Consider the following 115,343-nt stretch of genomic DNA (forward strand, 5'->3'; position numbering starts at 1 on the left):
ACTTTGTCAAATTGGTGTTGGCGAATCAAACCACGTGTATCACGTCCATAAGAACCTGCTTCACTGCGGAAACATGGTGTATGTGCTGCGTATTTTAAAGGTAAACGTTCAGCATCAATGATTTCATCACGAACAAAGTTAGTTACTGGAACTTCAGCCGTTGGAATCAGATAATATTCTTTTTCACCTTGCAATTTGAATAAATCTTCTTCAAATTTAGGTAGTTGACCTGTACCACGTAAAGAATCCGCATTGACTAAATACGGCACATACGCTTCGGTATAACCATTTTTAAGCGTATGTGTATCTAACATGAACTGTGTCAATGCACGTTGTAAACGTGCCAATGGACCTTTCAGTACACTGAAACGAGTCCCTGTCAGTTTGGTCGCTGTTTCAAACTCCAAACCGCCCATCATTTCACCTAGATCAGTATGGTCTTTGATCTCAAAATCAAACTGACGCGGTGTACCCCATTTTAAGATTTCAACATTGTCACTTTCATCTTTACCCTCAGGCACAGACTCATGTGGCATATTTGGAATAGACATGAGTTTTGCATCAAGCTCGGCCTGTAACTCATTCAACTCAGCTTCAGCAGCTTTGATTTCATCACCAATCGCTGACATGCGTGCCATGATTTCAGAGGCATCACCACCTGCTTTTTTTATTTGACCAACTTGTTTTGCACCCGAATTACGCTCTGCCTGTAAATTTTCAGTACGAGACTGAATCTCTTTACGACGAGCTTCTAGTGATGCCCATTCTTCTACATTGAGTTGCACACCACGTTTTGCTAAGGCTAAATTTACAGCCTCGATATTATTTCTGATTAATTTCGGGTCGATCATAGTCAATCTAAATAAGACAAAAAAACTGTCTATAGTGTAAGCGCTTCACTGCAAAAAATACAGTAACCTAACCAACTCACACTATAGATTTTGATAATTCGTTGAAAATTTGGCTTATTCCGCTTGAGGTGCTTCTTCTGCAACCGCTTCAACGACAGGTAAACTTGGTAAATATTCAGCTTTGACCAAATCTTTTGCAGACAAATAAGGTAAGGTGAGTTCCGTCATGCCTTCTGCATAAGATGCCAACTCATACAATGGATACACAAATACAATCCCTTTTGAACCATAATAATAGTTATCGCTGAGTTGTAATTTTTCACGGGTAATGTCGTGCTGTGTTAACCAGTTAGCGTTGGCATCATAAAGCTGTTCTGCGACTTTTGTTTCAACATTCGGTTTTAAAATATCAGTCAAGGCTAAGCGTTTTTGAGTGCTCAAATCAAAAGTCACATATTCATTATGATACATCCCATGTGCGGCACCTGCTGCGTAGGTATAGGACTGAATCATAAATGTCGCTAAGTTGTACTGTTGAGAAATAAAACGGACATAGATTGAATTTTGATTTAAACCTTTAAGATCAGCAGCTTCACTGGCAGCTTGTGTAGTTTTTTGATCTTTTTCAAATGCAATCGGTACATCTTTTTTAATGCGATTTAGGAAATAATCATCAATCCAAGCAATATCAGTCTTGACTGTTTGTAAGTCATATTGGGTGCATCCATCTTCATCACAAAACTGCTTTCTTGGTAATTCTACACGTGTAACTTTGGCTTGAATGAGTGGAATCTGCTCTGTTTTGGCTTGGCTACTGGAAGCTTGTGCATCTGCTGATGATGCAGGCTTTTCTTGACAACCTGAAGCCATCAATAAAGCTGAGAATAGCGCTGAAATAATCCAAGTTTTTTTTAAATGTATTTGCATTCTGATGTCTTTCAAACATGTATTGCGATAACACCTATCATAAGACTAGAAATTTCAAAATAAAATTCATTATTGTAATTGCTAACGGTTTTGCTTTCTTAATTTCTTGTTTAAGGGCTCAATTTTTCTTTTCTAAATTATTTTTTTAAATAAAATAATTCAATCACTTAACTCAAAATCATTCACCCAATTACAATGAAAACCTAAAGGAATATGCACGCCTAAATCAATCTCTGCTTGAAGTTGAATCTCTAAACCATCTACTTTCAAAATAGCAACTTTTGCAGCACCACCATCTAAGCGATGTACATAAGCCATTAAATAACCACACCCTTCTGCACTCTCCACCGTTTCAGGTGTAAAGGTCACTTCTCCTACGCCCCAACCTAAACCAAAATCATAATGTATAGATCTTTTTAGCAATAAATCATGTATGCACATCTGATTAAAAGCCTCAGAATGTCTAAATTTTAGAGTGTACAAATAACGATAAAATATTCCCGTAAAACGCTCATCAATTTTAGGAAATTCTTGAACTTGTGAATCTAACAATTCTCTATGTAACTGTTGTGTTGCAAGATCAATAGACCAACGTTCCAATTGAGCATGTTGCGACTCATAAGCAGCATGTTGAGTATGTCTAAAATCAGTATGATGCACTAAAACATCGATAATAATCTGTTCCTGATCCGCTCGATAAGCATTTGCAGCATGAAATACAAAACACGGTTCTAGTTCAATCCAAACGATCTGTTCAGCATTGGCATATTTAGGTAATATTCCGATACGCATCATTTTCTTTGGATTCCATGTATATGGAACACTATAACCTTGTAACAGATGCTTGACTGAAAATGTAATCGAGCCATCAAATACTATTATTTCTTTTTCAGTAAGCAAACAATCATGAATCATGGGTGCATGCGCCAATTCAATTTCAGTAAAATGAATTAACTGTCCCTCTTCATCAATCACTTCATAGTAGGCATTTTTACATTTCAAAGCATCATAACAAATTGCATGTAAATGCCCCGTTTGCCTGTCTTTACGAGGATGTGCGGTAAAAGGCAAATTGGCATCACTATTAAACAACTGATAACGCAAGCTATTAAGCTGTTTATCTAGACATATTGGAAATGCACCAGCTTCAATCACAGCCCAAAGCAGACCTGCATGTGCAAAAATATTAGTATTTACAACATCATGTGCGCCACGCCTAAAACCTTCAATCTGTGCTTGAGCTTTTATATATTGTACTTGATCGGTAGCAAGCAATGTACTTTTAAAGGATAATGCTTGACCATTTTGTAGTTCTAATGCATGTAACATACCATCCCCGAGATACCAATCAAATAAACGAGGCTGTGTAACATGGATTGGATTTGACCCGATACGAAGTAATAATCCATTTAACTGCTTAGGGATTTCTCCACAAACTTTCAACTCATACTGTTCAGTTTCTTTCACTGGTTGATAAATCTTATTTTTATAAATATTGACTTCTTGATGTGTTTTCTGACTTCTTAACATCTGACCGATCAGCTTGATCAACCACTGTTGAAATTTATTTTTATAGGAAATAAACCTATTCATTTTAGGATAATGCAATGTTTTATTGTGTTGTTTATGATGCATTTCTTTCTCAGAAAGTCTTTCCATTTTGGATTGAGCATAATGTAATTCTTTAAATAGCTCTATATTTTGATTTTATTTTCATAAAAAAAGCAGCCCGAAAGCTGCTTTAAATCTATACAGAATTATTGATCAATAATATCTGTACCTTTCGGTGGTGCGAAATTGAAAGTTGAAGCTGGAATGGATGGATTCAATTTCACATTGCTAAATTTCACATGTGTCGTTTGACCTAGTGAGTCTTGTAAAATCATCAAAGATGGCGCTTTATTTGCACCAAAACTAATGGTTAAACTTTGGAATGCTCCCTCTTTATCTTTAGGGAACAAGGTGTAATACGTTTTACTGCGATCAGGTTGGGTAATACGATAAGCCTTTTGAATTTGGGCTGTATTTCCTGAAAGTAACAATGCTGGCGTATTTGCCACTTGCTCATCTAAGCTTTGACGTACTGCTTGTTGTAAGTCTGGATCATAGATCCATACCATTTTACCAGTCGTAGCAATGGTTTGTTTTGCTGGAGAAGTTGTTTCCCAATAGAACTTACCAGGACGTGCAACTTTCATCACCCCTTTAAAGGTTTGGTTCATATGCTGTGCAGATAAACCTTTTTGTTGAGCAACTTTACTCCCACCTGTGGCTTTGGTGGTTTGCTCAAAGTTTGCGGATAAACTTTGGATTCCGCTTAACTGTTTCACCAAGTTACTGGTGGCTTGTTGCTCCGTTGCGGCAGTTGCAGCAAAAACTGTTGTGCTCATCGCAGGTGCAAGCAGAGTTGCACTGATTGCTACTGCGCCCATGGTTTTACGAAGCATATTCATATGTTCACCTTTATATATTTGCTCAATCGCAATTTGTTAGATGATTTATCATAAACCAAATTTTAGCGCTAATATTAGAGAAAATAAGAAGTTTTGTATTGTTATTAGCATAATTTGTAGAAATTCATTCATCATGATGGAGATTTTCTTTAAACTTTTAAAAACTTAAACGCATAAAAAAACCCGCAATAAAGCGGGTCTTTTTGTACTACTAAAACTTATGCAGTTTCAACAGATACATAGCGACGGCCAAACTGACCTTTCACTTCAAATTTGATTACGCCGTCAGCAGTAGCAAATAAAGTATGGTCACGACCCATACCTACGTTTGTACCCGCGTGGAACTCTGTACCGCGTTGACGAACGATGATGTTACCAGCAGTCACAGCTTGACCACCGTACATTTTAACACCTAACATTTTAGGGTTTGAATCACGACCATTTCGTGTCGAACCACCGGCTTTTTTAGTTGCCATGTCTACTTACTCCTAGTGATTAGCCTGCGATCGCAGTAATTTTCAACTCAGTGAACCATTGACGGTGACCTTGTTGTTTACGGTAATGTTTACGACGACGCATTTTAACAATACGGATTTTGTCGTGACGACCATGACCAACCACTTCTGCAGTTACTTTTGCGCCAGCAACAACTGGAGCACCGATTTGAATGCTTTCGCCATTCACAACCATTAATACATCATCAAATGTAATAGTCGCGCCAGTTTCAGCTTTCAACAATTCAACTTTAAGGGTTTCACCCTCAACAACACGGTGCTGTTTACCACCGCTTTGGATTACTGCGTACATAATGTACTCCAACTAGCCCGTATCGTCGTGCCGAAAAAGGAATATTTCGATCTTATAACGAACGCTACTGGGGGTTATACAAGGGCAAAGATTTTAAGTGATAATGGACTAAACAACAAGCCATTTTAGCTAAATATTCTATCTGTTTATTATTTGTTCAAAAATAATAGGCTTTTTTTTTAATGCTGAATATTTGAATTCAGTCATGTTTTTCATTTTTTACATAAATTAAAATAGATTTTTCATACAATTTCGCTACTATGTAGCACAAAAGAACGACTTACAGAACAGATAAGATTTCATCAGTTTTTGGACAAATTAAGAACATCTCATTAAGATTCAGTACAATGACTGTTTTCAATCGCAACATTTACTGGTGTTAATTGTTACACTAACAACTTAAAAATGCATTTGTATGAGGTTTCCTTCACATGACCATCGACTTTAAGCAAGATATTCTCGCGCCTGTTGCCACTGACTTTGCAGCGATGGATAAATTTATTAATGAAGGAATTACCTCTAAAGTTGCTTTGGTGATGGCAGTCAGCAAACACGTGGTTGAAGCTGGTGGCAAGCGTATGCGTCCAATCATGTGCCTACTCGCAGCAAAAGCATGTGGCGCACAAGACCATGATATGGAAGCATATCGTAAACTTGCTGCCATCATAGAAATGCTACATACCGCAACTTTGGTACATGACGATGTCGTGGATGAGTCAGGTTTACGCCGTGGTCGCCCAACTGCAAATGCAACATGGAATAATCAAACTGCGGTTTTAGTCGGGGATTTTCTAATATCTCGTGCTTTTGATCTTTTGGTTGATTTGGACAGCATGGTATTGCTGAAAGATTTCTCAACGGGTACATGCGAAATTGCAGAAGGTGAGGTTTTACAACTGCAAGCACAACATCAACCAGAAACAGATGAGCAAACTTACTTAGATATTATTCATGGTAAAACTTCACGATTGTTTGAGCTGGCAACTGAAGGTGCAGCGATTTTAGCGGGTAAACCTGAATACCGTGAACCGTTACGTTTATTTGCAGGTCATTTTGGTAATGCCTTTCAAATCATTGATGATATTTTAGATTACACCTCTGATGCTGAAACATTAGGTAAAAATATTGGTGATGATTTAATGGAAGGCAAACCCACTTTGCCGTTAATCTCAGCTTTACAAAACACAACGGGCGAGCAGCATGAAATCGTTCGTAAAAGTATCGCAACAGGTGGTACTGAACATTTAGAACAAGTTATTCAAATTGTCCATAATTCTGGTGCTTTGGATTATTGCCGTCAACGCGCTACAGAAGAAACTGAAACAGCTATTCGCGCTTTAGAACATTTACCTGAGAGCATTTATCGCCAAGCTTTATTTAATTTGGCGCAGCTTGCATTACATCGAATTCAATAAACTGAACTTTTAACTTGCTTATGCATATAAAATTTAATGATATTTTTCTAAACATGCAGGAACAGCTTGAGTCTCCTCAAGCTATTCCAAATGAATCTCTTTTGATTGAGCTCGTCAATCGCATTCGTCCTCTAGATAGTCACGATGTAGAACAAACACAACACAATGTTCAAGCATTTATTCAAGCTTTATTGATTACACCCACTGCCGCTTTGAATGTGCAGGGCTATTTGCTCAAAATTATTAATCAGCACAAACAAGCCAACTTATATGCTGACAGCGGTATTTTGTCACTGGATGGTTTTTGGAATCAGCTTTCACAGCGTTTAGGTGCGTATTTTTTACCATTATTAAGAGATGAAACTGATCTTCGTGATTTGGTTGGTAATGTTTTTCACCAACGCAACGATAAATATTGGCTCGAGCATATAAAAGATGAACAGTGGAATCAGCTTTTCCACATCCTCACCCAAGGTCATTTTCTAAGAGCAGAGCTCAATGTCAAACATGAGATGATCACAGCGATCACGGTATTGTCCTATCGCATCAGTGGCATTGGCTTATATCCTGAATTTATTAATGCTTATCCTGAACTGAGTGAATATGAATCACCGTTCTTGGTACAAAACCGTGAAATCGTAGAATTTATTATTGCCTATAAAAAGCAATATCGAAATGCCGATGAAATCGCAGTTACTGTACCACCTGATGCTGATCAGGCGTTGGTCATGATTGAGCAATGTCGTGATGTGGTTTTAAAAATTCGCCGTGCAACCAAACGCATCGGGGTCAGTTTAAGTTTGACTTATTTATTGTCATTGCTTGAACAATGTCTTGATCGCGTCGAAATTTTACTGAATCTCATTGTTGAAGAAGATAAAGTGCGTGCCGCTTCTTGTGGTGATTTAATCATTGATTTGGTGCATGCGCATTATAATGAAACCAGTGTTCGCCACTTACTCAAAACCAATAGCGAACTGATTGCACTGCAAGTAACTGAAAATGCCAGTAAAACGGGTGAGCACTATGTAAGTACCGATAAGAATGGCTTTTTTGGTATGTATAAGGCGGCTGCAGGCGCAGGTGTCATTATTGCCACTATGGCAACCTTAAAAATTCTGACTGCTCGCTTAACGCTTGCGCCTTTAATGCAAGCTTTCTTGTTTAGTATGAATTATTCATTAGGCTTTATGTTTATTCATGTGCTGCACTTTACTGTGGCAACTAAACAGCCTGCGATGACAGCAGCAGCCCTTGCTTCGACTGTGCAACATCGTAAAGGTTCTAAAACCGCACAGATTGCTGAGCTGGCAGCCCTGATTATTAATATTATCCGTACACAGTTTATTGCGATTCTAGGCAATATTTCGATAGCAATTCCAACGGCAGCATTGATTACCTATTTTTGGCAAGCTGGCATGCATGAGCCTTTGCTGTCCCATACTAAAGCCACCTATGTGTTGCATAGCCTAAATCCATTTACCTCTTTGGCTGTGCCACATGCGGCAATCGCTGGGGTATGTTTGTTCTTATCTGGATTGATCGCAGGTTATTTCGATAACATGGCGGTCTATCGTAAAGTTGGACCACGTATCAAAGCACATCCTCGCTTAAAAAGCTGGATGGGACAAGAGAAATTAAATAACTTTGCAGCCTACATTGAACGAAATCTAGGTGCTTTGGCAGGTAATTTCTTATTTGGCATTATGCTTGGAAGTATGGGAACAGTTGGCTTTATTTTAGGTCTTCCTTTAGATATTCGACACATTGCTTTTGCTTCTGCAAACTTTATTCAAGGTTTGATGTGTGTCAATGGAACACCAGATATCGGATTGATTATTATTTCTTTTTTAGGTGTTTTGCTGATAGGTGTTACCAACTTATTTGTAAGTTTTAGTTTGACGATTATTGTGGCATTAAGAGCTAGACAAGTTCGTTTTGAACAATGGAAGCCTTTGGCAAAATTGGTTTTTACGCACTTTTTTACACGCCCTCTCGACTTTTTCTGGCCACCAAAACAAGCTTTACAGGTGGAAGAGCATTCATCTACAGGGCACAAAAATCATCATTAAGCAAATTGTTATCATTTTGTGCAAATGATTAAAACTTGAAAAAAAAGAAATTACTATAAATTACTCATTTATAGTGACTTGAAAAAAAGTGTACTGACAAGTACACTTTAGCACACTATTTAATCTCGACATGTGTGATACAGAATAGCAAGGTCATCTCATATGCCTTATACCCTTCTATTTTTGATTGGTTGTATTGGATTTAGTATAAGTTGTATAGGATTAAATATTCCATATATACAACAACTTGACTGGTCTACTGTCAGTTGGATAAGCCTGCATCGCATGGATGTTTTCAGTTATGCCGCAGTTGCTTTGTCTTATCTTGGTGGTTTGCCTGCCATGTTGTTGATCTGTGGGATATGGTGTTTGCAGCAAGCATATGTAAAAAAATATGCAAACATCGTGTTGATAAGTGTGAGTTTATTGGGTGCTTCGGCGATAGGTTGGATATTAAAATATTATATTCATCGTCCTCGACCCGAAACTGTTTACCAAATGGTTCAAACTTATGGCGCATCATTCCCTAGTGCGCACAGCATATATGCAGCTGTACTTGCTAGCTTAATGATTTTTATATTTTTTCGACATACACACGCTAAATTTTTTATCTTTTTGGCTTGTTTGTGGTGTTTAAGTATGGGATTTTCAAGAGTCTATGTGGGTGCTCATTTTCCAACCGATGTCATTGCAGGTTGGAGTATCGGTTTCATTTGGGTTTCTCTCATTTGCCGCTTACTTTTGAAACACATGTTGAGTATGAACAAATTATTTTTAGATAAACATCTAAACGAGGTGGAATAATGATGTCGGCAAAGCTTTGGGCTCCTGCCCTTACTGCTTGTGCTTTAGCAACAAGTATTGCACTTGTGGGTTGCAGCAAAGATCCAAAAGATGCACAGCAAGGTGGCGCTGCTGCCCAAAAAATGCCGCCGACAGAAGTTGGTGTCATTGTTGCTCAACCACAAAGTGTTGAACAAATGGTTGAACTCTCTGGACGTACTTCTGCATACCAAATGTCTGAAGTACGACCTCAAACCAGTGGTGTGATTTTAAAACGCTTGTTTACTGAAGGTAGTTTTGTACGTGAAGGGCAACCTTTGTATGAAATTGACTCGAGTACCAACCGTGCGAACTTGGACAGTGCAAAAGCTGCGCTTGTACGTCAACAAGCCAATCTTAATGCATTACAAGTCAAAGCCAATCGTTATCGTCAGCTTGTTGGTATCAATGCGGTGTCTAAACAAGAATATGATGATTTATTGGCGCAGATCAAATTGGCTGAAGCAGACATCGCTGCATCCAATGCGGCTGTGAAAAATGCACAAATTGACCTTGGTTACTCTACTGTTCGCTCACCGATTTCAGGTCAGTCTGGTCGCTCTTCAGTTACTGCGGGTGCTTTAGTTACTGCAAGTCAAGCCAATGCTTTAGTGACGATTCAACAACTTGACCCAATTTATGTCGACATTAATCAGTCGAGCGCTGAATTATTACGTTTACGTCAACAATTGAGCCAAGGCAGCATTGACCGCAGCAACAATACCAAAGTTCGCTTAAAGCTTGAAGATGGAAGCACTTACCCGATCGAAGGGAATTTGGCATTTTCTGATGCAAGTGTAAATCCTGAAACAGGTTCGGTGACTTTACGTGCGGTATTCTCAAATCCAAATCATTTGTTATTACCAGGTATGTTTGCCAATGCGCAAATCGTACAAGGGATTATTCCAAATGCGTACTTGATTCCACAAGCTGCGATTACTCGCACACCAACAGGTCAAGCCATGGCAATGCTTGTCAATGCCAAAGGCGCTGTTGAGGCACGTCCCATTACAACCGCAGGTGTTCAGGGTCAAAACTGGATTGTAACGCAAGGTTTAAACACGGGTGATAAAGTCATTGTTGACGGTATTGCTAAAGTTAAACCTGAACAACAAGTTGTTGCTAAACCTTATCAGCCACAAGCTGCTGCACCTCAGGGAGCAAATCCAGCTGCGGCTCAACAAAAAACAGGTGGAGCAGCACAACCTGCTCAGCAAGATAAAGCAACTGAACAAAAAGCTACTTCAAATGCATAAGGGGTAGACTGAATGGCTCAATTTTTTATTCATCGCCCAATCTTTGCATGGGTGATTGCATTGGTAATTATGTTGGCGGGGATTCTCACGCTCACAAAAATGCCAATTGCTCAGTATCCGACGATTGCACCACCCACAGTTACAATTTCTGCGACTTATCCTGGTGCATCTGCTGCGACTGTTGAAAACACAGTAACACAGATTATTGAACAACAAATGAATGGTCTAGATGGCTTACGTTATATCTCGTCAAACAGTGCGGGGAACGGTCAAGCATCTATTCAATTGAACTTTGAACAAGGTGTCGATCCAGATATCGCACAAGTTCAAGTACAAAATAAATTACAATCTGCAACTGCACTTTTACCTGAAGACGTACAACGTCAAGGTGTCAAAGTAACCAAATCTGGTGCAAGCTTCTTACAAGTTTTGGCATTCTATTCTACTGATAAAAGTCTATCTGCAGATGACATCAAAGACTATGTAAACTCAAACATTTCTGAACCGCTAAGCCGTGTTGCGGGTGTAGGTGAAGTACAAGTCTTCGGTGGTTCTTATGCGATGCGTATTTGGCTAGATCCTGAAAAACTAAACAGTCTAGGGATTACACCAAGTGATGTCGCAGCTGCAATTCGTGCTCAAAACTCTCAAGTGGCTGTAGGTCAATTGGGTGGTGCTCCTTCTGTAGAAGGACAAGTACTGAATGCAACAGTCAATGCACAAAGCATGCTCACCACACCTGAACAGTTCAAAAACATCTTTTTGAAAAATACAGGGAATGGCGCACAAGTTCGTTTAGGTGATGTAGCCCGTGTGGAATTAGGCGCAGATAATTACCAATTCGACTCTAAGTACAACGGCAAACCTGCTGGTGGTGTTGCAATTAAACTTTCTACAGGTGCCAATGCGTTAGATACAGCACAAGCTGTAGAAGCACGTTTATCTGAATTGCGTAAAAACTACCCAACAGGGATGAAAGATGAATTAGCTTTTGATACCACACCATTTATTCAATTATCGATTGAAAGTGTTGTGCATACCTTGATTGAAGCAATCTTCTTAGTATTCTTGGTAATGTTCTTATTCCTACAAAACTGGCGTGCAACGATCATCCCAACGATGGCTGTACCTGTGGTTGTGTTAGGAACATTTGCGGTGATCAATGTCTTTGGATTCTCGATCAATACCTTGACCATGTTTGCCATGGTACTGGCGATCGGTCTCTTGGTAGATGATGCCATCGTTGTGGTAGAGAACGTCGAACGTGTCATGGTAGAAGATCACCTTGACCCTGTTGAAGCCACAGAAATTTCGATGAAGCAGATTTCAGGTGCGTTAATCGGGATCACCTCGGTATTGACTGCTGTGTTCGTTCCAATGGCATTCTTTGGTGGAACAACGGGGGTTATTTACCGTCAGTTTTCTATTACCCTTGTAACTGCAATGGTCTTGTCATTGATCGTTGCTTTAACGTTTACCCCTGCTCTATGTGCAACCATTTTAAAACAGCATGATCCGCATCAGAAACCAAGCAATAATATTTTTTCACGTTTCTTCCGTTGGTTTAACAATGCCTTTGATCGTACTGCTGATAAATATCAAGGTGGCGTCAACTTTATGACACACCATAAGATTTTCTCAGGTGTGGTTTATGCTGCGGTGATTGGTATTTTAGTCGTCATTTTCAAAATGATGCCTTCTTCTTTCTTACCTGAAGAAGACCAAGGTGTGGTCATGACTTTGGTTCAATTACCTCCTAATGCGACTTTAGACCGTACTGGTAAAACCATTGATGCCATGACTGATTTCTTTATGAATGAAAAAGATACAGTCAAATCAGTCTTTAGTGTTTCGGGCTTCTCTTTTACAGGGATGGGACAAAATGCTGGTTTAGCATTTATTCGTCTAAAAGACTGGGAAGAACGTACTAAACCTGAGCAACAAGTCGGCGCATTGATCCAACGTGGTATGGCATTAAACATGATGATTAAAGATGCATCATATATTATGCCGTTGCAATTACCTGCAATGCCTGAATTGGGTGTAACTGCTGGTTTTAACTTGCAACTTAAAGATGCAAGTGGTGCTGGACATGAGCAATTAGTTGCAGCACGAAATGCAATTTTAGGAATGGCATCGCAAGACAAACGTCTAGTCGGTGTGCGTCCAAATGGTCAAGAAGATACGCCTCAGTATCAAATTACCATTGATCAAGCACAAGCAGGCGCGATGGGTGTCAGTATCGCTGATATCAATTCAACCATGAGTATGGCTTGGGGTGGTTCGTATATTAATGACTTCGTAGATCGTGGTCGTGTAAAAAAAGTCTATGTGCAAGGTGAAGCTCGTGCACGTATGATGCCTGAAGACTTGAACAAATGGTATGTGCGTAATAACAAGGGAGAGATGGTTCCATTCTCAAGCTTTGCGGTTGGACAATGGACTTATGGTTCACCTCGTCTAGAGCGTTATAACGGCGTATCTTCAGTAAATATTCAAGGTACACCTGCGCCTGGTGTGAGTTCTGGTGATGCAATGCAAGCGATGGAAGAAATCATTGCGAAGCTTCCATCTATGGGCTTACAAGGTTTTGACTATGAATGGACAGGTTTATCTTTAGAAGAACGTGAGTCTGGCGCACAAGCACCATTTTTATATGCGCTTTCATTGCTCATCGTATTCCTATGCCTTGCAGCACTTTATGAAAGTTGGTCTATTCCGTTTTCGGTTTTACTGGTTGTACCATTAGGTGTAGTTGGTGCATTAGCACTTACCTACTTGGGTATGGTGATCAAAGGAGATCCAAACCTCTCAAATAACATTTATTTCCAAGTTGCGATTATTGCGGTGATCGGTTTGTCTGCAAAAAATGCGATTTTAATTGTAGAATTTGCAAAAGAGCTGCAAGAAAAAGGCGAAGACTTGTTTGATGCAACCTTACATGCCGCTAGAATGCGTTTACGTCCGATTATTATGACGACACTCGCATTTGGTTTTGGTGTATTGCCATTAGCCTTAGCAAGTGGTGCAGGTGCAGGTAGCCAACATTCAGTAGGTTATGGGGTACTCGGTGGTGTAATCAGTTCAACACTATTAGGTATCTTCTTTATTCCTGTATTCTTCGTATGGATCCGTAGTATCTTTAAATACAAACCTAAGAATCAAAAACTTCAGGAGCAAAAATCGTGATGCAAAATCTATGGTCTATTTCAGGTCGTGGCATTGCGGTATCTGCACTTGCGCTTGCTTTGACAGCTTGTCAAAGCATGCGTGGCCCAGAACCCGTAGCACAAGCCAATATTCCGACCAGTTATCTTGAAAGCGCATCGGGTACTTCTATTGCTGAACAAGGTTATAAAGACTTTTTTGCAGACCCACGTTTGCTCCAAGTAATTGATCTTGCTTTAACCAATAACCGTGACTTACGCACAGCGACTTTAAATATTCAACGTGCACAACAACAGTATCAAATCACTGAAAACAACCAATTGCCAACCATTGGCGCAAGTGGTGGTGTTTTACGTCAAGATACGCTGAACACGCAAAAACCTATAACTTCCTACAATGTTGGTTTGGGTGTAACTGCTTATGAGTTGGACTTTTGGGGGCGTGTACGCAGCTTAAAAGACAATGCTTTGGACAGTTATTTAGCCACTGCAAGTGCGCGTGATGCTACGCAAATTTCATTGATTGGTCAGGTAGCGCAAGCTTGGCTTAATTATTCATTTGCCAACGCACAGCTTAAACTTGCAGACCAAACGCTAAAAGCACAACTTGACTCGTATAACCTCAACAAAAAACGTTTTGATGTGGGGATCGACAGTGAAGTTCCTGTGCGTCAAGCGCAAGTGTCCGTAGAAACTGCACGTAATGATGTTGCCAACTATAAAACTCAGATTGCACAAGCACAAAACTTGCTCAATCTTTTAGTTGGTCAACAAGTGCCTGCAAACTTACTGCCATCGCAACGTGTGACTAAAATCACCAATAACTCAGCTTTAACGGCTGGGCTACCAAGTGATTTACTCACCAACCGTCCAGATGTGCGGGCGGCGGAATATAAACTTTCAGCGATGGGTGCAAATATTGGTGCAGCCAAAGCACGTTTATTTCCAACCATTAGTTTGACGGGTTCAGCTGGTTATGCATCCACTGATTTAAGTGATTTATTTAAATCAGGCGCATTTGTATGGTCTTTAGGTCCGAGCTTAGATATTCCGCTTTGGGACTGGGGTACACGTAAAGCCAATATTAAAATTTCAGAAACAGATCAAGAAATTGCTTTATCTGATTATGAAAAATCAATTCAGTCTGCTTTCCGTGAAGTAAATGATGCTTTGGCAACACGTCAAAACATCGGTGATCGTATCTCAGCACAACGTCGTTTGGTTGATGCAACCAATACTACTTATAAGCTTTCCAATGCGCGTTTCCGTGCAGGGATTGATAGCTTCTTAACTGTATTAGACGCACAACGTAGCTCGTATGCTGCGGAACAAGGTTTATTATTGCTTGAACAAGCCAACTTAAATAACCAAGTTGAATTATATAAAACCTTAGGTGGCGGTGTTAAAGCCAATACTTCTGATCAAATCGTGGTACAACCTTCGACTGCTGAATTAAAACAACAGTCTCAACAAGCGAAATGATTCAATTGATTTAACAATATAAACTAAGCTCACTTCGGTGGGCTTTCTTTTTATTTATGGGAAATGAGAAATTAATACCAATCAATAAAAGTTTTATAATATATTTCGGAATATTTTTTTCTGCTTCCAATCATACATTGAGACGCGGAAACGTCATCCGCAATTGTCTGAGGCAGGACTACCAATGATGAATAATGTTTTTGCAATATATCAATCAATTTGCGGTATTTGTCGAGTCTTGTGGTGAGGAGCAACGCTCCGCAAGGTGGTTTTCTTGCGCAGTTTCACTGCTCATTTTGCCAAAACAAAAGTAGGCCGAGCCTGAGCAAGTCAAAGTATACTTTGACGAAGCGCAAGACGCAGTGGCTAGTCCCAAAATATAAATTTTAGATGTAAGACTCCGTCGAAAACAAACTACTTATATTATGTTATTTTCCAAGAATGGTATTACACAACAGCTTTTACAACACACAAATTTTCGAGCATTGCAACACACCGAAATCATTTTATATTTTTCAGGAATGCAGCCTTATCTACTGCTTAAAAGTACTGAATTTCCACGTTTTATTTTCGATCTGATGAATGATTTTTGTTATTTAGACACATTTTTCATCTTTGCTGCACAACCTATTTTAGAGCAAAAGCAAATTGCTGATTTTTTAGAAATTCAACTATTTGATTATTTTTGTGGGCAAATATAGCTTTTAAAACTCAACAGATATCACACCACCCAAAGTAAAACAATCGGCAAAGTAACCGCAGAACATAACGTTTGCAGACTGATCAACCCTGCCATGAGTTGATGATCACCCCTCAATACCTTGGTTAAAATATACGAAGCTGAAGCCGTAGGTAACGCAAAAAATACTACCATCACTTGTGTTTCTAGCTGAGTTAAGTGTAAAAACCTACACACCAGATATGCCAAAGCGGGCATTATTAAAAGTCTTGCAAATGTATTTAGAAACAAGACCCAAAGCTCTTTTTTTAACTCGGTGAATTGTAACGCCGCCCCTACACAAAGCAGCCCTAAAGGTAAACTACAAATCCCCAATTGTTTAATTAAATCATTAAAGCCTGCCCAAAGACTAAGACCTGAAAAATTAAAGCCGATGCCTATAACACATGCCATAATGAGTGGATTTTTCAACAAAGACAAGATGATAGATTTCGCATCCATATTGTCCTGACTGGTCAATGCCAATATAGATAAAATATTAACCATAGGAATACACAGCGCCAATGTGATCGCCAAAATCGTCATCCCTTGCTGACTAAACAATGCTGCAACAATCGCTAAACCCATATAAGTATTAAAGCGAACCATGCCCTGCATATAAACACCAAAACGTGCCGAATCTGTTTTTTGTACAAAGCGAATAAGATATAACACAGTACAAGCAATCGTTAAGACCACAGCCAAAACCGTAATAATGGTTTTAATCATGTCTAAATGGATCGTCGCTGTAGCTAAATTTGCAAATAACATTGCAGGAAATAACACATAATAATTCAGCTTTTCTGCACCACTCCAAAATCCATCACTCAAAAATCTTGTTCTTTTCAATACATTTCCACCTACAATTAAAGCCAGTAGAGGAAATAACGAAATGAGTATTTGTGTCATGCTTCATCCATGTTGTGCATTTTTAAAACTTTCACAGTAAACTTTACACCATTTGTCGAATTATTTATTTACTTTTCAATGTTTATAAACATACTCACAAAAAAACCCACATACCATAAAATTATTTTAATTTTTATTTTTCAATAGATTAAATCAATTCAAATCTATTTCTAATGTTCCAAAACTGTGCATAAATTCCAACTTGGTGCGGCAGTTTGCTTTATATCGAGTCTTGATGAATCTTTCTGAATCTTGATCATTTTTTCCCTTCTTCTACCCTCTTCACGCTTATAAATAGCTGGTTATACTTGAGCCAAATTGTGACACATAGCACCAAACAAGTTCCCCTTATGCAAAATATTGACCTTCTCTTTCTCCTACTCGGTGCAATTCTTGTGCTTGCTATGCATGCAGGATTTGCCTTCTTAGAACTTGGTACGGTTCGCCATAAAAACCAAGTCAATGCACTCAGTAAAATCTTGACTGATTTTTCCATTTCAGCGATTGCTTACTTTTTTGTCGGTTATTACATTGCCTATGGTCAGCATTTTTTCCATTCAGGTGTGCAACTCTCGGCTGAGCATGGCTATAACTTGATGCGCTGTTTCTTCTTATTAACCTTTGCTGCTGCTATTCCTGCGATTATTTCAGGGGGAATTGCTGAGCGTGCCAAAATGCGAACTCAAGCGATTGCTACTTTATTTTTGGTAGCTTTGGTCTATCCATTTTTTGAAGGCATCGCATGGAACGGAAATTTTGGTTTACAAGATTGGTTAAAAGATACCTTTGGGGCATCTTTTCATGACTTTGCAGGCTCAGTTGTTGTACATGCAATGGGCGGTTGGATGGCACTTGCAGCGGTGATTTTATTGGGTGCACGTCATGGACGTTATAAAAAAGATGGACGCGTAAGCGCACACCCACCATCATCTATTCCATTTTTAGCCTTGGGTTCATGGATTTTAATTGTTGGTTGGTTTGGCTTTAATGTTATGAGTGCACAGCGTTTAGATGCCATTTCTGGTTTAGTCGCAATTAACTCACTGATGGCAATGGTAGGCGGTACAATTGCAGCAAATTTCTTTGGAAAAGAAGATCCTGGATTTTTACACAATGGACCTCTAGCTGGCTTAGTTGCAATCTGTGCTGGCTCTGATGTTGTCCACCCTGTCGGTGCATTAGTAATCGGAATGTGTGCTGGCTTATTTTTTGTCAAATTGTTTACCTATACCCAAAACCGTTTAAAAGTAGATGATGTGCTTGGGGTATGGCCTCTACACGGTGTCTGTGGTGCTTTCGGTGGTATTGCAGTCGGTCTATTTGGACAAAAATGGTTAGGTGGCTTAGGTAGTGTGGCAATGATGTCACAAATTTTGGGAACGGTATTCGCTATTGGTATCGCATTAATCGGTGCATTTGCTGTCTATGGCATTTTAAAAATCACAATGGGCATTCGTTTAAGCCAAGAAGATGAATTTCGAGGTGCTGACTTATCCATTCATAAAATTTCAGCAAATTCAGAAGATGCTATTTTTTAAGATACTGATTATAAAAATAAAAAACTTCTCTGCTTAGAAGTTTTTTATTTTAATCTATTTGATACTTAATCTAGATAATCTACAACTTGTTTTAATTTATCAATTCGCTGTGGAATATGAGCAACATCTTCATGAAAACCATTGAGCAATAATGCATTTAGACCTGCGCCTATCGCACCTGCATAATCATTGACAGGATGATCACCAACATACAAAGCCTGTTGTGGCTGGATACTTAAACGCTGACAGGTTTCTAAAAAAATTTCTGGTTTAGGCTTGCTGATGCCGACCAACTCCGAACTGATAATCTCATCAAAACAATGACTAAACCCTAAACCTTCCAAAATCTTTAAACGTGTTGCATGTCCACCATTGGAAATAACGGCCAGTGAATACTGCTGTTGTTTTAAATATTGTAATAAATCTGCTGCACCTTGCATGGCAACTGCCGCCATTCCAAACTGTTGAAACCAATATTGTGTTAACTCTTCCAAATCAGGCGTTGCCTTCCACGCCAATGCCTCTGTTAGTGCATGTCCGACTGAAGCAGCAATGCTAGGATGCGTGAGTAACTCCTTTTTAGGATAGCCGCCATTATCAATACGGCGAATGATCTGTACAGTTTTTTCTAATTCATGTGAGCTTAAATTATAGGAAAAATCTTGCAAAAACTGACGAGCGTAGACCACTACACTCTGATCACGATGCGTTAAAGTATTGTCTAAATCAAAAAGTACAGCTTGAATTTTCATTGTATTTCTTCAGTTAAAAATAGCCATGAAGCATGTTGATCATTGAGTGAAAAGGTCTAGATTAATTCTAGTTTAAGTTTAAATTGCTTTAATCATAAACCATATTTTCATGATCAATTTACATTTTATCCGATATGGTTTTCTCGAATTTTCAAAAAATTATGCTGGCATGTATTACATTTAGCGTTATTTCATGTGTGATTTTACTGCTTTGTTTTCCTATTGGTGGTGCAATTGACCAAAGTTTGATTCGACCTTGGATGGATCAATTTGGACATTTTCTCTATCGTGACAATTATTATCTGGTGCAATGGAATCATAAATATTTAAAAAATATTTTGATTTTAGGCTACATTAGTTTTCTATTTTTATGGCTAGCCTCTTTTAAATTAGAACGATTAAAACCTTCTCGCTGGCACTATGGCTATATGTTTTGGGTGAGTGTGTTATCCACAGGATTGGTCGGTTTATTAAAATCTCAATCCCGTCATGCATGTCCGTGGAATATGACACATGCGACGCCAACAGGATTTATTTGGGATTTTTCTGCAACGAATGGGCATTGTTTTCCTGGAGGTCATGCCAGTACAGGTTTTGCTTTAATGACAGGATTTTTTGTCTATCGCTTAGTTTCAAAAAAATATGCCTATGTATTCTTATTTTTAGGGATGTCTTTAGGTTTTATCATGGGATGGGGACAAATGATGCGAGGTGCGCATTTTCTTAGCCATAATCTTTGGACAGCTTGGATTATCTTTACATTCAATATCTTAATGTATGCTATTTTTTATAATAAATTTCAAAAGACAGTACAAGTTAATTAGGTCAAACCGTTTAAATAGACCATTCAGGTGAAATATTGAATATTTCACCTTTTTTATGTCTACAGATCATGCAGTTGCATCGGTAATTTTACCAAAACTTGCAATCCCCCTAATTCTTCACTTCGAGAAAATTGAATATGTCCACCTAAATGTTGTACTGCTTTTTCTACGATAGATAAACCCAAACCACTACCGACTTCTAAATGATGATGCACACGATAAAAACGCTTCAACACTTTGTCATATAACTCAGGCTCAATCCCCGCCCCACTGTCTTCAATCTGAATAAATGCTGAACCCTGCCCATCTTCAAATACAGAGATATTGATCACGCCCATATCTGGGGTGTATTTAATTGCATTATCAATCAAGTTAAAAATGATCGAATGCACACTTTGTTCAATACTCACCATTTGCACAGGATCATTACGCAAAAAACCCAAATCAATGTCTTTTTGCACCGCAAGATTTAACAACTGCTCAACGCAGTTAAATGCCACATCATTCAATTGAAAAGTGGTTATCAATCTTTCATATTTCAGAGAAGCATCTTGTTTAGCTAGTGCCAATAACTGGGTAACCAAATGCTGCATCCGTGCCAAACCTTTGCTTAAATTTAATAAGTTTGGATCATCAGGAAACTGACTCATTAAAATTTTTGTTTGTAAATTCAATGCAGTAATTGGAGTGCGTAACTCATGTGCAGCATCTGCAACGAACTGGCGTTGTTCTTGTTGTGCCAATGAAATACGTTCAAATAAATGATTCATCTCATTAATCGTGGGCACTAATTCTTCAGGATAATGACTGTTTTGAATAGAAGATAAGGAGTTTGGATCACGTAATGACAATTCAGACTTAAATTCATCCAAGGGCTTTAAACTTCTACGAATAATGAATACCAATGCCAACAATGCAAAAGGCATAATCAAAAAATAAGGCAAAAACATCGTGCCAGCCAATTCAAAGGCTAATTTTTCACGGACTTGAAATTGTTGACTGATTTGAATTTGATATTTTTCTGTAGGCAGTACATAGGCAATCCATGTGCCATGTTCTGTGTCTTGGGTATAAAAACCAGCTTTTGTCTTAGGTTCAACCAAATAATGATCAGCATGACTTAAGTCTTTACGCTCTGAATAAGCCCAAACATCTATAAATAAATCTTCTTCGTGATAGCGTTTTTGGTGGTTAAAATCGCTTTCTAAAGGACGAGCATTTTTGGCAACTCGCTCTGCCAAATACACCATTTGCTCATCTAAAATTTCAGTGGTTTCATGTAATGAAATTTTATAAGCAGTAAAAATGAGCACACATCCCATGAATACACTAAATAATGAAACATAAAGAATTAAACGTCTTCGCAGAGAATAGTGCTGTTTTTGTTTCATCTTGTTTGATCTACTATTTTTGATCTATGCTTATGCTTGACCCAAGCGATACCCCAAACCACGAATGGTACGGATAAAGTTTTTACCTAATTTTGAGCGAATATGATGCACATATACCTCAATGGTATTGCTGTTAATTTCACTGTCTAAAGCATATAGCTTATCTTCCAAATTGGCTTTGGAAAAGATTTTATTCGGATGAGTCATTAGTGGAATTAAGATTGCCCATTCACGTTTAGACAAATCTACGGGTTCGCCCTTAAAAGTTGCAAGGTGCTGTTCTACATCTAAAACCAAATCCCCATTTTTCAGGATTTCAGCCCCAGCTTGCAATGCGTGTGTTTGCTGAGAACGACGCAATAAAGCTTGAATACGTGCAATTAATTCTTCAAATTCATAAGGTTTGATCAAGTAATCATCAGCGCCTTGATTTAAACCCTCAACCCGATTTTGCAATTGATCTCGTGCAGAGATGATCAAAACAGGTGTAGCCACACGTTGACGAATTTGCTTCAGTACTTGCATACCATCCATCATCGGCAGACCTAAATCCAGCAAAATCAAATCAAATGTTTGGTTCGTCAGCAACTTTAAACCATCCAAACCATTGTTGACCCATTCCACCTCATATTGATGAAAACGCAATAATGTCAGGGTTGATTCCGCAATCATAAAATCGTCTTCAATCATTAAGATTTTAGTCATGTTGGTTTTCCTCTATTAACTACGAACTGCACATTGACTGAGCATATTATTATTTGGGTTAATCACTTGCGTTCTCACGCCCAACAGACTTAACAAGCTTGGAAATAAATTATCCTGACTCAAGCTTTTGGTTTTTTGCTGCGCTAAACAATTCACCTGTGCGGCATTGGCTTGTTTCCAGCTCTCCGAGAACCACATCAGCATCGGCACATGAGTTTGCTGAGTGGGTGCAATGGAATACGGCGCACCATGTAAATACATGCCATGCTCACCAGTCGACTCACCATGATCAGATAAATACCAAAATCCTGTTCTATATTGCGTTTGTGCTTTTAAAATTTCAATCACTTGATTCAACACATGGTCAGTATAAATAATACTATTGTCATAACTGTTCAATAATTCTTCACGTGTACAGCCTTGAATCGCATTAGTATCACAAGTTGGCTTAAACTTCTGAAACTCTTTAGGCGCACGCTTATAATACGCTGGCCCATGACTGCCTACTTGATGTAATACAATTAAACGCGGTGCAGTATCATTTTTCGGAATCGTAGAAATATATTGTTTTAAACTGTCGAGTAAAATACCATCTAAACACTCACCATCTTTACACCATTTTTGTTTTAAACTTTCAGGAATTGTGTATTGTTCAACCCGATTACAGGTACCTTTACAACCTGAATTATTATCAATCCACGTCACTTTATAACCTGCACGTTGTGCAATATCTAACAGTCCTTCGCGATGGCTGGCAAGCTGCTCATCGTATTCAGTTCTTGGCATCCCTGAAAACATACATGGAACCGAAACAGCCGTTGCGGTACCACATGAACTCACCTGCGTATAATTCATAATGCCAGTTTGTTTGGATAATTCTGGATTGGTATTTTTAGTATAACCATTTAAAGAAAAACTCTCAGCTCGTGCAGTTTCCCCCACCACAAGTACCATCAGTTTGGGATGTTTTTGTGTTGAGGTATCTTCAACCAAATGTGCATCTTCTCCATAACGAATTAAGGGTAAATTTTGTTTTGGTGCTCTTTTATGGAAATATGAACTGGTCGCAGCAAAAGCATTTTGTGGTGAGATCATCCCCTTTAAATCTCGATGTTCTCTAAATATCGCAGCAAAATCAACATAATAAATAAACAGTAAACAGCCAATAACTGCAATAGAAGCCACACTACTGGCTAATTTTTTCAGTAATGTTTTAGAGATTGGCTCATAAGCAATATTCATTTTTAAAATCAATAGAATAGGCAAAATAACAAATACACTTGTCCATAATAGAAACCGTGGTGAAATCAGGTCACGCACTTCAGCAGGATCCGTCTGCATCATATTTTGAATCTGGTCTGGTGAAATCACCACACCCAATGAATTAACAAAATAAGCACTAAATCCGCCCACAAAAACCAATAAAATCGTGACTGCCTTAAGCGTCCATTTCCAGCCTAAAATCTGTAAAATGAGATTATATAATGCAATCAAAATAACCGCTGTTGCCGCCAAAAAAGCAAATGATTTTACGCCTTGATAAGGCGTTAAAAGGTGAATCTGACGATAAAAAGCAAAGTTTAAGCACACACCTAGCCATACTGCCATTACCAAGATAAAAACAGTGAATGACACGCTTATTTTTCGATTTAATTGTTTCTGTATAAAGCCCAACATCTCAGTCTGATCGCACATAAAAGATGCTTGACTGTAAAAATTAAAACTTAAAAAACACTTAATTCAACCTGAAACAGCTTTAAGAAATACAATTAACTTATTAAAATTAATCATTTTAATGTGATTTTATATTTTACTATTGGTTTAATTTTCCTGTATTGGTTTTCGTCCTTGTTTTGCCCACATAAAGATAGGGACTAAACACAATAATCCAATACAGCAGATCACCAATAAATAATCAAAATACCCCAACCAATCCCCTAAAATACCACTGAGGCTATATAACACACCACTGACCGCTGCCATCACAGACACTTGAAAAGTAAAATCTGTCCCTGCGTGACTTTTGCGACTGTATTGCATCACCAAAGTTAAAATCACGACCAACAACATGGCAGAGAACATATCTTCTAAAGCATTAATCAAGTAAATCAAAACATGATTTACCTTTATCTGTTGTTCAAGTTGATTAGCCAACCAAACATACCCAGCCAAACTGATTAGCTTTAATATAGAAAATAAAATCAGTGCTCGAACACGTGAAAAATACTGTAAATATATGCTAGCTAAACCTGCGCCACACAAGGCCGCTGCTGCACCGAGCATAGTGATATACACACCAATTTGAGTATAGGATAAGCCCAAATCCACCAACAACGGTTTAGTAATAGGCCCTGCTAAACCATCAGCAATTTTAATGCTACATAGTACGATTAACCACAGCAGCATTATTTTTGTGCTTAAAAAATAGCGTAAATACGCTTGAATATGCTGCAATATCTGCGCTGTAAGCAGCGTTTTATCAGCTTGTTTAGATTGTTCAATATGTAAATGGTGTTGTGGTTCTCGGTAAAATAAAGCAGGAATTATATTTAAAAATACGATAGCGGCTAAAACCCAAAATGTAGTTTGCCATGTCAAACTATCCAATGCCCATAAAATCACACCGCCACCGACAATAAATCCTAAACGTGAACCTACCACTTGAAACATATTGCCCCAATGTTGCTGTTCACCTTTCAGAATATTGACCGCTAAAGCATCGGTGGCAATATCTTGAGTCGCACCAATTCCATTCATCAACAACAACACAATAAAAAATCCCAAAAGATACAAAGGTTGATTTAAGGCTTGGATGGGTAAAAAAGATAAAACGATTAAAATGACAACCGTAAGCAACTGACTGGGAATAATCCAACTTCGATAATGCCCAAAAGCTGATGAACCATAACGATCAACCCAAGGTGCCCACAACACTTTAATTGCCCAAGGTGCCATCAACAAACCAAAACCACCAATATGTGTCAGCGAAACCCCTTGCGCGCGTAAAATCACAGGCAAAGCATGCGTCATAAAACCCACAGGTAAACCTTGCGCCCAATACAATGAAAACAGCAAAACATAGAGTTGTGGTGCTTTTATCATGTGGTGTTTGCCTTTCACTCAAATGGGTTGGGTTAAGAATTGTTATTTTGCTGATTTATATTCATTTATCAATGTATACTTTTAGTTAAAGTTTAACATTTACAAACAGTTTCAATCTTATATGAACAATGACAATACATTTTCCAGAACTTCCTGACCAAGTTCCCTGTCGTGGAACCTTAAAAAGTAGAGCTTTTTTTAGAAAGCTTTATCTTGCACAAGGATGGCGCTTTGAAGGAGAATTTCCCAATATCCCCAAAGCAGTCGCAATTGTTTCACCGCATACCTCTAACTTTGATGGATTGTATGCATTTTTAGCGATGCTCGGCATTGGCTTAAAGGTCACGATTTTTGGTAAAGACAGTTTATTTAAACCACCGTTTGACACGTTGTTTAAATGGATTGGGGTAATTCCTGTGCATCGTGATTCACCACATGGTTTAACCCAACAAATTATTAATATTATCCAATCTACAGAGAGAATCTGGATTGCGATTGCGCCTGAAGGTACACGTAAACAAGCTGAAAAAATCAAAAGCGGATTTTATCATATTGCCATGGGTGCAAATATTCCGATCGTCATGTTTGCCTTTGATTATGATGCTAAAGTGATTCGCTGTTTGGGAGTATTACAAGCTACTGGCGATTATGATGCAGATTTAGCTAAAATTTTTCAGCATTATGAAGGTCGTTTTTCACCAAAGAATCCAGCTCGATTGGCAAAACCTTTACAAAAACTTTTTACAAAGCGCTAGAAAATCATGTCGCAATCTGTTGTGATGTTGCGCATATTTTGCTTGATTGATGAATAGACAAATACCATGCAGATAAAACACTTTGGACTCATTGGCTTACTTGGTTTGGCATTGGTCGGTTGTGATAAAACCGTAAAAACACCACCGACAACTACAGCGATTAAAGCACGTGAACCTGTGATTGCGATTGCTTTAGGCGGTGGCGGTGCGAAAGGTTTTGCACATATTGGTGTGATCAAAGTACTAGAGTCACACGGTATTAAACCGAAGATCGTGACAGGCACCAGTGCGGGCAGTTTTGTTGGTAGTATTTATGCCAGTGGTAAAACACCTTATCAAATGCAACAAATCGCCTTACAACTCAAAGAATCTGATATTCGAGATCTGACCTTGAACCGACAAGGCATTGTTTTGGGTGAAAAACTACAAAACTATGTGAATAATCATGTGGCAAATAAACCGATTGAAAAATTTCCAATTCGTTTTGCTGCGGTAGCAACACGCTTAGATAACGGTAAAAAGGTAGAATTTATCAAAGGCAATGCAGGGCAAGCTGTTCGCGCATCATGCAGTATTCCCAATGTCTTTGTACCAACAACGATTGGCAATACCAAATATGTCGATGGTGGACTAGTCAGCCCAATTCCTGTACAAACTGCAAAAAGTATGGGCGCAGATATTGTGATTGCAGTAGATATTTCTGCACGTCCATCAGGCAGTCAACCGATGAACATGTGGGGCCTGCTCGATCAAACCATTAATATTATGGGACAACAAAGTATTAATTCTGAACTCTCTCAAGCCAATATCGTGATTCAACCTAAAGTTGGACACTTAGGGACTTTGGACTTAAAAGCAAGTAACCAAGCGATTTTGGAAGGCGAAAAAGCAGCACAACTCAAGATTACTGCTATTCAAAATGCCATTAACAACTTTAAAAAATCTCCTGCTGCATTACAACCTGCACCTAAAGCCAGAATCTAATTTTTGAAAATAATGACCAACTTTCATAAAACAAGTTGGTCATTTTTTAATATTCATTTTCTCTTCAATCTGTTACATTGGATGTGATGATTCGTCATCTATCTCCATGATCAAGATTAGAGTAGACGTATGAATTTTATAATAGAACCTTGGCATTGGTTGGTTTTGGGTATTGTTCTGATACTCTTTGAACTGATTTTGCCTTCTTTTGCTGCATTGTGGTTTGGAATCGCAGCGACTTTCGTTGCCATTCTTTTTTGGCTTTTTCCAAGCATGTCGTTAACCACTCAGATCATTTTCTGGCTCATTTTGTCCGTGACCTGTACGGTTTCTTGGTTCAAATTTATCAAACCTTTATCTATAGATAAAACCAAAGCAGGTTTGCCACGTGAATCCACCATTGGTCAAGTTGGCATGGTGATTCAGGCTGATTTAGCCCATGATCAAGTCAAAGTACGCTTTCCGATGCCTGTTTTAGGTGCGGATGAATGGAACTGTCGATCACTCTCCCCTGTTGCTGTGGGTGATCGTGTACGTGTGGTTGATATTTCAGGCAATGATTTGGTGATTCAACCTCATCAAACTACCCCATCCCCATTATAATTTTTTAAAAAGAGGAATAAAAATGTCAATTGGTTCAATTATTGCAATTGCTCTCGCTGTCTTAGTTGTGGTCACGATATTCAAAGGTGTTCGCATTGTTCCGCAAGGTTATAAATGGATCGTGCAACGTTTAGGTAAATATGACAGCACTTTAAGTCCAGGACTAAATTTTATTATTCCTTATGTCGATGAAGTAGCTTATAAAATTACCACCAAAGATATTGTGTTAGATATTCCCTCGCAGGAAGTCATCACCCGTGACAACGCTGTATTGCTCATGAATGCTGTGGCATATATCAATATCACTACACCAGAAAAAGCAGTGTATGGTATTGAAAATTATACATGGGCGATTCAAAACCTCGTGCAAACCTCATTACGTTCTATCGTGGGTGAAATGGACTTGGACGATGCTTTGTCTTCACGTGATCATATCAAAGCCAAGCTAAAAGCTGCGATTTCCGATGATATTTCCGATTGGGGGATTACCCTAAAAACTGTGGAAATTCAAGATATTCAACCTTCTGCAACCATGCAATCAGCAATGGAAGCACAGGCTGCAGCTGAACGTCAGCGTCGTGCAACCGTCACCAAAGCGGATGGTGAAAAACAAGCTGCAATTTTAGAAGCAGATGGACGTTTAGAAGCCTCTCGCCGTGATGCTGAAGCACAAGTTGTATTAGCAGAAGCATCTCAAAAAGCCATTTCAATGGTGACTTCTGCTGTGGGAGATAAAGAAATTCCTGTAGCCTATCTGCTAGGTGAACAATATGTCAAAGCCATGCAAGATATGGCGAAATCTAACAATGCGAAAACTGTGGTATTACCAGCAGATGTGTTAAATACCATACGCGGCGTCATGGGTAGAAACAACTAAATTATTATTTTTCAATAGAATAGGCAGTTTTTGGACTGCCAATTTTTTTATGCGCAATAATTGGTCAGCAAAGAATGTGAAATTATGATTAAATTTCACGTTATTTTTGAAATATACCATTTCAAAATGTTGTTTTACAAACACTTGGACTGCGTATGAGTTCCCTAAACCCCACCTTAATCACCTTTATGTTCTATATTGTTGCCATGATTGTGATTGGCTTATTAGCATATCGAGCAACTCAAGATTTTTCTGACTATATTTTAGGTGGACGCCGTTTAGGTAGTTTCGTCACTGCATTATCAGCAGGTGCATCGGACATGAGTGGTTGGCTACTCATGGGCTTACCTGGAGCGATTTATCTGTTTGGCTTGTCAAAAATGTGGATTGCTATCGGTTTGATCATTGGCGCATGGCTGAATTGGCTCTTGGTTGCAGGTCGTTTACGTGTACATACTGAAGTACAAAATAATGCCCTTACCTTGCCTGACTATTTTTCAAATCGTTTTGATGACCGTAAGAAAATCTTACGTATCATTTCAGCAGTGGTGATTCTGATCTTCTTTGCGGTGTATTGTGCTTCGGGTATGGTCGCAGGCGCACGTTTGTTTGAAGGCATGTTTGAGATGTCATATAACACTGCGCTGTGGGTTAGCGCGATTGCCACGATCAGTTATGTATTTATTGGTGGTTTTTTAGCTGTCAGTTGGACAGATACCATTCAAGCAACTTTGATGATTTTTGCATTATTACTTACGCCGATTGTTACCATTTTAAGTATTGGTGATCTATCTCAAGTGACGATGGCGCTAGAGGCAGCTCGTCCACATGCGTTAGATTTATTTACCGATTTAAGTACCGTTGCTGTGATTTCATCGCTTGCATGGGGCTTAGGCTATTTTGGTCAACCGCATATTTTAGTCCGTTTTATGGCAATAGATTCGGTTAAATCTATTCCCAATGCCCGCCGTATCGGGATGATATGGATGACGCTATGTCTAGGTGGCGCTGTGGCTGCTGGTTTCTTCGGTATCGCATTTTTTTATATACATCCAGAACTTGCCGCTAATGTCAGTGCAAATCACGAAACTGTATTTATTGAACTCACGAAGATTTTATTCAATCCTTGGATTGCAGGCATTGTCTTAGCAGCAATTTTAGCTGCCGTAATGAGTACGCTCAGTTGTCAACTACTCGTATGTTCAAGCACCTTGACTGAAGATTTCTACAAAGCATTTATCCGCAAATCGGCTTCACAAAAAGAATTGGTTTGGGTTGGACGCTTAATGGTGTTATTAATTGCGGTCTTAGCGATTGTTTTAGCACATGATCCAGATTCAGAAGTATTGGGCTTAGTGGCAAATGCATGGGCTGGTTTTGGTGCAGCGTTTGGACCATTAATCATTTTCTCTTTGTTATGGAAACGTATGACTTTGTCAGGTGCAATTGCAGGCATGGTAGTAGGAGCTGTGGTGGTGATTCTTTGGGTCACTGTACCTGAACTGATTGCAACTGAACTTTACTCGATTATTCCAGGCTTTATTGCATCGACCGTTGCGATCATTGCCATCAGTTTACTCAGTAAAAAACCAAATGCAGAGATAATTCAACGTTTTGATCAAGCAGATCAATGCTATCAGCAATCAAAATAATGCTGTCTTATCCACTCCCCTTGCAATAATGGGACACAAATTGTCCCATTATTTGTCAAAAATCACATTACATGTTAATAAAATATTATGTTATTGTAATTTTTTAATATTGATTTGGGTAGACTTGCATTGAAAAAGTTAAAACGTCTTTATCTACGCCCTCAAGATCCTACTTTTATTTGGCTATCTTCTTTTATTTTTACTGCAGAAAAAGAAAAATGGAGTAAAGCTGAAATTCAAGAAGTTGTACAAGCTGTTAAGAACTCAGATCGTGATGGTGCTTTTGAAACACTTGTCAACTTAATTGAAATTTGAAATAAGCAATATCTTTTTACATCAATAAAAATTAAAAGATATGTTATATTATTACAATAATTATATTTAATATAATTGCTATAAATTAATTTGGATAGAGAAAATTGAAAAAGTTAAAACAGCTTCACTTGCGACCTCAAGACACGCCTTTTATTTGGTTATCTTCGTTTATTTTTACTGCAGAAAAAGAAAAGTGGACTAAGGCTGAAATTCAAGAAGTTGTACAAGCTGTAAAGCATTTAGATCGTGACAGTGCCTTTGAAAAGCTCACTAGTTTGATTGAAATGTAAACGAAATAAAGCGATAAAACATATATCCTCTATTTTTAAATAAATCATGAATCACAAGTAAAAGCACTATTTCACTTGTGATTTCACAATCTTTAAATACTGCTTTAGCTTTTTCGAGCCAACAGGAATTTTGAAATCTGATTCAATTCCAAAGCGTTTTCACCAAAATAAGCTAATGCTTCAAAGGCTTGATTATGTAAACTTTGTGCATAAGATTTGGCTTTTTCTAAGCCCATCAATGCAGGATAGGTTGACTTATCCACCTGTTCATCTTTACCTGCCGTTTTTCCTAATGAAGCAGTGTCTGACACAACATCTAAAATGTCATCTTGGACTTGAAAAGCCAAACCAATCGCTTGCCCAAACTGACGCAATTGGGGAATAGCGTGGTCAGTTCCCTGAAAAATCGTCACAGCAGCCATCATAATTGCAGCTTGGATGAGAGCACCTGTTTTATTTCTATGGATATTTTCCAATTGCGTTTGGTCTACATGCTGACCTTCTGCTTGTAAATCTAGCACTTGCCCACAGACCATTTTAGAAGATGCTGTGGCTAAAATTTGCATCTGTTTTAATACAATTGCAGTATCAACGGGCTGCATTTGATCAAATAAACGACTACCCAATACTTCAAATGCCATCGACTGTAAAATATCACCTGCTAAAAGCGCAGTATCTTCACCAAAAGCCACATGGCAAGTCGGTTGCCCACGACGCAACAAATCATTATCCATACAAGGCAAATCATCGTGTGCCAGTGAATAACAATGAATTAATTCAATTGCAACCGCTGCACGGCGCACTGCTGCAAAATTTGGATTATTCACCTGTAAAGCTGAAGTTGCATAGCACAATGCTGGTCGTACGCGTTTTCCCCCCAACATTACAGCATGATGCACTGCTGATTTTAAAGGTTCAGGAAGAGAAAAAGCCTCTAATGCTGTTTGTAAATCCTGCTGAATACGCTGTTGCGCCTGCTTTAATACATCTGCATTCACATTAGAAATTGCGGTCACTTTTGCCTCGAAATTCAAATGATGAGTCACTGTAACTCAATAATTTAAGCCCAGTACATTCTACATTGAAACACCTTTGCAGGCATCTATTTCAAGATTTATTTAAATAGAGAAATACAAAAATTAAAAACCTTAGCCATTCAAGACATAAATAGAATTAGCACCTTGCTGTTTGGCATGATAAACCGCTAAATCCAATTGCTGCAAAATATCATGTGCATGATAAGGTAAAGCCAAATGATATATGCCAATACATGCAGTTAATACTGCATTTTGCGAGTCTTGGATAGCAATATTTTCTTGAGAAATTCTCATTTTTAAACGTTCAGCCAATGTAAATACAGCCCAAGGTGTCATATCTTTAATAACGATCACAAAACTTGATGAATTTAAACGAAAAATACGGGCATAATCTGGATTTAACTCATCATCCAAAATGTTGCCAATTTCCATCAAGACTTGATCGCCTCGGGTATAACTATGCAATTGGTTAAACTTTTTAAAATGATCTAAGTCAATTTTCAAAAAAGTATATTTATCTTTTAAATTTTCAAAGAGTTTTTCTTGCAGATATTGATCAAATGCCATTTTATTTGGCAAACCCGTGATGTGATCAATAAACAAATGATCATGCAATTTTTGATTATTTAGCATTAATACTTTTTCACGACGCTTTAAACGAGTTACGTCTGCACAAATCAATATCACAGCATTGATTTGCTGATCCGCACTATACATCGCTTTAAAATAAGACAAATAAAAATGACCTTTGGAATAAAACTCAAAGTCAACTTGCTTTTCACCTGTTGCAAATTTTTCCAATGCAAGCTCAAAATCGGCATATAAACTGCTAGAAAATGTACTTAATAATTTACCATTTAAAAATAAAGCATCACTTTGAAAAATATCAGCAAATTGTTGGTTGACAACAAGCAAGCGAGAATCAAACTCTAAAATAGCAACGGGCAAAGGTAATTTTGAAATAAAAGAAACTAAATCTAATTTTTCAACACTTTTTAAGGTCTGGATAAAATCTACATTTGAAAGAATCTGATGAAGATGTGATCTTTCGTTTTCCATGTATTGCCCCAAAAATTCATATCGTATTTTACGCTAATCTTAAACTGTTTGATTTTTAGACCAATCTATCTATTCATTTGAATAGACAAATCGAATATTGCACAGTAAAAATAAATAAAAACAAGCAGTTTATGAAAAAAGTTACAAAATTCAAAAAGTGGCTCATTATAGTTTTTTATTGGATAAAAATATATCTAATTTATAAAAAGATTAAAAAATAAACATTTCATATGATTGTGAGTAAACAATCTCTAACAAAACAAATTTATTAGAGATTGTTTCAGTGATTTTATTTTAAAAACTAAAAACTATCTTCTGGAATACGCACCCAGCCTTCCATTAAAACACGTGCACTGCGACTCATGATGGCTTTTTTCACCACCCATTGTCCATTTTCTTGAAGTGCTTGTGCACCTACACGTAAAGTCCCTGATGGATGTCCAAAACGTACTGCTTCACGCTCGCCACCACCTGCTGCCAAATTCACCAAGGTGTTTGGAATCGCTGCTGCTGTACCAATTGCAACCGCAGCAGTACCCATCATCGCATGATGTAATTTACCCATAGAGAGTGCACGTACCAATAAATCTGTATCTGTTTCAGAAACTTGTTTGCCACTTGATGCAACATAGGCTTTTGGTTTTGAAACAAATGCAACTTTTGGAGTGTGCTGACGGTTTGCAGCTTCACTAACATCTTGGATTAAACCCATTTTTACTGCGCCATAAGCACGGATCTTTTCAAAACGTTCTAAGGCTGCAGCATCACCATTAATTGCTTCTTGTAACTCTGTACCTTGATAACCAATGTCTTCTGCATTTAAAAAAATGGTTGGAATTCCAGCATTGATCAAAGTTGCTTGGAATGTTCCCACTTCTGGCACGTCTAAAGTATCTACGACATTGCCTGTTGGAAACATCGCACCGCCCTCTTCACCATCATCGGCAGGGTCTAAAAATTCTATTTGCACCTCGGCAGCAGGAAAAGTCACACCATCTAACTCAAAATCACCTGTTTCTTGTACTTGCCCATTCGTGATCGGCACATGAGCAATAATGGTTTTTTGAATATTCACCTGCCAAATGCGTACTGTACAAATTCCATTTTCAGGGATACGTTCAGCGTTTACCAAGCCATTTGAAATGGCAAATGAACCCACGGCTGCGGTGAGATTTCCACAGTTACCACTCCAGTCAACAAATGCTTTATCAATCGAAACTTGTCCAAATAAATAATCTACATCATGCTCAGGTTGTGAACTTTTTGACAAGATCACGGTTTTACTGGTACTTGAGGTTGCACCACCCATACCATCAATTTGTTTTCCATATGGATCTGGACTGCCAATCACACGTAACAACATCCGATCACGTGCTTCACCTGCACTTTGTGCGCGTTCTGGTAAATCATCAAGTTTAAAGAAAACACCTTTACTGGTACCACCACGTATGTAAGTTGCAGGGATTTTAATTTGCGGTGCGAAACTCATTGGTTTTATTCCTTTGGTTTATCTTTGTTGTTCAACAATTATGAATCCTCATTCAATTTTATATTACTCTTTTTTTTAGGAAAATCATTGACCACATGACTTAAGTATAAAAAATAAGAGAAATAAACCAAACAATTCACAAAATTTGCTTACATACAAATAATACTATTTACATAATTTTTAATGGTTTTTTAGAATAAGCATAAAATTAAAATCTGGCGAGTCAGTTAAAATCAACTGCGGAATACTAGGAGAACTGAAATCAATCAATTACAATCGCTTTCTTATCCATTGTCGGGCTGATCATTTTGAATAAAGAGTCAACTTCCCTTCAGCGTGGCTTAAAGAATCGTCATATCCAACTCATCGCAATGGGTGGTGCAATTGGTACTGGCTTATTTTTAGGTTCTGCGCAAGTCATCCAATCTGCAGGTCCATCCATTATTTTGGGTTATGCCATTGGTGGTCTTATTGCATTTTTAATCATGCGCCAATTAGGTGAAATGATCGTTGAAGAACCTGTCGCAGGCTCTTTTGCCCATTTTGCCAATAAATATTGGGGTAAATTCGCTGGCTTTTTGGCTGGTTGGAATTATTGGATTCTCTATATTTTGGTCGCGATGTCCGAACTGACTGCTGCCGCAAAATACATTAATTATTGGTGGCCTCATATTCCTGCTTGGTCATCTGTTCTGTTCTTTTTCATTACGATCACAGCCATTAATTTAGCCAATGTTAAATTTTATGGTGAATCAGAGTTTTGGCTTTCTATCATCAAAGTCACTGCGATTATTGCCATGATCGTTTTTGGTTTGTATTTGATTTTTACTGCAGACCCAACAGCAGGTTATAGCTTTAGTAATCTTTGGGAACATGGTGGATTTTTCCCACATGGTTTTGAAGGTTTATTCTACATGCTTGCCTTTTTAATGTTCGCCTTTGGGGGAATTGAATTAATTGGGATGGCTGCTGCTGAAGCAAAAGATCCTGAAAAAACTATTCCTAAAGCAATCAACCAAATTATTCCTCGTATTTTAATTTTCTACATTGGTTCTATTGCGATTTTATTATCTTTAGTACCTTGGAATCAGTTTGATGGTGGTAGTTTAGATAAAAGTCCATTTGTTATGGTATTTAGCTTAATTGGTATCGGTTGGGCGGCAAATCTGGTTAACTTCATTATCCTTACTGCTGCACTTTCAGTTTATAACAGTGGTATGTATGCCAATAGTCGTATGCTGTATGGTTTGGCTGAACAAGGCAATGCACCAACTATCTTTAAAAAAGTGAATAAACAAGGTGTTCCAATTCCTGCGGTATTATTCTCTGCCTTACTGATCTTTGGTTGCGTATTACTTAACTACTTTGTACCAGAACAAGCGTTAAGTCATTTAATCTATATTGTTGTGGGTGCATTGGTTTTAAACTGGGCAATGATCAGCTTAACCCATTTAAAATTCAAACAAGCAATGCTCAAACAAGGATTGAAAACCAAATTCCCTGCACTGTGGGCACCTCTAAGTAATTACCTTGTATTGGCGTTTATTGCAGTTGTGCTCTATATCATGTGGACACAAGGTTTTAAAGAATCTGTATATATGATTCCGATTTGGATTTTATTAATGTACGGTCTTTATAAGGTTCTCAACAGTGAGCAACCAAAAGGCGATTAATGTTAATTTTGAGGAATAAATTGCGATAAATTTCAATTAATTCTTCATAATAAAGCAACAACAACCACTCAAGCAACTGAGTCAAAAAGAGATATTGAATTGTGCTCAATATCTCTTTTTTTTATATATCATGCAAATTAACCATCTAAAAAATAATCAAAATTTTCTAACTTCATTGGTTCTAAAAACGATCTATTTACTTTAAAAATGACCATTTTGACAGTCCCATTTGTCAAATTTACCAAAAAAATATTGTGCTTATTTTTAAACATGCTATGTTCAAATTGTACAGTGAATCATCAATAGTATGTATTCATGGACTGTACAGGGAATGAAAAACAAAAGAAATTTAAAATAATATCAAGGAATAGATCAATGAAAATGAATACGCTTTATTCAGCAGTATTGCTCTGCTGTATGCCCGTTACAGGAACGTTTGCCGCAGCTATGGATCGTTCAGGACAATCTATTTCGGCATTTTTACAACCCAATAATTACTTTGAAGCAGGAATTTCCATACTTGACCCTACGGTCGAAGGTCAGGAAGCAGGCAGCAGTGAAACAACCCGTCATATCGAAGACATGGGCAATGATTACTACTTTCCTTCTGCTGCAATCAAACTTCAACTCACTGATCATATCTCTTTTGGTTTGCTCTACGATCAACCATTTGGTGCTGATATTGAATATAAAGGAAACAATGTTTTTGTTACTGATGCAAATACAACTATTTTACCCACAGCTATGATGCATTCCTTAAGAGCATCAAAAATTGCCAGTAGCATACCTTTAGGTATCGAAACTTTTGCAAAGCAGGCAAATATTCCAGTGGCCACAGCGCAAGCCATGTATAACAATAATGTTGCAACACCATTAGGCAATACCAAAGACATTATTGATGCGGCAGTCGCAAAACAAGTTGATGCAGGTATTGCGCAAGTTAATGGTTTATTAGGTCAAGGCAGTACCAAAGCCGAAGTTGAATCGCATAATCTGGCGATGATTTTTGGTTTTCAACCAAATAAAAACTTCAATTTCTATGCGGGTGGTGTATATCAGACTATTGAAGGAAAACTAAGTTTACGGGGGCAAGCTACCAGTGTTTACAACGGTTATGATGCAACCCTCAAAGAAACCGATGGCGTTGGTTGGCTTGCGGGTGCAGCATTTCAAATTCCAGAAATAGCCCTTAAGGCATCTGTAACTTATCGTTCTAAAATTGATCATGATATTGAAACTATAGAAAAACTACCGACTTTGCCTGCTTTAGCTTTACTTGGTGATAATGTTGCAGCAGCGGCTACACAAATCGCAACTGCTTCAGGCGATACAAAAATTAGTACCCCACAATCTGTAAACCTAGACTTACAGTCAGGGATAATGAAAGATACCGTTGCATTTGCCAATATTCGTTGGGTAAACTGGAAAGACTTTGAATTGCGTCCTGTCAAATTTGGTATGGTTTCCGACATCGTAGGACAATTACCAACAATTAACCGTCCAGATGGATTTAACCTACTGCAATATTCTAAAGATCAATGGAATGCCACTGTTGGTGTAGGTCGTAAGTTAAATGATCAATGGTCGGGGAATGTTTCCGTAGGTTGGGACTCAGGCGCTGGTAATCCAGTGACTGCACTTGGACCAACTGAAGGTTATTGGAATTTAGGAGTTGGATTACAATTCAGTCCTGCACCAAATTATTTCATTGCAGGCGGTGTAAAATATTTTTGGTTGGGTGATGCAAAAGGTCAAGTCGCTTCACAAAATGCAGGTGGTGATTATGTTGCGGATTTTAGTGACAATAATGCAATCGCCTATGGTTTGAAAATAGGTTATAAATTTTAGTAATTAGTAAATAAACCTCTTTAATTTTGCAGATATTTGAGCATGTTAAAGAGGTTTTTATTTTATGATTTTAAAGTTATATCTTGTGTTTAATTGTTCAATAAGTATCTGATTTACACTTTATTTTTAAAAAATTTTGCATTACATTGATGTTTTTAATGCGCCCTTAGCTTAACTGGATAGAGCAGTTGCCTCCTAAGCGACCGACGTGGGTTCGAGTCCCGCAGAGCGCAATTTTATATTTAATAAAAATCTTATACTAAAGCGTATGATAAGACCTATGCACGAGCATTCTTCCATTTTTTCATAACTCTCCTTATTTGATTTTTAGAAACACGTTTTTCAATTAACTATTTAATTATTAAAAAGTGTCAGAAGTTAATAATTAAATTTGTTTTAACCTTAATAATTTAATATTTATTTTAATACTTATAATTAAATTATATTACATAAACTTATGTATATGAGTAAAAAATAAGCCCTTGTTCTTACAAGGGCTTATTTAAATATTTGGCGGAAGCGGTGAGATTCGAACTCACGGAGGACTCACACCCTCGTCGGTTTTCAAGACCGGTGCATTAAACCGCTCTGCCACGCTTCCAATGGCGGCTATAATATAAATAAAAATTGAATTTGGCAAATGTTTTTATAAAAATATAGATTTAAATGCTCAAAATAAAATCACATTCTTTTAATTCGATGAATTTTCAGGCTTTTCATAACGAATCGCATTAATGTACCAATTTTTTTTACCTAATGGCGTTATTACTTCGAATTCATCATCCACTTGTTTTGATAACATCGCACGTGCCATTGGTGAATCAATTGAAATATTTTGTGGATGATGATCATAAATTTCATCGACTCCTACTATTCGAACTGTTTTTTGTTCACCTAAATCATTTTCTATTTCAACCCAAGCACCAAAATAAACTTTACCTTCTTGTTCAGGAGAAAAATCAATTATTCTTAATTCCTCTAAACGTTTTCCTAAATAGCGAACACGTCGATCTATTTTCCTAAGTATTTGTTTATTATATTGATAATCTGCATTTTCACTCCGATCTCCAAGACTTGCAGCCCAGTTAACCTTTTTGGTAATTTCAGGTCGTTCGTCATGCCATAGATGTTGTAATTCAGCGACCAATTGATCATGTCCTGTACGAGTAATTAAGTTAGATTTCATGATTTCGCCCTATGGTCTTAGCAGAAAATTCCTACATTTTTAAATAAAAAATGCACACTTTCTACACATAAAAATATTATAAAACTTTTTCACCAATTAAATCAGTAGATTATGTTCAGCAAAATAAATATTTTTAGTACAAAATTTGACATTTTAAATTTTCAACTTTATTATTCGCACATGTTTTAAATTGTCTATTTTTTGTACTTTATCGCTTAGTTTCATGATGTAGCCATAAAGTTTTAACTTTCCCATATGTCATTTTTTGAATGACGTCCATGCCTGCCCACCCTTATTGAATTTATCAACTTCAAAAAGTTCGAGTAGCTTTTGCTACAGCTTTTTTGGGCATAAATTGCTTGTAGCGGAGACAACATGCACAGTAATTCAACATCTGGGTCGAGGATAAACTTCGATTCTTTTTTTTCAACGCTCCCAGTAAAAGCTTTAGTGTTAACCAGCGCATTAATGCCATTTCATAGTATTAATGCCACTAAAACCAATCAGTACAATACTGTTGTTAATACCAATACATTAACAGTAGTTGCTGTATCCAACCCTACAATTGTGTTTAAAGAAGGTCAATACCAACATGGTTTTGGTTATGATTTAGCACAAGACTATGCGCAAAGTCTAAATGTAAAGTTAGATTTTAAAACAGTACCAGATAATGCTGCTGCTTTAAAAATGGTTGCTCAAGGCAAAGTAAATTTTGCCATTACCACAGCAACTTTTGATCGAATTGAAGCAAAAAAGTTATCATCATTTTCTGCAACCTGTGGTGACTTAAACAGTTTGCAGAAAAATGGGTTAAATCCTGAAATTAATTGGGTATTTAAACGTGCAGACGATCCACTCACTGAAACGGCAAGTGGTTTTATTTGTCAAAGTAAGCAAAATGGTTCAATTCAACAATTGGCGTCTTTTTATAATCGTAATGTGGTTAAGCAAAATGACTGGAATGTGATTCAACGTGATCTAAAACAACGTTTACCGATCTACAAAGCCAGTTTCAAAAAAACTGCACAACAGTATGATATGGATTGGCATTTACTTGCTGCGATTGGTTATCAAGAATCTTATCTAAAGCCAGACTCTGTTTCTCCCACAGGTGTGCGTGGTTTGATGATGTTAACCAATGCTACTGCACGTGCGATGGGGGTTTCTAATCGAACAGACCCAACCCAAAGCATACAAGGCGGCGCAAAGTATTTTAATCAAATGCTTAATCGTTATGCTTATATTCAAAATCCTGATCGTCATTGGTATGCGTTAATTGCTTACAATATGGGACCTGGTGCTGTAGATGCGATTCAAAAGCGTTTAAAATCACAAGGTAAAAATCCAAATGATTGGATCAATATGTACGAATTTCTAAGCAAGAATCAAGCGCGCAATGGGCGTTATAAGCAAGCAGTACAATATGTGACACGTATCCGTGCTTACTTGGAACATATCAAAAACACACCGACTTTGATGACCATTTAGTTTTATCTGCTGACATAAAAAAGGCTTACACAATGTAAGCCCTTTTTTCTCAAACATAGTCTTAAGCAGTTTGCTCAAGTACTTTTTTGAATAAATCTTTTTGTTCTTGGCTTGGTTTTGCAGTTTGTAATGCCATTAATTGTGACATATCACCTTGAACTTTGATTTTACCTGTCATGAATGCTTGCATTGCAGCAGCCATATCAAATTCTAAGAATACTTTACGAAGAGTTTCGCCATCCATATTCAAAGTTGTTTTTGCATTTGAAGATAAGCCTTTTACGATTTTACCACCGTCTAAAGACATTTCAGTATTGCCATTATCATCAGCAACAACAAGGTTGATTGCAAGATTTGCCAATGCAGGCGGTAAATTAAGATCACCAGCTTCAGCAGTCAGTTTTTCTACAATTGCAAACCAATCATCAGTTAAAAATGCAGGCATGTTCATTCCTCAAAAAATTATTTATTCATTTATTGTGTTGTCTATCCAAACAACATCATGAAGCTTTTCGCTTGTTTAAGGTTATAACATGATAATTTCAATTTAGGCTAAAGTTTTTTGTACTGACTATTCTATTTTTATTGATTTTATCGTTTTATTTTTAAAAATCAGACATTCATCTCAATATAAATGTCTGATTTGCTCATTTAAATAGCAAAAGTGCTCAATCTGCTGCAAAACTTAAGTTGACCACATCTAAACGCTTTTTAGACTCTTCAGTGTCACATTTCATATCAAATTCACGTTGTGAATCAAGTGCTTCAAAGTCAAATAACTCACGGTCAGCCAATTGTGATGGCGATACATTTTGCATTGCACCAAAAATACTGTGTAAACGTTTTGGATATTGTTTATCCCATTCACGTAGCATGTCATTGATCATGGCACGTTGTAAATTTTCCTGAGAACCACATAAATTGCATGGAATAATTGGAAATTTACGCATTTCAGCGTATTTAATAATGTCTTTTTCTTCCACATATGCCAGTGGACGAATCAAAATATTCTTTTTATCCGAAGATAATAGTTTCGGTGGCATCGCTTTTAAGCTACCGCCATGAAATAGATTCAAAAAGAATGTCGCCATGATGTCATCACGATGATGACCTAAAGCCACTTTGGTCGCACCAATTTCTTGTGCAAAACCATAGAGTGAGCCACGACGTAAGCGTGAACATACTGCACAGTATGTTTTTCCTTCAGGCGTTAAACGTTTGGTGATGCTATACGTGTCTTTTTCCAAAATATAATAAGGAATGTTATTTTCTTCCATAAACTTGGGTAAGACATCTTCAGGGAAACCTGGCTGTTTTTGATCCAGATTGACCGCCACCACATCAAAGTTAATCGGTGCAATACGTTTAAATTGCAACAAAATATCAAGCAATGTGTAACTGTCCTTTCCTCCAGAAACACAGACCATGACTTTATCGCCATCCTCAATCATTTTAAAATCACGAATTGCATGACCTACTTGACGACGAAGTTTTTTTAACAAGCGATAATAAGCTGAACTTGTAGGAAGTTCTGGTTTGAAATTAAATCCTTGATCGGACTCAACTGGCGAGTACATAGAGGAAAATTACCCAAAAAAAAATGCTGCACAATTTTAGCCGATTTGTGGACATATAACATCTAAAGATTTTTGTTTTTTACAATAATGCGATTTTGTCATGCAACTGTCGTACCTTGCAGGATAAAATGGTAGATTCTGTGCAAAATACTTGCTAAGTGCTTATCTTTTAAACTTTTCCACAGTTTTCCACAAAACCTGTGGATAAAATTGTGGATTGTTGAGGGCTTGACAAACGATATAGCCGAAGAGATGGGCTTTCTCTTTAGATTGCTCACTTTTTAATCACTTATTTTTTTAAATAAAATTCAAATAGTTACAATAGTCAAGAGCTCTAAAAATAAAAAAATAAAATTAATTTTTTTGATTATTTGCAGATCAGTTGGTGCTTGATTTTTTCTATTTGTCTTGATAAAAATCAATTCAAGGTTTTACTCTTAGCCGAACTTTGCTAAACTCCAAGCAAATTGGGGAAAAATATAATATTAAAATGAGAAATTTTATCCGTGCGTCGGTGCTATCTTGTTTAACTTGCTTAAGTTTTGGTGTTGTGGCGACATCAAGCTATGCGGGGCAAATCTATATTTATAAAGATCAACAAGGCAGTACCCTACTGACCAACAAAAAAAGTTCTGATCGTTCGCTGCAAAAAGTTAAAGTTACTTATTATCCAGACAGTAACATTCATAGTTATAGCAATTGGGGAAGTTCTGAAGCTTCTGTTTTGCCGAGCTATAGTCGTAATAAAAATGCTTATGACCATATCATTCAACAAGCTGCAGCGACACATGGCATTTCTGAAGGCTTAATTAAAGCGGTGATGCATACCGAATCAGGTTTTAACTCGAATGCACGTTCGCCTGTCGGTGCACAAGGTTTAATGCAACTCATGCCTGCGACAGCACGTCGGTTTAATGTGTCAAACTCTTATGATCCTCAGCAAAATATTTTTGGTGGAGCGAAATATTTAAGTTGGTTGCTTAAACGTTTTAATGGCAATACGAACCTCGCTTTGGCTGCCTACAATGCAGGTGAAGGCAATGTCGATAAATATGGAGGTATCCCACCTTTTCGTGAAACGCAAGACTATGTCAGACGAGTATCCAGTCGTTACAATAACTTATATGCTAGTGGCGTAGGCTTAACCGCAGCGAGCACTTCAAACGCCACCAGTAACTCAACCCCCAATACTTCTTCACAAGGTCAAGTTATTGCCCAATCCAGCAATTACAATGCACCAAGTGAAAACACTGTTGCAAAATCACAATATTCACAGCGTCCGATTATTGTAGCAAGTGATGGCAATAGTTTTACGGATGCGCCAGCAGGTTCTTATTCGACCAACCATGCGACTGCATCTGCTCGAATCTATATATCCAATTAAGAAATCACTTTAAAATGATTTCTTAAATAAATGATCTAAAAATAAAGCCATTTCTCTACATAAGAGAATTAAAAAATAATAGTCGAATAATTTCGGCTATTTTTTTATCTCACTCTACTTATAGCAAAATTAAAGCGAATTTATTGATATAGATTTTTTCAATCCTTCTTGAATTTTGATAGGATAATCCTCATATTTCATTGTGGATTTATATTTTATAAATCATGTTATTTTTATTATTAAGAGGATTTTCTCAATGATGCGGATTGGTTTGTTCTTGCTTACCAACCTCGCAGTACTGGTTGTAGCTGGCATTCTCCTATCGGTTTTAGGTGTTGGTAGTTACCACGGCGCTGGCGGTCTAAACTTAGGCAACCTATTAGTCATCTGTTTTGTTTTTGGTATGGTGGGTTCTCTCATCTCACTGTTTATGTCTAAATGGATGGCATTAAAAACAACAGGTACTGAATTAATTGATCCAAATGCACCACGTAACCAAGCTGAAGCATGGTTAATTCAAGAGGTTGCTCAACTTGCTCAACGTTCTGGAATTAAAATGCCAGATGTCGGGATCTTCCCTTCTTATCAATCCAATGCCTTTGCAACTGGTTGGAATAAAAACGATGCGCTCGTTTCAGTGTCCACAGGTTTGCTTGAGCGTATGAATAAAGATGAGCTACGCGCTGTACTTGCGCATGAGATTGGTCACGTTGCCAATGGCGACATGGTGACATTATCCCTGATCCAAGGTATTGTGAACGCTTTTGTAATGTTCTTTGCACGTGTAGTGGGTGATTTCATTGACCGTAATGTCTTTGGTCGTGAAGACGGTGAAGCACCAGGTATTGCCTACTTCATCATTTCTATTGTACTTGATATTGTGTTTGGTATTTTAGCTTCAGCGATTGTGATGTGGTTCTCTCGTTATCGTGAATATCGTGCCGATGAAGCTGGAGCACGTTTAGCGGGTAAAGAAGCCATGATTTCAGCATTGTTACGCTTACAAGCTGAATCAGAAATGCCTGATCAAATGCCAAAAGAAATGAAAGCATTTGCGATCGCAGAAGGTAAAGAACAAGGTTTTAGTTTGGCTGCATTGTTCCAAACGCACCCAAGCATTGAGCAACGTGTTGCTGCTTTACGTCAACTCAACTTACCTTAATGTAAATTTCATCAAATGATGATATTCATATATAAAAAGCTTCCTTCGGGAAGCTTTCTTATTTTATAACCTAATCTTAAAAGAACGGCTATTTTATAGTTGATACCAATAGACTTTTAGGTTTTTTGCTGATCAACTCCAAGTAACTTCTCAAGTTTAACCAAATATTCTATTTCTATGAGTTAACGCTGAGACCATGTTTGATATACCTCCCATAACCAACTCAGACCAAACCACATCGCCAAACCAATTAAAATCAAAACGACTGCACCGAGTAAATCTGGAATATGAATCCACAGCCACGCAACCACTGGATTACGCCAAAATGCAGAATGTTGTTGTTTTTGCTCTAAGCGTTCATGTAAAAATGGATGAATCACATGATCTTCTGTTTTGATTTGATATTCTGTTTGAATATGTTCGTGTACTACATCTAATGCTTTTCGGCTTGGACGAATAAAAATATCAAATAAAGTTCCAAGTACAGGAATAAACCCAACCACAGCATCCATCATTGCAAGTTTTAGAACACCATTCAGCTTAGACTGAGGTACGCCCAATTGTTTGGCTTTATAGATGGCATAACAAGTCAGAATAAAACCAGCAACATCCCCTGCAACAGGAATAGTACTTAGTGCAGCATCAGCACCCACGCCTTGCTTAGTAAAAGGAATACGCACAACCGAGTCCATCATGTTGGCAAATTTTGCCAAATCACGTTCAAGTCGAATGACTTCTTGAGTGGTTAATTTTTTTTGTGTACTCATTTTCAGAAAATAAATCCAATTCGATTTTATTTCCAAATCATAACCAATAAATTCAGCATGTTGTGTATAAGTTTAATATTTAGCTACGATCCACTATGCGATTACTTGACCTAAAAAAATAGAAGCAATAAATAGATAAACAATTACCCCTGTTGCATCACAGATAGAGGTGACTAGTGGAGCAGACGCACTTGCAGGATCTAGTTTCAGGCGATTTAGAATAAATGGTAAACTCATGCCAATTAAACATCCCAGCAACACAATTCCCATCATACTAAGCGCCAACACCAAAGCCACCATAGCATCGCCACGGATATAGCCCAATATAGAAACTGCAAATGCCATTGTGCCCCCCAAACAGAGTGCAACAAGGGTTTCTCGCCCTATCAGTTTTAACCAATCTTTTAACTCAACATCGCCCATTGCCAATGCACGTACCATTAACGTGGCTGATTGTGAGCCTGCATTCCCGCCACTGCCCACCAACAGCGGTAAAAAGAACACCAGTACAATATTAGCAGCGATAATATCTTCAAAATGTGCAATACCAATACCCGACAACAAGCTTCCAAAGACCAAAATGACCAGCCAAAACACCCGTTTTTTATATAAAAATAAAATAGGTGCTGTCTTCAAACTAAAATTGGGTGAACTACTTACCGCACTAGACTTTAAAAAGTCCTCGGTCATTTCTTCTTGTACAACATCCATAGCATCGTCATAAGTCACGATCCCTTGTAAATGTTGTGCATCATCAATGATCGGTAATGCTATAAAATCATAATGACTCAGCTTTTGAGCAATACTTTCTTGGTCATCATACACATAACCGACGACCAGATCAGTGGTCATAATTTCAGCAATGGTTTTATTTGCTTCAGCTAAAATAATTTCTCGTAAAGATACTACACCCAAAAGTTTCAGCTCTTGATCGGTAATATAAATCAGATATAAAGTTTCACGGTCAGACGCTTGTTGGCGTAATTGCTCAATGGCTTGGCTCATATTCAGATCAGGTGCTAAAGTCACAAAATCTGAACTCATGATTGCCCCTGCTGATTGTTCAGCATACTGAGCAAGTTGTTTAATTTGCTGTTGTTTTTGCGGGCTTAATAACGCATAAACTTCATGTTGTAATTTTAAAGGCAAATTTTTAAATAAATCGGTTCGATCATCCGAATGCATATCGGAAATCAACTGTACCAACTCTACCTTAGGTAATTTGAGTGCAATTTCAAGTTGCTGCGGCAAGCTTAAAAACTCAAACACATAGGCAGCATGAGGTAAATATTCAATGAGTTTAAGCTGTTGATCAAAACTTAAACTTGCCAATAAATCAGCTAAATCAGTATGATTTACTTGAGTAATTAAATGTTTAATTTCTTCAATATCATAATCTTGGATTGCTTTTTCTAGATTTAAAATTAGCTGAGAAGATAATTGCATACACATTACTCTGGTAATTTTGCTACATCATAAAGTGAGTTGTTTCAGTAAAGCAAATTTAGCCCTAGCCGATTATAGATTCTCATAAAACTATGACTAAAATCGCCAAATCTCACACGCAAGATTTAAACTTCAGCAGCATATTTTCACTTAAGCTTTTTGCTTGACTTTAAAAATCGAACGCACCATTACATACATAAAAGGAATAAAAATCAAAACTAGAACTGTACCGAAAATAACGCCACCTAAAACGCTGACTCCGATCTCTTGACGACTCGCAGCGCCTGCACCAAAAGCAAATACCAAAGGAATCACACCTGCTCCAAATGCTAATGAAGTCATTAAAATCGGACGTAAACGTAAAGCTGCACCTTGCAAAGCAGCATCAATAACGGTTTTACCTTTTTCCTGTGCCAAAGCCGCAAATTCAACAATTAAAATCGCATTTTTACATGACAAACCAATAGTAGTCAGTAAAGCGATTTGAAAATAAATGTCATTTGGAAAGCCAGCTAAACTGCTAAAAATAATATTGCCACCGATCCCCAAAGGAATAGCTGCAAGCACTGCCGTTGGAATCGACCAACTTTCATATAACGCAGCCAAGCACAGAAAAATAAAACCTATCGAAATCAAATACAACCAAATCGCTTGACTACTCGACTGTTGCTCTTGATACGACAAACCACTCCACGCAATACTGATGCCTTTTTCAGCAGCAATCATTTTTTGAACATCTTGCATTGCTTGTCCTGAGCTGACATTTTTTGCACTTGTGGCTTCCATTTGCAAAGCAGTATATCCTTGGAAACGGTTCACCACATCTGGCCCACCTTCCCAGTCGACTTGGGCAAAGTTACTAAATGGAATCATTTGGTTTTGTGCATTGCGCACTGTCCAAACATTTAAGTCTTCAGGTTTTGCACGAAACTCGGCATCACCTTGCATCATTACACGTTTGATACGCCCACGATCAATAAAGTCATTTACATAAGAACCGCCCCATGCCGCAGCCAAAGTGCTATTAATCGCTGTTTGTGTTAAGCCATTCGCCATTGCTAATTTTTGGTCGATGTGCACTTTCAATTTGGCTTTGTCAGGATTGGACTTTTTATCTAGATTTTCAAAGCTTTTAAATTGTTCAGCATTTTTTCTTAATAGATCAAACTTCTGGTCTAAGAATTTTCGCCCTTGACCATCCACATCTTGTACCCAAAACTCTAAACTATCGCTATCGCCCAAGCCACTGACCGATGAGGGTAAATTGACCGTAATCGTTGCATTCGGATCTTTTTTAAAATGCTGCATTGCTCGTTCACGAATTGCTTGTGCTGAATTGTCTGCACCTGAACGCTCATCCCAGTGTTTAAGTGCAATAAAACCTGTACCTAAGTTTTGCCCTGTACCTGAAAAATTTCGACCATAACGAATCAACACGATCTCAACATTTTGTTGTTCTTGTTCAAGAAAATATTTACGAATATTTTCTCCTACGACTTGGCTCTTGCTCATGGGTGCACCATCTGCAAGTCGGAAATTTACACTAATGATGCCTTGATCTTCACTGGGAATAAAACTGGTCGGTAAAGTTGTATAAATTAAAGCAAATGCACTGATCAGCCCCACAAAAACTACCAAAATAAATGCCTTAAATCGCAAGGTGATATTCACCAGTTTGATATAAAAATGTTTTAACTGGTCTAATTTTTGGTTGACCCATATCGCCCATTTCGCAGGTTGTACATTCGGTTTTAAAATAATCGCACAAAGCGCAGGAGTTAGAATTAAAGCGACGATTAAAGAAATACTCATGGCAGCAACCAAAGTAATCGAAAATTGTCGGTAAATCACGCCTGTAGAACCACTAAAAAATGCCATCGGAATAAAAACCGCAGTCAATACCACTGTAATCCCAATCAAAGCACCTGTAATTTCTTGCATCGAGGCGATTGAAGCTTGTTTTGCATCCAAGCCTTGCTCATGCATCAAACGTTCGACATTTTCCACCACTACAATTGCATCATCGACCAATAAACCAATGGCAAGCACTAAAGCAAAAAGGGTCAAGGTATTGATACTCATACCCAACAGATACAACACAGCAAAAGTTCCTAAGATCACTACAGGCACAGTAATAGTAGGAATCAAGGTTGCACGCCAACTTTGCAAAAATAAGAACATCACGATCACCACCAAAATGATCGCTTCAATCAGCGTCTTTACAACTTCTTTAATCGATTCTTGCACAAAGGGCGTATTATCTCGTGGATAAACAATCTTATATCCATCAGGTAAATTTTCTGAAATTTTGGCGAGTTCGGCTTTGATTAATGCCGAGGTTGCTAAAGCATTTGCACCAGAAGATAAAGAGATCCCCATTCCCGAAGATGGATAACCATTAATCGTATTAAAGGATTGATAGTTTTCTGCCCCCAATTCTATACGAGCGACATCCTTTAAATAGACATAACTGCCATTAGCGTTTGATTTCACCACAATATTTTCAAATTCTTCGACAGTTCTTAAACGAGAACCTGCGGTGACTTTGGCATTTAAGTATTGATCTTGAACCGTAGGTAAATCACCGATGCCCCCTGCTGCCACTTGGGTATTTTGTGACTCAATCGCAGAGCGAACATCACTCGGCATTAGTTGGTATTGACGCAATAAATTAGGATTTAACCAAATGCGCATTGCATAAGACGAGCCAAAAACATCTACTTCTCCAACACCTTCGATACGTGATAATTCTTGTTCAATATGATTCGAAGCATAGTCACCTAATTCGATATTGGTACTTTTATTGTTGGCATCATAAATACCCACCACCATAAAAGTATCACCCAGTGATTTATACACACGAACACCCTGACGTTGCACATCTTCAGGAAGTCGATTAATCACACTATTAATACTATTTTGCACTTGGACTTGGGCGGTATCTGGATCTGTGCCATTTTCAAAACTCAGGCTCACACGTGCTCGTCCAGACGAATCACTACTCGAACTAAAATACAGTAAATGATCAATGCCTTTGATTTGTTGCTCTAAAATCTGAGTCACACTTTCTTCGACTGTTTCTGCATCTGCACCTGTATATGTCGCTGAAATGGTAATGCGTGGTGGCGCAATATCAGGATAGCGCTCCACAGGTAAATTCATCACAGAAAAAATACCGATCGCCATTACAATAATCGCGAGCACAGCTGCAAAAATCGGTCGTTGAATAAAAAATTTTGAGAGCATTATCGTCTGTTCTATATCAGATGAATATAAAGGTGCAATGTCTTTATAATTAAATCCATTTATATTGATATTCCGTGACTTAACTATAAAAAACAAGAATAAATAACAGAAAAACTGTGTAGAAAATAAAATAAGAAGAAAATATGAAGAAACTTAAACATTATATTTTGTAAAACCCAACCTGCTTTTCATGATTCTGCAAGAAATATTACGCACATTAGTTTGGCTTCATTTATCTAAAAATACAGGATAATAGGATTATGCCTAAAAAAACGATATTAAGTTTAAGTCTTTTGGCTGTATTAACAGCTTGTAATGACAATAATGATGATGACAATTTAACGCATACAGTCAAACCTGAATATAAAGAACCTAAAATTATTATTGTTGGACATCGAGGAGCAAGTGCTTTACGTCCAGAACACACCTTAGCATCCTATCAAAAAGCCATTGATGATGGCGCAGACTTTATTGAACCAGATTTAGTTTCAACCAAAGATGGTGTATTGGTTGCACGCCATGAAAATGAAATTGGTGGCACTTCTAACGTCAGCACCCTTGCACAATTTGCAGATCGTCAAAAAACCAAAATCGTTGATGGTACTTCACACACAGGTTGGTTTACAGAAGACTTTACTTTGGCTGAGCTAAATCAAATCAAAGCACGTGAACGCATCCCGAAAGAACGTCCTGCAAATACCCAATATAATGATCAATTTGCGATTCCAACTTTGGAGCAGATTATTGAACTCGCTGATGCACATTACAAAAAAACAGGAAAAATTATTGGTTTATATATCGAAACTAAACACCCTACCTATTTCCAAAAACAAAACTTAGCCATGGAAGATACGCTACTTAAAACTTTGGCAAAATATGAATATACACGTGATATTGCACCAATCTATCTACAGTCTTTTGAAGTGAGCAATTTAAAATATTTAAAAGATCAACTCTCTCTACATAAGTCTTTGAAACACGCTAAAATCATTCAGCTTTATGATGGAAAAGACATGCAGCCTGCTGACTTTGTAGAACAAAAAAATACCATCAAATATGCAGACATGGCGACAGCACAAGGCTTAAAAACTGTGGCTGAATATGCTGATGGTGTAGGGCCTTGGAAACCTTATATTTTCAATGAAACATTCACAGCGCCATCAGATTTTGTCAAAAATGCGCATGCAGTTGGATTAAAAGTTCATCCTTATACCTTCCGCCCTGAAAATAGTTTCTTAGCCAAAAACCTAAAATGTAGTCAAAAAGAAACTGATGCCGCCCAACGTTGTGAAACAGGTGCGAAAAAAGAGTTTGAAATGTACTTTAATGCAGGAGTTGATGGCGTATTTACCGATGATCCTGGTTTAGGTCGCCAAACACTAGATGTGTATTGGAAAACAAACCCAACTCAAAAATAAATCAATTATAAAATATCTTTTGCCCAATAAATTTAAATGATTTATTGGGCAATTCTTATATTAATGCAGTTTTGAACTAAAATTAATTCCCTTTTAAGTTTAAAATAATAACATTCATATTATTTTTTCTCTCTCAATGACACCCATGCATTCTTATTCTCCATTTAAAGGTAAAACTGGCTTTAAACGTATTCTAAATGCTACTGGATATTCTCTAGCTGGTTTTAAAGCGGCTTTTCAAAATGAAGCTGCCTTTCGACAAATTGTTTTATTGAATATAATATTAATTCCAATCACTTTTTTCTTAGACATTAGCGCGGCTGAACAAGCAGTAATGGTCGCAGTATGCTTATTCGCACTCATTGTTGAACTATTTAACTCTGCCTTAGAAGCAGTCGTTGATCGTATTTCTTTAGAGCGTCACGAGCTTTCAAAAAATGCCAAAGATATGGGAAGTGCAGCACAATTTGTTGCGCTGTCTATTATTTTTATTACATGGGCGATTATTTTATTTTTATAAATTTATTTTATAACTTAAAATTTTAAACAAAAATCCCCGCATAAAGCGAGGATTTTTTATTAAGTTAAAAACTTAATTATTTGCCACCGAATACGTAAGAAACACCGATTCGACCACCAACTTCGCTACCACCAGCAACACCGATTGCACCACTTAGCGATGTACGTCCATCACCAAATACTGTAGTCACACCTAGTGCACCTGCAGACTCACCTTCATAGTGACCTACACCGCCGAATACAGCAAACTGACCTGGTTGGATGTTAGGAACTGGTTGTTGAGCAGCTAATGCTATTGCAATACCACGATAAGCAGTTGATTCAACATCGTCTACACGACGATTCAAATCTGATGCAAATGAACGAACTTGCCCCATATTTGCAGCATCAGAATCTACAACACCATTCGCAACATTACCGATTACTTTATTACCAGCATTTAAACCTTTATCAGCATTGATCGTAACATCACCAACTTTAATTTCACCAGCTTTAATTGAAGTAGAACCTACAACCGTAGTTGTTGCTTTACCAGCAGCATCCGTTGTGATTTTTTCTTCAGTTAAAGTAATACCTTGAACATTATCCACACGAGTTTCAGATTTCGCTGTAGATGTCTTGTCCGCTGCAACTTTAGTTTCAGTACGATTAATAGTATCTGACTCAAAAGTATTAAACTTATCTGATACTGAGGTTTGTGTTTTAGCAACTACAGTTTTCACACCATCTGCTGCTGTATTGGTTTCAGAACCATAAACTTTAGCCGTTGTACTTTCATCTGTACGTAAAACAGAATCTGTGCCACGTGTAATACTTACATTAGTTGATTTACCATCTGTACCTGTTTTAGCTAAAGCTTCAGTGCGTTCAGAAGTATTCGTTTGCTTCACATCTTGAGATGCTAACAAGCCCATATCGGTGTTATTCACAACTTCATGCGATTTTGCAGATTGAGCATATGTATAACTAGATTTATCTTTATTACTTACAGCAGTTTCAAAGTTAGACTCAGCTTTTTTCTCTGTTGCAATTTTTTGGTCTTCTTGATAAACAAGATTTTCAGATTTACTTGAACCTTTGCTTTGCTTAGTAGCAGCATCAGTTATAATTTTTTCTGTACCATTTGATTCTGAAACAGATGAGCTTTCTAAGGCATTTTTACCTTCTTGGTAATTTACTTCAGTTAATTTAGCATTAGATGATGCTTCGTAAGTAGTCTTAACAACTGCTTCACCTTTAGCATTTAACTCATAAGTTTTGCCACTAGCTGTAACTGCATTAGTTTTTACAGCATCACGATATTTATCGCTTTGACCATGATTATATAAAGAAACGTCATCAGTCGACTTATTCGTTTGAGCGACAACAGTGCCATCTTTATAGGTATCTTTTACGCTTGAAGATGCTTGTTCAGATTTTTTGTAAGCAACAGCACCTGTTTGATAAACATTTTCATCAACTTTTTTAGATGCAGATTGCTCACGAACAGCTTCTGTCGTAGCAAATTTAGGCTCTTGGATAGATTTAACTTCTTGACCTAATTCATCAATAGCTAAAACACCATTTTTAGACGCTAAAGAATTACCACCCTCATCTACACCATAGTATGGTTCAGAAGCGATAATTTTCAAACCAGCGTCTTTGCTAGATGAGTTATTTGTTGTAGCTATAGTACGATCAAGCGCATTTTTACCTTCAGCATATTGAGTAGCTGCAAGTGAACTATCCGCTTTATCAAACTTAACCACTGAACCCTTAGCATCAGTTGTTTGGTTATCTATTTTAGAAGAAGAAGTTTTAGTCCAAACTTTTTCTTGACCAGCTTGATATTGTTGTAAAGCAGCATTAGCAGAACTTGATTCAGTTGAAACACCAACAACTACAGCATTTCCTTTAGCATCAACCAATAAGTTACCTTCTTCATCACGATCAAAGTAAGTTTCTACTGCAACTTTAGATTCAGATTGAGTCGCTTCACGAGCTAAAGCATTTTTACCTGTTGCATATAATTTAACAGTTTCTGCTTTAGAAGATTTGTCAGAATTATAAACAACTTTTCCATCTTTAGAAGTTGTAGCGTTCTCTGAACTTTGTTTAGCATTTAAGTCATAAACAGTTGCAGCACTATGGTCAACTTTTTCTTGGAAATCTTTTGTAGATTTTTCAATTTTAGCAGTATCTACAACAACCGCTTTAGCCGTACCAGCAGTAGGACCTGTAAATGTCACCTCACTACGAATATCATTACCATCTAAATCTTGTCCAATGACAACATAATGACGTGTTTTGCCGTTTTCATCTTTCCAAGATCGAACTTGATCAATACTAACTTCTTTACCTTCATTAAGAATGATATTTCCATTAGCATCTTTATTGATATGAATAGAATTGTTTGAAGTTATTTGATCGTTAATAGAATCTTCAATAGTTAGAGCAACAGTACCCGCTTTAAAGCTTGCATCAGTACCCGCTTTAGTCACAACCGAACCAAGCGTTAATTTACCAAGTTGCTTACTATCTTCAGTTTTTTGATCAGCTAAAATACGATTAACTTCAATGTTTTCTTGTTGACTACGTTTATAGTCAGCAGAATCATTTGAAGTTGTTTTATTATGCGCAACAAAACCATCTGCATAAGTCTTCGTTTCATTTGAAGAAGTCTTATTTAACGTTTTTTGAACTGCTGAATCAGTATAACGAGTAGAAACCCCATTATTTAAGATTTCGTAATCTTTACCTTGGTTTTTACCAGATGCATATTGGGTTGGCTGATAAGCTGAATTAAAAGTTTCATTAGCAGTATCTTTTGCAGTTGTATAAGCAACTGTAGGCTTACCATTCGTTAGTACATATTCATCTTTGTCATTTTTAACAAATTCACGATCAGTTGATTTAGTCGTAGATTTAGATGAACGCTCGTAAGCTAAGTTACTTAAACCGTCTTTATAAACTTTGTCTGAGTTTTCAACTGTAGAATTATTAACATAGTTAAAATTATCTAATAGTGATGTAGATGTTTGTTCAGTTTTAGCGGTTGAACTTGTATTTACATTCAATGCAGCAACTTGATCATAAGTAGTATCTTTACTTGTAGATGCTGACTTTGTATTTACAACTGTAGATTCATCTAAATACTTCTTATCTGCAGATAAGCTATAACCTGCAACTTCACCTTTGTCATTATGTGCATAATCAGTTCTTACAGTTTCAGAAGTAGAACTAGTCTCAGAAGTCGTTAAACGACCAGCAGCGTCTAAGCTTTGAACTTTACCTGCAGCATTTGCCTTAGATTTGAATGACTCATCTTTTGAATTAGTTTCAGAAGCTACTGTACCCGTACTAATAAACTGACCTGTAATCTCTTTACCATTTGCATCACGTTTAGCTTCAGATTTGAGATCAGTAACTTTTACTTGACTCTCTTCAGTTGTTGCACGGCTATCAGCAGCAACATAAGCAGTGCTCACGTTTTTGCTATAGAAGCTTTTTTTAATAGCATCATTAACTTTTGCTAAGTCATCAGCGCTAAATTCGAATGATGAATCTTTAGTACGTTTTTCAGAACCCGCAATCTCAGCACCTTTATCATTTAACTGTACGCGTGTATTTGCAGCACGAGTCACTACACCACTTTGTTGAGTGCTTTGTGAAATAACTTCATCACGACTTGATTGCGTATTTGCATCAGTGACTTTGTCATTAGTTGTTGTACTTGATGTTGCTACTTCACCTTTACGAGTTTCTGTATAACCGTATTGCTGATAACTAACACCATTATCTTCAACTTTTTTACCAGCTACTTTTGCTGTAGCGGATACTATTTTATCGCTATTTGCTGTTTCACGTGTTAGTTGATTACCTTTTGCATCAACAGTACCACTGGTTTGATCGTACCCCCCTAATTTCGCATCTGTTGCTGGACGATAGCTATAATCAGCAGCCATAGTTGCGCTAGATAAAGTTGCAAGTGCAAGTGCAAGTGAAGTTTTTTTGGTTACTAATTTCATAAATTATTCCTGCTGAATATTATTTCAACGTTGTTCAAGCATATTTAACTTCTAATAAGTATTTATTGTAGAAGTTAGACATTTTTTGTTTCCCATATGGATTCTAATATTGCTTTAAATATATATCAATCAAAACTTGATTTATTTTTAAATTAAAACTTGATTAATTAATTCTTTTTTTAAGAAAGGATTACTGTATTTTCATGTAACATTAAAAAAATTAAACGTAGCAATTTGTATGAAATACTTTTATTTAACTCGTTATGTATTTATAATGAAAATATTTTTTAATTTCCATATATACTGATATAGAAATTATTGCAGAGGGTATTGATACATTTATATGGATAAAATTCATGAAAAAAAGGCTTTTAGTGAAAGATTAAAATCAAGCCTTGATCAATTACAACATCCAATAAGTCCCACTTATTTATCAAAACAATTTAACCTGAGATATTCTGGTTCACCGATCAGTACCCAAACTGCACATAACTGGCTAAATGGAAATGCAATTCCTAGTCAAGAAAAATTGCAGATCATTTCAACATGGTTACGTGTCAGTAGTGAATGGTTAAGATATGGCGAAGGCTCATCCACTCAAAATTTTGTTGTAAATATAGAATCCATAAAGTTTAATAACAAATTTGATTTGCTTTCGAAAAAACAACAACAACTTATTTTAGATCTAATTGATCAGCTAATTGAACATTAAGCCTCAATAGATCCAGTTCTGATTTCAACTCTTCATTAGCCTTGGTAAGTTTTCTAATTTCCTTTTGGTATTCTTGTATCTTAGCGTATAAATACTTTAGTTCACTTACCTGAATATAAGCTTTCGATTCCTCTTCGGATGTTGTAAATAAGCTCAAAGTTCCTCCAAATATTATTGTTTATTGTTTGATTTACAATTTTATAAAAATTCACTACATATATTAAATCAAAGTTTGATTTATCTCAATATTTAAGTAAAAAATCCTCGCATAAAGCGAGGATTTCTTATAGTCGGGAAGATATAAATTACATCATACCGCCCATACCACCCATGCCACCCATATCAGGCATTGCTGGTTTGTCTTCTGGAATTTCAGTAATCATACATTCAGTCGTTAGCATCAAACCTGCTACAGATGCAGCATGCTCAAGTGCAGAACGGGTAACTTTTGCAGGGTCAAGAATACCCATTTCAAGCATATCACCGTACTGTGAAGTTGCAGCATTATAACCGAAGTTACCTTCGCCATTTTTCACCGCATTGATCACAACTGAAGGCTCATCACCAGCGTTGGCAACGATCTGACGAAGTGGCGCTTCGATAGCACGACGTAAAATGTTAACACCTACATTTTGATCGTCATTTGCACCAGTTACGCCTTCAAGTGCAGCAGCAGCACGTACTAGCGCAACACCACCACCAGCAACAACACCTTCTTCAACTGCCGCACGTGTTGCATGAAGCGCATCATCAACGCGGTCTTTCTTCTCTTTCATTTCAACTTCAGTGGCTGCACCGATTTTGATGACTGCAACACCGCCTGCCAATTTAGCAACACGCTCTTGAAGTTTTTCTTTGTCATATTCAGATGTAGATTCTTCGATTTGTGCACGGATTTGAGTTACACGTTCAGCGATTTGCGCAGCATCACCAGCACCATCTACAATCACAGTATTTTCTTTAGAAACAGTGACTTTATGTGCTGTACCTAAGTCTTGAAGTGTTGCTTGCTCTAAAGTCATACCTACTTCTTCAGAAATCACTGTCGCACCCGTTAAGATCGCAATATCTTGAAGCATCGCTTTACGGCGGTCACCAAAACCTGGCGCTTTTACTGCACAAACTTTGATAATGCCGCGCATGTTGTTCACTACAAGTGTAGCCAACGCTTCACCTTCAACATCTTCAGCGATGATAAGAAGTGGTTTACCTGTTTTCGCAACTGCTTCTAATACAGTGATCAATTCACGGATATTGCTAATTTTCTTATCAACAAGAAGAATGAATGGATTTTCAAGTTCAGCAGTTAAAGTATCTTGTTTGTTGGCAAAGTATGGGCTGATATAACCACGGTCGAACTGCATACCTTCCACGACATCAAGTGCATCTTCAAAACCTGAACCTTCTTCAACAGTGATGACGCCTTCTTTGCCTACTTTTTCCATTGCTTGCGCAATCAATTTACCGACAGTTTCATCAGAGTTTGCAGAAATCGAACCCACTTGTTCAATTGCTTTAGTATCTGATGCAGGTTTTGCAGTTGCTTTAATGTTTTCAACCACAGCACGTACAGCAAGGTCGATACCACGTTTCAAGTCCATTGGGTTCATGCCCGCAGTCACTGACTTGATACCTTCATTTAAAATTGCTTGTGCAAGTACTGTTGCAGTCGTTGTACCATCACCTGCGATATCATTGGTTTTTGAAGATACTTCACGAACCAATTGCGCGCCCATATTTTCAAATTTGTCTTTAAGTGCAATTTCTTTAGCAACTGTTACACCATCTTTAGTGATATGCGGCGCACCAAAAGAACGGTCAATCACTACGTTACGACCTTTAGGTCCTAAAGTTACTTTTACAGCGTCTGCAAGCGTATTTACACCTGCAATCATTTTTGAACGCGCTGAATCACCGAATTTTACGTCTTTAGCTGACATGCTTAACTCCAAATATTCTTAATTTTTACAATCAATTATGAGATAACAAAAATCTGTATTAGCCTTCTAATACCGCTAAAATGTCAGATTCTTTCATTACTAGAAGTTCTTCACCATCAACTTTTACTTTTGTACCTGCATACGCACCAAACAATACGTTATCACCTACTTTTACATCTAAAGCACGAACGCCATTGTCAGTAATTTTGCCATTACCAACAGCAATCACTTCACCTTGTGCTGGTTGTTCAGCAGCAGAAGTGCTCAAGATCAAACCACCTGCAGTCTTAGTTTCCTTTTCTACACGGCGAATCACAACGTTATCATGTAAAGGACGAATGTTGCTCATTTATAACTCCATCGACATTTTAGCAATGTCATTGATTACGATGCGAAGATGACTTCTTATTCCTCGGTCATCAACAAAATTTTGATATGACACTTTTGTGGGGATTGAAAAAAACGCTTCAAGGGGAAACACAAAAAATATTATTTATTTCGTCTATTTTTTACTCAAACAAAACAAATTCTTCACTTACTTTGTAGCTACAACAAAACTTTGTGAGTTTTCATCAAATAAAAAATGTTCAAAACGACCATCCACATGCACAACATTAAACCCATTTGGACTTTGTCCATGCAAACGCTCAGAAATTGCTGTCCCTGCAATTACATCATATAAAGGATGTTGTAATTTTAAATTCAAGATCTGATTTAAATCATTTACTGCTGCATTATGTAAATGTCCATGCAATAAAGCATAAGCCCCTTCTGCTCCCCATGTTTTTGCTGCTAGAACAGCCAAAACAGGACAATCCTTGGCATGTTTACTCTCTTCTGCAATATAAAAAGGTTGATGCACAGCAATAATTTTTAATTTATTTTTCGGAGCAAGTTCAAGGAGCTTTGCAACTTTTTGGATTTGCTCCAAAGATACATGACCGCGCGTGTGATAACGGCGACGAATACTATTTACACCAACAATATAAAAATGTTCAGTAATTAAGGTTTTTTCTAAACTACCAAAAAAAAGCTGATATAAAGTAAATGGTCGAAATGCTCTTTTCCAAATGTGATACAAAGGAATGTCATGATTGCCTGGAATCACTAAATAAGGAATTTTTAATGATTCCAGAAACTGTTTACAATGATAAAATTCACTTAATTTTGCACGCTGCGTGAGATCACCACTGACGACAACAATCTCAGGTTGATGGGTCGCACAAAAATCTTGTATCGCTCGAATACATGCTTGTCTTTCTGTTCCAAAGTGTAAATCAGACAGATGTAATAACATTCGGCACCATGATATTTAAAGCATTTTTTTCAACATGTAATTTTAATGGGGTTTTCATTTCCACGATTTCACCATCTAAAGCCACGGTAAGTTTTGGTTTAGGGGAATACACTTTCACATTTTCAGCACTAAAACTATAAACATCAGCAGCTTTTTCTAAATGTCCACGTATCGTTTGGAATAATGTCTTAAATAATGTGAGCTTATCTCCTTTTGCAATAACAACACCCGCCACCAAGCCGATTTCCGCACATTTAGCGATTTTAAGTTTCATTTCTTGTAGTTGTAATTGATTATTACCAAAGAAAATTAACGGTGTTTTGACAGGATAAAGCTTACCATCGACTTCAACTTGTAATTTTAACTCTTTGCGATCACGGATCAGCACATCCAGCCCTGAAGTATAAGCATTTAAGGGAAATCTCCCCCATTTTTTATTATAAATTTCTCGTTTTTTAATAAATAAAGGATAAAGCCCTAAACTTGCGTTATTTAGGTAAATATACTCATTAATACATGCCACATGTACAGCACGAATCTGTCCTGTTGCGATCACTTCAGCCGCTTGTAAAATATCTAAAGGAATATTTAAAACACGTGCAACATAATTAAATGTTCCTAGTGGAAGAATGCCCATCGGAATCTCCTGATGCAGCAGCTCTGAAGCAACCGCATTTAAAGTACCATCTCCACCTGCAGCCACCACCACGCCTTTATTGGTATATTTTTGATGACGTTGAAATACTGCGGTCATCAGTTGTTTAATATTCGCTGCTGAAGCGATATCAAAAACCTGAATTTCATATCCATGTTTCGTCCAGATCGTCATTAACTGCTCATAGACTTCATCTTTTTTAGTGGCATGAAATCCTGATTTTTCATTGTAAATAAGGGACAATGGTTTTAATTGAGTGTTCATAAAGAATTTATTTTTAGAGTAACTCCTTTATTTTTGACGTTTTTTTAGACATTTAAAAGTACCTTTATGTAAAATTTGAATTAATGCCATTTATTTAATCAATAATCATTCTTAATCAAGTTTTTAGAATTAAACTTTGATTAATAATATTATTTTTATAAAAAATAACATACATTAAGCTGCTTGATATGCTTACTTTAACCACAAAAACTACATCATTTATATAATTATCAAAAACTTATGCAAAATATTACATTTAGTATCTTTTAAGGCTTTAGTCTTATTTTTTTTATGAATATATGCTTTAATACAGCCACTTTTTTTCATACTTAAATCTCAATGAAGCACCCTTCATTTAGATTTTATTTTGTACAGCACAATTGTACACTTTTGAGATAGGCCTCACCATGACCCAAGTGAACGCACCAGAATTCGTTCGTCATCCTAAGCTAATTGCATGGGTTGAAGAAATTGCTAAATTAACCAAACCTGCAAAAATTGAATGGTGTGACGGAAGCGAAGAAGAAAATCAACGTTATATCGACTTGATGATCGCTAACGGCACTATGCAAGCATTAAACCAAGAAAAACATCCTGGTTCTTATTTAGCGAATTCTGATCCTTCTGACGTAGCACGTGTTGAAGGTCGTACTTTTATCTGCTCTGAAAACAAAGAAGATGCTGGTGCGACAAACAACTGGGAAGCTCCCGCTGAAATGCGTGCTCGTTTAAACGGTTTGTTTGATGGTGCAATGAAAGGTCGTACTATGTATGTGGTTCCATTCTCTATGGGCCCACTTGGTTCGCACATTGCTCACATCGGTATCGAACTAACTGACTCTCCGTATGTTGCTGTAAGCATGCGTAAAATGGCTCGTATGGGTAAAGCTGTTTACGATGTTTTAGGTACTGACGGTGAATATGTACCATGTGTACATACTGTAGGCGCACCTTTAGAAGAAGGTCAAAAAGACGTTGCTTGGCCATGTAATGCTGAGAAATATATTGTGCATTACCCAGAAACACGTGAAATCTGGTCTTATGGTTCAGGCTACGGCGGTAACGCATTGTTAGGTAAAAAATGCTTAGCGTTACGTATTGCATCTTCTATGGGACGTCAACAAGGTTGGTTAGCTGAACATATGCTAATCCTTGGTGTAACAAACCCACAAGGTGAAAAACACTATATCGCTGCGGCATTCCCATCTGCATGTGGTAAAACTAACTTTGCGATGTTGATTCCACCAGCTGGCTATGAAGGCTGGAAAATTGAAACTGTAGGTGATGATATTGCTTGGATCAAACCAGGTGAAGATGGTCGCTTATATGCAATCAACCCAGAAGCGGGTTTCTTCGGTGTAGCACCAGGTACAAATACTAAAACCAACCCAAACTGTATGGCGACACTTCATAAAGATGTGATCTATACCAACGTTGCTGTAACTGACAATGGTGAAGTATGGTGGGAAGGTCTTTCTAAAGAAGCACCTGCGAATCTTACCAACTGGAAAGGTCAACCACATACTGGCGAAGAAAAAGCAGCACATCCAAATGCGCGTTTCACAGTTGCTGCAGGTCAATGCCCTTCTATTGATGCTGACTGGGAAAATCCAGCAGGTGTTCCAATTTCTGCATTCATTTTCGGTGGTCGCCGTGCGGACACAGTGCCTCTAATTTCAGAAGCATTTGACTGGGTTGATGGTGTGTATAAAGCAGCAACAATGGGTTCTGAAACAACTGCGGCTGCGGTGGGTCAACAAGGTGTTGTACGTCGTGACCCATTTGCGATGCTTCCATTCGCTGGTTACAACATGGCTGACTACTTCTCTCACTGGTTAGAACTTGGTGAGGAAGTTGCTGCGAAAGCTGCTGCTCATGGCAACAAATTGCCAGGCATCTATAATGTGAACTGGTTCCGTCGTGATGCGGAAGGTAACTTTGTATGGCCTGGTTTCGGTCAAAACATGCGCGTTTTAGAATGGATCATTGATCGTTGTGAAGGTCGTGCGGAAGCTGTAGATACTCCAATTGGTCGTGTTCCAACTTATGAACAATTGAACTGGACGGGTTCTGACTTCACTAAAGAGCAATTTGATCTTGTAACGTCACAAGACAAAGATCAATGGATTAAAGAACTTGAAAGCCATACTGAATTGTTTAATAAATTAGGTGATCGCTTACCTAAAGCACTTAAAGCTCGTCAAGACGAACTTTTAGAAGCTGTTAAAAAATCTGCTTAATCTATAAAATTAAGTTTAAAAGACCGCCAAATGCGGTCTTTTTTATTATAGATGAAACACCTACAAATTATTCAAACAACATTTTTAATGGGGATCATAATGAAAAAAGTTGTATTCATCAGTCTCAGCCTAGCACTTTGTTCTAGTCTTGCCTTTGCAAATGAAAACACTACACTCGCTACACAGCCGTCACTATGCTTATTCAGTGGTACACCTTCTGTAGATTTTAAAACAATTAAAAAGATTAAAGTCGGTAAAGGTACTTACGGTGGTTTTACTGACTTATATCCACGCTTACATGAAATCGCTGACAAATATCAAGCCAATGCTGTGATTAACTACACAGTAAGCCAACGTTTTGGCTTTTGGCCTTGGCGTATTGTACGTCCTGTTGGTATGGGAACAATGGTAAAAATTAATACTGTATTTGATTGCAAAGCACTTGGTGGAATAGCAATTTAATGTTAATTAGGGGTGTAAATAACACCCCTTATTCTGATCATAAAATGACTTAAACATTCATACATGGCTAACATACCATTTTTACAAAAGAATAGTTGTATCAGCGTATAAATACAGTAAACACGGTTCAGATGACATTTTAATGTATTATCAACCCGAAACAAAACGAGTCCTATTTACCTTTAATTGGACTTAAGCCTTTAAATTACCATTTATAAACAACTATTAAGCAACTTCTTTTTGCAATCTTCGTTGATGTAATGCAAGCAAATACGCATCTAATATTTGAATCTGTTCAGTTTCAAATTCTAAATATAATTTCGTTCTACGTTTTAAAATATCCTCACTACTCATCGCCCACTCATACTCAACCAAATAATCCACTTCTTGCGCATATAAACCATAACCAAAATCTTGCCCTAACTCTTGAATATGGCTGATATTTTCCAATATCTTCCAAATCCGTGTTCCATATGCATGCGCCCAACGATATGCTGTTTCTTGAGATAAACCTTTAATCTTTTCTAAGATCTGTTTAACCAATTCCTCAATTGAAAATAAATTTTCTGCACCGGGCAATACGGATTTTTCAGTCCATGCTTTGCCCATACCATTAAAAAATGGTTGAATTTTCTCTAAAGCAGACTCAGCCAACTTACGATAAGTTGTGATTTTGCCACCAAAAACGGATAATAAAGGCGCTTGATGTGATGAGTCTTGATGAAGTACCAATGTATAATCTCGTGTCACAGCAGAGGCTTGATCGGATTTATCATCACACAAAGCTCGGACACCCGAAAAGGTATGTAAAATATCCGCTTGTGTCAGTTGTTTTTTAAAATGGTCATTACACACATCAAGCAAATAGTCGATTTCATGTTGCGTAATTTCAACATAGTTTGGATCTGCTTGGTATTCTCGATCTGTAGTACCAATTAAAGTAAATTTATCCAAATATGGAATCGCAAAAACAATGCGCTGATCATCATTTTGCATGATAAAGGCTTTATCTTCAGGATACATTTTCGGCACAATAATATGACTGCCTTGAATCATGCGAATAGCATATTCAGACGCAACTTGTGCTGTATTTTCTAAAAATTGTGTTACCCAAGCACCAGTCGCATTGACTAAAAATTTAGCGTGAATGGTGTAACATCCCTTCGCATTTTCTATTTCAACTTTCCATATGCCATTTTCTTGAGTCACGGCACGACAAGAGGTACGTGTTACAATTTTTGCACCTTTTTCTTTGGCTTGCAGTGCATTTAAAACCACTAAGCGACTGTCATCCACGGCACAATCTGAATATTCAAAACCTTGTGTAATTTCATTTTTTAGTGGACTATTTTCTGCTTGAAATTTCACATGATTAGAGCCTGCTAATTTCTCTCTTTTACCTAAATGGTCATAAAAGAATAAACCTGTGCGAATCAACCACGCAGGTCTTAAATGTGGCTGATGAGGCATGATAAAACGCAAAGGGCGAATAATATGCGGCGCTTTCACCAATAAAACTTCACGCTCCAATAAAGCCTCTCGGACTAAACGAAACTCTTTATGCTCCAAATAGCGTAAACCACCATGAATAAGTTTGCTACTTACTGAAGAGGTATGACTGGCTAAATCATCTTTTTCACATAAAAATACTGACAAACCTCGCCCTGCTGCATCTGCTGCGATGCCTACCCCATTAATCCCACCACCAATCACACAGACATCATAAACCGTTAAATGCTCTTGCATACTGCTCCCTCTTTTGATGATGGTTATCGTTGTTATTTAAAATTGGATATATGATTGAATTTAACATATATTTAGATGATTTATACACCACTCAGCACTGTGTAAAATACAGTAATTTTATGAAATATGGGTTTCATTTCTATTTCAAAATTACTTTATAAATGACCGAATAAATGTTCACAACAAAGACAGCACATCGTAACTTATAACATTCAGTTGCAAAAATATGCCACATAAAAAGGATAATATTCATCCATTAAATTACTGTTCAATGTCTACTTGATTACTGCTATTTTTTATACAAATTAGAAGAAATATCGCTGAGTGACTGATAATCATTTGAATATTTTCATTTTATTTTTACCACATTTAATCAACCCCTTCCGTCTTTTGATGATTTGATTTTAGCAAAGCTATTTTGGGAATAGGCAAATCAGTCATCGTTTAATTTTTAGAGCTATGGCATACTTAAAACAACAATCGTGTGGAACGTACTAAAGATGAAAAAAATTGGATTATTAGGTTTAGGATTCGTTATTTTAGGGTTAAGCGCTTGTCAAACCACACCACGTCAATACAACGGCGTAACGGGTTATCAAATTGAAAATCAAACGGCAGATACTGTAACGCTTGCATACACTTTAGCAGGACGAGCAAATCAACAATTAGATGCCAACAAGTTGCAACGCGCATGTCAAAAAGTTTTAGGTGCAAACAAAACCTATAAAATTTCTGTACTGAGTATTAATGAAATTGCCAATCCTGCTGCAATTCCTGATGAACAATATGGTGTTCAGTTAGGACACTCTCGCACATCTATCGGCTTATCCAACACTCAAAGTGTAAATAGCAGCGAAAATTATGCTACTCGTCAAGCACTTGAAGCACGTCCAAGCACATTGCATGTGGTTCGTTATACTTGTTCGTAAATGTATGTCGAATCAGCAAAATAAAGCGCAAACTGATTTGCGCTTTATTTTCAAAAAGATCAATATAGAATTATTCAAAATACGTTGTTTCTGTGCCTTTTAGTTGCATAAATTTAACAACGACCTGCATCATCCACTCAGGAATATGTTCTTTCCCTTGTTTTAATTTTTCTTCAAATCGGGATTTTGCAAAGAATATACCCGATGGTTTACTCCATTTTTCAAATAATGCTTTATATTCCTCTTCGTCTGGCGCAAGTTGTAAAGCTTGATCAATCCAGAACAATGCCAAATAGCGATTTTTCTCAATTCCCATGCCATCTTCACAACTAAAAGCATATAGATAGGCTAACCATGCATGTTGATCATAGTCCCGATTCAGCATAATTTCAGGAATAATCTCTTGCAAAAGTGTCTGTTGCTGTTCAGGTGTACCTTCATTGTTCATAAGATGAATATAAGAACTCAATACCTGATTTTTCTTTAATTGTGCTGCACGTTGTAATTGTTGCAAAATTGCTTGTACTTGTGTTTGCGGTTTATTGTCTTGTTCCATCAAAGCGTTATATTGTTGCAAAGCTTGTTCGGCAACTGCCTCAGGATGTTCCAAAGCAACAGCGTGTTCTAGCCATTGACGAGATAAATCCTCATCACGATAGCGAGCCATATCACCATGCCCACCAAACCCCTCACCTTTTAACAATAAGCCCAGCTCATACGCACTATGTGCATGCCCTTTTACTGCCAAATCACATAAAATTTTATGCACTGTCACATATTGACGATCAACATAAAATAGTCGTAATGCATACTCAGCATTATAGGTGCTGCTTGAATCATCATGCGCTATCACTTTTTCAGGATCTAAAACATATTCTCCTTTGCGGAATCCCCAAATACCAGCTTCAGAAGCCGCCGCTAAAATCGTTATGATAAAAGCACTGTCTTCAAAAGGCTGCAACAAAGTAAGTAAACGATAACGTAAATGGCTATGATCCTGAATCAGTTCAGGAAATTTCACAAACAACCAACATATATCACTCACCAGACGTTCATGTGCATCGAGTGCCCAAAATAAGTCATACTCATGCTCTTTGAGTAAAAAGTCGACAACTTCAACCAAACGTTGCGCAAAATGTTGGCTTCTTGCATACAGTTGCTTTTCATCGTCGCGAATATTCCACTCTAAAAAACGGGTGTATTGCAGCAAGACTTCTGTATGGCGAAAATTATTTAAATCAAATTGAATGATTTCTTCAAATAATTTTTCATATTGCAACACACGAGCTTGATCAGAAACAGCAGGATATTCACATTCTAGCCAGTCATAATATTTGGTAATTAGTAACTCATTAAATTTTTCTTGAGGTAAATTTTGGCAAACTGGGCTTTGTAAAAAAGCATCAATGCTGTCATGTTCATGACCATACCAACGTGGATATAAATAATAGACATAGTTTCTAAGTGCAGGGATAAACTCAGCATCACATGACAATGCACAATTCAACCAATACAGTACAGGATAGTCTTTTTCCTCCTGATTCGGTTCAGGTAACTGGCTTGGTACATTCATACGTTGTGGGTTAGACTGACCAAAATGCTGTAAAAATGCCAAACTTTCAGGACTATAATGCTCTTGTAGAGCCAAATCAACAGCATCATTCCAAAACCAATACGGCAAACGTAAAAAACCTGTTAATAACAATAAACTTAGATACACCCACGGACATTTTTCATCAATTTCAATGGCTTTCATAAACCAATAGAATGACATGTCTTTGGCAATTTCCGCCCGATCCCATGCCGCTTGACTCACATAATGTGCATAGTCAGAACCACGTTCTGCTGAAGCAACATTACTCCAAAATTGTCCCAGCAAATAAGCACTATATAAACTCGGTGCTTGCTGATGCCATAAGTTTAACTGTGCAACGATTTGCTGTTGATTCCAATGCGCTAATTTTTGAAATTTTTCAATTTCACACCATTCAAAAAACTGGTGTTCCATCGGCAAATTAGACTTCACTTTGGCTTGTAAACTAATTGGATAAATTTCATCATAGAAATGATTAAGTTGGGTAAATTGTGCATTTTGGAATAAGTTCAACAAGTTTTGTAAAATCTGCCGATACTCATGCAATTCTAATTTTCTTTGTTCAAGCATTTTTAAATTCTTCGTGTTTGATCTTAAAATTATTGATGATTTAAATTTATTACTGCGTCACATACAAATATGTCAACCGTGAAAATCTAACAAGGATTTTGGTAATAAAAAAGACACTTTTTATAGCGTCTTGTAAAAATTTACATTACGAAACTCTTTGGCTTCATCCAAATCAGGCCAAGTCGTCGCACTACGTTCATCCAACTTTTGATAATGTGGATGACTAAAATTCTTAACACGACTATCTGCCACCCACACTTCAGGCGCAAATTTTAAAAACTCATCCAAGAAAAAACGATTGCATTGGTCATATAAAACATCGGCTGCGAGCAAAACATCTACTTGCTCAGCCTTATAAAGATCATCTAAATATTCAAGCTCGACATCATTGAGCAAGGCATTTTCACGACAAGCATCCAAACTGAATTGATCTATATCGCAACAAATCACACGTTTCGCCCCTGCCAGTTTTGCAGCAATCGCAACCACACCTGAGCCTGCGCCAAAGTCTAGCACCACTTTATCTTTAACATGCTGTGGCTCTGCAAGTAACCATTGTGCCATAGCCAAACCCGATGCCCAACAAAAGATCCAATACGGCGTATCATTCCAAATCCTACGGATCGCTTCATCATCCAAACGATCTGTTGGAAATACAGGTGGAATTAACCATAGAGAAATTGGTGTATCTGGCAATTGTTGTACTAATAATTCACATTGCGGAATGGCGTCATGTAAAGCATCGAGTAAATGTTGAGGGGCTTTTGGAAATTGAAATGTGCAGCTCATAGTTTCTTTTAATTCATATTTATATTTTTAGGAATCTCCCCTAACCCCTCTTTAAAAAGAGGGGAACTTCCATCTAGATATTGATGGTTCGTTTTCCCTCCTTTGAAAAAGGAGGGTTAGGGAGGATTTAATTAACCCAATTCTTTTTCAGCAGCTTCTACTGTCTGACGAATCAAAGTGGTAATCGTCATCGGCCCTACACCACCTGGTACAGGTGTATAAGCAGAAGCAATCTCTTCAATGCCTACCAGTTGAATATCACCAACCCCACCGCCATCACGTGGATGGAAACCAGCATCTACAACGACAGCACCTTGTTTAATCCAATCTTTTTGAATGAGTTCAGCTTTACCTACTGCACCAACAATAATATCTGCTTGCTTCACAAAGCTTGCTAAATCTTGAGTACGGCTATGACAAATCGTCACCGTAGCATTCGCCTCAAGCAACATTGCTGCCATTGGTTTACCTAAAATTGCTGAACGACCGACGACAACCGCATGCTTACCAGCAATTTCAATATTATTTTCTTTTAAAATCGTCATGATGCCTGCTGGAGTTGCTGAACCGTATGCAGCCTCACCCATTGCCATACGACCAAAACCAAGACAAGTTACCCCATCCACATCTTTTGCCAATGAAATTGCATCGAAGCACGCACGTTCATCAATTTGCGCAGGCACAGGATGTTGTAGCAAAATACCATGCACATCGGGATTAGCATTTAATTTTTCAATTTCAGCCAATAACTGCTCAGTGGTCGTTTCTGTTGGTAATTCAACTTTTAAAGAATCCATACCGACACGGCGACACGCATTCCCTTTCATACGCACATATGTTGCAGATGCACCATCATCCCCCACTAAAATCGTTGCTAGAATTGGGGTACGACCTGTTTTTGCTTTTAACGCTTCTACACGTGTTAACAAGTCAGCTTCAATTTGTTTTGCCAATGCACGACCATCTAAAACTAATGCCACGGCACATCTCCAAGGTTGATCTGAATCAATTTCGCACATAATACATGATTATTTTGACTATTTTATTCTATATGCCGAAATTATGTGCATATACATTCTGATAAGTATTGTTTTTTTTTCAAAGATTGCTAATATGTGCATCACCAAGAGATGGCGGGGTGGCAGAGTGGTCATGCAGCGGACTGCAACTCCGTGTACGCCGGTTCGATTCCGACCTCCGCCTCCAATCTTGTTTAGCCCGAGTGGTGAAATCGGTAGACACAGGGGATTTAAAATCCCCCGCCCACAAAGCGTGCCAGTTCGAGTCTGGCCTCGGGCACCATTTTAATACTTCTTAAAGTGGTGCAATAAAATTTCCAGCGATAAGCTGGTTTTTTTATGCCTAAAATTTCACTCTAAAATACTTAATCTTTTACACTCAGAAATTAACAGCAATCAAAGCAAGTAAATTTTAGTCAATCGCTTGCCCAAGTTTCCACTCAGCACGTACAATGTTGTAATTTTTAAATTTTGTGGTTTGATAAGGCATTGTAGTGAATTCGCGACAATCCCTAATGACGAATATGCGCACATCCCAACAAGTTTCTATTTATTTACAGCAATTGCAGAAAAAATATCCTCAGGCATTTAAACATAATTATTTGTTTTATAGCCAAATAAAAACCAAAGGAATTTTGGATGAATTACGTGAATTTATCCCTTGGGTACTTGCTGTTATGATTTTCGTCAGCATTGATTTTGTATTGGGTCATTTTATTGAGAGCAATTTTCAACAATTTGACAGTACCCAATCCAAAGGTATTGCCATACTCATCATCATGTTATTTTTCATGTTGATTGTCCCAATAATTATCAAGCAAATTAAGCACAGTTCCACACATCTTTACCAACAATTTAAAAATATTCCACTTAAACTTGCTGTTATTATTATTCTGCAAATCTTAAATATTGCTTTTATTCAAAGTATGTTCTTACAAGGCGTTTTATTCTTTTTTGCATTAAGCTTTGGTTTTGTAAAATTTTATAAAGAAAATATGTTTAGGGAAAATACCAGTAATATTGATTATTATCAATTACAACAAGTACGTCGTGCTTGTTTTTGGTCGTATAAACAAGCCCTAAAAGCCAAATCAAAGTTGAAATATTTAAGCAAAAATTCTGAAAAAGCACAGCAAATGCAAACACAACTAGCACAATATTTGGAATTGCATTTACAACTTTTAAAATATGAAAATGAAATGTCCAAGTCTTATAAATTTATCGACTTGGACGAATATATGGATAGTTTGATGTGATTTGCTAAGCATTATCACTTAAATCATTAGCATTGTTTAAGCTATTTTTGCAACATTTTTCATCACTGTAAGATTTTCATCCAATATCACTGTGTAGTTTCTTTGCGTATCGATTGCATATTGTTTATCTTTAATCGTATTCACAAAAATCCAATCGGCTTGCACATTTTTCTCAGTGAAAGTTACTAACAAATACCCTCTTTGGTTTAAATTGGTATATGCCAACTCATCAATCAATGTCGTAAATGCCATTTCAAACTGCTGCAACTGTGCCAGTGGAATATTTAGATATTTTTCTATCCCTGGCGAACTCACCGAACTGGTCGCAAGTTCTACACCAACCAAATCCCCAGTTTGACTGTGCAAATTTGAGAACCATGCATTATGGGTATCTCCTGCAAGCACCACCAGTTTCTTTTTCAAGCTTTTTAAAGTGCCATATAAAATCTCACGCTCAGCATAATAACCATCCCAAGCATCTAGATTATAAGGCACAACAGTAGTCACACGTGCCTTCTCAGCTTCAGTCAAACGTGGATCATTTTGCATTAAACGCATTTTTATGGTGACTAATTCTGTGATCTGCTGATTCATTTTCAACAAAGTGTCATTACTGACATTTCCACTGGTAATTGCTGCCAAAGACATTAACAGTTCTGCAGGAATGAGCATTTTAGACATCAATACTTGTTGTCCAAGCACACTCCATGTTGCAGTTGACTGTGCTAACTTTTTTTGTAACCAATCACGTTGATTATAACCCATCAATGTCCGCATCGGATTGGTTAAATCAGTCTGAAAACGTTTTGTATCTAGCCCTGTTGCCGTCATGTAGTCTGCATAATCTAATTGTTTATCACGTGCCAAAATACGTGTATCCAACATGGTCAGCTCGACCAAACTGCCAAAATTAAACTGACGATAGATATTTAAATGATCATTTTCAGAAATAGGACGAATTGGCATCCATACAAAATAAGCTTGTAAAGCTGCCAACTTACGCTCAATAAATTTTCCTTCATTGTCTTGATGATTTTCAGCACCGTCTTTCCAAGTATCATTACTCAACTCATGGTCATCCCACACCACAATAAATGGATGACGCTGATGGGCTGCTTGTAAGTCTACATCGGTACGGTATAAGGCATAACGTTTACGATAATCATCTAATTGTATAATTTCTTTATTGTTATCTGCTGCCAAAGTACGTCCGAGTTTTACAGCATCTTCTGTAGCATAACCACCCTGCCCATATTCATAAATATAATCCCCCAAATGAATGATTACATCCACATCCTGCTTTGCCATTTCTTTATAAACATGGAAATAACCCGCAGGATAATTCGAGCATGAACACACAGCAAACTGTACTTTATGGCTAGTTTCAGGCAACGTTTTAGTGCGCCCGATCGGTGAAATCACATTGCCAAATTTAAAACGATAATAATAATGTTGATTTGATCTTAATTTATTGGCATCAACTTTCACTGTAAAATCTTGTGCTTTTGAGGTTTGTACTTTTCCTGAATTGACAATTTGTGTGAATTTTTCATCACTTGCAATTTCCCAAACAACTTCTAAACGCAAAGTTGTATCTTGCGGTGTTAAACGTGTCCATAAAATCACACGATCTTTCAATGGATCACCACTGGCAACCCCATGTAAAAACTCAACTTTTATGCTAGGTTGAGTTGAATCATTGTCTTTATCATCACCACAAGCCGTTAAACTGATCGGTAAAGATAAAGCCCCAAAACCTGCCAATGTACTTTGTATTAATTTACGACGTGAAATTGAGTTAGACATTGTTTTTCCCTAATTTTTTGTTCTTATAACTTAGAGAGGAAATATTGCTTTTTGATCTCAAATTGATGACACAATGATGATAATTTTCAAGTTTTTGAATTTCAACTGTTGTTTTTTACAACAAGCCTCATTGAATTGATTGAAAAGAAAGCAAATAATCATAAATGCGCTTGCCAAGCTTTATTTTGTTCTTTATTATTGCGCTCATGCCCGAGTGGTGAAATCGGTAGACACAGGGGATTTAAAATCCCCCGCCCACAAAGCGTGCCAGTTCGAGTCTGGCCTCGGGCACCATTTTAATACTTCTTAAAATGGTGCAATAAAAATCCTGCATTATGCAGGTTTTTTTATGTCTAAATTTTATAGCCAAAACTCATAACATACATTGCATCAATAAAAATAAAGAGCGGCTTACCACTCTCTATTTGAAATTAACTCTTCCATTTCAACATCCATATAACCTTGATCTTGCGCCACCATCATCATTGCTTCTGCAATATAATCAGCTGCCGTATCATCCAAAGATGAATCAAGGTCTTCAAACTGTGGTTTCATTTTATTAATTTCAACCACAGTATTATGGGCAACATGATAAAGCTCATCATCTGTTAAGCTTGATTTTGCAATCTTTTTTGCAAATGCTTCGATCATTTGTTTGACTTCAGCAACTAAAATATCTGGATAGTAATCATCGTCAAACATAGGGAGAAGTAAATCGTTAAACATATGAACCTAATATTTAGTATTCGATAAGCGCATCTATATAACATAATGCATACAAAACAACAAACTTCTCCCTGAAAAATTAAGAAACTCTATTGATTTGTTGTGATGATGATTGACCTGAACTCAAACTTTTTGCCTTTTTTAATAAGTCAATAAATTCCATTTTTAAGCCAAATTCATCAGGTTGTTTTGCAGATTGTGCCAACTGTAAAATATCATTCCAACCCATTGAGCCGTTATATTTCCCTCCTTTTAGCTGCTGTCCATAACTTGCAACAGCAAGTGCAAACCGTGTATCAGCACTTGTCTGTGGCAATGCTTTAGAGGTCGCTGCTATCGGTTGAGTTAATAAGATGCTTTTGGAGGTATTTGGTAATTTATAACGTAGATTTAAATGTGCATATTCAGTTTTTTTCGCATCCGTTTTTGCGGTATTGTTTTGATAACGTGAATCTGCCAACCATCCTTTTTGTCCGACTGGAATAATTTCATACAATGCTGTTACAGTATGCCCCGCACCAATGTCACCAGCATCAACTTTGTCATTATTAAAATCTTCTTGCTGTAACATTCGATTTTCATAACCGATTAAACGGTATTCTTTTACAGTTGATGGATTAAACTCGACTTGAATTTTTACATCTTGTGCAACCGTGGCAAGTGTTGAACTAAGTTGTTGCTTGAGGACTTTTTTGGCTTCATTTTCATTGTCGATGTAACTGTAATTTCCATCACCTGCATCCGCGAGTTGTTCCATCAGTTGCTCATCATAATTGCCACGACCAAAGCCCAAAGTGGTAAATGAAATGCCCGTTTTTCGCTTCTCAGCAATCATATTTTTTAACGTATCAAAATCTGTAATCCCCACATTAAAATCACCATCTGTAGCAATTAAAATACGATTAATCCCATTCTTAATAAACGATTTTTGTGCTTCTTTATATGCCATTTGAATCGCACTTTCACCTGACGTTGAACCACTCGCTGAAAGCCCATTGATTGCATTTAAAATTTTACTTTTATTCTCACCTGAAGTCGGTTCCAGCACAACTTCTTCATGCCCTGAATAAGTAATCAAGGTAACTTTATCTTGTGGACGTAGTTGCTCAGTTAAGATCGTTAAAGTTTTTTTAACCAAAGGCAGTTTTTTCTCCTCATCCATACTGCCTGACACATCAACCAAGAATACCAAGTTTGCAGGAGGTAACTGTTTTTGATCAATATTTTTTGCTTGAATCCCGATATGAATTACTTTGGCATTGGCTTGCCAAGGTGAGTCGACTGTTTCAGTATTGACAGAAAATGGATGACTGCCTGTCGGTTGTGGATAATGATAATTAAAATAATTAATCAACTCCTCGACTCGCACAGCATCTACAGGCGGCAAGGTTTTATCTTGTATGAGAAAGCGTCTTACATTGGCATAACTTCCTGTATCCACATCAGCACTGAATGTTGATACAGGCTCTTTTGCAACACTTTTCACGGTGTTTTGTTCATTTTTCTGATAGTTTTCAGTATTCTCATCCGAGCCATAAGCTGCTGCTTCTGCGCTTGTATCAGCAGCTACAGTTGCCTGTTCGTAGGCAGCATCCGCTGCTACCGCATCAGTTGACACCATTTCACTGGATGCTTCTTCGGTTTTTTTCGAGCATCCTGAAAGTAAAACCGCAATCATTGATGCAGTCAAAATTGTATATTTCATTTTCATCACTCAAGCCTCAATTCAAATTTGTAATCGTTGTTTTGATTTATATCGATACATTTCAATTGTTATATTATAACAAGGCATTATTTTCGCAATATGCAACTCTGATTTGGTTGACATGATTTTATAGTGTTTTTGTAAATATTATGAAATCTATAAATTTCAATATCTTAATTAAATTTATATACATTTAAATATTATTTCCCTCATAAAATAAAAAACACAATAAGAACTTAGTTCTCATTGTGTGATGATCACTACAATAAATTATGATATTTGAGGAAAATTACTGTGCATTCATTGTTGCTTGCCATACTGAAATTGCATCACGCATCGCTTTTACATCATGCGCACGCACTATGGATGCACCTTGCTGAATACTGATTAGATGGGCAGCGACACTACCAACAGCTCGATTTTGTGCATCTGCGCCACCGAGTGCTTCACCAATAAATCTTTTACGTGAAAGTGCGGAAAGAATCGGATAGCCCATTGCATTAAGCTTATAAAACTCTTGTAAAAGTTTTAAATTTTGCTGTGCATTTTTAGCAAAACCAAAACCTGGATCAATCATAATATTTTCAGCTCGTACACCAGCCTTCAACGCATCTTTAATACGTTGATTAAGCTCTAAAATAACATCTTCGGTCACATCATTATATTGATCTAAATTATTCATAGTGGTTGGCTCACCACGCATATGCATGATAATCACAGGAATATCCAACTCAGCAGCAGTTTCTAATGCGCTTGGACGCATTAGGGCACGCACGTCATTCCAAATATGTGCTCCTGCTTGCACCGCAGCTCTAATCACTTCAGGCGTAGAAGTATCAATTGAAATAATCACTTTTTCATGGGCTAACAGCTCAACCACTGGTACCACTCGACGGATTTCTTCTTCGATAGATACAGGCGAAGCCCCCGGACGTGTAGATTCTCCCCCAACATCAATCACAGTTGCACCATCAGCAATCATTTGCTTGGCATAAGCGACGGCCTGTTCAACTTCGTTATGTTTTCCGCCATCGCTAAATGAGTCAGGTGTTACATTTAAAATTCCCATGACATGCGCTTGTGACAAATCTAGTTGTTGATCACCACATTTTAAAATCCGTTTTGGTAAAGCGACTAATTTCATATCAACACATGTCCTCATCATAACAAAGCTTATCTTAACTTTTTAATGCTGACCTGTGGTGTGCTTTCAACTTAAAATATTTTCAAGGCATAAAAAAACCACCCGAAGGTGGTTTGATTTCTATCATTTAAACTTAAAGTTTTGGTAATGATGGTAATGGCGGTGGTGTTTCAGGACTATCACTTGGCGTTACATCAACAACTGGATTTTCCGCAACATAAACTTTTGGTGGTTGTGGCTCACGACCTTCCATGATGTCACGGATTTGGTCACGATCAATGGTTTCCCACTCAAGTAATGCTTTCACCATTGCATGTGCGATATCTTGATTATTTTCAAGAATGTCACGTGCAACTTTGTATTGCTCATCTAAGATACGACGAACTTCTTGGTCAACCATTTGTTGCGTTGCTTCAGAAATGGTACGACTACCAACATTGCCAAAGAAGCCATTTTGGTTTTCGTCTTCGTAAACCATTACACCCATTTTGTCTGACATACCGTACTTGGTGACCATTGCACGTGCCATTTTGGTTGCACGTTCAAAGTCGTTTGAAGCACCTGTTGACATTTGGTTAATGAAAACTTCTTCCGCGATACGACCACCAAACAAGATAGAAAGTTCATTTAACATTTTATCTTTATAATGGCTGGTTTGGTCATGTTCAGGAAGTTGCCAAGTCACACCCAGCGCCCAACCACGTGGCATGATCGTGACTTTATGGACTGGATCTGTACCTGGTAAGATCTCCGCCACAATCGCATGACCTGCTTCATGATATGCCGTCGCACGACGTTCTTCTTCACGGATGACCATTGACTTACGTTCAGGGCCCATATAGATCTTGTCTTTTGCATCTTCAAAATCATGCATATCGACAGTGTTCTTATTACGACGAGCAGCAAATAACGCAGCTTCATTGACAAGGTTAGCCAATTGCGCACCCGAGAAGCCTGGTGTACCACGTGCAAGCACCTTAACGTCTACACCTGTTACCGAAGGCAGTTTCTTCAAGTGAACATTCAGAATTTGCTCACGACCTTTGATGTCTGGCAAACCGACCATCACTTGGCGGTCAAAACGTCCCGGACGAAGCAAGGCTTTATCGAGTACATCTGCACGGTTAGTTGCAGCAATCACGATAATCCCCTCATTGCCTTCAAAACCATCCATTTCTACTAGCATTTGGTTTAAGGTTTGCTCACGCTCATCGTGACCACCTCCTGTACCAGAACCACGATGACGACCTACCGCATCGATCTCATCAATAAAGATGATACAAGGCGCATGGCGTTTTGCTTGTTCGAACATATCACGTACACGAGATGCACCGACACCCACAAACATTTCAACAAAGTCAGAACCAGAAATACTAAAGAATGGTACTTTCGCTTCACCCGCAATCGCTTTTGCAAGTAAAGTTTTACCTGTACCCGGAGGGCCTACCATCAATACGCCTTTTGGAATTGTTGCACCAAGACGTTTGAACTTCGCAGGGTCTTTTAAGAAATCTACAATTTCAACAACTTCTTGTTTTGCCTCGTCACAACCCGCAACATCGGTAAATGTGACTTTAATTTGGTCTTCAGAAAGCATTTTCGCTTTTGATTTACCAAAACTCATTGGACCGTTTTTACCGCCTGCACCACCACCCATGTTGCGCATAAAGAACATGAATAACAAAATGATTAAAAGTACAGGGAAGCTTGCGATAAGAAGTTGCATCAACAAACCTTGACGTTGAGGTGCAGTACCTTCAACAACAACGTTATTTTTGATAAGAGTAGGCATTAATTCAGGATCTTGAACCGCTGGGCGGATACTTTCAAAATCTGAACCATTGGTTTTTTCGCCACTTATTCTTTCACCATCAATCGTGACTTGTTTAATCTGACCTGCATTCACCGCCGCAACAAACTCAGAGTAGTTCATCGCAGCAGGCTTATTGCGGTCGCTGATGTTACTGAAAATCAAGATCAGCACACCGAGTATCACAAGCCACAAAACGGCGTTTTTGAAGAGATCGCTCAAAGCTTTATTCCCATATCAATCTAATTTTGATCATGCCCTATTAGAGGGTGATCCTAACAAAAAAGCGAGTAATGAATTTCGCAATAAATTTTAAAAACGTACAAAATGCACAATTTTTAACAACTTGGCAAGAGGTCTTCGTGACAATTCATACATGAATTACATTTTTTCATTTAAATTTTTCAAAGAAAGTTATTTAACTGCATAATGTTAACGCATTATGGTCTAGACAAACTTTCGATAAAATAATTTTAAACATAACACATGCATCTAAGAACTCTAAAAGAACTCAAACACTCACTCATCTACAACAACTTGCTGCGAAACCTTTTTACGACCTTGTCCAATTAAAAAAACTTCTTTTGAACGTGCCCGTGACGCTGCAGGCTTTGCAGTTTTCAAGACATCAAAACTATTGACAACTTGTTTGCGAAATTCATCGAAACCATCACCTTGGAAAACCTTTACTACAAACTGCCCTTTTGGTCCTAAAACACGATTGGCAAAATCTAACGCAAGTTCACACAAATAAATCTGGCGAGGTTGATCTACAGCCTTATTACCTGATGTATTGGGGGCCATATCCGAAATTACAACGTCTACAGTACGTCCATTTAAAATATTTAACAATTTTTCAAAAACTTCTTCTTCTCGAAAATCACCTTGTAAAAAGGTCACATCAGGTAAGGCATCCATTTCAAGAATATCCGAAGCAATGACCAAACCTTTATCACCGACCAACTTTCCTGCGATCTGTGACCAACTGCCTGGTGCTGCACCTAAGTCAACAACAGTCATGCCGGGTTTAATCATTTTATATTTTTCTTGAATTTCAAGAAGTTTATACGCAGCTCGAGCACGATAGCCTTCCTTTTGTGCTTTTTTCACAAATGGATCGTCTAAATGCTCTCTCATCCACGCACGACTACTTTTAGATAACTTTTGGTTGGTAATGCGTGTAGCCATAACTCTCTAAATAAAATTGACATTTAACTTGTAATTGTACGTGAAAAACTGAGTTTTTGCAGTATACAACTGTATCTAAATGCGTTATTCACACCATGTTTTTTCAAATAAGCCTGATCGTTTTTTTGTTGAGAATATGCAGCGTTTAAATCCGAGTTTTGTTATACTAAGCCGTTTTTAAAATTAGGTTATTTTTATGGCGGCTTTATCTATCCAAGAACGTAAGCGTTTACGTCAAATCGGACATGCTTTAAACCCAGTGGTCATGATTGGTGATAAAGGTTTATCTGAAAATGTCATCGAAGAAACCAACCGTGCTTTAAACGACCATGAGTTGATCAAAATTAAAGTTGCTGGCGAAGATCGTGAAGCACGTGCTGCTGCAATTGCTGAGATTGCAGATGCTACCGGTGCTGAAGTTGTGCAAACTATTGGTAAAATTGCATTGTTTTATAAAAAAGCTGCGAAACAAAATCCGAAGTTGTCTAATCTTGTTCGTCACGCACATTTGTCGAACTAATTACAGACTTAAATTTTATGGCAAGTTATGAACTCAATGCTTTCGATCGCCGCTTTCAAAGCATTTCATTGGTGGGTGCAATCGAACAGATTAGCCCATTTACTTTAAATGTCGGCTATTGGCTACGTGATCCTAACCAATTGATTCAATATCCTGAGCTAGTTGCCTCGCATCCACGCATTGACTTTTTATGGGAAAAAACGTGCTTTGAAGTTTTTATCGGAGTCAAAGGCGAAGATTTCTATCGGGAAATCAATCTCTCCCCTTCTCAAGCATGGCAAGCCTATGCATTTGAAGAATATCGCTATCCTGAGATACTGCCACCTATTGCAGCCTATGATATTGAACTCAATCAACTCAAACGTACCCATTATGGTTTAAATGTAAGTCTTGATCTGACTGAGTTTATGCTCAAACATAAATTAAAATGGGATCAATTGTTTATTGGTTTAAGTGCTGTTTTAGAGACTACGCAGGGCGAACATTTTTTTGCTATGCAACACAGCAGCCCAGAGGCTGACTTTCATAATAAACGTGATTGGCTACATACTTTTTAGTGAAGCATTTTATCGTATTTTAAAGTGAATCAGTGAGGTTAATATCCTCACTTTTTTTATTTTACCTTGCTTAGTTTTCTATCTGTGAGCATTTTAAATCTGACTTAAATCAACTTATAAACATTCTACTGTCTTTATCTCTTTGTTAAATTTTAAGTTTTGATTATTGAACTGAATTTTTATTTACATCAAAAATAACTAAAGCACGCTAAAAACAGATTACTCACTAAAATGCAAGATTTTTATCTACAAGAATCACAGTATTCTACGTGGACTTTTCAGCATATTGTGCGTATAATGCAGTGTTAAGTTACAAGCGAGCAGACATGAGGAGGGTAGGATTTAATTAGCCTTCCTTTTTTTTCGTCTACTCGCTTTTTTACAGCCCTATTTTTGTGGTTTTAGATCAGGAGCTTTGGTTTGAGCATCCCCGCCATTTTAGCCCTCGCTGACGGTACTATTTTCAAAGGTACATCGATCGGCGCTACGGGAAGTACGACAGGTGAAGTCGTTTTTAATACTGCCATGACTGGCTATCAAGAAATTTTGACTGACCCAAGTTATGCACAACAACTTGTAACTTTAACTTACCCACATATTGGTAATACGGGTTGCAATAATGAAGATGCAGAGTCAGGTCGCATTCATAAAGTTTGGGCAAATGGTCTGATCATTCGAGACCTGCCTTTATTACATAGCAACTTCCGTGCTGAACAATCTCTTGGTGATTATTTAAAACAGCATAATGTTGTTGCCATTGCAGATATTGATACACGTAAACTTACACGTATTTTGCGATCTAAAGGCGCACAAAATGGTTGCATCTTAGCAGGTGAAAACATTACTGAAGAAGAAGCTTTAGAAAAAGCTCGAGCTTTTGGTGGTTTAAATGGTTTAGATCTTGCCAAAGAATGTTGCGACCCTGAAGGTTTTGAATGGACTGAAGGCTCATGGGCATTAGGTAAAGGTTTCTCCCAACCTGAAGCAAAATTCCATGTAGTTGCATACGATTATGGTGTCAAAACCAACATCTTACGTATGCTTGCAGATCGTGGTTGTAAACTCACTGTTGTTCCTGCGCAAACGTCTGCTGAAAAAGTATTGGCGCTCAATCCAGATGGCGTGTTCTTGTCAAATGGTCCTGGTGATCCAGCTGCTTGTGGTTATGCAATCGAAGCTGTAAAAACCATCGTTGAAGATGCACGTAATGTGCCTGTATTTGGAATCTGTTTAGGTCACCAAATCCTTGCGCTTGCATCTGGTGCTAAAACGGTAAAAATGCCGCATGGACACCACGGTGCTAACCATCCTGTACAAAGTCTTGAAGATGGTACCGTGATGATTACTTCTCAAAACCATGGCTTCGCTGTAGATGCAGACACTTTACCTGCAAACCTAAAAGCTACGCATAAATCACTGTTCGACCAAACCTTACAAGGGATTCATCGTACAGATAAACCAGCGTTTAGCTTCCAAGGTCACCCTGAAGCAAGTCCTGGCCCACATGACTGCGCACCGTTGTTCGATCATTTTATCGAACTTATCGAAGCAGCTAAGAAGTAATTAAGGAGCGATCATGGCTAAACGTACAGACATTAAAAGCATCTTAATTATTGGTGCAGGTCCGATTGTGATCGGTCAGGCATGTGAGTTCGACTATTCAGGCGCACAAGCATGTAAAGCCCTTCGTGAAGAAGGCTACCGTGTTATTTTGGTGAACTCTAACCCAGCAACCATTATGACTGACCCTGCAATGGCAGATGCAACTTACATTGAGCCAATCACTTGGCAAACTGTAGCAGCCATCATTGAGAAAGAACGCCCTGATGCGGTTCTTCCTACAATGGGTGGTCAAACAGCATTGAACTGTGCCCTTGCACTAGATGAGCACGGTATTTTAGAAAAATACAATGTTGAATTGATTGGTGCGACCAAAGAAGCAATTGAAAAAGCGGAAGACCGTAAACTTTTCGATATCGCAATGCGTAAAATTGGTCTTGAATGTCCAAAAGCTGACATTGCAGAGTCAATGGAAGAAGCTTTAGAAATTCAAGCACGTTTCGGCTTCCCTGTGATTATCCGTCCATCATTCACGATGGGTGGTTCAGGCGGTGGTATTGCCTATAACAAAGAAGAATTCATTGAAATCTGTGAACGTGGTTTCGATCTTTCACCAACGAAACAATTGTTGATCGATGAATCATTGATTGGTTGGAAAGAATACGAAATGGAAGTTGTGCGTGATAAAAACGACAACTGTATCATCGTATGTTCGATCGAAAACTTTGACCCAATGGGCGTACACACTGGCGACTCAATCACCGTTGCACCTGCACAGACATTGACAGACAAAGAATATCAATTGATGCGTAATGCGTCTTTAGCAGTTCTTCGTGAAATCGGTGTAGAAACTGGTGGTTCAAACGTTCAGTTTGGTATTAACCCGAAAGATGGTCGTATGGTGATCATCGAGATGAACCCTCGTGTATCTCGTTCATCAGCACTTGCATCTAAAGCAACGGGTTTCCCAATTGCAAAAATCGCAGCAAAATTGGCTGTAGGTTATACCCTTGATGAATTGAAAAATGACATCACTGGCGGTACAACACCTGCATCATTTGAACCTGCGATTGACTACGTGGTAACTAAAGTTCCACGTTTCAACTTCGAAAAATTCCCACAAGCAGATGCGACTTTAACCACCCAGATGAAATCTGTGGGTGAGGTCATGGCGATTGGTCGTAACTTCCAAGAATCTGTGAATAAAGCACTTCGTGGTCTTGAAGTAGGCGCTTGCGGTTTTGATGAAAAAATCGCAGTGGGTACTGAAGGTGCACGTGAAAAAATCTTGGTTGAACTGAAAGTTCCAGGTCCTGAGCGTATTTGGTATGTGGCAGATGCATTCCGTCACGGCTTCACTCTAGAAGAAGTATTCCAAGCAACTAAGATTGATCGTTGGTTCTTGATTCAAATCGAAGACATCATTAAAACTGAAGAACAAATCAAAACCTTAGGTTTTGGTGATTTAAATGCGGACAATATCCGTTCATTTAAACGTAAAGGTTTATCCGATCTTCGCATCGCCAATTTGATGGGTATTTCACAAAAACAATTCCGTAAGCATCGTTGGAACTTGGGTGTAACACCAGTTTATAAACGTGTAGATACTTGTGCTGCTGAGTTTGAATCTGACACAGCGTACATGTATTCAACTTACGATGAAGAATGTGAAGCAAATCCATCGACTAAAGACAAGATCATGGTGATCGGCGGTGGTCCTAACCGTATCGGTCAAGGGATCGAGTTCGATTACTGCTGTGTACATGCTGCACTTGCAATGCGTGATGACGGTTATGAAACGATCATGGTGAATTGTAACCCTGAAACCGTTTCTACCGATTACGACACATCAGATCGTTTGTACTTCGAACCGATTACACTTGAAGATGTCCTTGAAATCGTGCGTACAGAGAAGCCTAAAGGCATTATCGTACAGTACGGCGGTCAAACGCCGCTTAAATTGGCACGTGCTTTAGAAGAAGCTGGTGCACCAATTATTGGGACATCGCCTGATGCAATTGACCGTGCCGAAGACCGCGAACGTTTCCAGCAAATGATCCAACGTCTTCAACTTCGCCAACCAAATAACAGCATCGTTAAATCTGCTGAAGAAGGTATGGCTGAAGCTGCAAAAGTCGGCTATCCATTGGTTGTACGCCCTTCTTATGTATTGGGTGGTCGTGCGATGGAAATCGTCTATAACGATGAGGAATTAAAACGTTATTTACGTGATGCAGTACAAGCATCGAATGAAGCACCTGTCCTTCTTGACCATTTCCTTGATGATGCGATCGAAGTTGACGTAGACTGTGTATCTGACGGTAAAGATGTGGTGATTGGTGGAATCATGCAACACATCGAACAAGCAGGGATTCACTCTGGTGACTCAGCATGTTCTATTCCACCTTATTCATTGTCAAATGAAGTTCAGGACGAAATGCGTCGTCAAACCATTGCTATGGCGAAAGAGCTTGGCGTTGTGGGCTTGATGAACGTACAGTTTGCAGTAAAAGGTACTGACGTTTACATTCTTGAAGTGAACCCACGTGCATCTCGTACAGTGCCGTTCGTTTCTAAATGTATCGGTGAGTCTTTAGCGAAAGTTGCTGCACGTTGTATGGCGGGTCAATCTTTAGAATCTCAAGGATTCACCAAAGAGATTATCCCTGAACATTTCTCTGTAAAAGAAGCAGTGTTCCCATTCAACAAATTCCCTGGTGTTGACCCTGTGCTTGGGCCTGAGATGAAATCTACAGGTGAAGTAATGGGCGTAGGTAAAACTTTTGGTGAAGCATTCTATAAAGCTGTGTTAGGCTCGAATGATCGCTTACCAGGCTTACCAACCGAAGGCGAAGTAAAACACGCATTCTTGTCTGTACGTGATTCTGACAAGCCTCGTGCTGTCGGCATCGCAAAACAACTGACTGAACTTGGTTTCAAAGTTATCGCAACCGGCGGTACTTACGATGTCATCAAAGCAGCAGGTATTGAATGTGAACGTGTGAATAAAGTCACAGAAGGTCGCCCTAATATCGTTGACCGCTTGAAAAATGGCGAAATTCACCTCATTATCAATACAACCGAAGGTAAACAAGCGCAGCAGGATTCGTTCTCGATCCGCCGCTCTGCACTACAAGGTAAAGTGTATTACACAACTACTTTGAATGGTGCGGATGCTGTATGCCAAGCTTTAGCGATTAAATTACCGATGGATGTATACCGCTTGCAAGACCTTTCTATAGGTTAATTCAGTTACCGATAAGTCCCGCCACTCTATCGGTGGCGGGATTTTTTTATTTTTTAAACTGTATTTTTTAAATACTTAACTTGAGGGACAACAATGCAACGTTATCCTATGACACCTGAAGGCAAATTAGCCTTAGAGAAAGAATTACAGCAACTTAAAACTGTGGATCGTCCACGCATTATCGCGGCAATTGCTGAAGCCCGTGAACATGGGGATTTGAAAGAAAACGCAGAGTATCATGCTGCACGTGAGCAACAAGGTTTCTGTGAAGGTCGTATTCAAGACATCGAAGGTAAACTTGGTGCGTGCCAAGTCATCGATGTAAAAGAACTTGAACAAACGGGTCGTGTCGTTTTCGGGGTAACTGTAACCATTGAAAACCTCGATACTGAAGAGCAAAAAACCTATAAAATCGTAGGCGATGATGAGGCTGATTTTAAAATCAATAAAATCTCTGTGAACTCACCGATTGCACGTGGACTTTTAGGTAAAAATGAAGGCGATGAAGCTAAAATCACTACACCACAAGGTGAAGTTGAGTACGAAATCGTAAGCGTTGAATATCTTTAATTTTTTGCTCAAGCAAAGTTTTTGATAAAATCTAGGGCTGATTATTCAGCCCTTTTTAGTTGCTTTTTACTCATTAAATCTGACTTATAAACAAATATTTCATTTAAAAAATAACCATTGTTAGCTTTTTTAAAGTTCATTCATTTGTTTTAATCTTTCCAAAACTGTTTCTGAAAATGGAAGCCAATAATTCCATGATTTATATTTTGGCTGATATGAGCCCCGACCTTCATTTTTCCATTCTTTAAGCATTTGAATCATTTCTGGATTAAATGTACAATTTACCGAAACCATTCCACTTGAAAACTTACGTGCATTAAAATTAATCCCTTTAATTCTAAATTTATAATCCTGCCAGGGTGCTTGATTATTTTTTTGCTCTTGTTTTATTGAAACTTCAAGAACCTCAACCTTTACAGTGTCATCGTTTGGCTTATTCAATAAATTATCAAGTGATATAGGATAAACCCATTTTCTATTTTCTATATTTTCAAGAATTTCTTTTTTTATTGCTTCACTTGGAACTTCAATATCATTTTTCAACAGTGATGATAGGTCTATTTCTATGCACTTTAATTGTAGCATTTCTAAATAGTTTAACTTTTTATGATCAATAAAATGGGTAACTGCTATTTCAATTAAAATGGTTTCTCCATCAACATAAGCAACTAAATCTGGACGAATCACCCCTAATTTAAATTCAGGCAATATACGATCAAATGTCCACCAAGCAGCTTCTAAATCATGATTAGGTAACGCTGGTAAAATAAGCCCCATTGATTCTAAAACGACCTCTTTTGCATATTTATGAAGTAATGATTCGGTGTTAATAAAACAACTCTCTTTATTGCTTGCATGTGCAAAATGATGTTCCTTAATGTCTCCTTTCCGCGCTAAAACTGTTTCACCACAAGTAAAACATGTGCAATTACACGCCAATCCACGGTTCACATTTTCAATTTTTACAATTCGATTATTTTCGTCTAAAGCTATCTTCATAGTCATAATTAAAATCCTGTAAGAAGTTGATTTACTTATTAACTATGCTTGTGATCTAATGTTTTAAACACTGTGTAAAGTGGGTATATACAGGTACAAGAGGGTAATTAAATGACTGAATTTAAAATAAAAACATTTAAAATTCTTTTTGAAATTTTAATAAATGATCCTACACAAAATAGAGCTTATGATTGTTTAAAATTTCTTTGCGAAACAACTTTAAGCAAGATTCAGCAAGATACCGTTGAACCAATAACCTTTACTAGATACCAATTAAAATCTGCTGTAGATGGAAAATCATCCGCTGATAAAATAGACCCCAAAGCTTTAGGTAAATGGATTAATGATCAACGACTAAATTCCTTAATGGGAATAATCATTCAAAAATACGAAAAACAATTTGAAGATATTGGATATTTCCCAACTGTAAAAACCAATGACACTGTAGGTGGAAAAGGAAATGAGCGATTTTATTGGTTAGATATCATTGAAGCAGTAAATATTCAGAATAATGATGAGATAACTGAAATAAAAAACATAGCCTATTACGAACGAACTGATCCTGCTGAAATTAAATTATCTTGGCTTTATAAATTTATTTTCAAAAAAGGGGAAATGAAAAATAAAAGTTTAAGGGGACTAGCAATGATCATTATACTGTTTGGTAGCATAATTTTTTGGGCAATATATGTCTGTGCATTTTCTTTAGTATTAGCCAATAAAGGTCAAGGTTTTTCTTCATTAGATTTGCTTTTTATTTTATGTTTATATTTTTTCTCATATATTATGTTTAAATTCTGGGCAATTCCATTATGGAGTTTGCCTGAACACCGTGTGATTAAAGCACCTATGTCATTTATGTCTTTAAACGAGGATTTTGTTGATATTGAAATGTATAAAGACAATAACAAGAATCAAATCACCCGAGTTACAAAATTTAAGGCAATTTGTCCGATTTGCTCATCTGATATCATATTAAAAAGCGGCAAACCTGATCAACGAGCACCATTAGTGGGTAGATGTGTCGAAAGCCCATTTGCACATGTCTATAGCTTTGATCGAGTCACAATGAAAGGTCTGCCATTAAACTAAAAAATCACTATACATACTTATAAAAATGGTTAAGGAGATATATCTTTTTTCATTAATCAAAAAATATTAATGACCATAAATTTACTCTCTTTCCATTTTTATGGTCATTGTTAATTTTATCTTTTGCCTTAGAGTGTTAGAAAATAAAAATTGAAATGGAAATATCATGAAAAAAGGTCGTGCTAGTAAAACTGCTGAAGCCGCAGCTGCAATTCGTGCAAATCATTATCTACATGCGCTAAACCCTGTATTTTCAGACCCTTTTGCTTTACACATGACAAGTAAGGAATATAGAGCCTTACTTTCTTCAAAACTTGTCAGCAAAGCCTTTAATAGCCCACTGTTAAATAAAACTTTTGGTTTACTTACAGGACAGGTCGTTGCACGTTCTCGCTATACTGAGGATTTATTAGAACTCGCCATTCAAGAAGATATTCAACAATATGTTTTGGTCGGAGCAGGTTTAGATTCTTTCGTTTTACGCTTAGCCAAACAATTTCCACAATTAAAAATTTTTGAAGTAGATCACCCTGATACGCAAAAACTTAAAATAGAAAAACTCAGTCAATTAGCAGAAATCCCAGCGAATGTTGAATTTGTATCTATTGATTTTGAAAAAGAAAAATTATTTGATGCTTTAGCGCGTAGTCAATATGATGAAAATAAAGCGGGATTCTTTTCTTGGTTAGGTACAACGCATTATTTAAATCCTAAAACTACCTTTGCTACTTTACAAAATATCGCATCTTTTGCCCATACTGGCAGCGAAGTGGTGATGGACTATTCGGTGGATTATAAAGAATTACAAGGAATTGAGCGTATCGGCACTTTTGCTGTTTCTCAATTTACCCGACTTTTAAAAGAGCCTTTGATTGGTGCTTTTATGTCAGAAAACTTACATCAAACTGTTGAAAATATGGGTTATATTGTCATTGAAGATTTATCTGGAAAAGCCATTACTGAACGCTATTTTCAGCAACGTCCCGATCATATCCGTCATACCCATGCAACGCATTTGATTCATTTAAAATTAGCTTAGGCTATTTACTTACGCTTTGTATTAAAGTCATATAAAATAGTGCAACCACTCACCTGCTGTATTTTATATGACTGATTCCATTAACTCGCCTGTAAAACATTGGTGTGAGTTTGAGTTTATTTCCAAGACGGTAAATAATCCAAACATTCACATCAAAGGGAATTATTCTTATTATTCAGCGTATTGGGATCAGGGATTTGAGCGTTGTGTGGTTCGTTATTTGCATGATAAGCCATCCACACCTGAGAAGCCGATTGATCAACTTTATATTGGTAACTTTGTTTGTTTTGGTGCTGAATGCGTCATAATGATGGGTGGTAATCAGTTACACCGTACCGACTGGATTTCGGCTTTTCCGTTTGATACACGGAGTTTTGTTCCCGCTGGGGACACACGCATTGGGGATGGTTGTTGGATCGGTAGTCGTGCCATGATTATGCAAGGTGTGACTTTGGGTGAAGGCGCGGTGGTGGCAACGGGTGCGGTGGTGACTCAAGATGTACCACCTTATGCCATCGTGGGTGGCATTCCTGCAAAAATTATAAAATATCGTTTTTCAGAAGAAGATATTAAAAAACTGCTTTCTCTTAAACTTTATGAAATGGATGAAAAGCAGTTTTTAAAAATGCGGGATAAGTTACAGACGGGAGAAATCAACAGCTTATTTCTTTACTTTAAAGGAAGTTAATATTCCATTATGATAAATTTGAATTTAAATAAAGTTCATATTGTGATGAAATATCTAAATGGTTTTTTAAAGATTCTAAAGAATACTTTGAATATAAATCAACAAGCTCTTTTTCTATTTTTTCCTTTGGATTAGGACTAATAATATTTTGATACCGTCCATATATTTTTAAGATTTGTTCTAACAAAAATAAAAATTCAACTGCATCAATTTCAAATTGTAGCTTTAAAATTCTTTCTATATCCTCTAACTCTTTTTTGGACAATGTTTGAAAAGTTATTGAACCATTTTCAACTATCGATCTGTATATATTATTACTAAACAATTCAATTTTATCTAATAAATTTAATGGATTAGTAATTATAGCCAACATCAAAAACATATTCTTTTTTGTGTCATTTGTCCTTAACAATGCGTACTCATTAATTTTCTTTTTTAAAAATCTAGGTGATATATTTTTTTCAGTCAATGCAAAATAAAGAATTAAATTAATATCATCAGACTCCTCACCCACAGCATAGAGTAATTTTTTTAAAACTGAAAAATAAGCTATTTCGTTCTTATTTAATTTAGAAATCAACGGTAAAGGTATTAAGAAATCCACAAACTTATCTAAATACTCTTCACCCAACTTTTCATCATAACCATAGTTATGACAAACCACTTTTGAAAATTGAGTTTTATCCATCACCAAAACAAATACAATTTTCGGAATATCAAAAAAATGTTTAATTCTTTCAATCAAACGAATTGCAAAATCAGGGCGACAGCGATCTAACTCATCAATAATAAAAACAAGTGATTTATCTAAACTTTCAGCTAATTTACCAAGTGTTTCCTTAAAAGCACTTAAAGACTGTTTTTCCTCTTCATAATCATCAATTTTATTTTGAATTGCTTCTGTAACTTTCTCACCAATATTATCAGTGACATTGTCTACAATATCATCGTACTTTTCTTTAATAGATTCATTATCAATCTTTAAAAATGGAATGATTCCACCTGTCAATGCAAAACTAATCATAGATGCTATTATTGTAGGCGCTTGAGTCAATAAACCTTGTTGCATCACAGCAGCTGCTTTTTTAAATTTATGCACCAAACTTTTATCAGCAGTTTGATCTAATCTTGCAGCAATCTCAGAAGAAATTACTAAAAAAGGGTCTTCCAAATAATCATTTGCAAAAGCATCTAAATAAATCACATTATGGTTTTCATCCTCTAGATGCTTTTTCCAGTGACGAACAAACCATGTTTTCCCCTCACCCCAACGCGCATCTAAAGCAAGTACAGCCCCACAATTCAAACGATCTACATAACGTGTAAGCTGTTCACCTAAACGCTTACGATCCCAAAGATCGCCCTCCCAAGCTTGCTCAATATGATCTAGATTTGTACGTTGCCAATTCACCTGGTTTTGTTCAGACATTATGTATTCATTATCAAAAAGTTAAAATCATTATGCACTCTATAGTTTTTGTTTTCTAGATTTACATCTCGAATAAATTTTAAGCATAAAAAAGCCCAAACTATTCCAAGCATTCACTTAAAACGTTTGGGCAATTTCTACTAAAGCCGTTTAATCTTTTGACTCATCTGGTGGCACTTCAGTAATTTTCCCACCACGTGCTAAAAATGCAGCAACTTCATCTTCCAATGCTTGACGCTGTTTTTGCTTTGCAGTCACAGTCAAAGTTTCCGCCTCAGCCAAGTCTGCATCAGATACTGTTGAATCACTCGCAGCAGCACCTTTTTCAGCGGCTTTCGCCTCATCATCATCTACAGCGCTATCTTCAGTATTTTCATCATAATCATTCGTATCCGTCATTTACGCTCTCTCCCCATGAATGACTTATCTTACAAAAACGAGTTCCTAATTACGAAGAAATGTACCAATCTCTCAAGCATTCGCCTAGTGCTAAATACATAAAAATCGTATTTTTTTCACCCAAATTCGTAATTTTTTTTAAATGATCGACCAAAAAATAGCACTTTCAATTTAAACAGCATAACGTGTATGACTTAAACTAGATAAACCATTGGCTTGCGCCATAAAACGTTCTTTGATTACAGCATTATTTTCAACCTGTTTTAACCCAAAATTTCTTGCCCAAACTACAGGGAAAAGCTCAGAAGTTTCCAAAAAACCAATCGCTGACATACTGTGCATCATGGCATCATTTTGCCCTTTACGTTGATGTTCATAGCGCTTTAAGGTTTGCTCATGCGCCCATACACCACGCTTCAAGTCATGCAATAACACATCACACAATACTGCAGCATCCAAACAACCAATATTCACCCCTTGACCAGCAAGTGGATGAATCACGTGCGCTGCATCGCCAATTAATGCCAAACCATCTTTAATATAACGCTGCGCAGCACGCGCTTTTAGCGGGAATTTTACCCGTGGCGTTGCTTCAAGTACCTCACCCAACATATGATGACTTTCACGGGTTAATAACTGACAAAATGTTATGTCATCCAAAGCCGCATATTCATCTGCATAGTCATCAGGTAAAGTCCATACGATCGAAATCCACTGCTCTGCTTGCTCAGGCTTCAAGCTTGCCATAGGTAAAAATGCCAATGGACCTGTTGGATGGAAAATCTGACGAGCAACATATTGATGTGGCTGTGTGGTACGAATCGCACACGTTAAACCTGCTTGTTTATAATCTAAAATATCTAAATCAATAAAAGCTTGATCACGCACAAAAGAGTTTGCGCCATCTGCACCAATCACCAACTTAGTTTTTAAAGTCGTACCATCTGCCAGTTGGATATTCCAATGACCGACAGCTTGCTCTACACGAATCACTTTAACCTGAGTTCGATAATCTTTAACTTTTTCAAGCATTGTTTGTTGAATGGCTAGATTTAACACACTCGGCTCAACCATTGAACCCAAGCTTTGTTGTTCTGATGGAAACTGCGATGAAGCTTGGCCAAAGTTGATCTCACCATAGCCATTTTTATTCCAGACCTGCATACCTGTATAGGGCATTTGACGCGCGAGTTTGTCCCAAACCTGTGCCGTTTTCAGCAAGTGAATGGTCGCTTGACTTAGTGCCAAAACACGAGGATTTGCAATACTTAATGTTTTTTTAGCATCCAAAATCGGTGCAGCATCCAAAACGGTTGCTTGAACACCACCTTCCGCCAGCAATAAAGCGGTTAATCCCCCTACCAAACCACCGCCAATGATGACGACATCCAAGATATTATTTTGATCTACAGTAGCTTTATTTAAATCACTCATGCTTTTAACCCCATCGCATAGTTTGCAACCAAAGGTTTAACACCTGGAATCACATCAAACGCTACTAAACCTGTATTTCTTAAAAGTTTTAAGACTGGGTTTTGATTACTAAAACCACGTACCACCGAATCACAGAATTTGATGACACGTTTTTGATCCGCCAAACGAGCTTGCTCATAGGCTTTGAGCATTTCAGGCTCGCCCAAATCTCTGCTATTGGCGATTTGTTGATTTAAATATCGAACCAACACATCGACATCTCGCATACACAAGTTAAAACCTTGCCCTGCTACTGGGTGAATGGTATGTGCAGCATTACCCATTAAAATTACACGCCCAACCGCCTGTTTATGCGCCAAGACTTGTGACAATGGGAAACTAAAACGTTTACCTGTTTTGACAAACTTTCCAGCTCGATCACCATAGGTTTTTTGCAAAGCATCAAGGAAGTGTTGATCATTTTCCTCACCTAACCATTCATGTTCTGTACCTTTGGTCACAGGCCAAACAACTGAGCGACGACATTCGCCAGGCAAAGGTAATAATGCCAAAGGACCTAAATGACTAAAACGCTCAAAACCAACATGGTTGTGAGGTTTAGATGTTTGTACAGCGGTCACGATGGCAACTTGCTCATAATCATGTACGTCTACACCCACCCCCAATGCTTGACGACAAAAAGAATCTCGACCATCCGCTGCAATCACTAATTTTGCTTTAAGTGAATGAATGTACTCTCCGCCACGGGTTGCTTCGATCTGGACTTGATCTTGATCTTGTGTTAATGAAGTGACTTGCACGCCATCAATCAGCTCAATTAAGGGTTGTTGACGAACTTGTGACAACAACACTCGACCTAGCCATGCATTTTCAATCACTTGCCCAAAACTTTCGACATTTTCTTGATCTGCTTTAAGTCGAGCTTTACCAAAACTGCCCTGTTCAGTGATATGCACTTCTAAAATCGGTGTAGCATGTTCTTGTAGTGCATCCCATAGTCCAAGTTTTTGGTATATTTGTACGGTTCTGCGAGAAAGTGCGGTATTTCGAGCATCAAAGCTTGAGTGATAAGGGGCAATGCTTCCATCTTCATAGTTGGGATATTTAACAGCTTCTAACAGTTTGACTGCAATATTGGACTTTGCCAACATGAGTGCCAAACTTAGCCCAACCATTCCACCACCCACAATAATGACGTCTTGTTGCATGTCTTGACCCTTTCTCTATGCGATTCAGCATGCTGAATACTTATAATGATGATTGATTTCATATTACATGAAGCACAGATATTTTTGTATTGGAATAGAATATTGTTGTTAGATTTAACGTAAGATCATGATTTTAAAATATTTAAAATTCCTAAAAAATTCACACTAAGATTTTGATTTTTATAAAAAATAACTTATAGCGTTGAATTTTCATGTATCTAGATATGCTGACTTAAATAAATCAGTACATAAGATTTCACAAAGGCATATTATGTTAATTTTAGAAAATATTTACACTTTAAAATTCTATTTTTTATACTTCTTGCTAAGCTAGATTGATGAAATTATAGAAATATTGGGTCAAAAATAAGTCATGTACATGAAATTAATATTTGCCTTTAGTATATTTTTTATAAATATTTCAGTTCAGGCAGAAATAATTATTAAATATGAAAAAGAAAAATTTATTGATAGATCTTGGTTTGAAAATGAAAAACAAATTATTGAAAGGAGTGCCTTATTAACTTCTCCGAATGGGAAAATATATACGACAAGACAAAGTTTTATAGTGATTGATCACAATACTCTTGAATATATTCCAAACAGCTCATCACTTGATACTTTAAAATATATACAAGAAATTTGTGAAAAAGAAGGTATGAAACCTGCACCTGAGCCAATAGCGGGTTTAGGTTATCAAAGAATAGGCATGAGATCTAGTTTCGGCATGATATGTGTATCTAATTAATTAACTCCATTTAAGATAATGGACATTATGCCAAATGCATTTAAAATAATCTTTTAAAATCAAAATTCTATTTTACTTAAAAATCAACAAATACTAGCAAAAAGCGACTTTAAAACATTTTGTTCCATTTTTGATATATTTCACTAATAACTACACTTATTTTAAGCCCAATTTTTTATAAAAATTTGATTACTATTGGTAAAATTTGAAACTAAAAGCAAAACACCAACGCTATTAAGCCAATCAGCTTATTATCTGACTGGCAATAGTGCATTAAATTAGTTTTAAAACACAGACCTTACTTCGACTGTGCCATCAAAGCTTCAATAGCTTCTACAGACTTCACCACATTTTTAGTTAAAACCAATGGGCCATCCTTAGTTGCAACCACATCATCTTCGATACGAATGCCGATGCCACGCCATTTTACATCCACAGTTTCATCATCAGGTGCGATATACAAACCAGGCTCAACCGTTACGACCATGCCTTCTTCATACACACGCCAATCTTCACCATGTTTATATGTGCCTACATCATGCACATCCATACCGAGCCAATGTCCTGTACCATGCATATAGAACTGACGATACTTTTCAGTTTCAATGATTTCTTCAAGATCACCTTGCATAATGCCTAGATCAAGTAAACCTTGAACGAGAATTTTCACCGCAACATGATGTGGTTCTTTATAAGAATTTCCGATCTGTACAGCATCTATCGCAGCGATTTGTGCATCTAAAACAACTTGATACAATGCTTTTTGCTCAGGACTAAACTTGCCATTTACAGGAAAAGTACGGGTAATATCTGAGGCATACAATTCATATTCACAAGCTGCATCGATCAGAACCAAATCACCATCTTTTAAGGGTTGATTATTTTCAACATAATGCAAAATACAACCATTTTTACCACCACCAACGATGCTGTTATAAGATGGAACACAGCCATTTTTACCAAAAATATAATTCAGTTCTGCCTCTAAAGCATATTCCATCATATTTGGCTGCACAGTTTGCATAGCACGCTTATGTGCTTCTGCGCTAATATCAGATGCGATCTGCATTAACTCAATTTCTTTGGCTGATTTATGCAAGCGCATTTCATCTACAATGCGATCAAGTTGAACAATGTGTGCAGGTGCAGAAGTTCCGCGACGCGTTTCACCTGTAGCTTTGGCAATCCATTTCGTAACACGGGCATCAAACTCCGCACGTTGTCCGATGCGATAAAATAATTTGTCTTTATTCAGTAATTTTTCAATGATTTCTTCATCTAATAAATCAATCGCATAAGCTTCGTCTGCATCATAATCATCAATCGCACCATCGATGCCAGCACGATAACCATTCCAAATTTCCATCTCACGATTTCGTTCACGACAGAACAAACTATAGCTGTAGTCTTCACCTGTTTCATCAGTTTCAATCACAGCCACTGCTTCAGGTTCAGCAAATCCCGTTAAATAGAAAAAACTACTGTCCGCACGAAATTTATAGTCTGCATCTCGATTACGCATCACTTCTGGACTAGTAGCAATAATCGCAATACTGTTAGGACCCATTTGTTCTGCGAGGCGGTCACGACGTTCCTGAAAATCGGCTTGGGTTAATTTCATTATGTGTTCAGCTTATCGTTAGATGGATGAAAATTAAGTTAAAAAATCACAAGACCTTTTAAATATCAGAAATAGTCTTCATTCAAAAAGTCTTGTTATGGATTTTAGCTTGGGCGGTGCGGTGTAAAAACCTCTACTACATTGCTACTGTCTGATGCCTCAATTGCAGGTTTCATTTTGCTATGAAAATTTTGCAACAAAGAACTTTCCAGCACTGGAATTTTCTTGCGTCCCATAGACAAAGACACAGGAATCAAACGGACAAACTCATAAAGTTCTAAATAGCTTTCTTCACCTTCTTCGTCATCATCAGTTTCATCAAACTCAACTGAAGCCACATCTTGTAAGCTTTCAATCAACTCTTGTTCATCTGAGCGAATATGTCCTGATGCCAAACCAAAACCTAAAACCACACCTGCGCACCAATCTGCCAAAGCCTGCACACGTTCAGCAAGGCTATGTTCATCATCTGGAAGCAAAGGTAAATAATCTAATTCATCTTCTGATAAGGCATGCGCAATGTCTTCTGCTTCTTCAGCCAAGATCGCTAAAGCATCTTCGTTTATTTTTGGTATATCAATGGTCGATAAAATTTGTAACCATTCATCACGAGATGGCACTTCGGTAACACAAACTATACCTGTGAGCAACCCGTGTAACTCACTTGGGCTTGAAATTTCTTCAATTTGACCAAAATTTTGATCCCAATCTGACCAACCTGAAATATCGTCTTGCATTCGTTTATCCAATCTCTATACTTCTGTATATATTACCTTTGATTGCAAATCTGTGCGACCCGTTATGCTAGAACAATTACAGCGTCTACAAACGCATATTGGTGTTTTAAAAACACGTATTGAAACAACTGAGAAAGAAAATGCAGCACTGTTAAAAGAGAAAGATAACAGTGAGGAACAAGCACATACTCAGATCTTGCATAAAAATGGCATTATCACCCAAAAGCAAGATGAAATTGAAAGCTTGACCGAGCAACTTTCAGCTTTACAAAAACAATTTACTCAACTGAACACTGATGCAACTGCTTTGGCAGAACGTTATGGGCGTTTAGAAAAAAGCTGTACCGACCTTAAAACTCGTTTTCAGGAAATTTTGGCTGAGCGTAATGAGTTACGAATTCTCAAAGAAAAGTTACAAAATGAACAGCGCCACTCTCAACAAGAAATCAAAGACTTGCTCAGTGAACGTGAACGCTTAATTCAGAAAAATGATCATGCCAAAACCAAAGTTGAAGCGATTATTCAACGTTTAGCGATTTTAGGCACTGAACAAGATCAGCATGCGCAAGAAATTCAGCAACTTGCTCATCCATCTGAAACCAATGAGGAAGTCTAATCATGTCTGAAGTTGTTGTCGTTGAATTGCGTTTAATTGAACAAATTTTTCGCCTCAGTACTACCGCTGATCAGAAAGCTGAGCTTGAACGTGCAGGTAAATTATTGAATGAAAAATTTCAAGAATTTCGACGTAAAGCACCTAATATGGAACATAACAAACTGATGATCATGGTGGCATTGGAGTTAATGCAAGAAGTTTTGTCTTTAAACAAGTCCTTACAAGAATATACACATTGTGAACGTTTGCTTGAGGAAATTTTAAAAGACGTTGAAAAAGCAGTATAAATCGCTTTTTGTTTGTGCATTCGGATCTTGCTTTGCATAAATTCTAGCATTTTCATAAAATTCGGCATTTGCCTCTACACTGAGAATCTGTATACTTAATCTATCTCTGGGATGTTCGCCAGTACGTCTATTCCCCTGCCGATACTTAAACCTACGGATGCGTTCTGTGTATTTTGAGTGTATGCCCGCCTTGAGTGGGAAACCCATTAAGTACGCGTCGTGTCCACCTTGAACTCATCGGGTTCAGGGTAACGACCATGCAGCGGCATCTTCGGAGTGTTTTATTTCAGTTTTTCAAATAATAAATTATAAATAGTTAAAAATTTCTACTTTCTCCACCTAGAACAATCTACACAGAACAGACGAATTTTGTAATTTCATTTCCATCTCAAATTAGCAATCAAATTCCCCAATAATATCTTTTTATTTAAATACATATGCATGCATAAAAAAAGCATACTAAAGATTTAGTATGCTTTTTGCTTAAGCCATTCTTATTGACAGGATTAAGGCATGCTTGGAATTTCTTTAGGACGCATATCAAATACCAAAACTTCAGCATTTTGACCATGACTAAAGCTTAATTTTCCACCCTCACGGATTCGTGCGGCATCGCCTGTATGAAATACTTGTCCGTTAACTTCAACTTGCCCTTTCGCCACGTGTAGATAAACATAACGTCCTTCTGGGATTTGAAATTCAGCAGTTTCATCACCATCAAATAGACCTGAATAAATCTTAATGTCTTGTTTAATGGCTAATGCTTTTTCGCCACCTGTCGGTGAAATCATCAAATGCAATTTTCCACGTTTATCTTCGGGAGAAATATGCAATTGCTGATAACTTTGTTCAGTGTTGGCTTGGTTTGGCACGACCCAGATCTGTAAAAAGTGAACATCTTCTTGTGTAGAATGGTTATATTCACTATGTGCCACACCACGCCCAGCACTCATCAACTGAATATCACCGGGTACGATAACTGAACCTGTACCCATCGAATCTTTATGTTCTAACGCACCCTCAAGTACATAGGAAATGATTTCCATATTTTGATGTGGATGTGTACCAAAGCCTTTTGATGGCGCAACAGTATCATCATTAATCACCAATAAGTCTGAAAAACCAACTTGCTTTGGATCCCAATAATCGGCAAATGAAAAGCTATGACGTGATTTTAACCAACCATGATGTGCTGCACCACGTTGATGAGATAAACGCATATCAAACATGATCTTTATCCTTATATAATTTTCTCTATGCGCTTAGTTTATCGTAATGCTTTAAGGTTTGATTTAGTAAAAATAGAAGGTTTCGTATCATTTTTAGAACGATTATTGATTATCTTTTTTAATATTACAGCTTAGGTTTTGAACAATAAATCTGAACTAGATTTATTGTTCATGCGTATGATGCAAAATAAAATTAACTGCGTGGTTGATAATACGGCACAGTACCATTCACAGTGGCACGATGCATAATTCGATGGGCATCACCATAATCAAACAAAGCCTTATGTTGTGTACAACGGTTATCCCAAATCGCAACATCGCCTTTTTGCCATTGCCAACGTAAATGAAATTGCTCTTTCACCGCATGTTCAAATAAAAAGTTGAGAAGCTTATCACTTTCAGTCTGACTCAGTTCATTGATATGCGTTGTAAAACCTTCATTTACAAATAAAATATCCTCACCTGTTTCAGGATGACTACGAACTACTGGGTGAACGACTGGTGGATTTTTACGAAATGATGCTTCAAGTTTTTCACGTGCCTCAGACGTTGTACCAAAACGCGCGAATGGAAAAGATTTACGAATATCATGTGTCGCAGTTAAACCACGTAATTGATTTTGTAACGCTTCAGGAAGTGCTTTAAAAGCGGCTGTTCCACTCGCCCAAAGTGTATCTCCACCCACTTCAGGAATTTTTATTGCTTGTAATACACATCCTAAAGGTGGGGTTTGACTAAAGGTGACATCTGTATGCCAAAGCTCATTGTCCCTAAGATCTGTTGCATGACTATCCAAAATAATGATTTCAGGCGCATCTTGTAAAGAAGGATAAATCGGATGAATATGCAAATGACCAAAAGTTTCGGCAAGTTGTACTTGCGCCTGAGCTTGCAACTGCTGATGTCTAAAAAAGATCACTTGATATCTTAATAAGGCTGCATGTATCTGCTTAAGTATGTGTGGATTGGTCAGATTTAAATCCACATTTTCAATCACTGCGCCAATATTGGCTTGAATAGGCTGAATCTGTATCTGTAATGTCATGATGTAACTTCTATAACTGTTGACCGTACCAAGGCGCTAATTGCTTTTGCAACCAACGTAAAAACAATTCAAAACTCACTGCAACAATCGCAATCACAATAATGCCAAGCACTACTGTGTCGGTAATTAAAAACTGTGCTGCCGATTGCACCATAAAACCAATTCCTCGATCAGCAGCCACCAATTCTGCTGCAACGAGTGTCGACCAGCCCACACCGAGACCGATACGTATTCCTGTTAAAATATGTGGCAATGCTGTTGGTAAAATCACATATTGCAAGACTTGTGCCCGTGTTGCACCAAGCGAAAGTGCTGCTCGCTCACGGTTTTTTTGATGGCTCAAGACCCCATGCGCAGAACTGATAATCACGGGCGCTAAAATTGAAAAGAAAATCAATAAAATCTTGGTGGTTTCACCAATGCCGAACCAAATCACCAACAACGGTAAATAGGCTAAAGGTGGAATTGGTCGCAATAACTCCACGAGAGGATCAAGTACTGCACGCACCCATTTATTTAGCCCCATCCAAAGTCCGATAGGGACACCGATCACAACCGCAGCGATCAAAGCAGTCAACACACGTCTAATACTTTCAGCAAGATGCTGCCAAAGTGTCGCTTTCATAAAACCATCTTGGCTGACTTGGACAAATTTTTGCCATACTGCACTTGGAGAGGGTAAAAATAGCTCAGGGACTAAATGCAATGCACTCACCGCAAACCACAACAGTAAAATCGTACTCACACTGCCTAAGCTAATGACTAGGCTTAAATTTTTCATCACAAACTTGGAAAATTTGAAAGTATTTGTCGAAGGTGTAATACGCTGTTCAGTCGCTGTTGCTGTCAGGTTTTTTTGAGCAATTTTGTGAATTTGACTATTCATTTAAAGCTCCAAAGCCTGTAGTTTTTGATCTTTTAAGCGTTCAAATAATTGTTCACGTAGTTGAATAAAATATGGATCTGATTTGATTGAACGAATAGACTCACCTTGTCGATAGCGCTGTGCAAAGTCTAAATGTAGCGTTTCTACAATTGTGCCTGGACGTGCGGTCATCAGTACCAATTGATGACTGAGTAATAGCGCTTCTTCAATATCATGTGTGATCAAGAAAAAACCTTTATTTTCCTGAATCCACAACTTCAACACCAACTCTTGCATATTTTCACGGGTAAATGCATCGAGTGCTGCAAATGGCTCATCGAGTAAAATAAATGGTGCATGGCTAATCAAAGCACGTGCTATACCGACACGCTGTTTCATTCCACCTGACAATTCCCAAATATTAGACGTTGCCACATGTGCCAAACCGACAGTGGTTAAAATCGCATCGACTTGCTTGTGTATTTCTGTGGCATTTAGACCTTGTAATTTCAGTGAAAAAGCCACGTTTTCAGATACATTTAACCATGGCAATAAAGCGTGTTCCTGAAAAACCACCGCACGACGTGCATCAGGTTGCGTTAATACCTCATCATTAATTTTCACGATACCTGAATCAACCCGCTGAAAACCTGCCAAAATATTTAACAAAGTCGTCTTGCCACAACCAGACTCTCCAAGCACTACAGTCAGAGAGGATTCTGGAATAGTGAGATTAATATTTTCCAAAACAGCAACATCATGATTTTCATAATGTAGTGTAATGTTTTCAGCTTTTAAAACAGACATCACTCATCCTCAAGGTTGTACAAACTTAGGGTTAATATTGTCCTGATAACTTGCTTTCACTTGATCTACTTTGCCTTGCGCTTTTAAAAAGCTGGCTGTATCAAAAATATTTTTAGCAAATTCTTGTTGGAAACTTTGTAGCTGCTGTTGCTGATTCAGATAAATATTACCTGACAATAACAATGCGATATCTTTCGGATCTGAACCTGTTAATGCTGAAATTTTTTGGATATTTTCTGAATTTTCTTGGAACGCTTGCGGTGCTTGGTTATATATATCAATTTGTTTTAAAGAAGTTTGTACGAATGCTTTTAAAAATTGAGGATTTTTTTCTGCGAATTCTTTACGTACCACCCAAACATCGTAAGTTGCAGCGCCCCATTCACCGATTTGTTTAGAATCCGTCAAAACTTTTCCGCTCACTTTGGCTTTACTTAATGCTGGCTCCCATACATAAGCAGCATCAATATCACCACGCTCCCATGCTGCTGAGATTTCAGGTGGACGTAAGTTCACGATTTTGACTTGTGACTCTGCAATATTCCAATGTTTCAAGGCTGACAATAAGCTGTAATGTGCCGTAGATACAAATGGCACTGCAATGGTTTTGCCAATCAAATCCTGTGGCTTTTGAATATTAGATGAGTTACGTACGACTAAAGCTTCTGAAGCACCCAATTTTGCAGCAATAAAAAATACCTCTATCGGTAAGTTACGACTGGCAGCCGCAGCAAAAGGACTGCTGCCAATATTGCCAATATCCACATCACCTGATGCTAAAGCATTTACGACATCCGCACCTGTATCAAACTTTTTCCACTGAATAGTCTGTTGACTCGCTTTTTCATAATCACCATTTGCCTGCGCCACCTTAGTTGGGTCAACCCCAGTTTGATATGCGATGACTACTGCTGAATCAGATTTTGTGGATGGATTAACGGCTGTTTCAGTTGCGATATTTTTATTTTTTTGGAAATAAACAAAAGCCACAATTGCCACAATAACAATCGCAGTAATGATCAAAGGTTTAGATGATTTACTCATATATTTTTCAGCAAAAGTAAGAACTCTGACTTATGCTAATGACTCAGCTTTGCATTGAAAAATAAATTAAATGCTATTATTTATCACATTTTTGTATTTACGATTTTTAGATATCTATTCAAGAATATTTTATTTATCCATTAAATTAGCGACTCATTTTTGCTCTTGTACTAAACTTTCATGCAACACATTGGAAAAACGATAGGTATGCGCAATTAATCGCTCAATCCAACGCTGCGCTGCCAATAACTCTACACTTTTTGCCGCATTGAGTTGATTTAATACCGTATATTCTAAAACCTGATTGCGTATTTCGGTACGATGTTTGCTCGCCCATTTCTTTAATGCATTTAATTCTGTACGCAATTTCTCAATTTGTGTAGGCTCACCCAAATGACTTAAATTTTCAATATAACTCTCTAAAATATGTGAATAATCAAGCGCCAACTGGAAAATCGCAGGATGCATTCTTAACAAAGCTGCATTATCAATTTTTTCTAAATCACTACGTAATACTCTGACATAGACCATCACCCTTAAAATCGCTAAAAAATGTTGTTGTAATTCTGGATTATGGGCGATCGTAATCTTTTCTAAATATGCCTCTAAATGCAAAATAATGTCATCTAATTGTTTAAGTTTGCTTTTATCGGGCAATATCCCATCTCGAAACGCTTTGTGTAAGGCATTAAAAATTTCAAATAAAATATGACTTTGTACAGTTTCTGCTGCTTGAATCGCCACAATAGGGACTTGTAAACTGGCTTCATCTAAACAGTTTAAAATACTCGGTGAATGTTCTGGTAATAACCGAATAACCAAAGCTTCTAAAGGCTTCAACACAGGCATAAAAATACACGCCCCGACCATACTAAATGCCGTATGAAACAATGCCACCATCACCAACGCATCCCAACGACTCAACCAAGATATATGTTGATATAGCCACAACAGCACTGGGGCTAAGAGTACAAATGCAACAATTGCAGCCACCAGATTAAAAATGACATTGACCGCAACAGTTCTTTTGGCATTGATAGATGCACCAATCGCGGACAATATGGTAATACCGACTGACCCGATATTTTGCCCGATCACCAGATACAGCGCTTGAGATAAATCAATTGCACCACTCGCCAAAGCGGCTAAGGTTGCCGTAATTGAGGCACTAGATGACTGTAAAATCAAAGTCATCACGATACCAATGGCAACCAAAAGTAACTTTGCCCAAAAACCATCGGCACTTAAAAATGAAAGATCAACACGATTTGAGAAACCTGCCATCGCCTCTTGTAAAACGGCAATACCAAAAAAAATCATGCCAAATCCTGCCAAAATCAACCCAAACAATTTCAGTCGATCTTTGGCAACCAAATGCAGCATCGCACCAAAACCAATAAATGGCAACGCAAACATAGAAATAGAAAACTTTAAACCCAGAAATGCCACCAACCAACCTGTGCTGGTTGTACCGATATTTGCCCCGATTACCACGCCCATCGCTTGAGCGAAAGTCATCACGCCTGCATTAACAAACCCAACTGTCGCTACTGTTGTCGCTGTGGAGGAATTGACCAAAATCGTCAACCCAATCCCAGACAATAAAGCTTTCATGGGGGTATTGGTAAATTGGGTAAATAAATGTTTGAGGGTTTCGCCTGTAATGTCTTTTAGACCATTGGTCATTAAAGTCATGCCCAATAAAAACAAGCCTACACCACCGCACAGTTCTGCAAATACTTGAAGCACATTTCCCCTCAATCAGGTTTTATTGGACAAATTTCATTGAACAAAATCAATTTAGTTTATGCATTTTCAAATGCTGATTTGTAGATTGAATATACTTAACTTTATACCTAGCAAGCATTAGCGAAATAAAAAATATTAAATAAAATCAGTTTTCTCTAAAATATATGCAATTTCATACTGGATAAAATATTTCATACCTCATCCATAATGCACCCAAACTAAAATGCCCTATATTTCAGGGCATTTAAAAAATTCTATCAAATTCAGCTAATCAAATTATTCATCATTTAAAGCACATTCAAAACTGCTTGGGTTTTGTGAACAACGTACTTTTTTCAAGATTCGCATCATGGCAGGATCATAATATCCATCTTTGGTCATCTGAATACGCGCTTCTCGCATAATTTTAATATAACCAGGTTTGTCTGCTTCTCGCATTTCCATCCAATATTTTGCAGGGATTTCTTTTTCAAGTTTATCTACAAAATCAAAAGCAGGACTAAGCTGTTTAGAAATCATTTCACGTGCAATTGGCCCCATCCCTGCAGGGAATTTATTGCGGTGCATGATCAATGTACCTGTCACTTGGATCAGTGGAAATTTGATAATACCTCCCACAGTTTTACCTGTTTTATCATTCATACCTTTATGTAGTTCCAAAGGCTTAAACAACAATGCAGGCCCTGCCATGATATCGACTTCTTTGTTATTAAACTTTCCACCAACAGTCAAGAGATCGACTGAAACTGGCTGAGCACCTACATTTTGTACTAATTTCTTTTGTGTGCCGTCAAAATTCATCACAGCAACTTTTTTACCAGCCGCTTTTGCCAAAGTATCAATACGACGGTCATTCACCATGATATATGCTGCACCTAATGGTACGATTCCGACCACCTCATAGTCTTTATTCACCATTTTGGCATCATATTCAGGACGTGCTAACAACTGAATCACAGAGGACAATTGTTTATAACTTTGTACAGCACCAATGGCATCAATACTCCCGACAAAAGAGTTAAATTGTCGGGCACGTAAATTACTAATCCCTGCACCATCACAGCGTTTACTGCGAAAATCTTCCGTTAAAACACGTTCATCGGTATAGACTTTTAAATTCAATTCAGTGGTAGCTTTTTTCTTTAATTTTGGATAATCAATATCAATGCGCATTTGCAGTTTTGATGGTCGGGTGATTTTTAAATCTACCCCAAACTGTTTGGCTACTTGTGCGATACGTGGTAATTCACTGATATAGCTGGTCGCTTGTTCAAAAGCTTCACCATTTGCACCATCTGGTGAATATACACATAGCGTTACTTGCTTAGGAATTTGCGCCCATATTTTAGAGTCATCCATTAATTTTTTAATTTTCTGTTGTGAGTGTTGCGAAAGTGTCAAATCTAATTTGGGGGTAGGTGCTGCATATACTGAATATGATAAAGAAAACGGCAATAACAAGCCCATTGCTAAGCACGTGTTTTTACACTTCTGTACAGTAAGTTTTTTCCATTTTAAAGGGTTTTGTATTTTCATTTTATGATCCATTTTTTCAATATGCTTGCGAATATCACTATCCACCAACAAATCATCCTTATATTCATGACTAAGTTAAGGGATGTATCAATAGATTCAATTGACTATAAATATCCAACTTTTGTCAAAAATGTAAAATTTTAAACTATCTTTCCAATATCTTATTATTTAACTATTTATCAATAATTTAAATTAAATAAATAATTTTACCATTTATCTGATTATGACGATGTTATTGCTAGGAAATATAAAAAGCTCCCGAAGGAGCTTTTTATATTTAGAAAAATAATACAGTGATCAAATCATTAGATGATGATTTGATTATTTTGCAATAATTCTTCAAGTGTAAGATCAGTTGTTTGATTATTTAATACCAACAATTCAGCACCTTGATACTGTGCAGCTTTGCCATCGCGGTCAATTGAAATCACTGACTGGTCTTGCTCTGCATCATAGCTGACTGTTAAGTATTCATTGATATTTTCAAGACTCGCATTGTGATCAAGTAATGCCGAAACATCAATCTGATCTGTAGATGAAAAATCATTGACAGTTGTTAAGCTATTCCCACCTAAATGATCATCATTTAATACATTAAAAATTAGATTTGCATCTTGCTCAACTGCAGTATGCTCAGCAAATGCCTCTGCTTTAAATCCCACGTTTGAAGGTGGATACAAAGTCATATCAAACTCAAGTTCTGAACTTGCTGTTGAATGATTAGATTGTTCTGTGGCAATAGCTTCTACTTTTACTTTTAATGCCAAAGAAGAACCAGTCACAGTAAAATCAGATGGTGCAACAGCGACTAGACTTGCACCATCTAAAGACATGCCATCGGCAGCAAAGCTTAATTGACCATTTGCATCCGCTGTACCCAATAAAAGACGTGAACCATCTGCAGCCAATGCATAAATCATCATGCCTTCAATTAAACCTGAGAAATTTAAGGTCAAGCTTTCTGAACCATCTACATCATTCAAACTTGTACTGAGCAACCCAAGCGAAATATCTTGTCCAACTTCACCACTTAAGTTGAAGTATGGACGATGAAAACCATTTTCATCTTTATCCGTTACACTCCCTTGAATCAGATCAGATATTTTCCATTCCACCGATGGATTGGTTTGTTGATAGAAATCATTCAAACCTGACAATGCGGTGTCTAAATCAGGATAATAACTGATTGTGTCACCATGTGACTGATCTACTAATTGGAAATTATAATTTCCGACACCTGATTGGTTATGCATATAGAAATCAAAGGTATAGAAGCCAGACTCAGTTGCGGTAAAACTTCGATCTACTGACGTGCTTAATCCACCCCAACTCACAAAGACTGGGTCTTCATTTCCAATAATGAGCATACCACTATCATCTGCTACACCTTTATAGTTATAGGTATGACCTTTCTCAAGATAAACATAACCTGTAATTGCGACACCTTTATAGGTTGCAACATCACCATTAGTCAAACTAGTTGTTCCACCACTCGTTGCAGGTTTATGTGTGGTATTACGCTCACTGGTTAAGTATTCAAATACTGTTTTTAAAGTATCTGCAGGCATACCATTACCACCACCCTGTAGCAAATCGTAGGTTTTTCCATCAACAGTGACAGATTTCAAACTCTCCCATGTTTTAATATTTAAATTAAGTGCGGTTGGACTCCAATCCAACAAGTTAAGTGATAGGTTTGGTGTATCAGCAACAGCTTCAACCATCACATCAACAGAACCTGTAGAAGTATTGACCCCATCATGTACTTCAAAATCAAGCGTTGTATATGCTGAATCGGCAGATGTTGACGCATCATTCAAATCAGGTTTAAAGCTTAATTGACCTGCATCAATATCTGCTTTAGTTAAATCCGCCAACATATTAACATCTGTCACAACTTGACCATTTAGATATAAAGTACCGTTGACTGGTAACGCTGTAAATGAAACAGCTAACTTATTCAAATCAGTACTGTTATCCGTAATACCTAATTGTGCCCATGTAATCACAACAGAAGTATCTTCATCAGTTGTAATTAAAGTCTTTTCAATATCAGGTGGTGCATTATCAACATCTTCAGTATCTAAACCTTCTAAACCAAGGTTACCCACCAAATCTTGGTAACTACCTTTAGGCACTGTCACAGTGATGATGTCATCGACAGGCATATCTATCATTGCATCAAAGTTTAATGCACTGCTATCTGACTTATTCCAATTCACAATAATTTCATTACCTGAAGTATCATTCACAGTGACTTGCGACAAATCAATACTGTTTGGATCAACATCGGAATCATATTTCAGTGTGATTTTTCCTGTTGCATCAATCTCTACAGTGACTTTTGGTGGAACAATATCAACCATGACATCGCGCAAAGTTTCATCAGATTTCACACCTGATGTATTGGATGTGGCTTGTGCCGTAATATCAAAATCTTGTGCAACATCTGCTTTAGGCACATTCACAGACCAAGTGCCATCAGTATTTACTGTTACTTGTGAACCTGTATATGTTGTACCTGCAATTGTTACTGTCATGGTGACATCTGGGTTACTGACTTTACCTGTGATGGTAACGGTATCAGCAAAATCAGCATATTCAGCTTCATTGATGACATCATTACCTGACACCAGATCAATCGAAACAAATGGCAAGCTAATCGTATCTTCTATAGGCTTTTCATCTTGATTTTTTGTCTGTGCAGTAATTTGGTCATTTGTACCTTCAACAATTTCTGTAGTTAACTGCCAATATCCATTTTCATCAGAGCGAATTCCTTCAACTATCGTACCATTTGGCAGAATTACAGTGACATCTTGATTTGCGCCTGTAAGACCTGTAATCAGCTTATCATTTGAGCCTACAATTGAGGTGACACTGGTAATTTTGATGGTGATATCTGTATCTGTAGCACCCAGACCTACATTCCCCACTAAATCTGTATAGCTTTGATCTTTAACCTTTACCTCAACAGTAGTGCCTTGTTCTGTATTTTGAAGTTGTGCGGTCCACGTGCCATCAGCATTTTCAATTAGGGTTCCTGGTTTTAATTGTCCTCCTGTAATCACAATATCAGAGGCATCAAAACCTTGAATAACCTCATCAAAGGTAAAAGTTACCGAAGTTCTATCTTCACTGATCGCAACTTTTACAGTTGGCGATAAGGTATCCACAGGTACTGTAGTTTCGCCACCCGTACCTGGATTACCTGTTTTATCGATATAAGTTGGTTGACCATCTTTGTCCTTCACTGGTACTTCAACTTTGACTTCAGTGTCGACATTTGGTGGCACTTTGCCTGTCCAAGTAATCCCTCCATCAGTTGATGTCAGTGGTGGAACAGTTACAGGATTACCGTCTTTGTCTTTAAGTGGATTGCCGTCTTTGTCGGTAATCACGATGTCCGTGTTTGGATCAATGGTGCTTGGATCAATATCTGGATCAAAGGTCACTTTGATATTACCGTCTGGAGTAATTTCAACAGTCACAGCCGGAGGCGTGCGATCAAGTCCTGGTTCATTGTCTGTATCGGTCAGTGGATTGCCATTGCGATCCGTTGTGGTTCCTGTGACATCGACACCACCATCGGCAATGCTTGGTGGCACTGTGCTGGTGAAGTGACCGTTGCTGTCGACTGTCACGGTAATGGTTTCGCTGACAGGGTTGCCGTTTGGATCTTTGCCTTCGACCACAAGTTCAACCGTTGCACCCGGTGGGACATCGGTGGTTGAACCGGTGATTTGTCCATCTGGTGTGACATCCACTGTGATCTGACCTGGCGTGCGATCAAGTCCTGGTTCGTTGTCTGTATCCGTCAGTGGATTGCCATTGCGATCCGTTGTGGTTCCTGTGACATCGACACCACCATCGGCAATGCTTGGTGGCACTGTGCTGGTGAAGTGACCGTTGCTGTCGACTGTCACCGTAATGGTTTCGCTGACAGGGTTGCCGTTTGGATCTTTGCCTTCGACCACAAGTTCAACCGTTGCACCCGGTGGGACATCGGTGGTTGAACCGGTGATTTGTCCATCTGGTGTGACATCAACTGTGATCTGACCTGGCGTGCGATCAAGTCCTGGTTCGTTGTCTGTATCCGTCAGTGGATTGCCATTGCGATCCGTTGTGGTTCCTGTGACATCGACACCACCATCGGCAATGCTTGGTGGCACTGTGCTGGTGAAGTGACCGTTGCTGTCGACTGTCACGGTAATGGTTTCGCTGACAGGGTTGCCGTTTGGATCTTTGCCTTCGACCACAAGTTCAACCGTTGCACCCGGTGGGACATCGGTGGTTGAACCGGTGATTTGTCCATCTGGTGTGACATCAACTGTGATCTGACCTGGCGTGCGATCAAGTCCTGGTTCGTTGTCTGTATCCGTCAGTGGATTGCCATTGCGATCCGTTGTGGTTCCTGTGACATCGACACCACCATCGGCAATGCTTGGTGGCACTGTACTGGTGAAGTGACCGTTGCTGTCGACTGTCACCGTAATGGTTTCGCTGACAGGGTTGCCGTTTGGATCTTTGCCTTCGACCACAAGTTCAACCGTTGCACCCGGTGGGACATCGGTGGTTGAACCGGTGATTTGTCCATCTGGTGTGACATCAACTGTGATCTGACCTGGCGTGCGATCAAGTCCTGGTTCGTTGTCTGTATCCGTCAGTGGATTGCCATTGCGATCCGTTGTGGTTCCTGTGACATCGACACCACCATCGGCAATGCTTGGTGGCACTGTACTGGTGAAGTGACCGTTGCTGTCGACTGTCACGGTAATGGTTTCGCTGACAGGGTTGCCGTTTGGACCTTTGCCTTCGACCACAAGTTCAACCGTTGCACCCGGTGGGACATCGGTGGTTGAACCGGTGATTTGTCCATCTGGTGTGACATCCACTGTGATCTGACCTGGCGTGCGATCGAGTCCTGGTTCATTGTCTGTATCGGTCAGTGGATTTCCATTGCGATCCGTTGTGGTTCCTGTGACATCGACACCACCATCGGCAATGCTTGGTGGCACTGTACTGGTGAAGTGACCGTTGCTGTCGACTGTCACCGTAATGGTTTCGCTGACAGGGTTGCCGTTTGGATCTTTGCCTTCGACCACAAGTTCAACCGTTGCACCCGGTGGTACATCGGTGGTTGAACCGGTGATTTGTCCATCTGGTGTTACATCAACTGTAATAGAGCCCGATGTACGATCTAATACAGGTTCAGCATCTTTTGCATCTAGTGGATGATTGTTTGCATCTTTGGTTGTTGCAATAACGGTGATATTGCCATCTTCAAAGTCTGTAGGTACTTTTGCTGTATAGTGGCCGTTGCTATCTACAGTGGCTTGAATTTTCTTTTCAATTTCAACACCATTTTTATCTTTACCAATTACAATCAATTCGACTGTTTGACCTGGAACGACTTCGAGTGTTGTGCCTGTAATATGACCTTTACTATCGACATCGACGGTAATACTGCCTTGGGTGATTGGATCACGGACAGCAGGTGCTGAATCAATTGTTATACCATTATCCACCACAGAAGCTTTTGCTTCGATAGAGTTTTGACTTCCAACTTGATCTGCAGGGACTTGAATAGACCACGTACCATCTGAATTTACAGTAACTTTTTTAGCAGGATCTGTTGAATTACTCGAATACTCAACACCATTAAAAGTCACTGTAACATCAGCATTAGGATTGCTGATTGTACCTGTCACTTTCATTTTAGTTTGAGTGTCAATATCAGTACGTTCCGAAGGATCAATAACATCATCACCCGCAACAACATCAATGGTAATAAATGGTAACTTCACTTTATCTTCGATAATGACATTATCTTGGTTAGGCGTTGTTGCTGTCACAAAATTACCATCTTTCAATGGAAAATCTGTGGTAACCGTCCAGTTACCATGGGCATCAGAAGTGGTGATTAAAGGCTTGTCTGAACCTGGCACAGTCACTGTTACCGTTTGATTTGGCTCTGTTTTACCCGAAATAATCGCATTACCATCGGTATTTGGCTTAACACTGTCAATTTTGATCGTAATAACTTGATCTTGATGACCTGAACCCAAGTTATTCGTTAAATCTGTATAAGTATCATCTTTTACTGTAACTTCAACAGTGGTGCCATCTTTTGGCATTGAGTCTAGTTTTGCAATCCATTTACCATTGCCTAAATCAGTCAATGAACCCGGTACAAGCTTAGAACCTGCAACTAAAATATCTTCTGAAGTAAAGCCTTTTACAACTTCAGAGAAGTCAAAATGCACAGTCCCATCAGCATCAATGGTCACAGTCAATTTTGGTGCAAGTGTATCTACATTTTCAGTATCAGTACCTTTTCCACCTTCATTACCCGTTTTATCTTGGTAACTTCCTTCAGGGACAGTGACGCTAACACTGCCTTCTACGCCTTCAGGAATTTTACCTGTCCACGTAACCCCACCATCTGTTGAGGTTAATGGTGGAACGGTGACTGGATTTCCATCTTTGTCTTTCAGAGGGTTACCATCTTTATCCGTAATCACAAAATCATTATTCGGATCAATGGTTGATGGATCAACATCAGGATCAAATGTCACTGTGATATTGCCATTCGGATCAATATTCACAATCACTTGCGGTGGTTGAGTGTCCACAGCTTTGCTTTCTTGATCAGGATTACCCTGATTGCCATTCAAATCTTGATAACTACCATCAGGGACAGTCACCGTAATTTTGCCATCAAAACCATCTGGGACTTGACCTGTAAAAGTCAAACCATCTTCGCTCGGCGTTAGTGTTACAGTAACAGGATTACCATCCTGATCGATCACCGTAATTTTACCTGTTTCAATGCTTGAAGGATCTACATCAGGATCATAAGCAATGGTGATTTTACCCTCTGGGCTAATACTCACACTGACATTCGGGGGTGTCGTATCTGTACCAACTTGATTCTCTGCATCATTCGATGGGAAAACCGTACCTGTCGAATCAGTTACTTGACCTTTGGCTGTAATGGTATTTTTACCATTTAAATTGATATCTTCAACAGGAACATTGATTTCCCAAGTTCCATCTGCATTCACTTTAACGTCAATGCCAGAATATTTTTTACCATTAAAAGTAATGGTCATATCAGCAGTTGGATTACTCACCGTACCCGTGATTTTTACAGTCCCAGTTGCTGGGTCAGTTAATTCAACCAACTCTTCTTCATTGATAAAATTATCACCACCGACAATATCAATACTCACAAACGGTAAAGGTACTTCATCAGATGCGCTTTGATCTGGATTTGAGCCATCTGGATTGGGTACAGTGACAGTAATTGATGAACCATCTTGTAACGGATCAGTCGTGGTCATCGACCATGTTCCATCAGGATTTGAAGTCGTTGTATAGGTTTTACCTGTTGCAGGATCCTTTAACGTAACTTCGGTGTTGGGTTTGGTCACACCTGTCACGATAGAACCACCACCCACTGTGTCAGGTTTGATTGTAGTGACTTTTACAGATACATCCTCATCTGAACCTTCAATGCCTGCATTACCCGCTTGATCTGTATAACTACCATCTTTGACAGAAACTTCAACAGCAGTACCCTTTTTCAAATCTGAAAGAGTTGCTGAATATGTACCATCTGGATTTTTAACTAAAGAGTCAGGATCAATTTTCCCGCCATTAATCACAATATCGTTAATATCAAAACCATCAATATCTTCGGAGAAAGTAAAGGTGACTTTACCTTTGCCTGTGGCATAGTCTGCTTCAATTTCTACTTGGACAGAAGGTGCTGTTTCATCGATCACCGCTTGGTCAGGTACTGACTCTGCTGATGTTCCCCCCTCATTGGTGATGGTTGCAGTGACTTTAAGCTCAGTCCCTTCAGCAGGTTTATCCACTTGAACTTTGATTTTGCCTGCATCAATATCCGCTTGCGTCAAAGTATGCGTATAAGCTTTGCCACTTTGATCTTTGAGTGTGATTATATCGCCTGTAACTGCACCAGCCGGAATCGTCACAATAATATTGAGCTGTGACGCACCACCAGTTTCACTACGATTTAATAGCCCATCATTATTTTGATCATTCGCAATTTCAACTTTTGGTGCATCTAAAATTTCAACTTTAGGCTCATTTTCTGGCTCTGAATGGCTTTTATCATCATTAGTCGCCGCAATAATTCCACCTGTTACCAATCCACCGACAATCCAGGGTAAAGGACCAACACCACCTGTACTCGCCCCTGTGATAATTGGAAGAAGTTCTTCAAGACCTGTCACCTCTTTAAAGCTTGCAATCCCATCTTGCCAAACCAATTGCTCAAAAGCACAAACCGTACCATCAAAAACTAAATCAGATGTTTCACCATCAGCAGCTTTCACAAAATAATTTTCTATTGTGATGGTTTCACCATTTTTTAATTTAATTATGAGGTTATCACCTTCCTGAATAATCTCTAAAATTTCTTCTTTTTTAATATTTGGCTGGATAATCGTCGATTTTTCTAA

Annotated in this window: 90 protein-coding genes, 5 tRNA genes and 1 other RNA gene (2 of these 96 cut by a window edge); 44 read left to right on the forward strand and 52 right to left on the reverse strand. The window is 37.8% G+C overall.

The genetic code is table 11. The features are described from left to right. The 6 genes from serS to rplU all read right to left on the reverse strand — a co-directional run. Window positions 1-851 carry the 5' portion of a serine--tRNA ligase gene (gene serS / locus HUS24_RS14185; protein ID WP_173912644.1) on the reverse strand. 421 nt of this gene lie to the left of the window's left edge, so only the first 851 of its 1,272 coding nucleotides appear in the window; it begins with the start codon at window positions 849-851; its stop codon lies beyond the left edge, outside the window. A gap of 114 nt (window positions 852-965) precedes the next feature. Beyond that, on the reverse strand, window positions 966-1,778 hold the full coding sequence (locus tag HUS24_RS14190; protein WP_173912645.1) for an RsiV family protein: 813 nt from the start codon (window positions 1,776-1,778) through the stop codon (window positions 966-968). A 159-nt stretch (window positions 1,779-1,937) separates the two neighbouring features. Beyond that, window positions 1,938-3,413, reverse strand: coding sequence for a carotenoid oxygenase family protein (locus HUS24_RS14195; protein ID WP_173912838.1), 1,476 nt, complete (start codon window positions 3,411-3,413; stop codon window positions 1,938-1,940). A gap of 122 nt (window positions 3,414-3,535) precedes the next feature. Beyond that, the gene (lolA, locus tag HUS24_RS14200; protein WP_173912646.1) at window positions 3,536-4,231 is read right to left on the reverse strand and encodes an outer membrane lipoprotein chaperone LolA; all 696 of its coding nucleotides are present in this window, start codon (window positions 4,229-4,231) and stop codon (window positions 3,536-3,538) included. A gap of 218 nt (window positions 4,232-4,449) precedes the next feature. After that, entirely contained in the window at window positions 4,450-4,707 is a 258-nt protein-coding gene (gene rpmA, locus HUS24_RS14205; protein WP_065994948.1) for a 50S ribosomal protein L27, read from the reverse strand. 19 nt (window positions 4,708-4,726) lie between these two features. Next, entirely contained in the window at window positions 4,727-5,038 is a 312-nt protein-coding gene (gene rplU, locus HUS24_RS14210; RefSeq protein WP_010113102.1) for a 50S ribosomal protein L21, read from the reverse strand. A gap of 431 nt (window positions 5,039-5,469) precedes the next feature. Here rplU and sdsA point away from each other — a divergent pair, with 431 nt between their 5' ends. The 7 genes from sdsA (at window position 5,470) to HUS24_RS14245 (ending at window position 15,953) form a co-directional block, all read left to right on the forward strand. Then, window positions 5,470-6,453 (forward strand): All-trans-nonaprenyl-diphosphate synthase, encoded by a 984-nt coding sequence (gene sdsA, locus HUS24_RS14215; protein ID WP_173912647.1) that lies wholly within the window; start codon window positions 5,470-5,472, stop codon window positions 6,451-6,453. A 20-nt stretch (window positions 6,454-6,473) separates the two neighbouring features. Further along, entirely contained in the window at window positions 6,474-8,525 is a 2,052-nt protein-coding gene (locus HUS24_RS14220; RefSeq protein WP_173912648.1) for a site-specific recombinase, read from the forward strand. Between the two features lie 162 nt (window positions 8,526-8,687). Further along, a complete protein-coding gene (locus tag HUS24_RS14225; RefSeq protein ID WP_173912649.1) occupies window positions 8,688-9,329 on the forward strand; it encodes a phosphatase PAP2 family protein in 642 nt (213 codons plus the stop codon). Beyond that, window positions 9,329-10,603 (forward strand): efflux RND transporter periplasmic adaptor subunit, encoded by a 1,275-nt coding sequence (locus HUS24_RS14230; protein WP_173912650.1) that lies wholly within the window; start codon window positions 9,329-9,331, stop codon window positions 10,601-10,603. Before HUS24_RS14225 ends, HUS24_RS14230 begins: the two co-directional genes overlap by 1 nt. Before the next feature lie 12 nt (window positions 10,604-10,615). Continuing rightward, window positions 10,616-13,792: a multidrug efflux RND transporter permease subunit AdeJ gene (gene adeJ, locus HUS24_RS14235; RefSeq protein WP_173912651.1), complete on the forward strand. Its 3,177-nt coding sequence runs from the start codon at window positions 10,616-10,618 to the stop codon at window positions 13,790-13,792. Next, window positions 13,792-15,252 carry a multidrug efflux RND transporter AdeIJK outer membrane channel subunit AdeK gene (gene adeK, locus HUS24_RS14240; RefSeq protein WP_173912839.1) on the forward strand — a complete coding sequence of 487 codons (1,461 nt, stop codon included), beginning with the start codon at window positions 13,792-13,794 and terminating at the stop codon, window positions 15,250-15,252. The genes adeJ and adeK overlap by 1 nt, the downstream gene beginning before the upstream one ends. A 425-nt stretch (window positions 15,253-15,677) precedes the next feature. Next, window positions 15,678-15,953, forward strand: coding sequence for a hypothetical protein (locus HUS24_RS14245; RefSeq protein ID WP_173912652.1), 276 nt, complete (start codon window positions 15,678-15,680; stop codon window positions 15,951-15,953). A gap of 20 nt (window positions 15,954-15,973) precedes the next feature. Here the strand turns inward: HUS24_RS14245 and HUS24_RS14250 are convergent, their stop codons facing one another. Continuing rightward, window positions 15,974-16,879, reverse strand: coding sequence for an AEC family transporter (locus tag HUS24_RS14250; RefSeq protein ID WP_173912653.1), 906 nt, complete (start codon window positions 16,877-16,879; stop codon window positions 15,974-15,976). Between the two features lie 350 nt (window positions 16,880-17,229). Between HUS24_RS14250 and HUS24_RS14255 the strand changes: the two genes are divergently transcribed. After that, window positions 17,230-18,417, forward strand: a complete 1,188-nt coding sequence (locus tag HUS24_RS14255) for an ammonium transporter (RefSeq protein WP_173912840.1) — start codon at window positions 17,230-17,232, stop codon at window positions 18,415-18,417. 65 nt (window positions 18,418-18,482) lie between these two features. On the opposite strand, the gene HUS24_RS14260 is transcribed toward HUS24_RS14255, so the two are convergent. Further along, window positions 18,483-19,169: an HAD family hydrolase gene (locus HUS24_RS14260; protein ID WP_173912654.1), complete on the reverse strand. Its 687-nt coding sequence runs from the start codon at window positions 19,167-19,169 to the stop codon at window positions 18,483-18,485. A gap of 161 nt (window positions 19,170-19,330) precedes the next feature. Here HUS24_RS14260 and HUS24_RS14265 point away from each other — a divergent pair, with 161 nt between their 5' ends. Next, window positions 19,331-19,993: a phosphatase PAP2 family protein gene (locus HUS24_RS14265; RefSeq protein ID WP_254433872.1), complete on the forward strand. Its 663-nt coding sequence runs from the start codon at window positions 19,331-19,333 to the stop codon at window positions 19,991-19,993. Between the two features lie 59 nt (window positions 19,994-20,052). On the opposite strand, the gene HUS24_RS14270 is transcribed toward HUS24_RS14265, so the two are convergent. The 4 genes from HUS24_RS14270 to HUS24_RS14285 form a co-directional block, all read right to left on the reverse strand. After that, complete coding sequence (locus tag HUS24_RS14270; protein ID WP_173912656.1) at window positions 20,053-21,384, reverse strand: ATP-binding protein; 1,332 nt, start codon at window positions 21,382-21,384, stop codon at window positions 20,053-20,055. Window positions 21,385-21,414: 30 nt separating this feature from the next. Beyond that, entirely contained in the window at window positions 21,415-22,089 is a 675-nt protein-coding gene (locus tag HUS24_RS14275) for a response regulator transcription factor (protein ID WP_173912657.1), read from the reverse strand. 15 nt (window positions 22,090-22,104) lie between these two features. Beyond that, window positions 22,105-23,766, reverse strand: coding sequence for a phosphoethanolamine transferase (locus HUS24_RS14280; protein WP_173912841.1), 1,662 nt, complete (start codon window positions 23,764-23,766; stop codon window positions 22,105-22,107). Between the two features lie 144 nt (window positions 23,767-23,910). Then, window positions 23,911-25,191 carry an MFS transporter gene (locus HUS24_RS14285; RefSeq protein ID WP_173912658.1) on the reverse strand — a complete coding sequence of 427 codons (1,281 nt, stop codon included), beginning with the start codon at window positions 25,189-25,191 and terminating at the stop codon, window positions 23,911-23,913. Window positions 25,192-25,319: 128 nt separating this feature from the next. Here HUS24_RS14285 and HUS24_RS14290 point away from each other — a divergent pair, with 128 nt between their 5' ends. From HUS24_RS14290 to HUS24_RS14320, 7 genes are all read left to right on the forward strand, one after another. Next, window positions 25,320-25,946, forward strand: coding sequence for a lysophospholipid acyltransferase family protein (locus tag HUS24_RS14290; protein ID WP_173912659.1), 627 nt, complete (start codon window positions 25,320-25,322; stop codon window positions 25,944-25,946). Between the two features lie 66 nt (window positions 25,947-26,012). After that, window positions 26,013-26,930: a patatin-like phospholipase family protein gene (locus tag HUS24_RS14295; protein ID WP_173912660.1), complete on the forward strand. Its 918-nt coding sequence runs from the start codon at window positions 26,013-26,015 to the stop codon at window positions 26,928-26,930. Between the two features lie 129 nt (window positions 26,931-27,059). Then, window positions 27,060-27,533 (forward strand): NfeD family protein, encoded by a 474-nt coding sequence (locus tag HUS24_RS14300; RefSeq protein ID WP_173912661.1) that lies wholly within the window; start codon window positions 27,060-27,062, stop codon window positions 27,531-27,533. Between the two features lie 22 nt (window positions 27,534-27,555). After that, window positions 27,556-28,410, forward strand: coding sequence for an SPFH domain-containing protein (locus HUS24_RS14305; protein WP_065995514.1), 855 nt, complete (start codon window positions 27,556-27,558; stop codon window positions 28,408-28,410). Between the two features lie 155 nt (window positions 28,411-28,565). Further along, entirely contained in the window at window positions 28,566-30,062 is a 1,497-nt protein-coding gene (gene putP / locus HUS24_RS14310; protein WP_173912662.1) for a sodium/proline symporter PutP, read from the forward strand. Window positions 30,063-30,191: 129 nt separating this feature from the next. Beyond that, window positions 30,192-30,377, forward strand: a complete 186-nt coding sequence (locus HUS24_RS14315) for a hypothetical protein (protein ID WP_173912663.1) — start codon at window positions 30,192-30,194, stop codon at window positions 30,375-30,377. Between the two features lie 104 nt (window positions 30,378-30,481). Beyond that, window positions 30,482-30,667 (forward strand): hypothetical protein, encoded by a 186-nt coding sequence (locus HUS24_RS14320; RefSeq protein ID WP_173912664.1) that lies wholly within the window; start codon window positions 30,482-30,484, stop codon window positions 30,665-30,667. 104 nt (window positions 30,668-30,771) lie between these two features. Here HUS24_RS14320 and HUS24_RS14325 read toward each other — a convergent pair whose 3' ends face one another. The 3 genes from HUS24_RS14325 to prpF form a co-directional block, all read right to left on the reverse strand. Further along, the gene (locus HUS24_RS14325) at window positions 30,772-31,683 is read right to left on the reverse strand and encodes a polyprenyl synthetase family protein (RefSeq protein ID WP_173912665.1); all 912 of its coding nucleotides are present in this window, start codon (window positions 31,681-31,683) and stop codon (window positions 30,772-30,774) included. 132 nt (window positions 31,684-31,815) lie between these two features. Beyond that, window positions 31,816-32,763, reverse strand: coding sequence for a sensor domain-containing diguanylate cyclase (locus HUS24_RS14330; RefSeq protein WP_173912666.1), 948 nt, complete (start codon window positions 32,761-32,763; stop codon window positions 31,816-31,818). A 301-nt stretch (window positions 32,764-33,064) separates the two neighbouring features. Next, complete coding sequence (prpF, locus tag HUS24_RS14335) at window positions 33,065-34,252, reverse strand: 2-methylaconitate cis-trans isomerase PrpF (RefSeq protein WP_173912667.1); 1,188 nt, start codon at window positions 34,250-34,252, stop codon at window positions 33,065-33,067. A 308-nt stretch (window positions 34,253-34,560) separates the two neighbouring features. On the opposite strand from prpF, the gene HUS24_RS14340 reads away from it, so the two are divergent. The 3 genes from HUS24_RS14340 to HUS24_RS14350 all read left to right on the forward strand — a co-directional run bounded on the left by HUS24_RS14340 (window position 34,561) and on the right by HUS24_RS14350 (window position 38,006). Beyond that, on the forward strand, window positions 34,561-35,925 hold the full coding sequence (locus HUS24_RS14340; protein WP_173912668.1) for an amino acid permease: 1,365 nt from the start codon (window positions 34,561-34,563) through the stop codon (window positions 35,923-35,925). A gap of 375 nt (window positions 35,926-36,300) precedes the next feature. Beyond that, complete coding sequence (locus tag HUS24_RS14345; protein WP_173912669.1) at window positions 36,301-37,773, forward strand: outer membrane protein transport protein; 1,473 nt, start codon at window positions 36,301-36,303, stop codon at window positions 37,771-37,773. A gap of 160 nt (window positions 37,774-37,933) precedes the next feature. Then, window positions 37,934-38,006 (forward strand) — tRNA-Arg (locus tag HUS24_RS14350). Window positions 38,007-38,284: 278 nt separating this feature from the next. On the opposite strand, the gene HUS24_RS14355 is transcribed toward HUS24_RS14350, so the two are convergent. Both HUS24_RS14355 and greB read right to left on the reverse strand, forming a co-directional pair. Then, window positions 38,285-38,374 (reverse strand) — tRNA-Ser (locus HUS24_RS14355). 90 nt (window positions 38,375-38,464) lie between these two features. Further along, window positions 38,465-38,959, reverse strand: a complete 495-nt coding sequence (greB, locus tag HUS24_RS14360; RefSeq protein ID WP_173912670.1) for a transcription elongation factor GreB — start codon at window positions 38,957-38,959, stop codon at window positions 38,465-38,467. Between the two features lie 375 nt (window positions 38,960-39,334). On the opposite strand from greB, the gene HUS24_RS14365 reads away from it, so the two are divergent. Then, window positions 39,335-40,447: a transglycosylase SLT domain-containing protein gene (locus tag HUS24_RS14365; protein ID WP_173912671.1), complete on the forward strand. Its 1,113-nt coding sequence runs from the start codon at window positions 39,335-39,337 to the stop codon at window positions 40,445-40,447. A 61-nt stretch (window positions 40,448-40,508) separates the two neighbouring features. Here HUS24_RS14365 and HUS24_RS14370 read toward each other — a convergent pair whose 3' ends face one another. Both HUS24_RS14370 and ttcA read right to left on the reverse strand, forming a co-directional pair. After that, window positions 40,509-40,892 carry an SCP2 sterol-binding domain-containing protein gene (locus HUS24_RS14370; RefSeq protein ID WP_173912672.1) on the reverse strand — a complete coding sequence of 128 codons (384 nt, stop codon included), beginning with the start codon at window positions 40,890-40,892 and terminating at the stop codon, window positions 40,509-40,511. A 223-nt stretch (window positions 40,893-41,115) separates the two neighbouring features. Continuing rightward, window positions 41,116-42,024 (reverse strand): tRNA 2-thiocytidine(32) synthetase TtcA, encoded by a 909-nt coding sequence (gene ttcA, locus HUS24_RS14375; RefSeq protein ID WP_173912673.1) that lies wholly within the window; start codon window positions 42,022-42,024, stop codon window positions 41,116-41,118. 490 nt (window positions 42,025-42,514) lie between these two features. Here ttcA and HUS24_RS14380 point away from each other — a divergent pair, with 490 nt between their 5' ends. Further along, a complete protein-coding gene (locus tag HUS24_RS14380; protein ID WP_173912674.1) occupies window positions 42,515-43,408 on the forward strand; it encodes a lytic transglycosylase domain-containing protein in 894 nt (297 codons plus the stop codon). Window positions 43,409-43,664: 256 nt separating this feature from the next. Continuing rightward, window positions 43,665-44,570, forward strand: a complete 906-nt coding sequence (gene htpX, locus HUS24_RS14385; RefSeq protein ID WP_173912675.1) for a protease HtpX — start codon at window positions 43,665-43,667, stop codon at window positions 44,568-44,570. A 182-nt stretch (window positions 44,571-44,752) separates the two neighbouring features. On the opposite strand, the gene HUS24_RS14390 is transcribed toward htpX, so the two are convergent. The 3 genes from HUS24_RS14390 to HUS24_RS14400 form a co-directional block, all read right to left on the reverse strand. Further along, the gene (locus HUS24_RS14390) at window positions 44,753-45,337 is read right to left on the reverse strand and encodes a DUF4112 domain-containing protein (RefSeq protein ID WP_173912676.1); all 585 of its coding nucleotides are present in this window, start codon (window positions 45,335-45,337) and stop codon (window positions 44,753-44,755) included. Window positions 45,338-45,430: 93 nt separating this feature from the next. Then, on the reverse strand, window positions 45,431-46,783 hold the full coding sequence (mgtE, locus tag HUS24_RS14395; RefSeq protein WP_173912677.1) for a magnesium transporter: 1,353 nt from the start codon (window positions 46,781-46,783) through the stop codon (window positions 45,431-45,433). A gap of 150 nt (window positions 46,784-46,933) precedes the next feature. Next, complete coding sequence (locus HUS24_RS14400) at window positions 46,934-50,029, reverse strand: multidrug efflux RND transporter permease subunit (RefSeq protein ID WP_173912678.1); 3,096 nt, start codon at window positions 50,027-50,029, stop codon at window positions 46,934-46,936. 260 nt (window positions 50,030-50,289) lie between these two features. Here HUS24_RS14400 and HUS24_RS14405 point away from each other — a divergent pair, with 260 nt between their 5' ends. Further along, a complete protein-coding gene (locus HUS24_RS14405; protein ID WP_173912679.1) occupies window positions 50,290-51,447 on the forward strand; it encodes a glycerophosphodiester phosphodiesterase in 1,158 nt (385 codons plus the stop codon). A gap of 145 nt (window positions 51,448-51,592) precedes the next feature. Then, window positions 51,593-51,967, forward strand: coding sequence for a diacylglycerol kinase (locus tag HUS24_RS14410; RefSeq protein WP_173912680.1), 375 nt, complete (start codon window positions 51,593-51,595; stop codon window positions 51,965-51,967). Window positions 51,968-52,043: 76 nt separating this feature from the next. Here HUS24_RS14410 and HUS24_RS17070 read toward each other — a convergent pair whose 3' ends face one another. Beyond that, entirely contained in the window at window positions 52,044-55,973 is a 3,930-nt protein-coding gene (locus HUS24_RS17070) for a YadA C-terminal domain-containing protein (RefSeq protein ID WP_254433873.1), read from the reverse strand. A 343-nt stretch (window positions 55,974-56,316) separates the two neighbouring features. Between HUS24_RS17070 and HUS24_RS14420 the strand changes: the two genes are divergently transcribed. After that, on the forward strand, window positions 56,317-56,685 hold the full coding sequence (locus tag HUS24_RS14420; protein ID WP_173912681.1) for a hypothetical protein: 369 nt from the start codon (window positions 56,317-56,319) through the stop codon (window positions 56,683-56,685). Window positions 56,686-56,990: 305 nt separating this feature from the next. On the opposite strand, the gene groL is transcribed toward HUS24_RS14420, so the two are convergent. From groL to HUS24_RS14440, 4 genes are all read right to left on the reverse strand, one after another. Beyond that, a complete protein-coding gene (gene groL / locus HUS24_RS14425; protein ID WP_173912682.1) occupies window positions 56,991-58,625 on the reverse strand; it encodes a chaperonin GroEL in 1,635 nt (544 codons plus the stop codon). Between the two features lie 58 nt (window positions 58,626-58,683). Further along, window positions 58,684-58,974, reverse strand: coding sequence for a co-chaperone GroES (groES, locus tag HUS24_RS14430; protein WP_065994662.1), 291 nt, complete (start codon window positions 58,972-58,974; stop codon window positions 58,684-58,686). Between the two features lie 186 nt (window positions 58,975-59,160). After that, the gene (locus HUS24_RS14435) at window positions 59,161-59,922 is read right to left on the reverse strand and encodes a metallophosphoesterase (protein WP_173912683.1); all 762 of its coding nucleotides are present in this window, start codon (window positions 59,920-59,922) and stop codon (window positions 59,161-59,163) included. Further along, window positions 59,903-60,841, reverse strand: a complete 939-nt coding sequence (locus tag HUS24_RS14440) for a diacylglycerol kinase family protein (protein WP_173912684.1) — start codon at window positions 60,839-60,841, stop codon at window positions 59,903-59,905. Before HUS24_RS14440 ends, HUS24_RS14435 begins: the two co-directional genes overlap by 20 nt. Before the next feature lie 407 nt (window positions 60,842-61,248). Here HUS24_RS14440 and HUS24_RS14445 point away from each other — a divergent pair, with 407 nt between their 5' ends. Next, window positions 61,249-63,081: a phosphoenolpyruvate carboxykinase (GTP) gene (locus tag HUS24_RS14445; RefSeq protein ID WP_173912685.1), complete on the forward strand. Its 1,833-nt coding sequence runs from the start codon at window positions 61,249-61,251 to the stop codon at window positions 63,079-63,081. Between the two features lie 99 nt (window positions 63,082-63,180). Continuing rightward, complete coding sequence (locus HUS24_RS14450) at window positions 63,181-63,543, forward strand: hypothetical protein (protein ID WP_173912686.1); 363 nt, start codon at window positions 63,181-63,183, stop codon at window positions 63,541-63,543. A gap of 225 nt (window positions 63,544-63,768) precedes the next feature. On the opposite strand, the gene glpD is transcribed toward HUS24_RS14450, so the two are convergent. Continuing rightward, window positions 63,769-65,289, reverse strand: a complete 1,521-nt coding sequence (gene glpD / locus HUS24_RS14455; protein WP_173912687.1) for a glycerol-3-phosphate dehydrogenase — start codon at window positions 65,287-65,289, stop codon at window positions 63,769-63,771. Between the two features lie 500 nt (window positions 65,290-65,789). Here glpD and HUS24_RS14460 point away from each other — a divergent pair, with 500 nt between their 5' ends. After that, window positions 65,790-66,218: a hypothetical protein gene (locus HUS24_RS14460; RefSeq protein WP_173912688.1), complete on the forward strand. Its 429-nt coding sequence runs from the start codon at window positions 65,790-65,792 to the stop codon at window positions 66,216-66,218. Between the two features lie 70 nt (window positions 66,219-66,288). Here the strand turns inward: HUS24_RS14460 and HUS24_RS14465 are convergent, their stop codons facing one another. The 3 genes from HUS24_RS14465 to folD form a co-directional block, all read right to left on the reverse strand. Further along, the gene (locus HUS24_RS14465) at window positions 66,289-68,382 is read right to left on the reverse strand and encodes a DUF4034 domain-containing protein (protein ID WP_173912689.1); all 2,094 of its coding nucleotides are present in this window, start codon (window positions 68,380-68,382) and stop codon (window positions 66,289-66,291) included. Between the two features lie 120 nt (window positions 68,383-68,502). Then, window positions 68,503-69,171, reverse strand: coding sequence for a methyltransferase (locus tag HUS24_RS14470; protein WP_173912690.1), 669 nt, complete (start codon window positions 69,169-69,171; stop codon window positions 68,503-68,505). A 131-nt stretch (window positions 69,172-69,302) separates the two neighbouring features. Continuing rightward, window positions 69,303-70,151 carry a bifunctional methylenetetrahydrofolate dehydrogenase/methenyltetrahydrofolate cyclohydrolase FolD gene (folD, locus tag HUS24_RS14475; RefSeq protein WP_173912691.1) on the reverse strand — a complete coding sequence of 283 codons (849 nt, stop codon included), beginning with the start codon at window positions 70,149-70,151 and terminating at the stop codon, window positions 69,303-69,305. Between the two features lie 152 nt (window positions 70,152-70,303). Here folD and HUS24_RS14480 point away from each other — a divergent pair. The 3 genes from HUS24_RS14480 to HUS24_RS14490 all read left to right on the forward strand — a co-directional run bounded on the left by HUS24_RS14480 (window position 70,304) and on the right by HUS24_RS14490 (window position 71,446). Continuing rightward, window positions 70,304-70,377, forward strand: a tRNA-Cys gene (locus HUS24_RS14480). Between the two features lie 10 nt (window positions 70,378-70,387). Next, a tRNA-Leu gene (locus tag HUS24_RS14485) sits at window positions 70,388-70,473 on the forward strand. 241 nt (window positions 70,474-70,714) lie between these two features. Continuing rightward, on the forward strand, window positions 70,715-71,446 hold the full coding sequence (locus HUS24_RS14490; RefSeq protein WP_173912692.1) for a hypothetical protein: 732 nt from the start codon (window positions 70,715-70,717) through the stop codon (window positions 71,444-71,446). A 36-nt stretch (window positions 71,447-71,482) separates the two neighbouring features. Here HUS24_RS14490 and HUS24_RS14495 read toward each other — a convergent pair whose 3' ends face one another. Beyond that, window positions 71,483-73,252, reverse strand: coding sequence for an alkaline phosphatase (locus HUS24_RS14495; RefSeq protein WP_173912693.1), 1,770 nt, complete (start codon window positions 73,250-73,252; stop codon window positions 71,483-71,485). Window positions 73,253-73,460: 208 nt separating this feature from the next. Between HUS24_RS14495 and HUS24_RS14500 the strand changes: the two genes are divergently transcribed. After that, window positions 73,461-73,546: transfer RNA gene (locus tag HUS24_RS14500), tRNA-Leu, on the forward strand. A gap of 117 nt (window positions 73,547-73,663) precedes the next feature. On the opposite strand, the gene HUS24_RS14505 is transcribed toward HUS24_RS14500, so the two are convergent. The 5 genes from HUS24_RS14505 to rlmE all read right to left on the reverse strand — a co-directional run bounded on the left by HUS24_RS14505 (window position 73,664) and on the right by rlmE (window position 79,825). Next, window positions 73,664-73,978, reverse strand: a complete 315-nt coding sequence (locus HUS24_RS14505; RefSeq protein WP_173912694.1) for a DUF5713 family protein — start codon at window positions 73,976-73,978, stop codon at window positions 73,664-73,666. Window positions 73,979-74,057: 79 nt separating this feature from the next. Next, complete coding sequence (locus HUS24_RS14510; protein WP_173912695.1) at window positions 74,058-75,689, reverse strand: VWA domain-containing protein; 1,632 nt, start codon at window positions 75,687-75,689, stop codon at window positions 74,058-74,060. A 283-nt stretch (window positions 75,690-75,972) separates the two neighbouring features. Beyond that, a complete protein-coding gene (gene folP, locus HUS24_RS14515; RefSeq protein ID WP_173912696.1) occupies window positions 75,973-76,827 on the reverse strand; it encodes a dihydropteroate synthase in 855 nt (284 codons plus the stop codon). Between the two features lie 133 nt (window positions 76,828-76,960). Then, a complete protein-coding gene (gene ftsH / locus HUS24_RS14520; protein WP_173912697.1) occupies window positions 76,961-78,859 on the reverse strand; it encodes an ATP-dependent zinc metalloprotease FtsH in 1,899 nt (632 codons plus the stop codon). Window positions 78,860-79,156: 297 nt separating this feature from the next. Then, window positions 79,157-79,825, reverse strand: coding sequence for a 23S rRNA (uridine(2552)-2'-O)-methyltransferase RlmE (gene rlmE / locus HUS24_RS14525; RefSeq protein ID WP_065994677.1), 669 nt, complete (start codon window positions 79,823-79,825; stop codon window positions 79,157-79,159). 196 nt (window positions 79,826-80,021) lie between these two features. On the opposite strand from rlmE, the gene yhbY reads away from it, so the two are divergent. The 5 genes from yhbY to greA all read left to right on the forward strand — a co-directional run bounded on the left by yhbY (window position 80,022) and on the right by greA (window position 86,279). After that, window positions 80,022-80,345 carry a ribosome assembly RNA-binding protein YhbY gene (gene yhbY / locus HUS24_RS14530; protein WP_173912698.1) on the forward strand — a complete coding sequence of 108 codons (324 nt, stop codon included), beginning with the start codon at window positions 80,022-80,024 and terminating at the stop codon, window positions 80,343-80,345. 17 nt (window positions 80,346-80,362) lie between these two features. Beyond that, on the forward strand, window positions 80,363-80,902 hold the full coding sequence (locus HUS24_RS14535) for a DOMON-like domain-containing protein (RefSeq protein WP_173912699.1): 540 nt from the start codon (window positions 80,363-80,365) through the stop codon (window positions 80,900-80,902). Between the two features lie 420 nt (window positions 80,903-81,322). After that, a complete protein-coding gene (gene carA / locus HUS24_RS14540) occupies window positions 81,323-82,465 on the forward strand; it encodes a glutamine-hydrolyzing carbamoyl-phosphate synthase small subunit (RefSeq protein ID WP_173912700.1) in 1,143 nt (380 codons plus the stop codon). A gap of 13 nt (window positions 82,466-82,478) precedes the next feature. Then, on the forward strand, window positions 82,479-85,709 hold the full coding sequence (carB, locus tag HUS24_RS14545) for a carbamoyl-phosphate synthase large subunit (RefSeq protein ID WP_173912701.1): 3,231 nt from the start codon (window positions 82,479-82,481) through the stop codon (window positions 85,707-85,709). Window positions 85,710-85,802: 93 nt separating this feature from the next. After that, window positions 85,803-86,279, forward strand: coding sequence for a transcription elongation factor GreA (gene greA, locus HUS24_RS14550; protein ID WP_065994682.1), 477 nt, complete (start codon window positions 85,803-85,805; stop codon window positions 86,277-86,279). A 129-nt stretch (window positions 86,280-86,408) separates the two neighbouring features. Here greA and HUS24_RS14555 read toward each other — a convergent pair whose 3' ends face one another. After that, window positions 86,409-87,284: a competence protein CoiA family protein gene (locus HUS24_RS14555; protein ID WP_173912702.1), complete on the reverse strand. Its 876-nt coding sequence runs from the start codon at window positions 87,282-87,284 to the stop codon at window positions 86,409-86,411. A 105-nt stretch (window positions 87,285-87,389) separates the two neighbouring features. On the opposite strand from HUS24_RS14555, the gene HUS24_RS14560 reads away from it, so the two are divergent. From HUS24_RS14560 to HUS24_RS14570, 3 genes are all read left to right on the forward strand, one after another. Beyond that, window positions 87,390-88,370, forward strand: a complete 981-nt coding sequence (locus HUS24_RS14560) for a hypothetical protein (protein ID WP_173912703.1) — start codon at window positions 87,390-87,392, stop codon at window positions 88,368-88,370. Between the two features lie 166 nt (window positions 88,371-88,536). Continuing rightward, complete coding sequence (locus HUS24_RS14565) at window positions 88,537-89,409, forward strand: class I SAM-dependent methyltransferase (RefSeq protein ID WP_173912704.1); 873 nt, start codon at window positions 88,537-88,539, stop codon at window positions 89,407-89,409. Between the two features lie 67 nt (window positions 89,410-89,476). Beyond that, window positions 89,477-90,097 (forward strand): CatB-related O-acetyltransferase, encoded by a 621-nt coding sequence (locus HUS24_RS14570; RefSeq protein WP_173912705.1) that lies wholly within the window; start codon window positions 89,477-89,479, stop codon window positions 90,095-90,097. 7 nt (window positions 90,098-90,104) lie between these two features. Here HUS24_RS14570 and HUS24_RS14575 read toward each other — a convergent pair whose 3' ends face one another. From HUS24_RS14575 to ubiH, 4 genes are all read right to left on the reverse strand, one after another. Beyond that, window positions 90,105-91,526, reverse strand: coding sequence for a P-loop NTPase fold protein (locus HUS24_RS14575; RefSeq protein WP_173912706.1), 1,422 nt, complete (start codon window positions 91,524-91,526; stop codon window positions 90,105-90,107). A gap of 150 nt (window positions 91,527-91,676) precedes the next feature. Then, window positions 91,677-91,925 (reverse strand): hypothetical protein, encoded by a 249-nt coding sequence (locus HUS24_RS14580; protein ID WP_065994687.1) that lies wholly within the window; start codon window positions 91,923-91,925, stop codon window positions 91,677-91,679. Window positions 91,926-92,096: 171 nt separating this feature from the next. Further along, window positions 92,097-93,359 carry an FAD-dependent monooxygenase gene (locus HUS24_RS14585; RefSeq protein WP_173912707.1) on the reverse strand — a complete coding sequence of 421 codons (1,263 nt, stop codon included), beginning with the start codon at window positions 93,357-93,359 and terminating at the stop codon, window positions 92,097-92,099. Further along, complete coding sequence (ubiH, locus tag HUS24_RS14590; RefSeq protein ID WP_173912708.1) at window positions 93,356-94,567, reverse strand: 2-octaprenyl-6-methoxyphenyl hydroxylase; 1,212 nt, start codon at window positions 94,565-94,567, stop codon at window positions 93,356-93,358. Before ubiH ends, HUS24_RS14585 begins: the two co-directional genes overlap by 4 nt. Before the next feature lie 379 nt (window positions 94,568-94,946). On the opposite strand from ubiH, the gene HUS24_RS14595 reads away from it, so the two are divergent. Next, the gene (locus HUS24_RS14595) at window positions 94,947-95,315 is read left to right on the forward strand and encodes a hypothetical protein (protein WP_173912709.1); all 369 of its coding nucleotides are present in this window, start codon (window positions 94,947-94,949) and stop codon (window positions 95,313-95,315) included. A gap of 298 nt (window positions 95,316-95,613) precedes the next feature. Here the strand turns inward: HUS24_RS14595 and pepP are convergent, their stop codons facing one another. Continuing rightward, window positions 95,614-96,936 carry a Xaa-Pro aminopeptidase gene (gene pepP, locus HUS24_RS14600; protein ID WP_173912710.1) on the reverse strand — a complete coding sequence of 441 codons (1,323 nt, stop codon included), beginning with the start codon at window positions 96,934-96,936 and terminating at the stop codon, window positions 95,614-95,616. Window positions 96,937-97,040: 104 nt separating this feature from the next. Further along, the gene (locus HUS24_RS14605) at window positions 97,041-97,673 is read right to left on the reverse strand and encodes a UPF0149 family protein (protein ID WP_173912711.1); all 633 of its coding nucleotides are present in this window, start codon (window positions 97,671-97,673) and stop codon (window positions 97,041-97,043) included. 64 nt (window positions 97,674-97,737) lie between these two features. Here HUS24_RS14605 and HUS24_RS14610 point away from each other — a divergent pair, with 64 nt between their 5' ends. The 3 genes from HUS24_RS14610 to ssrS all read left to right on the forward strand — a co-directional run bounded on the left by HUS24_RS14610 (window position 97,738) and on the right by ssrS (window position 98,858). Further along, window positions 97,738-98,289, forward strand: coding sequence for a hypothetical protein (locus HUS24_RS14610; RefSeq protein WP_173912712.1), 552 nt, complete (start codon window positions 97,738-97,740; stop codon window positions 98,287-98,289). Between the two features lie 2 nt (window positions 98,290-98,291). Continuing rightward, a complete protein-coding gene (locus HUS24_RS14615) occupies window positions 98,292-98,576 on the forward strand; it encodes a cell division protein ZapA (RefSeq protein ID WP_065994695.1) in 285 nt (94 codons plus the stop codon). Window positions 98,577-98,676: 100 nt separating this feature from the next. Further along, window positions 98,677-98,858: non-coding RNA, 6S RNA (gene ssrS / locus HUS24_RS14620), on the forward strand. A gap of 224 nt (window positions 98,859-99,082) precedes the next feature. On the opposite strand, the gene HUS24_RS14625 is transcribed toward ssrS, so the two are convergent. The 8 genes from HUS24_RS14625 to HUS24_RS14660 all read right to left on the reverse strand — a co-directional run. Next, window positions 99,083-99,805, reverse strand: coding sequence for a pirin family protein (locus tag HUS24_RS14625; protein WP_173912713.1), 723 nt, complete (start codon window positions 99,803-99,805; stop codon window positions 99,083-99,085). 193 nt (window positions 99,806-99,998) lie between these two features. Beyond that, a complete protein-coding gene (gene tauD / locus HUS24_RS14630) occupies window positions 99,999-100,850 on the reverse strand; it encodes a taurine dioxygenase (protein WP_173912714.1) in 852 nt (283 codons plus the stop codon). 10 nt (window positions 100,851-100,860) lie between these two features. Then, window positions 100,861-101,736, reverse strand: coding sequence for a taurine ABC transporter permease TauC (tauC, locus tag HUS24_RS14635; RefSeq protein ID WP_173912715.1), 876 nt, complete (start codon window positions 101,734-101,736; stop codon window positions 100,861-100,863). Further along, window positions 101,737-102,522 (reverse strand): taurine ABC transporter ATP-binding protein, encoded by a 786-nt coding sequence (locus HUS24_RS14640; protein WP_173912716.1) that lies wholly within the window; start codon window positions 102,520-102,522, stop codon window positions 101,737-101,739. Between the two features lie 9 nt (window positions 102,523-102,531). Continuing rightward, window positions 102,532-103,566 carry a taurine ABC transporter substrate-binding protein gene (gene tauA, locus HUS24_RS14645; RefSeq protein ID WP_173912717.1) on the reverse strand — a complete coding sequence of 345 codons (1,035 nt, stop codon included), beginning with the start codon at window positions 103,564-103,566 and terminating at the stop codon, window positions 102,532-102,534. Window positions 103,567-103,719: 153 nt separating this feature from the next. Further along, window positions 103,720-105,315, reverse strand: a complete 1,596-nt coding sequence (locus tag HUS24_RS14650) for a Na/Pi cotransporter family protein (RefSeq protein WP_173912718.1) — start codon at window positions 105,313-105,315, stop codon at window positions 103,720-103,722. 276 nt (window positions 105,316-105,591) lie between these two features. Next, a complete protein-coding gene (locus HUS24_RS14655; protein WP_173912842.1) occupies window positions 105,592-106,782 on the reverse strand; it encodes a putative solute-binding protein in 1,191 nt (396 codons plus the stop codon). Between the two features lie 374 nt (window positions 106,783-107,156). Further along, a protein-coding gene (locus tag HUS24_RS14660; RefSeq protein ID WP_173912719.1) for an Ig-like domain-containing protein crosses the window boundary here: on the reverse strand, window positions 107,157-115,343 show its 3' portion. 69 nt of this gene lie beyond the right edge of the window; only the last 8,187 of its 8,256 coding nucleotides appear in the window; its start codon lies beyond the right edge, outside the window; the stop codon is at window positions 107,157-107,159.

This window comes from Acinetobacter sp. Marseille-Q1618, from assembly GCF_902809855.1.
Lineage (GTDB): Bacteria > Pseudomonadota > Gammaproteobacteria > Pseudomonadales > Moraxellaceae > Acinetobacter.

What these genes read in the sequence shown, in the direction of transcription:
- HUS24_RS14440 (WP_173912684.1), bottom strand. Translation starts at nt 60,841, where the DNA reads ATGAACACTCAATTAAAACCATTGTCCCTTATTTACAATGAAAAATCA.
- HUS24_RS14465 (WP_173912689.1), bottom strand. Translation starts at nt 68,382, where the DNA reads ATGCTTGAACAAAGAAAATTAGAATTGCATGAGTATCGGCAGATTTTA.
- folP (WP_173912696.1), bottom strand. Translation starts at nt 76,827, where the DNA reads ATGAAATTAGTCGCTTTACCAAAACGGATTTTAAAATGTGGTGATCAA.
- HUS24_RS14420 (WP_173912681.1), top strand. Translation starts at nt 56,317, where the DNA reads ATGGATAAAATTCATGAAAAAAAGGCTTTTAGTGAAAGATTAAAATCA.
- prpF (WP_173912667.1), bottom strand. Translation starts at nt 34,252, where the DNA reads ATGAGTTTCGCACCGCAAATTAAAATCCCTGCAACTTACATACGTGGT.
- HUS24_RS14245 (WP_173912652.1), top strand. Translation starts at nt 15,678, where the DNA reads ATGTTATTTTCCAAGAATGGTATTACACAACAGCTTTTACAACACACA.
- HUS24_RS14195 (WP_173912838.1), bottom strand. Translation starts at nt 3,413, where the DNA reads ATGCATCATAAACAACACAATAAAACATTGCATTATCCTAAAATGAAT.
- HUS24_RS14610 (WP_173912712.1), top strand. Translation starts at nt 97,738, where the DNA reads ATGCTAGAACAATTACAGCGTCTACAAACGCATATTGGTGTTTTAAAA.
- HUS24_RS14300 (WP_173912661.1), top strand. Translation starts at nt 27,060, where the DNA reads ATGAATTTTATAATAGAACCTTGGCATTGGTTGGTTTTGGGTATTGTT.
- HUS24_RS14380 (WP_173912674.1), top strand. Translation starts at nt 42,515, where the DNA reads ATGAGAAATTTTATCCGTGCGTCGGTGCTATCTTGTTTAACTTGCTTA.
- HUS24_RS14505 (WP_173912694.1), bottom strand. Translation starts at nt 73,978, where the DNA reads ATGTTTAACGATTTACTTCTCCCTATGTTTGACGATGATTACTATCCA.
- adeJ (WP_173912651.1), top strand. Translation starts at nt 10,616, where the DNA reads ATGGCTCAATTTTTTATTCATCGCCCAATCTTTGCATGGGTGATTGCA.
- tauA (WP_173912717.1), bottom strand. Translation starts at nt 103,566, where the DNA reads ATGAGTAAATCATCTAAACCTTTGATCATTACTGCGATTGTTATTGTG.
- putP (WP_173912662.1), top strand. Translation starts at nt 28,566, where the DNA reads ATGAGTTCCCTAAACCCCACCTTAATCACCTTTATGTTCTATATTGTT.
- HUS24_RS14405 (WP_173912679.1), top strand. Translation starts at nt 50,290, where the DNA reads ATGCCTAAAAAAACGATATTAAGTTTAAGTCTTTTGGCTGTATTAACA.
- HUS24_RS14460 (WP_173912688.1), top strand. Translation starts at nt 65,790, where the DNA reads ATGAAAAAAATTGGATTATTAGGTTTAGGATTCGTTATTTTAGGGTTA.
- HUS24_RS14265 (WP_254433872.1), top strand. Translation starts at nt 19,331, where the DNA reads ATGCTGGCATGTATTACATTTAGCGTTATTTCATGTGTGATTTTACTG.
- pepP (WP_173912710.1), bottom strand. Translation starts at nt 96,936, where the DNA reads ATGAAATTAACCCAAGCCGATTTTCAGGAACGTCGTGACCGCCTCGCA.
- lolA (WP_173912646.1), bottom strand. Translation starts at nt 4,231, where the DNA reads ATGAATATGCTTCGTAAAACCATGGGCGCAGTAGCAATCAGTGCAACT.
- HUS24_RS14580 (WP_065994687.1), bottom strand. Translation starts at nt 91,925, where the DNA reads ATGACGGATACGAATGATTATGATGAAAATACTGAAGATAGCGCTGTA.
- HUS24_RS14280 (WP_173912841.1), bottom strand. Translation starts at nt 23,766, where the DNA reads ATGTTGGGCTTTATACAGAAACAATTAAATCGAAAAATAAGCGTGTCA.
- HUS24_RS14285 (WP_173912658.1), bottom strand. Translation starts at nt 25,191, where the DNA reads ATGATAAAAGCACCACAACTCTATGTTTTGCTGTTTTCATTGTATTGG.
- HUS24_RS14370 (WP_173912672.1), bottom strand. Translation starts at nt 40,892, where the DNA reads ATGCCTGCATTTTTAACTGATGATTGGTTTGCAATTGTAGAAAAACTG.
- adeK (WP_173912839.1), top strand. Translation starts at nt 13,792, where the DNA reads ATGCAAAATCTATGGTCTATTTCAGGTCGTGGCATTGCGGTATCTGCA.
- HUS24_RS14560 (WP_173912703.1), top strand. Translation starts at nt 87,390, where the DNA reads ATGACTGAATTTAAAATAAAAACATTTAAAATTCTTTTTGAAATTTTA.
- HUS24_RS14570 (WP_173912705.1), top strand. Translation starts at nt 89,477, where the DNA reads ATGACTGATTCCATTAACTCGCCTGTAAAACATTGGTGTGAGTTTGAG.
- glpD (WP_173912687.1), bottom strand. Translation starts at nt 65,289, where the DNA reads ATGCAAGAGCATTTAACGGTTTATGATGTCTGTGTGATTGGTGGTGGG.
- rplU (WP_010113102.1), bottom strand. Translation starts at nt 5,038, where the DNA reads ATGTACGCAGTAATCCAAAGCGGTGGTAAACAGCACCGTGTTGTTGAG.
- carB (WP_173912701.1), top strand. Translation starts at nt 82,479, where the DNA reads ATGGCTAAACGTACAGACATTAAAAGCATCTTAATTATTGGTGCAGGT.
- greA (WP_065994682.1), top strand. Translation starts at nt 85,803, where the DNA reads ATGCAACGTTATCCTATGACACCTGAAGGCAAATTAGCCTTAGAGAAA.
- HUS24_RS14615 (WP_065994695.1), top strand. Translation starts at nt 98,292, where the DNA reads ATGTCTGAAGTTGTTGTCGTTGAATTGCGTTTAATTGAACAAATTTTT.
- HUS24_RS14220 (WP_173912648.1), top strand. Translation starts at nt 6,474, where the DNA reads ATGCATATAAAATTTAATGATATTTTTCTAAACATGCAGGAACAGCTT.
- HUS24_RS14295 (WP_173912660.1), top strand. Translation starts at nt 26,013, where the DNA reads ATGCAGATAAAACACTTTGGACTCATTGGCTTACTTGGTTTGGCATTG.
- HUS24_RS14555 (WP_173912702.1), bottom strand. Translation starts at nt 87,284, where the DNA reads ATGACTATGAAGATAGCTTTAGACGAAAATAATCGAATTGTAAAAATT.
- HUS24_RS14390 (WP_173912676.1), bottom strand. Translation starts at nt 45,337, where the DNA reads ATGAGTACACAAAAAAAATTAACCACTCAAGAAGTCATTCGACTTGAA.
- HUS24_RS14410 (WP_173912680.1), top strand. Translation starts at nt 51,593, where the DNA reads ATGCATTCTTATTCTCCATTTAAAGGTAAAACTGGCTTTAAACGTATT.
- HUS24_RS14250 (WP_173912653.1), bottom strand. Translation starts at nt 16,879, where the DNA reads ATGACACAAATACTCATTTCGTTATTTCCTCTACTGGCTTTAATTGTA.
- yhbY (WP_173912698.1), top strand. Translation starts at nt 80,022, where the DNA reads ATGGCGGCTTTATCTATCCAAGAACGTAAGCGTTTACGTCAAATCGGA.
- HUS24_RS14575 (WP_173912706.1), bottom strand. Translation starts at nt 91,526, where the DNA reads ATGTCTGAACAAAACCAGGTGAATTGGCAACGTACAAATCTAGATCAT.
- HUS24_RS14470 (WP_173912690.1), bottom strand. Translation starts at nt 69,171, where the DNA reads ATGAGCTGCACATTTCAATTTCCAAAAGCCCCTCAACATTTACTCGAT.
- ubiH (WP_173912708.1), bottom strand. Translation starts at nt 94,567, where the DNA reads ATGCAACAAGACGTCATTATTGTGGGTGGTGGAATGGTTGGGCTAAGT.
- HUS24_RS14565 (WP_173912704.1), top strand. Translation starts at nt 88,537, where the DNA reads ATGAAAAAAGGTCGTGCTAGTAAAACTGCTGAAGCCGCAGCTGCAATT.
- HUS24_RS14585 (WP_173912707.1), bottom strand. Translation starts at nt 93,359, where the DNA reads ATGAGTGATTTAAATAAAGCTACTGTAGATCAAAATAATATCTTGGAT.
- HUS24_RS14305 (WP_065995514.1), top strand. Translation starts at nt 27,556, where the DNA reads ATGTCAATTGGTTCAATTATTGCAATTGCTCTCGCTGTCTTAGTTGTG.
- rpmA (WP_065994948.1), bottom strand. Translation starts at nt 4,707, where the DNA reads ATGGCAACTAAAAAAGCCGGTGGTTCGACACGAAATGGTCGTGATTCA.
- HUS24_RS14495 (WP_173912693.1), bottom strand. Translation starts at nt 73,252, where the DNA reads ATGTCTAACTCAATTTCACGTCGTAAATTAATACAAAGTACATTGGCA.
- HUS24_RS14270 (WP_173912656.1), bottom strand. Translation starts at nt 21,384, where the DNA reads ATGAAACAAAAACAGCACTATTCTCTGCGAAGACGTTTAATTCTTTAT.
- greB (WP_173912670.1), bottom strand. Translation starts at nt 38,959, where the DNA reads ATGAAATCTAACTTAATTACTCGTACAGGACATGATCAATTGGTCGCT.
- mgtE (WP_173912677.1), bottom strand. Translation starts at nt 46,783, where the DNA reads ATGCAATTATCTTCTCAGCTAATTTTAAATCTAGAAAAAGCAATCCAA.
- HUS24_RS14400 (WP_173912678.1), bottom strand. Translation starts at nt 50,029, where the DNA reads ATGCTCTCAAAATTTTTTATTCAACGACCGATTTTTGCAGCTGTGCTC.
- tauC (WP_173912715.1), bottom strand. Translation starts at nt 101,736, where the DNA reads ATGAATAGTCAAATTCACAAAATTGCTCAAAAAAACCTGACAGCAACA.
- HUS24_RS14365 (WP_173912671.1), top strand. Translation starts at nt 39,335, where the DNA reads ATGCACAGTAATTCAACATCTGGGTCGAGGATAAACTTCGATTCTTTT.
- HUS24_RS14595 (WP_173912709.1), top strand. Translation starts at nt 94,947, where the DNA reads ATGAAATTAATATTTGCCTTTAGTATATTTTTTATAAATATTTCAGTT.
- HUS24_RS14260 (WP_173912654.1), bottom strand. Translation starts at nt 19,169, where the DNA reads ATGAAAATTCAAGCTGTACTTTTTGATTTAGACAATACTTTAACGCAT.
- tauD (WP_173912714.1), bottom strand. Translation starts at nt 100,850, where the DNA reads ATGACATTACAGATACAGATTCAGCCTATTCAAGCCAATATTGGCGCA.
- HUS24_RS14190 (WP_173912645.1), bottom strand. Translation starts at nt 1,778, where the DNA reads ATGCAAATACATTTAAAAAAAACTTGGATTATTTCAGCGCTATTCTCA.
- HUS24_RS14225 (WP_173912649.1), top strand. Translation starts at nt 8,688, where the DNA reads ATGCCTTATACCCTTCTATTTTTGATTGGTTGTATTGGATTTAGTATA.
- HUS24_RS14290 (WP_173912659.1), top strand. Translation starts at nt 25,320, where the DNA reads ATGACAATACATTTTCCAGAACTTCCTGACCAAGTTCCCTGTCGTGGA.
- groES (WP_065994662.1), bottom strand. Translation starts at nt 58,974, where the DNA reads ATGAGCAACATTCGTCCTTTACATGATAACGTTGTGATTCGCCGTGTA.
- HUS24_RS14255 (WP_173912840.1), top strand. Translation starts at nt 17,230, where the DNA reads ATGCAAAATATTGACCTTCTCTTTCTCCTACTCGGTGCAATTCTTGTG.
- HUS24_RS14330 (WP_173912666.1), bottom strand. Translation starts at nt 32,763, where the DNA reads ATGGAAAACGAAAGATCACATCTTCATCAGATTCTTTCAAATGTAGAT.
- HUS24_RS14230 (WP_173912650.1), top strand. Translation starts at nt 9,329, where the DNA reads ATGATGTCGGCAAAGCTTTGGGCTCCTGCCCTTACTGCTTGTGCTTTA.
- HUS24_RS14655 (WP_173912842.1), bottom strand. Translation starts at nt 106,782, where the DNA reads ATGGGCTTGTTATTGCCGTTTTCTTTATCATATTCAGTATATGCAGCA.
- HUS24_RS17070 (WP_254433873.1), bottom strand. Translation starts at nt 55,973, where the DNA reads ATGAAATTAGTAACCAAAAAAACTTCACTTGCACTTGCACTTGCAACT.
- HUS24_RS14345 (WP_173912669.1), top strand. Translation starts at nt 36,301, where the DNA reads ATGAAAATGAATACGCTTTATTCAGCAGTATTGCTCTGCTGTATGCCC.
- rlmE (WP_065994677.1), bottom strand. Translation starts at nt 79,825, where the DNA reads ATGGCTACACGCATTACCAACCAAAAGTTATCTAAAAGTAGTCGTGCG.
- HUS24_RS14510 (WP_173912695.1), bottom strand. Translation starts at nt 75,689, where the DNA reads ATGAAAATGAAATATACAATTTTGACTGCATCAATGATTGCGGTTTTA.
- HUS24_RS14435 (WP_173912683.1), bottom strand. Translation starts at nt 59,922, where the DNA reads ATGTTATTACATCTGTCTGATTTACACTTTGGAACAGAAAGACAAGCA.
- ttcA (WP_173912673.1), bottom strand. Translation starts at nt 42,024, where the DNA reads ATGTACTCGCCAGTTGAGTCCGATCAAGGATTTAATTTCAAACCAGAA.
- HUS24_RS14535 (WP_173912699.1), top strand. Translation starts at nt 80,363, where the DNA reads ATGGCAAGTTATGAACTCAATGCTTTCGATCGCCGCTTTCAAAGCATT.
- HUS24_RS14445 (WP_173912685.1), top strand. Translation starts at nt 61,249, where the DNA reads ATGACCCAAGTGAACGCACCAGAATTCGTTCGTCATCCTAAGCTAATT.
- HUS24_RS14490 (WP_173912692.1), top strand. Translation starts at nt 70,715, where the DNA reads ATGCGCACATCCCAACAAGTTTCTATTTATTTACAGCAATTGCAGAAA.
- HUS24_RS14605 (WP_173912711.1), bottom strand. Translation starts at nt 97,673, where the DNA reads ATGCAAGACGATATTTCAGGTTGGTCAGATTGGGATCAAAATTTTGGT.
- htpX (WP_173912675.1), top strand. Translation starts at nt 43,665, where the DNA reads ATGATGCGGATTGGTTTGTTCTTGCTTACCAACCTCGCAGTACTGGTT.
- HUS24_RS14640 (WP_173912716.1), bottom strand. Translation starts at nt 102,522, where the DNA reads ATGTCTGTTTTAAAAGCTGAAAACATTACACTACATTATGAAAATCAT.
- HUS24_RS14625 (WP_173912713.1), bottom strand. Translation starts at nt 99,805, where the DNA reads ATGTTTGATATGCGTTTATCTCATCAACGTGGTGCAGCACATCATGGT.
- groL (WP_173912682.1), bottom strand. Translation starts at nt 58,625, where the DNA reads ATGTCAGCTAAAGACGTAAAATTCGGTGATTCAGCGCGTTCAAAAATG.
- HUS24_RS14450 (WP_173912686.1), top strand. Translation starts at nt 63,181, where the DNA reads ATGAAAAAAGTTGTATTCATCAGTCTCAGCCTAGCACTTTGTTCTAGT.
- HUS24_RS14275 (WP_173912657.1), bottom strand. Translation starts at nt 22,089, where the DNA reads ATGACTAAAATCTTAATGATTGAAGACGATTTTATGATTGCGGAATCA.
- sdsA (WP_173912647.1), top strand. Translation starts at nt 5,470, where the DNA reads ATGACCATCGACTTTAAGCAAGATATTCTCGCGCCTGTTGCCACTGAC.